Genomic DNA, 115343 nt, shown 5'->3' on the forward strand with positions numbered 1-115343 from the left:
GGGTGTCACCGAACACTCACAAGGATCGACCACCGTTATGGCCATCGCGAACCTTGCGATGATGACGGGCAACTTGGGCAAAAACGGCGTGGGCGTGAACCCGCTGCGCGGTCAGAATAACGTGCAAGGTGCCTGTGATATGGGGTCTTTCCCGCACGAACTGCCCGGCTACCGCCACGTGTCCGACGACGCCACCCGCGAAGTGTTTGAGGCGATTTGGGGCACCACAATCGACCCCGAACCCGGCCTGCGCATCCCTAACATGTTGGACGCGGCTGTCGATGGCACGTTCAAAGGCATCTACATCCAAGGCGAAGACATCCTGCAATCCGACCCTGACACCAAACACGTCAAAGCCGGGCTTGAGGCGATGGAATGTGTGATCGTGCATGATCTGTTCTTGAACGAAACGGCCAACTACGCCCATGTGTTCCTGCCCGGTTCCACGTTCCTTGAGAAGGACGGCACATTCACCAACGCCGAACGCCGCATCAACCGCGTGCGCAAGGTGATGGCCCCGAAAAACGGCTATGCCGATTGGGAGGTCACGATGCTGTTGGCCAACGCCATGGACAGCGGCTGGACCTACACGCACCCGAGCCAGATCATGGATGAAATTGCAGCCACAACGCCTGGTTTTGCCAATGTGAACTATGAAATGCTCGAAACACGCGGGTCCGTGCAGTGGCCCTGCAACGATGACAAACCTGATGGGTCGCCCATCATGCACATCGACGGTTTCGCACGCGGCAAAGGCCAGTTCATCATCACCGAATATGTGGCGACGGACGAAAAGACAGGGCCACGCTTCCCGCTGCTGCTGACGACGGGGCGCATCTTGTCGCAATACAACGTCGGCGCGCAGACGCGTCGCACGGAAAATTCGCAGTGGCATGAGGAAGATCTGCTCGAAATTCACCCGCATGACGCCGAAGTGCGCGGCATTCGCGATGGTCAATATGTGCGTCTTGCGTCCCGTGCCGGCGAAACGCAATTGCGAGCCACCATTACGGACCGCGTCTCCACGGGTGTGGTTTACACGACCTTCCACCACCCTGACACGCAGGCCAATGTGATCACCACGGATTATTCGGATTGGGCCACGAACTGCCCTGAATACAAGGTCACGGCGGTGCAGGTCGCGCTGTCCAATGGTCCGTCCGAATGGCAAGAAGAATATAACGAACAGGCCGAACAATCGCGCCGCATTCTTCCGGCTGCTGAATGACAGGATCGCGCGCCACAAACGCCCTGACGGTCAGCAAAGGGTGCGCGGTGCAAACCACGCGTGCGCTGCCCGAAGAGGTGCCCGTGGCGCTGGTTTATAACGGAACCACCCAAGCCGTCATGATGGCGACGCCCTGCGATCTGGTCGATTTCGGGCGCGGGTTTACCCGCACCGAAGGCTGGGGCACGCCCGATAGCATCGATGTTGTGGCCCACGAAAACGGAATAGAGGTCCAGATGTGGTTGCCCGAGGGTGAGGCCGAAACACTGGCCACCCGCCGCCGTGCCATGGCGGGCCCTGTGGGCTGCGGATTGTGTGGTATCGACAGTCTTGAACAGGCCGCACGCACTGTGCCTGCGGTGACGGCGACTGCGACGTTGACCCCAACCCAAATCGCGTCAGCAATGCGGGCCCTGCGCGACGGTCAGGCGCTGCACGATAAGACTCGCGCGGTTCATGCCGCTGCTTTCTTTGATCTAAAACAAGGGCTTGTCGCTATTCGCGAAGACGTGGGGCGGCACAATGCGCTGGATAAACTGATCGGTGCTACGGTTGATTGCACCGTTGGCGCGGTGGTTTTGACGTCCCGCGTGTCGGTTGAAATGGTCCAAAAATCGGCCATGGCGGGGGCACCGGTGATCCTTGCTGTGTCTGCGCCCACCACGCTGGCGGTCAAGACGGCTGAGGCCGCTAATATTACTCTCGTCGCGTTGGCGCGCGATGATACGTTTGAAGTTTTCACCCATCCCAATCGCATCCAAACCGAGGAGGCTTCAGATGTCGCCTGACAAAATCACCCGTATGGCCAACCAGATCGCCACGTTTTTCGCAACGCAGCCAGATGCGGACAAAGCGGGCCGCGTTGCCGACCACCTAAAGGAATTCTGGGAACCGCGTATGCTGGACCAGCTGGCCGATCATCTGAAAAACGGCGGTGACGGGCTGAGCCCGCTGGCGCTGGACGGGTGCAAACGAGTGCTGGAACTGCCAGCCTAACGCCACGCCTTGCCCCGAAATGGTCAGGGTTTCCACGCTTGCCTGCCACGCGACAGGGCCATAACGTCTTGATATGGCGGCAGGTACATCATGATCAGACCCATTTTACACTCGCTTCGCCGCGACTATATGGATGTGCGTCTGCGCAACGAGCGTGACCGGATGGTGCGCATTGTCGAACATCCCGGCCGTTGGATGAGCGACGCAGACCTCGCGGCACTTAGCCGCGATCTTCGCACCATAGCCGCCCGAACCCTACCGGACGGCGGGCTGACGTACGGCGTGTTTTCAGGCGATCGCGCGCATTTGTCGGACACTATCATAACATTGGTCACCCTGCGCGATGGCACACCGATTGCCTTTAATGCGCTGGCAATCATGACCTTGGACACTGTGCCTGACCCAACGCCAGTGTTGCACCTTGGCCTTGTGATGATTGACCCGGATCAGCAATCCGGCGGGCTGTCCTGGGTTTTGTATGGCCTGACCTGTTTTTTGCTGTTCGTGCGCAATCAGTTTCGCCCGATCTGGGTGTCCAGCGTCACGCAGGTGCCCGCAGTTGTGGGCATGGTCTCCAATATGTTTTCTGACGTCTGGCCCAAACCCGATGCAGACAGGCGCACGCTGGCCCATGTCTTGTTGGCGCGCCGTATCATGGACAATCACCGCCACGTGTTCGGCGTTGGCCAGGACGCCACTTTTGATGAGGCGCGTTTTGTCATCACCAACGCCTATACAGGCGGGTCGGATGATCTGAAAAAAACATGGGACAGCGCCCACAAACACCGCGATGCAGTGTTCAATACATTCTGCGCGAAGGAACTCGACTATGAGCGTGGCGATGACGTCCTGCAACTTGGCCGTATGGACCTCGCGGCGCTGCGTCACTACCTCACCCGCGATGTGCCTGCGTCCGCGGTCCTTGGTGTTCTCACGACAAGCCTGTTTGTGGGGCTGCGCCATTTGATCCTGCCTGTTTTCCATTGGTTTGATACCAAACGACAGTTTTCCATTCTGCGCCCTGCAAAGGATGCGGATGATGTGTGATGTGATCGGGTGGGCAACAAAATGACCCTCGCGGCGTCCGACACGGGCAATCTGTTCCTTGCGCTGGCAGCTCTCGCGGGGCTGTTGATCTTGCAAAGCGTTATCACCGCGCGCGATCCGTGGGGGCCGCTGAACCGGCGGTTTTTGCTTGGCTTGCGGGTGATGGCAATACTGTTTGCGGGGCGCGCGCTGTTGATCCTAACGGGCGTGGAGTTCTTCCGGCTTTTTGTTTTGTTAGGTGCTGCTCTTATCCCGATATCTGTGCTGTTGTTGGCCGAAGGATTGCTGCGCCGCCATGCGCCACGTTGGGCGAAAACCTATGTCGCGGCGGGGACGGTGTTTTTCGCTGTTTTGTCGTTTTGGTGGTCCGACAGTATTGATCCGATCCGCTTGGTGGGGCTTTTGGCATTTCAAACAAGCGGTTTGTTGATTGGCGGGTGGCTTGTCTTGATGCGTGACAGAACCTGCCTGACCACCGCCGAAAGCCAGACAGCCGAACGTCTTGCACTGTCACTGATCTTGTTGATCCCCTTGGCCGCAGCAGATTTTTTGATGTTATATCTGAGGCTTCCGGCACAAATCTCACCTTTGGGGGTGTTGTTTTTGTGCTGGCTGGCAGTGTCCTTGGGCCGTTCGCAGGCACAGCATCGCGCGCCGGTCGTGTCTTTTCTTGCAATTGTCCTTGGTGCTGGATTGTCGGGCGTTGTCATCGCACAGATGACCGATATGGGACGCGACGCAACGATCCTGACGTTGGCTGTGATCCTCGCCGCGTTGTTGGTTGCGGTGCTGTTCATCGAAGCCCAGACATTACGATCAGAAGAACAGTCCCAAACTCTGCTGCGCCATCTTGCACAGGATCGATCACGCGACGCCTTGGGGTTTTTGCGCGGGCTGCAATCACACCCCTTGGTGGAAGGCGCGGCCCTGATCGAAGCGCCGCAATTGGCCGATCTGGATGCCGCCGTTCTGCGCCGCATATTTGAGGTCCGTCCCGTGCTGCGCCGCGCCGATCCGCCCTTCAAAGACGGCACAGAGGGGGACCACATTTCCCACCTGTTCGGGTTGTTTGACGCCAGCCATATCTTGCTGGCGGATGACGCGCCGTTGACCCTTGTGGCGCTGTCCATGCCTGCGCTGGCAACGTCGCCGCGAGCTGAACTTGAACTGGCCGCTGTGCAACGCATGGCACGCCTCATGTCACGGGCAAGCCGATGATAAATCAGGAAATATTCGCAGAATGCGTTGTGCGGGCAGGGCTGGCGCCCACGGTTCACAATATCCAACCCGCCCGTTGGGTGCGCGACGGTCAGGTGCTATCGCTGTTTTGTGACACGAACATTTGCCTGCCTGTGTGCGATCCAACCGGTGCCGCGTCTGCGTTGTCTTGCGGTGCGGTTCTTGAGGGGATGGTGCTGGCGCTGTCCGCGAAGGGTTTTGAGGCGGCCGTCACGCTGACAGGAAACGACACAGCACCGATGCAGGGCCTCGTGGCTGTCGCGCATCTGACCGTATCGGCAGGTGCGCAAGACGGGCTTCATCACCAGCTAGAACACCGGTTTACGTGGCGGGGTGCGTTTGCGGATGACCCGGTTGAGCTGTTCGGTTGGACCCGCCCTGACGCGCGGTTGGTGATGGATCATGCAAGCCGTCTGTGGTTGGCGCAGCGCAACGATTGGGCCAGCCATGAGATCATGCAGGACAATGAATTTCGCCGCGAATTGGTCAGCTGGATGCGATTGTCGGACAGGCATCCGCGTGCGGGGCTTGATGGGATGGACCGTCGGGCGCTGCGAATGACCAAGGGGCAGGCGCGTGGCGTGCGCCCTTCGATGCTGAAATTCTGGCCTGTCTTGAATTGGTTCGGGCGCACAAACAGCATGACATCGCAATTGGATTTGACGTTAAGTGCGCCTGTTATCGCGTTGTTCCATAGAGATATTCATGAAAATCCGGTTGAATCCGGCAGGGCCTATCTTCGGATGTGCCTTGAGGCTGCGTCCCTTGGTTTGGCTGGTTGGCCAATGGCGGCTTTGTCGGATTACCCCACGACCCGCGCCGAAATTCATGAAACCTTCGGGATTCCATCCGATCGACGTCTTGTTCAGGCCGTGCGGTTTGGTAAGCCAACGGGTGTGGCACCGCCAAGGGCGCGCCGCCCGCTGAGCGAGGTTGTTGGTTAATCTACCGGCAATCCGCTGGGCACTGTGGTGGGGCGACCCAGCGGGCGAACGTCTGCGGTCTGACCTGTCAGAGCATGAAGAAACGCTGTGATATCAGATATTTCGCTGACGCTAAGTGCGACGGGATTGATGTCGAGAGCTGCGTCTTGGCGCGCCATTTCACGGCTATCCTGCCGGATTGCGAAATCCACGGATGCCAGCCATGGCACTTCGGGCAATTGGGCCATGTCTGGTATCCATCCTGCACGGGCCGCCGCTGGGTCTGAATGGTGCGCAATGATCGCCCCGAGCGTCGGATAGGCCCCGTTGTGACCATAGGGCGCGGTCAGGGCGACGTTGCGTAGCGATGGCGTACGGAACCTGTAAGCATCTGATAGTAAATCAGTTTCGCCCATGCGCCCAACATCGCGAGGGAGCTTGTCGAAGGTGCGTGTGCGGCCGGGGCCAAAACCCGGAAGACCGATGGCGTGAAACCCTTGGTCGGTGAACAAGGGGCCGGAATGACATGACGCGCAGCGGGCTTCGCCAAAAAACAACGCGCGGCCCCGTTCGGCGGCCGCCGGAAGCGGGGTTCCGATGAGCCATGCGTCGTAAGGAGAATCGAAGCTGCGCCATTCGGAATTGATAAAAGCCCCCAGCGCATTGCCAATTTCAACGATGGTGATGTCCAAAGGTTCGTCAACAGTATCAAAGGCTTGAATGAACAAGTTCGCGTAATCTGGAATCGCGCGAACGCGGGCAGAAACGATGGGCCATGCGGCGTCGATGCGGTCGTGTGTGGCGCCCGCAATGTCGTTTTCACCGGGGTTGCCTGCCATTTCAAATTGGGCTGTCAGCGGGAACAACGCCTGCGCCGCGACGATGTTGTCGAGACCCGATGGCAGCCATTCTTCGGCGGGGGAATCGAACCCGTTTCCGAACTGGTCGGACACCTCAAGACGGCCATCATGAAACAGCACATCGACAGAATTATGCCCTATGTTCCAAAGGCTTGGCGCGTTTCGTGGGATGCGTTTGCGGATATCCACCGCGATGCGTTCCGGGCCAACACCGCGCCCGCCTTCACCGATCCCAAGCGACAGACCATCCCCGCCCGCAAGGTCGTGGTGATGACATGTGCCGCACGAAATATTGCGATTTCCGGACAGAATTTTATCATAGAACAACAACTGGCCAATACGGGCTTGCGCGGGGTCGGCATCCACGAAATCATCCATCGTAATCGGGTCCGCCACAGCTGCGCTGACCCCCATGAAACACAGGAAAACTGCGATATGGGTCTGGTATGGTTTCGATATGGGTCTGGTATGGGTCACGCCCTTACTTTGGCGGCGTTTCTGGCGGTGGCAAGCCCTGTTTTTGCCGCTGATCTGGAAGATGCCCGCGATCTGATGGAAGCGGGCGAATTTGTCGCCGCGCGCGAGATGTTTGAGGTTTTGGCGCGGTCGGGCAATGCGGACGCCGAAGAATTGATCGGGGTGATGTATGCGCTTGGCCTTGGGGTTGAACGCGACGATGAGCGCGCGTTCGAATGGTATCTGCGTGCATCGATGAAAGGACACCCCGGTGCGCAATCGGGGATCGGGTGGTATTACGAAATCGGGCGCGGCATGCCGACGCCTGATCTGGTGCGCGCCTATCTTTGGTATGCGCTGAGCGCGATTGGCGGGGATGTGGATGCGCCCGACAGTCTTGAGGAGCTCACGCCGCGTATGACGGCAGACGAACGCGCCCGCGCGCAGGTGTTGGTGGATGATTACCGCGTGTGGATGTATCCGTTCCGGTAAATGTCGTCAGATCGCGTGGCGGCGCAGCTTATCTGCCTCTGCGCGGTAGGGGGTGGCGCCGTCGGGCAGATCGCGCAGGATCACCGCGTCTTCGTAGTTGAGCTGTTTGATCAGCACGGGCAGCAGCCGTTTGTATGCACTGATGATTGACGGGTCCGGTGCGGGCAGGTCGTGTTTGATCAGCGCGTGCAGTTTGGGCAGGTTATAATAGGGCACCATCGTGAACATGTGATGTTCGAGGTGGTAGTTCATGTTCAGATAGATAAAGCGGTTCAGCCTGTTCATCATGACCGAACGGGTGTTCAGGCGGTGATCTGACACATTTTCAGCAAGGCCGAGGTGTTGCAGAACGCCCGTCATCACATGATGCCACGCGCCGTACATGCGCGGCAGTCCGATCAGCAAAAGCGGGATGATGGACGCGGTCCAGATCGCCACGATGAGTGTCGCCGCATAGATCGCCAGCCAAATGCGCGCGGTGCGAAAGATGCGCGGGTGATCGGTTGGGGCGACATACATTTCTTCTTCGCCGCTGATACGGCCACGGGCATGGCGGACCATGCCTTTGAAGGCGTCGTAAACATCGACCACCCCGACGGCGCGCAGGGCAAGGTTGATCAGATCAGGCGGGCGCATGGCGACGATTTCAGGATCGCGCCCGACGATGATGGTGTCGGTGTGGTGGCGCACGTGGCTGGCGCGAAACACCGCCGGATTGCGCATCATCATAAAGCAGGCGATGTGATAGACGATTGTGTTCATCCACGCCGTTTTGAACGCGGTCTTGTGGCCACATTCATGCCAGCGCGAATCCGCGCCAGAGCCGTAGAGAACCCCGTAAGCCAGCCAGAACGGCACCGACCACCACGTTGGCCAAAGCAGAGTAGCGGTGATCGCAAAGACGATCATCAGGCCAAGCCAAAGAACCGTGTCGCGCAGGGCAATCGCGTCGGATTTCTGCATCAGGACGCGGATGTCTTTAGGGTCAACGTCTGGGCGAAACCATGCGGGGTTGGCTGTGCCATTTGCCAGTGCAGCGCGGCCCGTTGGTCCGGTGAGGTCGTAATTCTTGCCCATGAAAAACGGTAGCTGTGCAGGCTGGATCGGTCAATCTGTCTGTAATTTTGGGGTGTGGATTAACAAACGGGTAATTGATGGCTGCTAGCCCGCAGGGACCTAACGTAGAGGTCACATACCATGATGAACAGTATTTCCACGCAGCAGGGGTCTACCTTGCAACAAATGGGCGCAGGGCGTCCGCCGCCTCCGCCACCCCAAGACGGGGCGCAAGCGGGCGGCCAAACAGACAGCGCCCAAGGTGTTGAAGGGGGGCGTCCGCCACCGCCACCACCACCGCCAGAGGGCGCACAGGCCAGCGGGCAAGGTGGTCCGCAGGGTGGGCAATCTGGTGGGGCTGATCCGGCGGCGTTGTTGCAAAGTCTGTTTGATGTGCTGGAGTCCGAGGACGACAGCGGAGAAGCGTCCGATATCCTGACAGCGTTGAGTGCAAACAGCGGGTATCAAGAGGCGCAATCGATCTTTGGATGATTGTCGCAAAGACGCGGTTGATAGATACAAAAAGGGCCGCCCCGATGTGGGGCGGCCCTGAATAGGCGTTCAAAAGCGCGCCGTTTAGTTCAAGTCAGCGTCGTATGCTGCGGCAAGGTCTGCCTCAACATCGCCAACGGCTGCAATCAGCGCGTCGAGGATCTGATCACCACCGTCTACGTTGGCGCGGAACCAGTCCTGAACCGGGGCTGCGGCCTCTGCGAACATCGCCTTTTCTTCAGGGGATGGGACATAGAGGTTGCCGCCACCTGCCACGAAGTCAGCGTAGGCCTGGATTGAGTTACGCTTTGGCGAGGCGAATGTCGCCTGCTGCAATGCGTAGAAACCATCCATCACAACGCGACGGTTTGCTTCGTCAAGGCCGAGGAACTGTTCGTTGTTCATCCACCACAGCGCACCCATGTAGGCGTGACCGTCAAGTGTGACGTACTGAAGGCCCGCATCGGGGAACTTCATGCCCATGATGTCGGTGATTCCGTTTTTGGAACCCTCAACAACGCCCGTCTGGAACGATGTGAACAGCTCAGGCCATGGGATTGGCGTCGGGGATGCGCCCAGTGCGCGCACGAGTTCTTGGGGCAGGTCAGCCACAACAGTACGGATTTTCAGGCCTTCCATGTCGGCAGGGGTCTGAACCGGGCGCACTGTGTTGGCGAAGTTGCGCCAGCCACCTGTGTTGCCGATGGTCATCAGACGGATCGTGTCGTCGGATGTTTCCAGCGCCATGTCGCGCATTTCACGGACGAAATCGCCCTGAAGCACGGCCTCTGCGACGCGGTCATCGGCCATCAGATACGGCAGATCGAGGACCTGAACGTAGGGGAAGATGCCAGCAGCACCGCCGGAGGTGGAGATGTAGATGTCAATCGAACCCTCAGACACGCCCTCAAGGCATTCCGCACCCGTGGAACACAGCTGCGTGCCGATGAACAATTCCACGTTGATCGCGCCGTTTGAGGCCGCTTCGACGTAGTTCTTGAACACGATCAGACCGTCATAGTCTTCGTCGTTTTCGTTTGAGTTGGCTGTCGCGCGCAATGTGATGGAATGGCCATCGGCGTATACGGGCGCGGCGGCCATTGTGTAGGCGGCGATCATGCCAGCCGTTGCGAGACACTTCATCATTTCAAATAATCCTCCCAGATTGATGATGTTAGTTTGAGGGTGGTCCAGGGCTAATGCAAGCCATGTAACCGATGTCCGGCGGGCATCCGAGGAAGTCCGCGAGATAAGGAACCGTCATAGAAATTTGCGGGAAGAAGGTGATCAGGAAAATCACGACGACTTCGACAGCAAGGAACGGCAAAATTGCTTTGGCGATGGTTTCGACCTTTTCGCGACTGACCGTTGAGGCGACGAACAGCACCAGCCCCATGGGCGGCGTGGCAAGGCCCACGGTCAGGTTCACCGACATGATGATGGCGAAATGCACGGGGTGCACGCCGATATCTGTAAAGATCGGGCCCAAGATCGGGCCAAGGATGATGATCGCGGGGCCCGCGTCCAGGAACATGCCGACGATGAACAACAAGATGTTGATCAGGAACAGCAGGATCAGCGGGTTGTCGGACAGCCCGAGGATGCCGTCGGCCATGGTGGTGGCCGCACCGGATGTGGCGACGATGGTTTTGAACGCGACAGCCGCGCCAACAAGAAGCAGGACCGCAGCCGAGGCGAGCGCAGAGCGTTGAAGAACATCGAAAAAGTCCGCCCATGTGAGGGATTTGAGGACAAAGACGCTGACCAGCAGGGCGTAGGCGACCGCGATCGTGGACGCTTCGGTCGGGGTCATGATGCCCACAAGGATACCGCCCAAGATGATGATCGGCGTTTGCAGGGGCACAACGCCCTTTTTGCACACGATGCGGAAGTCTGACGACACGCGGGATCGCAGGCCCATTAGCAAAACATGGGCAAGGACCAGCAGGATGGCAAGCGTGGCGATGAGCATGACGCCTTCGGGCTTTGCGACACCTGCGAAGGACGAGCCGAGGCGGAACACGGCCCACAGCAGGCCCATCAGATTGATGCGCGCAAGGATGAAGGACAGCGAGAATTCAATCGGTTTGATCGTCTGGTTCTTGGTGACGATGCGTTCGGCCTTTGGCAGATCGTAGCGATCCGCCATCAGGCGCACCATAACCATCAGGCCCACGCCGACAAGAATACCCGGCACAATGCCCGCAAGGAACAGTGCGGCGACGCTTTCGCCCATGACATAGGCGTAGATGATCATGATGCCGGAGGGCGGGATAATCGGGCCGATGACCGAGGACGCGGCAGTGATCGCGGCGGCGAATTTACGGGTGTATCCGTTCTTTTCCATCGCAGGGATCAGGGTGGACCCAAGGGCCGATGTGTCCGCCACAGCAGAGCCTGACAGGCCTGCGAACAGGATAGAGGACAGGATGTTTACCTGTGCCAGACCGCCGCGTAGGTGGCCCATGAAGGCTTGCGAAAATTCCACGAGGCGGGTTGTGATGCCGCCGCGGTTCATGACTTCGCCGGCCAGCATAAAGAACGGCAGCGCCATAAGCGGGAAGCTGTCGATGCCTGTGTAGACATTGCGGTACAGGATCGCGAGGTCCTTTTCGTTGCCCGTGACCCAGGTCATGAAACCGGGCGCGAACAGGAGTGCAAAGACCACGGGGGTGCCGATCATCAGGATCAGCAGGAAAAGCGGGAGGAACCAGATAAGCATTATGATGCGCTCCCTACGTCTTCATCGCCAAGTTCGGGCAATCCTGCGTCGCGGCCGACCAATTTGAGGCCTTGGCGCAGGATGAGTTCGACGGCCACGAGGATCAGCAGGTTAATCCCGACCCAAAGCGCCATGTATTGGTAATAATTTGAGAATTTTGCGCGGCATTTGCCGATTTCGATGCCGAAGGGCCAGCGCAGGGTGGATGAGCAGCCGCGCCCTGACAGGCTGTCGACGTGGTTGTTGAGGCCTTTGTCCCACATGACCAAAAGCACCGCAAAGGACATGAAAAGCAGCGCGAGCGATAGGATCGCGGCAAGGCGTTCGGATAGTGCGCGTTCCAGCATGTCGATGGCGACAAACCCGCCGTGGCGATAGGCGATGGGGGCCATAAGGCCTGTCATCCACAGCATCCCGAAGCGCGCGGCCTCTTCCGTCCAGTTTGGGGCGTCGTTGAGGGCGTAGCGCATGAACACCTGCAACAGGATAAAGCAGACCATGAAAATCAGCGCGAAAATGGCGATCCATTTGCCCGCCACATGCAGGGTTTCGTTGATGGAGGCATGGGCCTGCGCCGCCGGGACAGGGCGCAGAATGCACAACAGCCACAGCACAGCGGCGAGGACAGCGACAAGCGCCATATCCCCAAGGCCTATGGCGTCGGCAATGGCTTCTCGGCGGTCCTCAAAGGCCCCGATGAACAGGATCGCGGCGTAAGATATCGCCACCAATCCGATTGCAAGACGTCCTCCCACGGCTTGCCCTCCCTATCATTTTTCGCCAGTTTTGGCGTGTTATCAGGGTCTTGCGCCCTGTTGTTAAAGTTATCCCTTGAGCGATACAAACCTTCCGGCTTGAAACATCAAAGGAAGGCCGTCGCGCACGGATGCGCCAGTGACGCGGCCCACGATGATTGTGTGATCGCCTGCGTCATGTTCTGCGTCCAAGGTGCATTCGAACCGCGCAAGGCAGCCGCGGATGTGGGGTACGCCGTGGTCCCCCGTAACCCAATCAAGTCCGTCAAACGCGGATTTGCCTTTGACAAAACCGTTGCAGATATCGGCCTGATGGGCGTCCAGAATATGGATCGCGAAGTGAGGAGCGCCCGAGAAGTAGTTGAAACGCTTGGATGATTTCGCGGGCGACCAGAGCACAAGGGGCGGGTCTAGCGAGACGGATGCGAAGCTGTTGGCGGTGATCCCGATGGGGCCATCCGCCGATGGCACTGTCACCACTGTCACGCCTGTCGCATAGGCGCCCAAAGCATCGCGAAAGGCGCGCGGATCGCTGATGGGGTCAAACGCGTTCACTATGCGACCTCATGACCAAGGGCGGCCTCATAGAGTTTGAACCACGTGGTGCGGGGCATATCCACCTTAAGAGCGTCCGAGAACCCTTTGATACGGTTGATATTATTGGTTCCCATAACGGGCATGACTTTGGCCGGGTGCGCCAGCAGCCATGCCACGGCAACGGCGGCGCGATCGACGGAATTGGCGTTTGCCACGTCGTCCATCACAGCTGTCAGCGGGGTGTTTGCCGTCATCAATTCACCGCCCCCCAAGGGCGACCACGCCATCGGGGCAATGGCGCGTTCTTGCAGATAGGCCAGATCGCCGTTTGTCATGGCGTCGTGCGCGGACAGGGACACTTCGATCTGGTTGGTGACGAGCTTGTTTTTCATGCCCGATTGCAGCAGGTTCCAGTCATGCAGTTTGAAGTTGGACACACCAACGGCGCGCACTTTGCCCGATGCCACAACTTCGTCGAGCGCTGCACCGGTTTCGTGGTGATCCATCAACGGGTCGGGGCGGTGGATCAGCAGGACGTCGATTTTGTCGATCCCCATCAGACGCAAGGAATGATCGACGGAGGCAAGGATATGTTTACGACTCGTGTCGTAGTATTTTCCGGGAACGCCTTCATAACGACCCGCAGGAACAAGGATATCGCATTTTGTCACGACTTCGATCTGGTCTTTGATCGATTGGGTCAGGCCTGCGCCCATGATTTCTTCGGCCATGTAACCGCCGTAGATGTCGGCCTGATCCATGGTGGTAATGCCTTGTTCAAGGCAGGCCTCGATCTTTGCCTGGACGGTTTTGGGGGATGTGTCATCGACATCACCAAGGCGCCACATGCCATAGACGATGCGCGACAAGGACAGATCAGGGGTAAGGGATATGCGTTCCATTAAATGCGGGGTCCGTTTCCGAGAGGGGTTGCAGGGGTGTCAGCGGGGACACGCCCATAAGCATGGGGCAACGAGCAGGTTTTCAAGTCCGGCATGACGAGTTTGCCGAAGTATTTTGCTTCGTCGATGTGTGGATAGCCCGAAAAGATGAAAGAGCGGATGCCCATTTTCCGGTAATTTTCTATTTTTGACAGGACTTGATCGGCGGATCCGACCAATGCCGCGCCGCAGCCTGAACGTGCGCGGCCAACGCCTGTCCAAAGATTGGGTTCAACGTAGCCGAATTTATCGGCCAGTTCGCGTGCCTTTGCTTGGTGCGATACACCCAGTGAGATGGAATCGTGGGCCCGATCGCGGATCAGCTTGCCGTATTCATCGTCAAGTTTGGAGACGAGATGATCGGCGTATTCGCGTGCCTCTGCTTCGGTGTCGCGCACGATCATGTGGACGCGCAGGCCGTAATCCAGTGTGCGATTGTATTTTTCGGCCACGGCGTTCACGTCGCGCATGCGCTGTTTCAGCTGGTCTTCGGGTTCGGGCCACATCAGATAGACGTCGCAATGCTGGCCGCACAGATCAAGCGCGGCAGGGGAATAGCCGCCGAAATACAGCAGGGGTCCGCCGGTTTGATACGGCGTTGCGGGTGCGGTGGGGACGTTTGCGAATTGGTAGACTTCGCCGTCATAGTTGATTTCGTCCTGGGTCCACGCCTGTTTAAGGATTTCGACCACTTCGCGCGAACGCTGGTAGCGAAAGCCGGATTCAGCCACTTCGCCGGGGAAATCGGATGAAATGACGTTCAGCGTCAGGCGGCCTTTCATCATGTGATCCAGTGTGGCGATGGTGCGGGCCAGCATGATGGGCTGCATTTCACCGCAGCGGATCGCGGCGAGCATGTTTATCTTTTCGGTCAGTGGCGCCATGCCCGCAACAAAGGACAATGTGTCTTGCCCGACTTGGTAGCTTGAGGGGGCCAACACGTTGCGAAAGCCTTGTTTTTCGGCCTCAAGCACGATGTCGCGGCAGTGTTCCCAGCTTGATCGCAGCACGCCATCGGGCACGCCGAGGTAGGCGTAATCATCCGAACACAGCGCGGAAAACCAGCTGACTTCTGATGCGTCAAGGTCGGCGCTGGTCACGGGCACGATGGTCATGATTCTCCTCCCCAGAGAATTCTATTCCCCCCTTGCGTAGCACCTCGAAAGCAGTGCATCAATCCTGTATCAATTTTATTCGCATATCGGGGAGGTGTGGGAATGTCAGATCGTCAACGACCCACAGCGTTGCCCAAATATGTGCAGATCGCGGAAATGCTGATCCGCGATATTGCGTCAGGCCGTTTGGCAGATGGCGCGCGCCTGCCGCCCGAACGCGAGATGGCGGAAACGCTGGGCACGGCTGTTGGTACGTTGCGCAAGTCATTGGATTTGCTGGTGGAAAAGCAACTGTTGGAGCGCGTGCAGGGGTCGGGAAATTACGTGCGTGCGCAGACGGATGTTGCGTCTGTCTACAGCTTTTTGCGCATTGAACGGCGCCAAGGCGGCGGTCTGCCCACGGCTGAGGTGTTGTCGATTGATCATATGGCCGCGCCGCGCGCCGCTGGATTTCAAAGCCCCAACGGGTTCCGGTTTCGCCGCCTGCGTTTCATGGACCGTGTGCCCGCTGCGATGGAAGAAATCTGGCTGGACGGGGCCGTGGCCGATGCGGTGGATGATAGGGCGGTGTCTGAATCGCTGTATCTTTATTATTCCGAAGTTCTTGGGGTCGTGATTACCGCTGCCGAGGACCGCATCAATGTTGCCCCGGCACCTGCGTGGACGGATGAACGGTTTGGTCTTCAGGCGGGTGAAATGGCCGGATATATCGAACGCACGGGGCGCACGCATACGGGCGAAACTGTTGAATTTTCGAAAACCTGGTTTGATCCGAACCAGATAAATTACGTGTCACGCTTAGGGAAAAGCTGAATGGAAATGGTGAATTACGGCATTATCGGCTGTGGAATGATGGCGCGCGAACATATCGCCAATATCAATTTGTTGCCCCAAGGGCGGGTCAGCGTGGTGTTTGATCCGGTGGCTGAACTGGCGCAGGCCTGCGCGGAACTGGCGGGGCACGGCGGGGCGGCCGCACCTGCGGTTGTGGCGGACAGTCTGGATGATTTGTTGGCGTTTGAGGCGCTGGATGCTGTCGTGATCGTCAGCCCCAACCATCTGCACACCGAGCAATTGCACGAGATTGTGGCAAAGCGGCCCTTGCCGATCTTATGCGAAAAACCGCTTTATACCGACCCTGCGGACGCGGGCGCGTTGGACAGTTTGTTCAAGGGCTACGCGCATCCGGTTTGGGTCGCGATGGAGTATCGATATATGCCACCCGTTGCAGCGCTGATCGAACAGGCCGAACAGGCCACGGGCGGGATTTCGATGCTGTCCATCCGCGAACACCGCTTTCCGTTTTTGCCCAAGATTGGCGATTGGAACCGCTTTAACGCCAACACGGGCGGGACGTTGGTGGAAAAGTGCTGCCATTTCTTTGATCTGATGCGGGTGATCCTGAAATCCGAACCTGTGCGCGTTATGGCGTCGGCGGGCCAGACGTTGAACCACAAGGATGAGGAATACGAGGGCCGCGTGCCTGATATCTGGGACAACGGGTACGTGATTGTCGATTTTGAAAACGGCAGCCGCGCGATGCTGGAATTGTGCATGTTTGCCGAAGGCAGCCGCTACCAAGAAGAAATCAGCGCCGTTGGCCCCAAGGGCAAAATCGAATGTTTGGTGCCGGGTCCGGGGCGGTTCTGGCCTGCGAAACTCGGGCCTGCACCTGTGCCACAACTTATCATCAGCCCGCGCGCGCCGCAGGGGCCGATTTCAATGGATATTCCGGTTGATCCGGCCCTGTTGGATGCGGGCGACCACAACGGATCGACGTTTTATCAACACCAACGGTTCAACGCCGTCGTGCGCGGGCAGGGTGGTGTCGAAGTCACGGTAAGCGACGGGGCGAAAGCCGTCGCCATGGGAATGGCCGCACAACAAAGCGCCACGACCGGACAGGCCGTGACGCTTTAGCCGTCACAGACAGCTTGGTGATATCAGGTAGTGATTGGCCGTCGGCGTGGTCAGAATACAGCGTTCAGCCACATCGTTGACGTGCCCGTTCAGGATCATCGCGATGTCGCGGCGCACCACGGGGGAATGGATGTGATACGCGTGATTGCGCGATGATCGCGGTTGGGTGCCATCAACCAGGTTGGTGTTGATGACCTGAATGGGCAGATCAAAGATGTGGTCTTTGGAATAGCTGCCAAGACGGGTGCGGGCGCGGTCTGTTTCATCGCCCCAGATGCGATTGAAAATTGATTCAGAAGCATCGAGGACGAAATCATTGGGGCTGGCGTAAACGACGACGTTGTTGGCCAGTCTGGTATAGGTCACGGCGCTGTCTTGAAATTGGGTCAGGGACAAATCCGCAGCGGCGGTGACGATGGTTCTGAAGGGTTTTTCGCCCGCGTCAGTGGCCCACGACAGGCCCGCATCGCCGCACCCCATCACCATTTCCCACAACAGCTGATTGCCCATGGAATGAACGACAAGGTCGACTTGGCCTGCGCCGTATCTGTCGATGACCGCTTGGATTCCGCGATGCATTTCTGCGCAGCTGGCGGTGACGGTATCGCGGTCGGCCTCGTAGGCGACTATGGCTTGTTTCCGCTTTGGTCCCCATTCGGGCATTCTGACAAATGTGCGCCCCTTTGACGGCCAGCTGAGAAGATAGGGATCAGACGGGTAGCGGGCGGTCAGCATCAGGCGGCTGACAGAATCCACGGCAGATGCGAAATCAGTGTTGAAGCCATGGATAAAGATCACGGCGCTGCGCGGTGTGTTCGGGTCTTGATCGGGCTGGAAGTCGGTAAAATGGGCGTAGCCCTCATCAAGCCCGGCGGCCAGATCGGTGAGGGGATCTAACAGGGTGGCGTCCCAGTCTTTGGGGTCGGTTTCGTCAGCTAAAATACGGCTGTCCTGACGGGGGCAGGTGATGTTGAAAAACCCGAACGTCGCCGCGCATTTCACGGCATTGCCTGAGGTTTGGGTTTCAAGGTCAAGATTGACGGCGATATTGACCGGATTTCGCAAAAGACCAATCTGGAGAGGCCCGATGTTGATACCGTAATTCAGCGGCACTTTGGGCGATGCGGGCAGGCGGACACGGTTGGTGATAAAACCGATGTCAAAGAAAGCACACAGGTTGTTGCCGCGCGTGGCCTGTTCAACGCAGGTGTTGATTTCCACACTGCGTGCAGTCTGTGCAATGTCTGGATCATCCGACAGTAACGGGGCTTGGGCGGCGGCGATCAACGTCACCTCGGCTGAAACAGGAACCGGATTGGTGTCATGGTTCTGGATCACGAATTCAACGGCGGCAGGATTTTCGATTGCGATTTGGCGAGTAAGTTCTGCGGCCACTGTTGTTGTGTCCAGTGCGCCCGCAGCGGTCGGCGCGAGGTGGCTTGCCATAGACAAGGGCAGCAACGCATCGATATTTTGGCCGTTCAGCGCAAGGCTGCGGTTGAGCGAAAAGATCGCCTGTTCGAGTTGGTCGTCTTTCAGGTACAACTGCCCTTCGAACAGGGCGCGTTCAGAGGTAAGGGCGGTGTTTTGCCAGCTCGCGATGACGTCCTGAGCAGAGAAATCAACATCTTCGAAGGGGGAACCGCGTAGGTCGGACATGAGAAAATCAGAAGCGAATTGAAAGTTGTTTTCGCTGACTTGCGGGGTGAAAAAATCAATCAGGGCCTGTTGCGTGGGGTCACCCGTCCAGTTTTCGAAGGCGGCCAGTGTAAGATCGGAGTCTTCGGGCGAAGTCGCGAACCTTTGGCCCAGAATGCTGAGGTGATTTTCAGGCGCGGCCTGCGCAAGGAGGGAATTCAGCGACGCGTCTTGCAGATCGATGCTTGTGGTTAGGGTCCCGTCCACAAGGACTTGATAAGAATTTGTCGGTTGGTCAATCTCGAAGGTAATGCGGTTGGCGCCCAAAAGGGCGCGGGTTTGCGGCTGCGGTTGCCCCGACAAAGCAACGAAAGCTTGTACACCTTGGGGAGATAGTTCCTGAAGGAATTCGGTGGGATTTTCTGCCAAGGAGTCTTGGACGGCGATGGTCCAGTCCTGGCCCGTACTGTCAAATTGCAGCGCAGTGCCAACAGTTTCGGTGGCGGGGGACGGACGCAAACCAAAATCATACGTCGCGGCCGGGAACCCGTTTTGATTTGGGATGGTCTGGCCGGATGTCAGATAATCAATCGCATCGAACTGGCTGTCCAGTGATTGTAGATCAACGCCCATTGAAATGTCCTGGGCCGCAAGCGGGGACGCGCAGAGGGTGACCGTAAAGAGAAATGAAGATCGCATAAAATAATACCTTTCGAACTAAATGGTTGAACGGTAGCAAAGGTATGACAAATCCCAAAGTCATAAAACGGGAGTGTGATGGCGAAGATGCAGCCCTAGATTGCGTTTGCGCCGATCAGAATGGGAAACCAGTCTTCGCGCAGGCGTTGGCCTTGCACCATGTCGTGGCCCGGAAAGGGTGGGGATGTGGGGCCGGGTCGCGTGGTGTAGCGCGCATCATCACCCAAAAGGCGCAGCGAAAATGCGCGGCGGCGGGACGCTGTTTCATTGCCGCGCGCGCCGTGCAGGATGTGGTAGTTGAATGCAACAGCATCGCCCGGATCCATCGTGAATTCGCGGATGTCCATGGCCTCTGCGTCAGGATCGGGTACGGGCATATAGGTGTCATCATCGGCATAGAACGCGGTTTCAGACAGCCAGCGGGTGGGCAGCACGGGTTTGGGCCATTTGTGTGAACCTGCAACACAGCGCAGGGACGCGTCTGTCACCGCATCAAGCGGGGACCAGAACGACACGGTTTGCTGGCCTTGCACGAAATAATAGGGCCCGTCGGTGTGCCACGGTGTCGGTTTGGAGGTGCCCGGTTCTTTGACGAGGACATGATCGTGAAACAGCTGGACCGTTTGGCTTTGCATCAGGTCGGCGGCGACGGCGGCGGCGTCGCTTTGCCGGATGACGGTTTCGAATTCTGGAATGCGCGACCAGTTACAATAATCATCGAAAAAGCGCCCTTTTTCGCCGGTTTTCAGGTTTTCGGCGGCGTAGGGACCGGGGCCGGCCATGTTGGCAGCAACGCCCGCGCGCAAGGTGTCGACGTGATCGGCGAACAGACCTTTGATCAACACAACGCCGTCGCGCTGGTAGGTGTCGATGTGATCTTGGGAAATCAGGGGATGTATCATCAAGAGAGGGTGGCGCGCTTGCCCGAGTGCGTCAAGAGCGGTGCGCAGTATGGCAGCCCGAAGACGCCGCGCCGCGCGAACGTTATTGCGTTAAGGGACTGGCCGACAGTGGCGGGACGGTGTGGCGCGAATTCGCGCGCTTTTGATTTTTCTCAACGGGTGAACCGTCGCTCCGGGGCAGTGTGATCATGTCACAGAAGTCCGCACACCGCTGCGCTAGATTCAAACCCAAGCCGAGAAAGGAGACTCCAATGGCCACGTATCCAGTCAATATGCATGTTCACCCAGAAATCGAATCCTTCTTTGATCCGCAAACAAACACGATCAGCTATGTCGTGATGGACCCCGGTTCGACGTCTTGTGCGGTGATCGATTCCGTTATGGACATCAATTATGCCGCCGGACGCATCACCTACGAGCACGCGGACGAGATCATCGCCTATATCGAAAAGTACACGCTCAACCTTGAATGGTTGATTGAGACACATGTGCATGCAGACCACCTGTCAGCGGCCCCGTATATTCAGAGCAAACTTGGCGGCAAGATCGGCATTGGCGATCAGATCACGGTGGTGCAGGACACCTTTGGCAAGGTCTTTAACGAAGGGACCGAGTTCCAACGGGACGGGTCGCAGTTCGACAGATTGTTCAAAGACGGCGACACCTATGAAATCGGCACTATGACGGCCTTTGCGATGCACACGCCGGGGCATACGCCTGCGTGCATGGTGCATGTCATTGGCGATGCCGCCTTTGTGGGGGATACACTTTTTATGCCCGATGGCGGATCAGCGCGTGCGGATTTTCCGGGCGGGGATGCGGGCCAGCTTTACGATTCAATCCAGAAGGTGCTGGCGCTGCCCGACGATATGCGGCTGTTCATGTGCCACGACTATGCCCCCGATGGGCGGGATATCATGTGGGAAACCACTGTGGCCGAAGAAAAGGCCGAAAACATCCATGTCGGACATGGCAAAAGCCGCGAAGAGTTCATCAAGTTTCGAACGGCGCGGGATGCGACGCTTGATGTGCCCAAGCTGATTTTGCCATCTTTGCAGGTCAACATGCGCGCGGGCGATATGCCCAAAACCAAGGATGGCACGCCGATGCTCAAGGTGCCGGTCAACGCGATCTGAGACGCATCATTCCAAACCGTATTCAGGAAAGAGGGACATGGATATTCGCAAAATCTCGGGCCAGTTCTTTGTTGCGCCGCAAATCTCGGAAGCGGATTTGGCGGCTGTTAAGGCGCAAGGCATTCAATCCATCATATGCAACCGTCCTGACGGCGAAGGCGCGGATCAACCGACGTTCGAAGAACTGGCCCGAACCGCTGGCATGCTGGGATTGGATATGCGGTATATTCCGGTTTCTGGCGGGATGGTTCTTGATGCGGATGTCTACAATTTTGCCGCTGAATTGGATGCGCTGCGAAAACCTGTCCTTGCTTATTGTCGCACTGGAACACGATCTGCCACGCTGTGGTCCTTGGCGCAGGCCACGAACATGCCACTGGCCGATATCCTGAGCGCAACCAAGGCCGCGGGGTACGACATGAACGGCGTCGTGCGGCGGATCGCGAACGGCGGCACAACACCGGTGGGGCAGGCCGATGCTTCTTATGAGGTGGTGATCGTTGGGGCAGGGGCATCCGGCATTGCCGTCGCGGCCAGCCTGAAGGCGCGCAAACCCGACCTTAAGATCGCGGTGATTGATCCGGCGGATGCGCATTACTACCAGCCCGGCTGGACCATGGTTGGCGGCGGGATATTCGAGGCCGAGGACACGGTGCGGACCATGGGATCACTGATCCCCAAAGGTGTTCATTGGCTAAAGGCCGCCGTGGCTGCATGTGAGCCCGAGAAAGACGCGCTGATCCTTGATGGGTGCCGCGTGGTCAAATACAAAAGGTTGGTGGTGTGTCCCGGCCTCAAGCTCGATTGGGTTGGCGTTGAAGGGCTGGTTGAAACACTGGGCCGCAATGGCGTGACGTCGAATTATCGCTACGATCTGGCCCCTTATACTTGGGAACTGGTATCGGGGATGAAATCTGGCCGGGCGATTTTTACGCAGCCGCCCATGCCCATTAAATGCGCCGGCGCGCCGCAAAAGGCGATCTATCTGTCGGCGGATCATTGGACGCGACAGGGCGTGATCAACGATATCGACATCGGGTTTCATAATGCCGGTGGTGTTCTTTTTGGCGTAAAGGACTATGTGCCCGCGCTGCAAAGCTATGTCGATAAGTACCAGATCGGGTTGAACTTTTTCAACAATCTTGTGGCGATTGATGGACCGGGCAAAAAGGCCTGGTTTGATGTGGCCAAGCCGGACGCGCCGGTTGAACGGGTCCAGGTCGATTTCGATATGATCCACGTCACGCCGCCGCAATGCGCGCCGGATTTCATCGCGGTGTCCCCGCTTGCGGATGCGGCGGGGTGGGTCGATGTGGATCAGGCGACGTTGCGCCACAAGACGTTTGAAAACATCTGGTCGTTGGGTGACGTGATGAACGCCCCGAACGCGAAAACGGCAGCGGCTGCGCGCAAGCAAGCGCCCGTCGTGGCCGATAATATCGTCGCGGATATCAATGGCCGCGCGCCGGTATCGCAATATGACGGCTATGGGTCTTGCCCGCTGACGGTGGAGCGCGGCAAGATCGTGCTGGCCGAGTTTGGGTATGGCGGGACATTGCAGCCCAGTTTTCCGAACTGGTTGATTGACGGGACCAAGCCCAGCCGTCTGGCCTGGTTGCTGAAGGAAAAGATCCTGCCGCCCGTGTATTGGAAGGCGATGCTGAAAGGCCGTGAATGGCTGGCAGAACCCGAGAAACTGACAGCGCGTTGATCATGCCCCGCACTGTCAGTTGGTCGCGCTATTTCCCGATCCTGAAATGGGGACGCACCTATTCTGGTACGGCCGCGCTGAATGATCTGATTGCGGCTGTCATCGTGACGATCATGCTGATCCCGCAGTCATTGGCTTATGCCATGCTGGCGGGCCTACCACCCGAAGCGGGGCTTTATGCGTCGATCGTGCCGCTTTTGCTGTATAGCGTTCTTGGGACCAGCCGATCCCTTGCTGTTGGCCCTGTTGCGGTCATTTCCCTCATGACTGCGGCGACATTGTCTGAGGTCACGCAGACCCTAGAGGTCGGATATGCAACCGCTGCCCTCAGTCTTGCGGGGGTATCTGGGGCGATTTTGCTGGCGATGGGTTTGCTGCGATTGGGGTTCATTGCGAACTTTCTGTCCCATCCGGTTATCTCGGGATTTATTACTGCTTCGGGTCTGTTGATCGCCGCGGGACAGTTCAAACATGTGCTGGGGATCGAGGCGGATGGTCATACAGTGCCGGAAATTTTTGGGTCTCTCGTTGCTCATGTGGCGGAAACGAACCCGATCACGTTCGCCATTGGGGCTGTGGGTGTCGCGTTTTTGTTCTGGGTGCGCACGGGGTTGCGCCCTGCTTTGGTTCGTATAGGCCTGCGGCCGCAAGTTGCTGATTTCTGGGCAAAAGCAGGTCCGGTTTTGGCGATTGTTCTGAGCACGCTGATTGTCTGGCAATTTGATCTGACCCAATCCGGTGTCCAGATTGTGGGGGCCGTCCCGCAAAGCTTACCGCCCTTTACACTGCCGGACCTGTCGCGCGATCTTGTTGCGGCGCTGTTTGGTCCTGCGGTTCTGATTTCGATCATCGGATTTGTTGAATCCATTTCTGTTGCGCAGACGCTGGCCACCAAAAAACGCCAACGGATCGATCCCGATCAGGAACTTATTGGCCTTGGCGCTGCGAACATAGGTGCATCACTAAGCGGCGGTTTCCCTGTCACGGGCGGGTTTTCACGATCTGTGGTGAATTTTGATGCGGGCGCGGACACCCCGGCTGCCGGGGCTTTTACGGCTGTTGGCCTGACCGCCGCCGCGCTGTTCCTGACACCCCTTATCTTTTGTCTGCCAAAGGCCACGCTTGCGGCCACCATCATCGTGGCTGTTCTGTCATTGGTGGACGTCAGGACGCTGCGTCAAAGCTGGACCTATTCCAAACGGGATTTCGGCGCGGTTCTTGTGACGGTTTTGCTGACGCTTGTGCTTGGTGTTGAACTGGGCGTGACGGCCGGTGTGCTGCTGTCGTTGCTGCTGTTTTTGTATGACACGTCTCGTCCTCATGTGGCCGAAGTCGGGCTGGTCGAGGGAACTGAGCATTTCCGCAATATCCTGCGTCACGAGGTTATCACCGATCCATCTGTCCTGAGCCTGCGCATCGATCAAAGCCTTTACTTCGCAAACGCGCGGTTTCTGGAAAACTACATCTATGACCGCATCATTGATGACCAACGCCTCAAGCATGTTATTTTGATGTGTTCGGCTGTGAACGAGATCGATTTGAGCGCATTGGAGACACTGGAGCTTGTCAACATCAGGCTTAAGGAATTGGGTATTGATTTGTCGCTGTCCGAGGTCAAAGGCCCGGTGATGGACCGCCTACAGCGCGGCCCTTTTTTGGAACATCTGACGGGGCGGGTGTATCTGTCGCAATTTGAAGCGTTTCGCGGGGTTGTCGTTGCTGTTGCATCGGGGCGCTGAGGGCTGTGTTGCAGGTCTTGGCATCTCAATGGGCCAACAACAGGGGCAATTCGGTCTGTTCGATCATTGTGCGGGTTGTACCACCAAGGACGGTCTGGATCATGCGCGCGTGGCCGTAGGCGCCCATAACAACCAAATCCGCGCCGAATTCTGCGGCGCGGTCCTGAATGGCATTGCCGATTTCGCGGCCACCGCTTGGAAACTGCGACACGGTTACGGTGCACCCGTGATGGCTAAGCCATTTGGCCACATCCACACCGGGATCCTGCCCATCCTGTGACGCGGTCATGACCGGATCAAAGCACGCAACAGTCACGTCGCGTGCCCCTTTGAGATATGGAAGCCCCGCGTGCAAAGCCGCCGACGCCGCCGTGCTGTTGTTCCACGCGACAAACACGCGATCCGCCTTCTGGCGCACGGACCCATTCAGGCGCAATCCGATGGGCGAATGAAACAGAACACCTGCCACGGCTTCACGCAGGGTGTCAGGCGTGTCGCGCAAGGTCGGTGACAAGAACGCCTCATCGCTGACACGGGCGCGTCGGGATACCTCGTGTTTTATGTCGGTCGGCATGCAAAGGGCTGAATGAACATCGCCCGAGGTGTTGCTTTTGGCGAGCAGGGTTTCAATGGCATTTACGCGGTCTTTGTGGGCGTTCTGTGCGATTAGCACCGTTTCGTTCCAGTTGTCGGGGATGTTCATCCCGCCGTAAGGTGGCACGCCGTAGGAATATATCGGCAGGGCCGGGGCCTGGCCAAGCAGCAGACAGATCAGGTGTGTTTCATCGCGTGCGGCTGCTTCGGCTGCATTTGTAATTTCGGCGTCGGATGTTTGGGTGTTTAGAACAAAAAGTATCGTTCGGCGGTCCATTGCGATCTTCCTTCGGCAGGGTTCTGGCTGATTGGCCAGATCAATTGCGGGCAGGATGTCACATCGTGAAATCGCCCAACTGACAAAGATCAAATCAGCAGGACACCACAGATGGCATGATGCGATCAGATGATAGCACGCGAACGGAGTTCAAGGATTACGACAAGGCGTTGCGCGCAAAGCGGGCGCTGGGCTTGATGGAAACGTGAAGGTTGAGGGGCATGCGTTTTGAGAAGATGGCACAAAGGATGCCCTTTGATCCGCACGCCAACCCAGGAGGTTAGATCATGAAAAAGACAACCCGCCGCAGTGATGTGGTGGACGCGCTTAGTCTGCAAGACCTGAGCCGATTTTGCCGTTCGGACGAAGCTTGGGTGATCGAATTGGTCGAACACGGTGTGCTTGATCCGATTGGCGGGACCCGCAGCGACTGGAAATTCGTCGGCACCAGTATTGTGCGGGCCAAAAAGGCGCGCCGCCTGTCCCGCGATCATGGGGTGAATGCCGCTGGTATCGCGTTGGTCTTGGACTTGTTGGAGGAACGCGATGCGGCGCGGCGCCGGTTGGCGCATTACGAGATGCCATAGTGGTTTTCAGGCACGGGCAAAGCAGACAACGAACAGGGGCAAACCCACAGCGATTGATTGCAATGACAAATTCCTACTTCTTCACCTTCGCACGGTCTTTGTATTTGCGGTACAGACGCTGGTTCATCGCGATAAATTGGCCAAGACCACGCCCCAGCAATCCGGCGGTAGAGCCGCTGAGGTAAAAGTAGCCTGTTAGGCTGGCCACCAATCCGCCCAATGCGTCCACGATCAGATCACCCATGGTGTCATCCAGGCCCGACTTTTGCATGTTCAGTCCGAATGACAGATCCATGGAGTATTCGAACACCTCCCAGATCGCGCCGACGGTCATGGCGACGCAAAAGCTGATGAAAGCAATGGCCGAGGGCGGGGCCGCAAAGCGGTCGCCTTCAAACAGCATGAAAACAAACAGAAAACCCGTCAGGCCGAACCCAATGGCAGAAAGTCCGTGCAGCGCGATGTCCCACCACCACAGGCGTTCGTAGAAATCGAATGCTTCGCCCAGAAAGATGGACGCAAAGAAAAACAGGGTCGTGAACAACAGGAACGGCAAAGGCAGGCGCAAGGACCAGCGGGCGGCAAGCAGGGGCGGCAACAGAGACAAAGCAAGCGTTGCAAAGCTGACAAAGGCCAAAGACCAACGCGACAGCCCGAGCGCGATGACGGCCGTGCTCAGAAGCAATGCCCAAATGACGAGCATGACGGCGCTGCTGTCTTTGATCAATTTCACGAAACACCTGCTGTTGATGTATTAAAAACGGGCATGTCCATTGCTATATTGGTCCTATGCAGGAAACTCAGATACGCATCGCAAGCTATAACATGCGCAAGGCCCGTGGTCTTGACCAAAAGCGGCGGCCGGAACGCACACTGCAAGTGCTAAATGGTCTGGATGCGGATGTTATCGTGTTGCAAGAAGCGGATAAACGGCTGGGCGTGCGCCCCTCTGCGTTGCCGCGCGGGATGATCGCGGCTGAGACGGATTTTGAGGTGGTTAGGGTATCTCGAAACGATGTGAGTATTGGTTGGCATGGTAACGCCATTCTGGCGCGTAAGGGGCTGGATGTGATGAGCGTCGAGCGTTTGGATCTTCCGGGGTTTGAACCACGCGGGGCGGTCAGGGTGCAGTTGGATCTGGGCGACGGGCTGACGGTTGTGGCGACGCATCTGGGGCTGTTGCGGCGCGACAGGCAAGCGCAACTTGCGGAGCTGAACAGGGTCACAGCCGCGGACAAACATTGCGTCATCGCGGGCGATTTCAACGAATGGTCCGACACGAAAGGTCTTGAACCCTTGGCGGGGCGGTTTGAAACGCACAGTCCCGGGCGGTCGTTTCATGCCCGCCGTCCTATTGTCGGGCTTGACCGCTTTGCCCTGTCGCATGGCGTCACTTTGCGCGATGCGGGCGTTGATCAAAGCCCGCTTGCGCGTGTGGCGTCGGATCATTTGCCAATCTGGTCTGACATTGCCGTTCCTGCGGTTACTTGCTGAACAAAACTGGCAACTTCTGGTCCTTCAACAATGCGTAGGTTGTCGTGCCCAGAACGAAATCATAAGCGCGTGAATGGCCGAATGCCCCGGTCACGATCAGGTCGGCGCCCGTTTCAAATGCGACGTTTTGCAGAACATCAGCGATGCTGTGATTATCCGGATCGCGATGGTCCAGCGTTGCCTTGAGGCCGTGGCGCGCAAACATTTCGGCCACATCGATTGTGTCGGAGTCTTTGAGGGCATCCTGAGGGTTTTTCCCGACACGCAACACAGTCAGCGCCGCGCCGTCATCTGCGACGGTAAGCATATCATGCGCCGCACGCGCCGCTTCGCGCGTGTCGCTCCAACCTAACAAGATATTCGCGCCGATTTCTGGGCCGTCATAATCCAGCGGCACCACGATCACAGGCCGCCCGCTTTTGCGGATCACTTGGGCTTGTGCATGTCGTTGATCATAGCGGTCGTTGTCCTTGTCTTCGTGGGCCATGATGACCAGATCAGCCGCGCGCGCGCTTACAATCATACGGTCGCTGGCGGATTGTGCTTTGGCGTGAAGCAGTCGGAATTCGCTGACGAATTCTTCAGGGTCCGTGTGTTTTTCGAAGATATCCCTGATTGCGTCCGCTTCCTTCTTTTGGCTTTCGTTGAAAGACGCAAAGACCGTATCGGGAATATGCATAGCGATGCCGGGGTACACCACCAGCGCTTCGATGGTGTGCAACCCAATCAGATGCGCACCGTGTTTGCGCGCCAACGGCACAGCACACCGCAGAAGCGTTTCCGCGTGCTCGGATGTCGTCAAGCATACCAGAATTGTTTTGGGGGCCATGGGGCTTCCTTTGAACGAGGTTCGTCGGGCAGGGCGCGCGGCGGCACCCAGCCATATGTCAGGTTTTATTGATGTCGATTTTTTGAACTGCAGTTTTGGCGGCTGAGGGCTTTGCGATGCTGAACCTTAGAATCCCGTCCGAAAAATTCGCTTTGACCGCCCCGTCTTCTGGCGCGAAGCCAAGCGGAATTTGGCGGCGGAAACTTCCGTAGCGTCGCTCAATCAGGTGATAACCGTTTTCTTTTTCCTCGTGATCGGCGCTCTTTTCGCCCTTGAGAACCAGCGTTTCGCCGGACACCGTGACATCCAGTTCATTTTCTTTGACGCCGGGCACCTCTGCGGTGATTTCGATCCCGTCGTCGGTTTCGATCACGTCGATGGCGGGGAAGGACGGACCGGCAAAAAGGGTGTCGCGCGCATCTTCCAGCATGGGAAACCCGGATTTGAAGTGATCCAAAAGACGGTTCATTTCTGTTTGAAACGATTGGAACAGTGCCGTGTCGTTGGTGGGTCGTGCGGTTTGAGGAAGCGTTTGCTGTGACATCTTTGATCTCCTTTCAGGGCAGCCGACACCGATTGTGTCCATCATTGACTATCTGATTGTCGCGCGGGCCAATTGATCCTGATCAATCGAAACAGCGGATGATGGCCTAGCCCTGAGGGGCAATAAGGTTTTCTGGATGGGGCTAAAGATGTCTGTTTTCTCAAAAATAATTGCCGCGATTGTTCTTATCGCTCTGCCGCACGCAGCGTTGGCCGACACGGTTTCAACGGGCAATGGCGATGATACGTTCTTTGCCGGCAGGCTGATCGACCAGTCGATTGGCACCAACGGGGATACCTTCGTGACAGCGCGTTCTGCACAAGTAGAGGGGGCCGCATCGGGTGATTTGCACGTTTCGGGATTTGACGTCGCGGTCGACGTTGATGTGGCCGAGGATCTGTATGCAATGGGATCGACCGTTGTGATCCGTGGCACGGTGGCAGAGGATTTATCTGTCATGGCGTTTTCGGCGCGCACCGAAAGCAGTGCTGAAATTGGTGGTAATGCGCGATTGATGGGCAGTTCGGTCACGCTTGACGGGCCAGTGGCCGGGGCGTTGTCTGTCATCGGGCGCGATGTCATTTTGAACGCCAGGATCACCGGGGACGTGCGCATTTCTGCGCAAACGCTTTCCTTCGGGCCGGAAGCGGTGGTGTCCGGTCGTTTGACCTACAGCACTAAGGAACAGATCACGGTGCCTGCCTACGTCGCACCCGAAGAACGCGTGACGTTCGAACAAGTCACGGGCGCGCAGATATTTGAGGACTGGCGCGACATCGGCACCGAAATGCCCGCGTTACCGACCTTTGCGTCAATGATGTTCGGGTTCATCATATCGCTGCTGTTTTTTCTGGCACTTGGCGCGCTTATGCTGGGGTTCATGCCCAGACGGCTGGCCCGGTTGCGGCGCAGTGTTGCGCAAGCGCCGGGTCAAACGTTCATGCTGGGTGTGATTGGTCTTTCGATGCTTTTTGGCACGGTTCCGGTGACGGCGCTTACCATTGTTGGATTGCCCTTTGTGCCGATTGCGTTGCTCGCCATCTTGGTGGCGTGGGTTCTTGGATACGCCTTGGGTGCCTACAGCGTCGCGATGCGTGTGTGGGCTGGTCTGGGCGGTGCGGACGACCCGAGCAATTTTGCGCGGCTCGCGATCCTTGCGGCTGCGATCACCTTTATCGCACTTCTTAATTTCATCCCTTTTGTGGGATGGGTCGCCAATTATACGCTGGTTTTGCTTGGCATCGGTGCGATGACCCGCGCTGTGCTTCAGTCGCTTATTGGAAACCCTGATGTGGCCTTCGATGTTGATATGAAGCCGATTGAAGACTGACCAAATCACAAGGGTGACACCGCAAGCATGCAGGGTTCGGGCGGCATCGCCCCATGTTTTTCGCGCTTTGCGTCGCGGGCAAATGGTCAGTCGTTGGCGCCTTCGGAAAGGCGAAGCAGCGCCGTTGGGCGTTGAATGATGATCGTGTAAATATTGTCGATTTCAATGATCCGGCTTTTGCGCAATTGGGTAAATGTGCGGCTGATGGTTTCAGTGGTCAAACCCAGAAAATCAGCAATATCAGAACGGCACATCGGTAAATTGATCTGGCGGTTGGGCCCTAGATCCTGACCGACACGTTCGGACAACACACACAGGAATGAGGCCAATTTTTCCGTCGCCGATTTGCGCCCCAGCATCATAAAGTGATCCTGCATCGCGCTGATTTCGCACAATGCGGCTTTTAGCAATGCCAAGTGTAGCGCGGGGTCGCCATCGCCGCTTTCCAGATGCGAGCGGCGGATGGGGTGCAGGCACACATCTGTCAAAGCCTCACAATCGGTGTGGTGCAGACCATCCGCCGCAAAGCCAACAATGTCACCGGGATACCCAAAGGCGATGACCTGTCGGCGGCCATTGGCCAATAGTCTGGTCAATCGCAACACGCCGCTGCTCACTTGATACAGCCATTCGACGTCGTCGCCTTCAAAATAAAGGTAGGCGCCGGGTTTCAAGTGCGATTGGGCTGTCTTGGATGGTGTGCTTGAAAGGGGCGCTAGGGATGATTGGACGGCGAATTCGCTGGGAATCGTGACATACATTTGGGCAGACCTCCGTGATGGTTTGAGGTCATCTTGATCTGCGTATGTAATTTGAATTACTGTTGATCAGGTGCTTTTTGTATCATTTTGTAACGCTGTGGCGTTTGCCGTGACGTACAATGAGACAACTTGCACAAACAACCCGCCGAGCAAGCCGATCACATGAGATCCAAATGAAAGATCGTACGATCCTTGTAGTTGAGGATGATCAAAAGATCAGAAACCTCTTGCGCAATGTGTTTGAGGACGAGGGTGCCCGCGTGATCGAGGCACAAACGGGCGCCGAGGTGATGCGGGTGATCGCGGACAGGCCAGTGTCTTTGGTCACGCTGGATCTTCATTTGGGGGCTGACAACGGCATAGACATTGCCCGCCAGATCCGGACGGTGTCCCAAGTGCCCATCATCATGGTCACGGGCAAAGATGATGTGATTGACCGCGTTGTCGGGCTTGAGGTGGGGGCGGATGATTACATCACAAAACCTTTCCATGTGCGCGAGGTCATTGCGCGCGTTCGCAGTGTGTTGCGCAGGTCTTGCCCGCTGACATCAACCATTCAGACGCAGGCCGCAAAAGGGGATGCACATTTTAGGTTTGACGGCATGACAGCGTTTCCCGACCGGCTTGAGCTGATCGACCGGGAGAACGCGCCGTGTGAGCTGACAAGTGGTGATTTCAAGCTGCTCAATGTGTTTCTGAAACGCCCCAAGCGGGTTCTGTCGCGCGATCAGCTAATGGATTTGACGGGCGGGGTTGAGTGGAGCCCGCTTGATCGAAGCATAGACAATCAGGTGGCCCGCCTGCGCAAAAAAATTGAGCGTGATCCCTCAAACCCCAGGCTGATCAAGACAGTGCGCGGGATCGGCTATACTTTTGCGAGTGATGTGAAGGCTATTCAGCCGTCCGCGGAGTCGGTCAAAAGCGCCTGAAGCCGCCCCGCCAAATCCGATTGACGGTAGGGTTTGTGTAAAATGTCAAAAGGCCTGTCGTGTTCCATAGAACCGGTCACCACGTCGCTTGCGTAGCCGGACGTTAGCAAGACTTTGAGCGTTGGAAATTCAACGGCGATTTTCGCGGCCAGATCATAGCCGTTCAACTTGCCCGGCATGACCAAATCAGAAAACACCAGATCGACAACTGCGCCGTCTTTCAGCATTTCGTATGCACGGTCCCCATTTTCGGCCTCGAGCGTGGCGAACCCGAGATCGCGGATGCGTTCAATCGATAGTTTTCGCACACGGTCGTTGTCCTCAACGATGAGGATCGTTTCACCATTGTCGCGTGGTGGCGTTGGGCGTTTCTTAGCCACGGGGTGCGCATTTGCGGTTTTCGCCGCGTCCACCGCCGCAGGGAAATAGAGGCCAAAGCTCGTGCCTAATCCCAGTTCGCTATAAAGCGTGACATGGCCGCCAGACTGGCGCACAAAACCATACACCATCGCCAGACCAAATCCGGTGCCGCCACTCTCTGCTTTGGTTGTAAAGAAGGGTTCAAATGCGCGGCGCTGGGCGTCAAGGGACATGCCTTCGCCATCGTCACTGACAGACAGCCGCACATAGTTTCCCGGCGCGATGTCCGTTTCCTGCGCCATATATGTGTCGTCAATTTTAACATTGGCGACTGAGACCAGCAATTCGCCCCCGGTGCCCATCGCATCGCGTGCGTTCAATGTCAGGTTCATCAGGGCGGATTGCAGTTGGACCGGATCGATCATGACCGGATCAAGGTCCGCAGCAAAGTCGGTTTTGATCCGGAACGTCGCGCCGATGGTGCGTTTTAGCAAGGCCAAGGTATTCGCGCAGACCTCGCGTAGGTCGGATTTCACTGGTTTGAGGTTACTGCGCCGCGCGAACACCATAAGTCGCGTTGTCAGGTCCGCGCCGATTTCAGCGGTTTCAAGCGCGTCCCTGATCAGCGGCATTTGGTGATCGTCCGCGCCTCGCATCTCTAGCAATTCCAGATTGCCAACGATCACGGTCAGCAAGTTGTTGAAGTCATGCGCGATGCCGCCTGTCATCTTACCAATGGCATCAAGGCGCTGCGATCGTGCCAGCGCGTCTTTGGTCGCCTTGTGCTGGGTCAGATCATGCAGGATGGCAATGAAGATCCGCATGTCCTCGACCCGAGTATGCCCGACGGACAAATGCAGCGGGAAGATTGTGCCATCCTTGCGCTTGCCTTCGACGTCGCGACCGATGTCGATGATCCGCTTTTCCCCGGTCTTGATGTGATGGGACATGAAGCCGTCATGAAGCGCGGCCAAGGCCTCTGGCATCAGCATATTGATGCTTTGGCCGAGCATGTCGGTCATATCAAATTGGAAAATGCGCGCGGCGGCGGCATTCGCGCGAAGAATCTTGCCGGTTTGATCCGACACGATCATCGCATCCACTGCCGCTTTCATGATGGCGTGTAAAATGGCGCTGTCTTTTGCCGTATCGTCCATGGCAGGTGTCCTTTCGGGCTGAGCCTGCCAAATGCTGCGCCTTGGGTGCAAGTTTGAATTGATATGCATCAATCGGTTGTTGGTGGCCGACCGCGCATGCTTTCGTTCAGGCGGACGGTCAGGTCAGACAAGGTGATGATCCCTTGTAACTGATTGTCTGCGACAACCATGAATTTGCGGCGCCCGGTTTTCCAAATTCTGTCCATGAGGTCCGACAACAGGGTATCTGGTGCAACCATCACAGCGTCGTGCAAACCTACGAAAACATCCCCGACCCGCGTGTTTGCCCAATTTTCGCGATCAATCCGTGACAGAACCGAACGGTCGATGTGGCCCAAAAGAACGACGCCTTCTGTCACCGGAACAAAGCTGACGTTGTGGCGCAACATGATCTGGTTGACGAAGATGGCCAGCGTCATTTCAGGATGGGCGGTGATCGGGTCGCGTGTCATCAGCGTGGCGACTGTCTGCCCTTCGAACACGGATTTCGTAAGCTGGGCGGTGTAGGCGGCACGCGCTGCCACCAGCACAAAACCACCGATCATGATCTGCCAAAGTCCCGCGACAATCGCGCCCTGAAACAGCGCCATGACCCCAAGCGCCATCAGGAAATATGCAAAGAATGTGCCGGACCGCGTCGCCGTGCGCGTCGCTGCCAGCACATCGCCCGACCGATGCCAAAGATAGGCCCGCAACACGCGCCCACCATCAAGCGGGAAGGCAGGCACCAGATTGAACACGGCCAGCACCACGTTAATCAATGCAAGATAGGACAGGACAGAAACACCCGCCGGCGCCATATTGCTGAGTGCCGCCACCCCCGACAGGCTCCAGAACCCGAACGCAAGCACGAGTGACATCAACGGGCCTGCTATTGCGATCCAAAACTCAGTCAGACCCGATTTTGGTTCGGCTTCAAGTTCGGCAATGCCGCCAAACAGAAATAGAGTGATAGATTTGATTGGCACGCCAAGACGGCGGGCGACGACCGAATGCGCCAGTTCGTGCAGCAAGAGCGAGGCAAAAAGCCCCAGCATCGCGAAGGCCGCCATCACAAGATACGCCCGAGATGAAAGCCCGGGCAGGGCGTCCGGGAAAAACTTTTGCGACAGGCTCCAGGTGATGAGGGCTGCGATGATCAGCCAGCTGGGGTCGACCTTGATGTCGAACTTGTTGATCGAAAACAGTCTTACAGCGTGTGTGAACATATCGCGGTCCATCCTTGCTGCAATTTTAGCGGCGTGCGGGTGCCCCCGCATTGACATCGCTCAAGGTCGCTCAACCGGGATGGAACATCCCCCCGACGATATACGCCAGAAGTGCGGCCATCCCGCCGATGAAAAGGGTCTCTGTGCCCGAGCGCCACCATTTGGACAATGACCATCGGCTTTTGGCCGCGCCAATCAAGAAGAAAGCAAAAAGCGTTGCACAAACGGAAAGGGCAAAGGGGTTGGCAAGGCCAAAGACGAAAGGGGTCAGCGGCACTGCACCAGCTGTCAGGAAGGCCGCAAATGTCGCCAAAGCGGCGTGAAGGGGATGTGGATCGTCCCGCGCCAACCCATATTCGTCAGTCAGCATCAGCCCGATCCATTTTTCCTTTCTCTGTACAATTGCGTCGGTTGCCTGTTCCAGAATGGGGCCGGACAGCCCGCGCATCGCCAGAATTTGGCGTAGTTCCTCGCGCTCGGCTGCGGGGTGGTCCGCGATATGGCGTTCTTCTATCTGGATGATGCGTTTGCGATCATCGAGTTCGGCCTTGGTGCCAGAGTAATTGCTGGCGGCCATAGAGAACCCATCGGCCAAAATATTCGCCAGCCCAAGGGCCACGATGATGCTGTGTGACAGGCCCGCGCCTTCGACACCGGCGACAATGGCGAAGGTCGTAACAGCGCCGTCAATGCCGCCATAAATCATGTCCTTAAGAGGGCTGTAACGCGTGCCTTGGGACAGGCGGTTGGCGATTTCGTCGGGGCTGTGTCCGTGTTCTGTGGTCATGCGGGGACGATAGGGGGCGGTGGCGCCGCGCAATTGAGCAAAATCAAGGGGATCGCGTCAAACCCCGTTACCCCGAAGACATGCAGGTTCCCGCGACAACGCTTGTTCAGAGTTTGGTGGTCTTCGCTGTCTGCGCGGCCTGTGTCTGGGTCGCGGGGGCGCGGCTGGCGTATCTGGCGGATGCGCTGGCGGACCGGTTCAAACTGGCGAAATCACTGGTGGGATTGTTGTTGCTGTCGATCGCGACCTCTTTGCCCGAAGTCGCCACGACGCTGACGGCCGCACTACAGCAAGCGCGCGATCTGGTTTTGAATAACCTTTTTGGCGGGATTGCGTTGCAGACGGCGATCCTTGCGATGTCTGATTTCTGGGCGCGAGGGCCGATCACCAATTACCCGCGCAAGGCCAATCACGCGCTTGAGGCCACGTTGCTGGTGCTTTTGCTGTCAATCGCAATCATTGTAACCAATCTGGGTCAGACCTTTGTGATTGCGGGCGTTGGTGTCGGCAGTGTGGCCATCGCGGTGTTTTATGGCGGTGCGATCTGGTTGCTCAGGCGGTATGATGACAGCAGCGATTGGGTGCCTGTTGATCTGCCCGATCCCGATCCGCTGGCCTTTCCCGCGCCCACAGGTCTGAAAACAGCGGGAAACGCGGCCCTGATCTGGCAGGCGGGCGCGGCCTGTCTTGCCATTCTGGTCTTTGGGTTGTTGCTGGTGGTTTTTGCGGACCGGATTGCGGATCAATCGGGTCTTGGCACCGGATTCATTGGTGTGACACTGCTGGCCGGGGCAACGTCGTTGCCTGAATTGACCACCAGCATCGCGGCTGTGCGCATCGGGGCATACACGATGGCGATTTCAAACATCTTTGGCAGCAATCTGATTATGCTCGTGCTGGTGTTTCCCGCGGACATTCTGTTTCGCGCTGGGCCAATTCTTCAGGATACGTCGCGCACTGTCAGTCTGGCGCTTGGTTTTGGCCTTGTGGTCACGGCGATCTACCTCATCGGGTTAATCGTGCGCCGCAAGCCGCGCGTGGGGGATTTCGGGATGGATTCCGTTTTGGTGCTGGTGACGTTTCTAGGCAGCCTCGCGGCTTATTACTTTGCCCGCTAGGGCGCGGGGGTGCATCGCTTTGAAGACCTCTGGCACAATGATGATCGGCAGCGCGAAAACAGCGATCAGCAGCCATTCATCAAGTCCGATCGGCACGGTGTGAAGCAGCATCTGCAACGGGCCCCAATAGAGCGCCAGAACCTGCGCCCCAAGTGTCACCGTAAGTGCCACCAGCAGGAACGGATTGCTGAACCACCCGATCCGCCAAGCCGTCAAATGCAGAGAGCGAAACGCAAAGACGCTGACTTTTTCAAAGACGACCATGGCAGAAAAGGCCGTTGTGCGGGCCAGTTCTACGCCCATATCCATCAGGTGGAAAAAGATCCAAAGGCTCGACAGGCCGGTGTAGGTGCCCAGCACAAGGATGGTGACAATCCCGCGCAGCCCCAGAATGGGCGTGTCTTTTTTGCGCGGGCGTTGTTGCATCTGCTCTGGCTCTGATTTTTCGAGCCCCAAAGCCACCGCAGTCACCCCATCCGTCACGAGGTTCATCCACAAAATTTGCGTCGCGAGGAAAACGAGGGGCCCGCCAAGCGCGATGCTGATGACAAGCGCAATGACCTCACCAGCATTTGAGGACAGCAGATAACGCACAAATTTCTGTACGTTTGCGAATTGCCGCCGTCCTTCGCCAATCGCGCGGACGATGGTGGCAAAGTTGTCATCCAGAAGCACGAGATCAGACGCATCGCGCGCGACATCGGTGCCCCTGATCCCCATAGACACACCGATGTCGGCTTGTTTGAGGGCGGGGGCGTCATTTACGCCGTCGCCAGTCATCGCCACGATCTGCCCTTGCGCCTGCAACGCAGACACAATGCGCATTTTCTGTTCGGGCTTGGTGCGCGCAAAAAGGATATCGCCGCGCAGCACATCGTCGAGTTGCCGATCGTCCAGTTTGTCCAGCGTCGCACCGATCAGATGGTGTGTGACGCGCAGTGAAATCTGTTCTGCGATGGCCTTGGCCGTGATCGGGCTGTCGCCGGTGATCATGACGACGCGAATGCCTGCGGATTGGGCCATTGCAATGGCATCACGAACCTCTGCGCGGGGCGGGTCAATCAGGCCGACCAGCCCGAGGAACGTCATATCCTCTTCGATGATTTGGTGATCTGACGTGCTGCGTTGCGCGAACCCCATGACCCGAAGACCGCTTTGGGCGAGCTGCGCATAGGCGTCTTGGATGCGCGTTTGGTCTGCCTTTGTCAGCGGACGAGTGCCAGATTGCGCCATCACATGGGTACAGATATCCAATATCCGTTCCGGCGCGCCTTTGGTCAGGATTTCGGCCGTTGTACCGGACTGATACACGACAGACATCCGCTTGCGGGTGCTGCTGAAGGGACGTTCTGCCAGCAGGTTGCGTTCTTGTGGCAACGCGCACCACCCTTTGTAGCCCAGCGTGATCAACGCGCCCTCGGTCGGTGCGCCGACCATGTGCCAGACGTCACCGTCGCGGTTAAGGCGTGCATGGCTGCAATATAATCCGGTCCTTAGAAGTGCGCGAAGCACCGGATCATCGCCCGCCCTCATGCGTTCACCATCAAATTCGATATGCCCGGCTGGATCATAGCCCGTGCCGGTGACGTCATAACATCGACCCAGCGTCCATATCTGCGTCGCTGTCATCTTGTTTTCTGTCAGCGTGCCGGTTTTGTCGGTGCAAATCACTGATGCAGCGCCAAGTGTTTCGACCGCCTGTAATCGCCGTGCCAGTGCGTTTTGGCGCACCATCGCGGTGGCCCCCAAAGCCAAGGTGATCGTCACGACAGCGGGCAAGCCTTCGGGAACCATTGCAACTGACAAGGATAGGCCAGTCATCACCATCTCGGTCAGATCACGGCCCAGCCAGATACCAAGGCCTGCAACGCCACCTGCAACCAAGAGCGCGGCAATCCCGAGTTGGCGGGCCAGATGCCCCAATTTGTTCTGTAGATTGGTGGTTTTTGTTCCGACTGATCCTGTCAGATGCGCGATTTTACCGAATTCTGTCGCAGCGCCTGTCGCTGAAACCCGTGCCTCTGCCCGCCCAGCGGTGACAGAGGTTCCTGCGAAGACGTCGCCGCTTTGGCCTGGATGCCCTTTGGCGAGGGGCACGGATTCCCCTGTCAAAACGCTCTCATCCACGAACAAATCTGCTGCACGCAGCACGTTGGCATCCGCCGCGATCTTGGTGCCGGGTGTCAGGATAAGGATATCGCCGGGGACAACGTCTTTGGCCGCGATGACGTGTTCGCGCCCGTCCCGCAGGACCATCGCCTGCGGGGACAGCATCTTGCGTAGCGCGCTCAACGCTGTTTCGGCTTTCCATTCTTGTACAAAGCCAAGGCCCGCATTCAGCAAAACGACCATACCAATCGCAAGCGCATCCACCCGTTCCCCAAGCGAAAGGGCAACAACCGCAGCGATGATCAGGATCAGCACAAGAAAACTGGAGAACTGTCGCAACAGCACGCGCAAGGGGCCGGGTTGTTTCACCGCAGGCAATTCGTTCCAGCCATGTGCATGTCGCGATGCCAGAACTTCGGCTTCGGTCAGACCCGATTGAAGAAATGTATCAGCCATCAAGCCCCTTTCGCGGACGAAGTTTCGCTTTGGTATATGTGGCGAAGGGCCAAGCCTATTGAGCTAGATCAAAGGCAGCGGCGCACAGCAGGTTAAAGTGAGCGCATGTCACCGCAAACCGGAGAATGAAACATGGCCAACAAATCAACAGCGCAGGACACGACACAGACCGACGCCAAGGCGCCTGTCAAAACGATGCCGCAGCTACAAGACACCGCATTAAGCAACATGATGGGTATGGGAACCTTTTGGATTGAAGCCGTCAGCGAGATGAGCGCCGAGGTGGTGCAATTTGTTGCGGAACGTATCAAGGAGGACGTAAAGACCCAGCACGAGATTTTGCATTGCCGCAACGCCGCTGATCTTCAGCATATTCAGGCGCAATTCCTTCAAAAGGCCATGGACCAGTATCAGGCGGAAACCGGAAAATTGGTTGAAATGGGCACAAATGCATTCGCGTCGAAAACGAGTTGACCCGCGGGAATATCAAAAATCCTATCCGATAGGCACGGCCGTCTTGCCCGTGTCTTTGATGGAATTTGACTAGGTGGCCGCGCCGCACAAAGGCATGTCGAGGAACGACGGGATAAAAGGGCCGGCACGGATGCTATGTTGATACCGGCATGCAGGTCTTGGGCCAGCGTTTGGTCACGCGCAGACAGGCCTGACCGTGCAGACAGCGCGGTGCAAAGATCACTTGAAACTTGGACAGGGGGCCCTCCGTTTGTCTTGCAAATGCTGCCACCCGGATGGCGATGACCGTTTGACAAAAATCAAAGGTCGCCAATCGCTTGAAGGGTAGAATAGCCACAAAACAGGATGAGAAATGCTTAAGAACCTGACATGGCGTCACAAATTTCCGGGCCTTACGGGCCTTTCGGAAACCGTTTCTAACCTGCTTGACCTTCGGGCTGTCGCGACGACTTTGAAGAAGGGCGCGGTGATCTTTGGGCCAGGCAGCCCCGCCGAGAGCCTTTTGCTGTTGGTATCGGGCACAGTGCGTGTTCAGCAGCTTTCCAAAACGGGGCGCGAAATTGTTCTCTACCGCGTGCAGGCGGGGGAAAGTTGTGTGCTGACCACCGCATGTCTTTTGGCTTTTGAAGATTATTCCGCTGAGGGGATCGCGGAAACCGACGTCGAAGCGATCCTGATCCCACGCGACACGTTTGACGAACTGATGTCTGTTTCCAAAGAATTCCGCGCCTTTGTGTTTGAGGCATATTCAAAACGGATCACCGATCTTTTCATGGTTATCGAAGAGATATGTTTTAAGCGCATGGATATTCGCGTGGCCCAAAAACTGCTGGAATTGCAGGATGACCAGAATAGGCTGCACCTGACGCACCAACAGATGGCCATAGAATTGGGCACCGCGCGTGAGGTCATTTCGCGGCAGTTGAAAGAATTCGAACGACGCGGCTGGCTGACGTTGCACCGCAGTGAGATTGAGCTGCTCAATGGTGCTGCAATCAAACGTTTGGCTGACGCTTTGTGACGGTGTGGATGTCTTGTGACTTAATCACAGACCCGCGTGCCGTTGATCGTGCATGTGAAAACTGAAACCCAAGAAAGGACGACAACATGACCGCTAACCTCGGACTTCCCGACCGACTGATCAGAGCAATCATTGGGCTTGCCCTTTTCCTGCTGCCGCTGCTGAACGTCCCTACGATCTGGTCCAGCGCCACGCTGGCCTATGGCAGTATGGCGATTGGATTGATCCTTGTGCTGACTGCTCTGTTTCGGTTTTGCCCGCTTTACCGGATTTTCGGCATCTCAACCTGCAAGCTTTGAGCGGCGGTGACATCTTGCACACCATTTGGCGTCTGCCGCGCGCTTTGGCGTGCGGCGGACGAGTAGGGCGAGGCCATATTTCGGGTGCCTCTGCGCGTCACGGCCAAAAGAGTTGATCCCCACCTGAAACCACGTCACGATGGCGCAGGTCACGTGGTATTTTGACGTGTGGTCGCGTGGCACGCGCATTTTCAGAGGTCCAATTTGAGCTTTTTTGCATATTTCATAAGCTGTGTGAAAGACGACGTGCTGATCCAAGTCAATTGGGGGTTGAACACGGTCCGCTTGAACAACGCTTCAGAGGTCAGTGATGGGCCGAAATGGACAACGCTGACTTATTCATCACCCGCCACAAAATTCGAGATCGGGGCCAATGGCGCGAAGGATATTGTGTCATGGAACGCCAGTTATACCAATGTATTCCAGTTCAGTATGCTGAATAGCGCAGCGCCCCTACAGTATGAGGTGGTGATTTCCAGCGGCGGATTGGACTATTACTTTTTCATTCTGGGTGACACTTTGGTCGGGCAAAACCAGGCCGGGCACGGCGGTGGTATTACGATCGATAAAGTCGGGATCAAGAAGGTGTCTTTGCAATGATTTCACGACCCCGAGGCCGCGAAAAAATAAAAGAAGCTTGATCTGAAGGCGCGTTCGGGCAATCGTTCTTGCAAGCGGCCGGTTATTTTCTGCCTGTCGAATGAACCGTTGTGCGCAGCGGTTTACACATAAGGTCCTCAATATGGCTATCATACATTTTTGCAATTGTGTCGGGCAGCCGATCGAACTTGTCTTGAATTCGCAGGACGTGGCAGAAGTTGTGCAAGCAGGGGCCATCACCCCTGAAACAGGTGAATTGTCATTGCCCATGTGGAGCATTGAAGCCGCGCCAGCACCCGTGTCGGACGGGGTCTTATTTTCTCAATATGATAAGAACGTTTTGACGGTGGTGACGCCGCTTCCAACAGTGAATTTGTACGACATTGAATTGACGTCTGAAATGCGCAACCAGGATTTGTATTTTTACGTTTTTCCCCGCACCTTGGTTGGCCAGAATGCCCAGGGTGAAACCAAAGGTATTTCGATTGATTTACACACCAAAGTGCGCCGCCAGGTTCAAGGCGCACAGGTGAATGAAGGTCTGGGCGCTTTGCCGGAATTGAATTTTGGATCTCATATTTTGAATGAACTGAAAAGTGACACAGACTAGTCACAGACCATCCAGTGAGGATTGAATTTTATGTCGCAACTGTATTTGTACAACTGGACGCCAACGCCCGTGTACGTCAGACTGAATGGGTTGGACGGCATTCCGGGCGGTCCAATAAAGGGCTCTGTCCAAAAATACAGCTATTATCCATTTAGCACACAATTACCCCGTGATTTGACCGAAACAAAGCCGGACGAGAGCATTTGGGGTAAACTGAATGACCTGACCCTGACATGGGGGGATCGGGAGGGATCCGATGATTATCGCGATTTGTCCGACCCCACCGGCGATGCAGCACGCGACCTCTATTTGTGGATCATGATCGGCCAAGTGATGTTTTCGCAGGGCAACACATGGCTGCGAAAAAACAACCCTAGCGTGCAGTAGGGCGCGTAACGTACAGCGAATTTTCAAACTTAGATACTGTTTTTATTGAACATAATTTTCTACTTATGAGCGAAAATATTAGAGACTCTTCGCGCGCGAGTCGTTAAGATTACCCTTAGGTCAACTGAAAGGGACTTTATTATGTCGAACGTATATTTTGGTAACTGTGTTTTTGATGATGTTTTGGTGAATATCAACAGCTCGCTTGAGCCTGTCCGCGTGCACCCACGCTCTGTTGTGAATGGTCCAGATGGTGCCGTGATTACCATCCCCGCATCCATGGTGCCGAGTTCGGCCAACCGTACCAAGGGTACATTTGGAACTGGTGGGGGCACGCAGAATACCAACCGCGTGCAATTGACGTTCGCATCTGGCGATGAACCACAAGCCTATGATGTCACAACGACGGACCAGCAAGGTTTGGATCTTTATTTCTATATCTTTGATGGCGCGTTGGTGGGGCAAAACCAGCAGGGTTTGTCCACGGGTATTCAAATCGATCAGGTTAAGTGACGCCTTGACTGTCTGACCGCGTTGCGGGCGGACACGACGATATTTTGAAAATTGAATTTGGTGATGGCCTGCTTAAGTGGGCCGTCTCCTGCTGCCCAAATTTTGAATAAATTGCGGGGGTTATTATGTCTCATGCCTATTTCCAAAGCGCTCTGGCGTTGCCGGGGTCGACCGGGGCTTCGGTGTCCTTGAATGGTGGGCAGGCGCGCCTTTTGCAGGGTTTGGTACCCGGAACCACGCCCGAATTTGTCTCTTACGATGTCGGACCAAACAAAGATGTAAATGTGTTGGGGCTGACGGACGAAAATACCGTCGTAATTACCACCACAGGAACGGATTCAATTTCCTGGAGTGTCAAGGTGACGGGAATAGACGGATTTAACGATATCCAGTTTTTGGTTTTTGAAAACAAGTTGGTTGGCCGACAAGGGCCAAAAATCGACGGCTTTGACATCACAAAAAACTAACGCGCGTTGAAAATTGCGTTAAACTCAAAGGAATATTCTATGTCTGGATTGTCATTTTCTTGGTTGATATCCAAGGACGGGAATGCGCTTTTTCAAAGTGACGAAGTCGTAGGTTCGGCGACGGACAGGGCCAGTCTATTTTATTTCGTTTGGGGGGTGCAGGGCACGGACCCATTGCCATCTATTCCTGATATTTCAACGTGTTTTGATTTGGAAAGTGCCGTTGTGGACGGCGCATTTGTATTTCTCGAAAACACGCCACCTGCTGCGTCCGCGCTAATTGACGAACTCGCGCGTAACTTGCACCACGACAGCGCGGCTGCCCACACGCGGCTGGCCTGGCGGCACGGCGAAGACAGCTTTGACATGATCCAGACAGGCAAGGCGTCTGCGTTGTATGAAGCGGCCGAAGTCCCGTTTGGGCGTTGGTGGGTCACAATGGACAAAACTTCCACCATTCAGCCAGCCGACGATGGCGTTTCTTTGCGGATATTGCCGGGCGGCACGGGGCTGCGCGTCAAGGTGGTTACCGATGCGGGCCCACAGGTGTCCGGCACCGCCATGGACGAGATTGCGTTGCCGATGATCGGAAGCCACGCGGGCGGTTTGTTGTTTCCGTGGCAATGGGAACACGGCGCCCTTCAAGAACAGTTCGGCGGCGAGCAACGCATGTTTTTCGGTGATGATCCCGCACAGGCCGAGATGATCCGCTATCCGCTTTTCCGTGCACCAACAGCACCGGGGCCGTTTCCTGTCAACGATCTGGCCTTCAACGTCACCGCCCATCCCGGTGCGCCGTTGTCGGGCGATCGCACGCGATTGGCCTTGGCGCAGGATGTGACCGGCGGTGCTGTCAAGAAACTTGAACCGTTGTTGATGCGCACGCCGACGGGGTCGCAGGTGGCGTTGCAACCCTTGCCCGATGGGGATCTGAACGGGGCCGGATTTGGGTTTGGCAAGACATCCAGCAAGAATGGTGTCGATCTTTATATGACGCCGGTGGGCGAATTTTCTGTTGAAAAAGTAGACCATGACATTGTGCCGATCATGGCTGGTGTGTCCGGTTCGGAATTTGTGATTTCTGATGTCGGCGACATTCTGAGCTTTAAGAACAATAAACCTGCGTTTGCAAAGGGTTACGCAGATGATGCGAAGGGTATGTTCGATCTGGATGATGCGTTGTGCACGTCTTGGGTGAAGGTGACGAAAGCCGTAGATCATGAACAGGACGCCAGCAAAGTTCCAACAAGTTATTGTTCGCAACCTTCAACGGCCACTTATTTTGGGCAGAAGTCCGATCAAACGGCCGAGGATTATTTGATCGCCGTGGGGATCAGCCTGTCGCAGTTGGGCAATGAGGCCGATGGCACGCTCCCGGTCTTTCCATTTGTCCCTTATGGCGGCATCTATCAGGACCTTTACAACGACGAACCGGATGAGGGCGTGAACAACGCCGACACTGCCGCCCAAAAAGTGGGCCGGTTCGAACGTCAGGTGATCGAACCTGCGCGCCGCAAGATGATCGAGCCAACATTTGACTACACCTATGGCCCGATCTTTTTCGATATGTCGTTGGCCGAGCCTTTCAACGGTGGCAGTGCGCGCACTCCGATGGGGTTTGTCGCAGACTTGAATACCACGACAGCTGAACTCGGTGCTCCTGCGGGGTCTGTTCAATATCTCCGCATGGCGCAAAGCCCGCAGGACGCTGAGCAATTCCTTGAGATGACGCCAAACAGTGACCATGGCGTCGTCAACCCGACATTCATGAACGCGGCGCTGCGCGACAATCTGTTTATGGTTGTTACCGATCCGCAGCTTTTGTGGCCTGACAATGCACATGAAGGCCGCAAAGTTCAGTTGGGTGATTTCACCTTCGAGGTGAATGTCGGGCCCTACGTCGCCCCAAAACCCGGCGATGATGACACAACGGACAATGACCTCAACCAGCCCAAAGCTCTTGTGGCGTTCAAATACATTCCGGGCATTTCGTTCGTTGAGATGATCAAGGACCCCGACCAGTGGACCAGTTTCTTTGCCCCCGGGGATGACAGCGCCAAGGTAAAGGCGCAGGTCGAACGCTATATCCAAGACGCAGAGGCCGATACTACCGGACTGTATGACAATTTCTTGCAGATCATCAATGACTGCAACTGGTCTGGCATGTTGGTCTTTAACTGTCCGCTTGATTACAAAGCCCTGCCGCCGCATTTGCAGATTTTGCTGGGCGGTATCTACGGCACCCTGCGCGCGCACCACTTTGGCGTGACGATCAATCAGGTCGAAAATGGCACGGTTGTGGGCGGCGTGGCGGCGATGATGAAGATCGCCAACAGTTCGCTTTTTGCGGTGATCGATTACAATCGTGATCTGGATGTGCCCACGAGTTACCCGGCCTTTCAGGTCCTGAACCTGAATGTAGAATATGCGAATTCAAAGTTGGTGGTGTTCAAATCCACAATCGCGTTCAGCATCGACACCCTTTTTGGCAATCCGGCCTATCTGTCCGTGCCGGGTGAATTGGATGTCCAAGACAGTGGCACCATTGAGATCAAGGGCGTCTATACCCTGAACAAGGACGGGACCGGCAATTTGGTGTTTGCCACCCACGAAGCGCGGGTCTTTACCTTCCCGACGGAAGAGTCCGAATTGCGGGCCTTGCAGGCGCAATCCATTGAAAACGCATCACTTGTGGCTGTTACCAGTCTCAAACAGGATGATGGCCGCACCATCGCGACCGCTGCGTTCCAGCTGGATGGTACATTAGCATTCGATCCGTCAATCGCGAAGGATGTGTTTAGTTATGGCGTGATTGGTGACGACGGTGTGCCCACGGCTGGCCTATCGGTTCTGTCGTACAATTTTCACATCGTCACAGATATTCCCGCCGAGGAAGGCCCCGCAAAGATCACGGGCATCACAACCGAATTGGACGGGATGAAGGTCGATCAAGCGGCATCAACATCGCGCGCCAATAGTTTTGAGCAACGGTTCCCAAGCCGTATTTCGTCGTTGTGCCACATACCGGGCGGGCAGGGGACCTCTCAAAGCGGGCAATGGCAGGTGATCAGCAAAGGCTTGGATAAAGACCTGGCGCCGGAATATTGCATGGGGCTGCGCATTCCCATGGGCAATCTGGGTGGTCTGGTTTCTGAGACCAACAACGTCACTGCAGACATCTATTTTGGCTGGACGCCCGGTGGAACGAAAGGTGCGGCAGACAAAGTGGCTGGCGTCTTGGCGTTGCCGCCGGTTGTGGCAGGGCCGGACGGGTTCAACATCCAGGGGATTATCTCTGCAGGGTTTGAATCCGTGCATCTGGATTGGGTGGATTTTGATACTGAAAACGGCGCCTTTGAGATGCGGTTTCAGCACTATTCGGGCCAATTGCTCAACTTTCCGCTGATCGTCAGTAACTCCCCCAAAGATTTGGGCGTTTTCGGCGCGCCAGAAGATCCCGGCGGGGACAATTCCGTTTGGTTTGTGGGCAAAAGCGCCGATACGGATGACTGGGACAATGGCCCCAAGTTGAACATCGATTTGCTGGGCGGGCTGCCGGATCTGTTCATCGGACGCTCTTTTGCCATCAAGTCTGATTTCAGCAATCCCAAGGTGCTGGACAAGACCATCGAGACAGTCACGAAGTACGGCGATTTGACTGTCGCTGAATATATGAAACGCATGTTCGCGCAGTCGGATTTGTACAACAGCGCGGCGGGGATGACGTTTGCGTTAAAGTTGGATTTTGCCCCCATCAAATTGTCTGTCCTGATGCATGACAATGATTTTTATGGCGCGAAATTCGCGATCGATTTGAAGAAGAAAAAGAAGAAGAAAGACGACGAAGACAATCCAGACGGTGAGGACGCTGGTGAAGACGCCGTTGAGGATGATCCTGAACCGGAAAAAGACGAAGACAAAGACGGCACCAAAAAATTGGACGGCTTTGAATTCATGATCATGTACCGCAAGATCAGCGACCATTTAGGCGTTTGGTCTGCGACGATCTTCCTTGATATCAGCAACATGAAACTGGGCAGCGCAGAGCTGAGCCTGCCAGATTTCGGCATTTCAATCTGGACCAATGGGGATTGGCGCCTCGACGTGGGTTGGCCGCTTAAAGACCACCCGATCACCGTTAAATTCCCGATCAACCCGGCACTGACGGCGGTGGGTAAGCTGGGGTTCTATCTGGCCAAGCTCAGCTCGGAATCCGTGCCTGCGAAATTCTCCATTCCCAGCAATCCGCCCTCGGCGCCGCTGGAATACCCGCCGAATTTTCAACTGATCTGGGCCTTTGGTCTGGGCATTTCGATTGGCGTTGAGAAAAAGTGGCCGCCGAAGGGCAAAAAGGCGATCTACAAAGCCTCTGCCTCGCTTTCTGCGATCTTTGTGGTTGAGGGCTTTTTGGCATCTTTCAAGGGCGACATGACCGACAATGGCGTGGATTACCATTGGGTGTGTCTGAGCTTGTCCGTGGTGGGCGAGATCAAGGGCGAGGTTGATTTCAAGATTATCTCGGCCAAACTATCCGTGTCGCTGACCCTGCGCGTGGCCGTGGCGTTTGAATCCTATCACAATACCCATTTGGTGATCGATGCATCGGTGTCGGTGAAGGCCAGCGTCAAGATTGTCTTTGTGACAATCTCGTTCTCGTTTGAGACGACGTTTGAATTGCTCGATAAAACCTTTGGCGACTACGAATATAGTGCCGACCTGAAGGGGCCAAGCCCCAAGGAAGTCGCGGATCTGTTCCCCAAAGAGCTGGAAGACCAATCCCCCATGCCGTTGATGGCCAACATGATGGGCGCGTTTGACACGACCCGTGTGGCTGCGATGGACAGGGTGCGCGGCACCATGGACGCGCTGGATGACAATGGAGCAGGGCCTGAACCGATGATGGCCGCCATGGTCATGGAGTCGGATGAGATGCCGCAGATGGCCTATAGCCTTAATGCGGGCGAGCCGATCACACTGGGCTTTTTGCTGCAATCCACCGCTGTGAATGACAGCGGCGCATGGTCACCGCGTGGCATCGCGACCCTTGTGATCAATTCCAAGGATGCGGCGTCTGATTTTGGCCGCATGTGCAAAGGCACCGCAGATTGGTTGCTGGACGAATACAGTTCGCCGTCTGATCCGTTCGAAACCCGTTTGCTGGATGTTCAGGACGCGTTGGAAGACGGTGAAATGGATGGTCGTGTGACCGACATGCTGGCACAGAAATTCGTCTTTGACGTGCAGCCGTTCACCGTCAAGGACGATCCAAACCCGCCACCCGTTGCGATTTTCCCGGCCCATCCGGGTATGGGTGTTCATTATCAGGACACGACATTCCCGTTTGACGCGATCACGGTTGATGCCGCCTATGAGGATCAGGTCGTCGCCTATTTCGAAAATGCCGATCCTGCAAGCCTCACTGCGGTGCAAGGTGGGTCTGAAACTGTGACTGGTTTGATGTTTGACCAGTATTTCCTGATGCTGGCCAAACAGTTGATTGTCGACATGATCGCCAGCGAAAAGGACAATACCGATGACGCCGTCGGCGCATCTGTGTCCAATGTATCTGGCTTTGTGTCACGCTATCTGATGTGTGGCCTGCGCCTGCCGAACCCGTCGAAAATGGATCAGTTGCTGGGTGTGTATCAGCTGACAAACCAGCAATTCCCGCTGCATGATGATTTGCAGGCGCTGTTGGTGCCGTCGGGTGATTTGCCTGGCTGGATCACTGTGTCTGATGCCGGGGTGCCCGCGACGCTGGAGACCGCGCAGGTTTACACCACAGGTCCGTCTGTTGACCATTGGAACGTGACGCCCACGAACCCCTTGTCACCTGTGCCAGCGCGTTTCCCGATGAATTCGTCACTGGACTGGACAACACTGGACGGGACACACAACACGATCTTCAACTTCCCTGACAGCCTGCATCTCGCGATTGAGGAATGGCGCGCCGACAATGCCGCTTTGCCCCCCGCAGAACGGGACGAAAATTCGTTGTGGATGAGCCTTGCACAGGTCGGAGGCAAGAGTGCTGCGACCCAGACATCGACACCCTACAGCGCAACAGGCGCCTTGGTGATGTCGATCAAATTGCGCACCATTGCCAAACCGGGTGGCCGCGTTGGGGAAATTCTGCCTGATATTTTCTCTCTCGTTGGATCGGACGAAGTGGACCGCGCTTATTTGCAGGAACTTCTGGACGACCAAGACGCCACGATCACCGGGGTGGAACTGGCCACGGCCAAGGCAAAAGGCGTCTTTACGTCGACCAAAGTACCGAGCGTTCTGGTGCGCACGAACCTGTCGACGTCAACCGCGCCGGGTGGGCTTTCGGTGGCCAGCAGTGCCGTGGACAGTGCGGCGGCTGACACGCCAGACAGGTTCTGTGCCAACTACGCAAAGCTGCCCGAAGGGGGGGATGAATTAGGTCGTTTCCTGCGTCTGGTCTGGGAATGCAGCATCGTCCACACGGGAGGATTCTATCTGCAAGTGGCGGATATTGACCCCGAAACATTCGTCAACGGAGAGGCAACATTCCAGTTGATCATCCAGACCGATAGTGCGGCGGAAGTGATACATGCCAAACCCTACCACAATGCGCTGATCGGGCCGGAGCCTGATGAAAACCATGCCGTTATGTCCACTTTGAAAAGCAAGACCGATGACGTGCTGACCTCTGTGCACACATACACCGCGTCTTATCCGGGCGGATTTACGGGGTGGTCGATTGTCTGGAAAGCACCGCCAAATGAACCGGATGCTGCGACTGATCCGACTGGAACGCTCAAATGGTTGTACCAAATGGTCAGCTACCGCGTGACGGGTGTGGGCGGTGTCCCTGTGTCCAGTAACTGGAGCAGGCCCATCGTTGGGCTGAACGACGCAGATGCGTGGAACTATCAAGAGGCCTTTGCGACCGCGCCGTTGGTTGGTGATGCAAACCGCTATGGTGCGATCGGACGTGACGTGTCTTTTGATGTCTCGATTGAGGATATCTTTGGCAACAGCCTGCCTGTGCAAGCAAACCCGCTGCCTGTGGTGTACAACGACGATATTCTGGACCTCGCGCATTGGGCGTCGACCCAGAACAACTATACCATTGTGGCCAATCCGGAAAATGGCACGCCGCAGCTTAATCTGAATTTCACCTATGGAACCGTGTTGTTATCGCTAAGCGATCTTGCGCAGGTGCGCGGGCTTATCGTGGCGTTGCAGGATGCGACCAACCCTGTGTCCGCCTTCCTTTGGGCCCAATTTAGTGACGCGGCCAAGACCGTGATGACCGACCCAGAGGCGGAATTGACCCAAGTGCAGACGGTCCTGCTTGAGGGCTTGAACGCCACCCTGTCTGGCCCGTCCATCTATGACACCGCGCGATTTGCCGATGTTGCCCTCAGCGCGCAGACCGAAAGACTGGTTGGTACGCCGCAGGTGGGGTTGATGCAGACCTTTACCAACCGTCTGCTGATCGAGGATGCCTATCCGACTGAAATCGTGCTGCAAATTTCAGATGACAGCGACACATCCGCGATCAAGGCGGTCCTGTCCGAATATGCGAAAATCTTTGACCAGATTTCGGCTGAGGCGGTTTCGATTGCGGTGAACACCGCCAATCTGTTGGCGCCCGACACGCCTGATGCAGGTCCCGCCCCAGCGGGTGCTTTGGGCGGCCCACAGGACAAGGCTGATATTCTGACATATCTGGGCACCGTTCTGGGGTGGGTTCGCTGGTTGGACGGCGGCAAAGCAGGCCAGGCGCCTGACATGCCTGAACCGATGACGTTATCCTTTGATCTGAAAAAGGAATATCCGACGTCTTGGACAGGTGACATGCGCGAATTGCAGGTCGATCTGATGATCCGCCGCGCAGGTGTGCAGCCTGAAATCGTGGCCCTTGCACCGCGCGTGCAATGTGCGCGCTCGCCGATCTCTCCGGTGCAGGGCAAATCGACAGAAGCCGATCCATCCGGCCTGTCGTCGTTTGCGGTCGGGTTCGAAGCGTCCTATTTCGACTTTGACGATGCACAAGGTGTTATCAAAGTTGCCACAGGCGTGAATTCGGACCTCACGAGCAGCCGTTTGGGCAAACAATCATTGTGGCTGGCCCGTTGGGGCAACACGTCGGGCATTTCTGTTGAGGTGCTGAACGATGATGACAACCCACCGATCTATTACGCCACCCCACCGCTGAGCACGCAATTGATCAGCCGCACAGTTGATAAGGTTTGGGACTACCGCCAAGATCCGCCAAAGCAGATCGAGGTGAATTTCTCAAACATTGATATCGATCTGTGGGCGGCGGATTTCCTGAGCTCGGTCGAGGGGATATTCGCGCCTGAGATGGCACCCAATGTCGCGGATAATTCGACCCGCGCCGCGGGTGATGCATCGATCTATGATCCGTTCGTCGAAAGCAAAACCAACCTGGCCCGCGCCATCGCGGACCGGCTGACGTTCATCTATGAAAGCATGTTGAAACAATACCTTAATGACGACGGGGAAAATCAGAGCGATCTGTCGATTGCGGTGGAAACCATGCGTCAGGCGCTTCTGAATACGCTGGAAAATGATTACGGCGTTGCCGCACTGATCCAGATGGCCGTGCAGGTCAAGCTGAACGGCGATATTGAACCGGGGGCAAGTGTACCCCCCAATATCTTCGGTAATATCATGGCGCGGGACGCCGAAGGCGGGGCCCAAGGCGCTGATGCCAAACCGTTGCCCTATAGCTTTAGTGCGGCGAAAATCCCCCTCAAGGATGGCAAAACATGGCTGAACTTCCTGCTGTCCGTCGAAGATCCGTCGGCCCAGAAGGCGCTCAAGCTTGATCTGGATTTCCAGATGAGCGCTGTTGAGCATAACATCGATACCGAGGCGGAACGCTGTGGATACACGCCAAGCAATTGGTTGAGCTTTGTGTTGCAACAAGATGATCCAGATCTGCGCCCCGCAGGCGAAGAGAATACCCTGACGGCCCCCATGGGCGCACCGCGTATTCCGATCCCGCTGCGCAGCTATCCGCCATTGCCCAAGCTTATTGGCGCGACAGCGACCCAAGATGTGAAGCCTGATGAAATCAAAACCATCGCGCAAGCCCTGACATGGACCTATGGTTTGACGGTTCAACGACAGGTGGCCCAACAGGACACGATGGACCTGACCATCACCTTTAACGAGATTGCGGTGGACGACGATGCAGATGACAATCTTCTTGGTGCGGGGCAGGGCCGTCCGGGTGATTTGTTTGATGCCCTGGCGCGCTATACGTACGAATATCCGCTGCTGGCCGATGACATTAATGCACTGACGCAGGATGGGTCGCCCAAATCACTGGAAGCCCTGAAGAATTTCCGCGACATTGCGGCAGATGTGGCGGCGGCGTGGCCCACTTGGGTTCCGCCAAAACCGGTTAGCCGGGATGGGCAGGGCGACGATCAAAAGGGTGACGACACCCATGAGGTCTGGAATTACCGCATCGATCAAAACACCGATGGATCACTCGAATTCCGGACATCGCTGTCTGTGGGCATCGCCCGTTCCATGACCCAAGCACCGCTGCCCGTGATTGAAGACTATCAATATCCGCCAATCCAAAAGAGCATCGAGGGCGAACCTTATTGGCTCTATACCCTCAAATCCGGCGCAGAGGCTCCGGTTCAGATCGCGATGACGTGGTCAAATCTCTATGTGCTGAGCTATCAAAGTGCACACGCCAGCGCCTTTATCGAACGCAACAGCAATCTGGGCACGGACGTAGGCGAAAAGACCAACCCCGCATTTGTCTACCGCACAGAAACGGTGTCGATGCCCACAGCAATTGTACCGCTGATCAAAGTGACATCGTCCTTGCCCGAAGCCACGGGGGCCTCTTTGCAGGGGGCTGTACAATCGATGATGGACGCGATGCGCGTCGCACCTGCCAGTGCGGTGGGGGCAAAAGACCCTGCCGAACTGCGGGTTGAGGGGCCGATCTCCTATTCCTTCCGTCTGATGGCAAACGGAGGATCAGAAGTGACGTCCTATCTGCCCCTTTATCTGTTGCAGGCCAATGTGCCGTCCACGGATACGGATGCAAGCGAAGCGGCGCGCCGTGCGGCTGCAAATATGAACAAATGGCTTACGGCGACCAAACCCAAGATCGATCATTCCGCCGTATCCTTCCGGTTGGCCGTCTTTGCCACCAAGATTGTGGAAGGGATGGAAAAGCTGCCGTTGATCCAGTTTCAGGACATTTCGGTGGCGGTGCCGCAGGATGATCTGGATTGGTGGGTGCCGAAATAATCGCCCAATCCATCAAATCCGGCGGGTGTTTCAGTTCACAACATCCGCCGCAGATTTGACCGGAAGGATTGATCACGGGGTTGGCATCGCCCCAATCGTAGGGGCGAAGGCGGAATGGGTGGGTTTTCAATTCATTTGGCTGTTCAATGGGCAAAACTTGACGCGATATCGATGGAATTACGTAATATGTGAACCATAAGTGGTACACGCCGATATCAGACGACGTGAAGAAACCAGATCATCGATTATTCTCAGGACGTTGTTTCCCGCCACAGTATTTCATATCGCAAATCCACGCAGGGTTCTTCGCGATCTTTGTTGCCCTGACGTGCCAGCAGCTGTTTTCCCGCCGCAACGCCCATCGCACGGCTTTCTATATTGACCGTTGTCAGCCGCGTCTCGAGTATTGAAGAGATCTCGAGATTGTCGAAACCTGTAATGGCGATGTCTTCGGGGACTGCCAAATTCATGCGCGCGCATTGCAGTTGTACGCCAAGCCCGAGGATGTCGTTTGATACGATAGCATCTATTTCAGGAGCTTTTTCGTACATTTTTTCAAACGCCCGCGCGCCATTTTCGATGGCAAAGTCTGCATGCGCAACATGCTCTGGCTTTGCGGTCAGACCGGCGTCTTTCAGCGCCGCATGGAAACCTTTCAGGCGCTGCTGCACACGATCATTTCCGGTCGGAAGGGCAGAGATGAAACCGATATTGCGCTTGCCGCGTTCGATAAGTCCCATCGTCAGCTCATAGGACGCTGAGAGATTCGAAAAACCGATGGTCATATCTATGGGGGGGGCATCGCATTCGAGCAGTTCCACCGTCGGTGTTCCGGATGCCCGCAAAAGGTCTCGCGTACGTTCGCTGTGCAGCTGTCCGATAAGCACGATGCCGGACACCTTGTAAACGAGGAACCGTTCGATCAGCTTTTCCTCTTTTTCGAGGGAAAAACCGTTGTCGGCAATAAGGAGCGAATAATTCTCGTTTTCCAGAACCGAGCTGAGGCCAGATACGATTTCCGAGAATATAGAGTGGTCGATAGTGGGAACAATCACCGCAACCAGGTTTGTTCGGTTTGCTGACAAGCTACTGGCGGCGGGGTTCGGAAAATAGCCGGTTTCGGCAACTGCTTTGGCGATCCGTTCCTTGTTTTCAGTCCCGATGGTTTCAGGCTTTCTGAAATATCTCGAGACGGTCTGGGTCGACACACCTGCCATGCGGGCGACGTCTCGCATCTGGACCTCAGCCTGCCGTTGCTTCGGACGGCGGTAGCGGCTTTCTTGGCTCATTTTCCCCCCAAACGGCAAAGTCTGATTACTTTAGTAGCGCATCGCCAATTTCTAGCACCGCTATTTGGACTTAGCAAAGTTCTCACTTGACTCGTTAAAAGTTACCGGTAACTTTATGATGTAATATCGGGCCGGAAAGCACAAGCTGCGGCATGGCTAAGTTGTTATGCGCAGCGATTATTGGTCGATTGAAAAATAGAGAGTGGGGGTAAACATGCGTGTCGCCGTTGCCAGTTGCGAGTATGAAGGAAACAGCCTGTCCCTTAGGGTTGACCGCAAAGAAGATTTTGAGCGCAAGGGACTTGTTAGGGGCCAGCAGGTTCTCGCGTTTGCAAATGGCAAACAGACAGCCCTTGCTGGTGGCATTGAAGCACTGCAGGACGAACATTGCGTCGTTGTGCCGATACTGGCGGCAAAGGGTGGTGCGGGCGGGCACGTCGAAGAGGCGTTTTTTCAAGATATTCTTGCCGAAATCATCAATGGGATTGCTGCGCAATTGCCTTTGGATGGCGTGTATCTTGCCTTGCATGGTGCGATGATTTGCGATCAGGAGAAAGACCCCGAGGGGGCAATACTGCAAGGTATTCGCTCAGCCGTCGGACCCGGCGTTCCGATTTCGGCAAGTCTTGACCTGCATGCGCATGTATCAGACCGAATGGTCGAAAATGCCGATATCCTTGTTGGATATGAAACCTATCCTCACGTGGACGCCTATGAAACCGGCAAAAAGGCAGCGGGATTATTGATTGGTGCCATGAAGGGCGAATTTGCTCCTGTGATGCGGATCAAAAAATATAATGCCATCTTTCCTGTCCTTGGGGGCGCGACATTGGGCGATGCGCCAATGGCGAAAGTTGCCGCAAAAGCCCGGCAGATCGAAGATCAGAACAGGGCCTTCAGCGTCAGTTACTTCCCAGTCCAGCCCTGGCTGGATATGGCAGATGTGGGCATCACGGGTTTGGCCGTAACCGACGGAGACGCTGAAGCCGCCGATGCTGTGGCGCAGGAAATCCTTGATGAGATGTGGCTGCGTCGCCGCGCGTTCGAACTTGACGCGATGACCCCAGAAGAGGCTGTTAAAGCAGCACTTGCTTCGGATGCTAAGACGACGCTTTTGATTGATGCACCCGACAGCATTGGTGGCGGGGCGGCGGGTGACTCGCCTGCGCTGCTGGCGGCGATAGTGGCACATGCGCCTGATACAGCTGCTGCGCTTTGTATCTATGATCCTTATACCGCTCAATTGGCGTTTGAACTCGGGCGCGGGGCCGAAGCGGAGTTCGAGATCGGTGCTTGGCTTGATACGCGTTGGGCCGATCCGGTAAAAATCAAGGCAACAGTCGAAAGCCTGCATGACGGAACGTTCATCTACACGGGTGGGCCTGCCGCAAGTCTGGAAACGACATTGGGTCCATCCGTTGTTCTGCGGGTGGGCGGCTTGCAACTGCTTTGCGCCAGCCATGCGGTCTACGAAAATGCAGATGAACACTATTCGGCCTGCGGGATCGATATCAGCCAGTGTCGGTTGGTCAGCTTTAAGAACCTTATGAATTTTCGCAAACTTTTGTCGGACACGGTAAATTTCATCGCATTGCACGGGCTGGGCGCTACGCCGCTGAGACTGCAGGACGTTGACTGGCAGAACCGAAAACGCCCGTTTTGGCCTGCTGACGATATGGCAACGCCGTCTTTCATCTAAACACACGGAAAATTTCCCGAAAACAACGATGGGAAACCGCACACGAGAGAGAGGAATTGAAATGATTAAACGTCGTACACTTCTAGGCGCTGCTGCGGCTTCGCCCCTTTTGTCCCTGCCGGCCCTTGGTCAGTCAGCAAACAGCAATGTGCTGAAATATGTCCCATCGGGCAATTTGACGGTTCTGGATCCGATTTTCACTCCGGCCGCTGTGTCCGTGACCCATGGATATTGCGTGTTCGATACGCTGTATGGCGTTGATGCGGGCCAGAACCCGCAACCGCAGATGGCTGCGGGTCATAGTGTTTCGGATGATGGCCTCGAATGGCGGATTACCCTGCGCGACGGGTTGAAATTTCACGATGGTGAACCGGTGCGCGCACAGGACTGTGCAGCCAGCCTGGCACGATGGGCACAGCGCGATCCGTTCGGTCAGGCCCTGAATGCGGCGACTGAATCTTTCGGATATGTGGATGACAAAACGATCGTTATCAAGCTGAACCGTCCGTTTGGCCCGGTGCTTAATGCGATTGGCAAGCCGCATTCGCGCCCGGCCATGATGATGCCCGAACGTTTGGCAACCACCGATCCCCAAACCCAGATTACTGAAATGGTCGGCTCTGGTCCTTTCCGTTTTGTGGCGGATGAATATGTATCTGGCGACCGCGTGGTCTATGAAAAATTTGCTGACTACATCCCCCGAGAGGGCGTCGCCGAATGGACGTCAGGTGGCAAACAGGTGAACTTTGACCGGCTGGATTGGCAGATCATGCCCGATGCCGCCACCGCCATCGCAGCGATCCAAGCCGGGGAGGTCGATTGGATAGGAACGGTTCTAACCGATCTTCAGCCCATCCTTGAAATGCACCCTGACGTCAATCTGCACCGCACTGATCCTTACGGTGTCTTGCACGTGATCCGTTTCAACCACCTTATCCCGCCGTTTGACAATGTCGAAATCCGGCGTGCGGTTCTTAAGGCGGTTGATCAGGTTCCGTTCCTTCAGTCTGTCGCCGCCAAGCCTGAGGACCGCGAAGAATGCCTCGCGCTCTTTCCTTGTGGCACACCCGGCGTGGAACAGGTTGGCGAAGGCATCATGGGTAGTCTTGATATCGAAGCCGCCAAAGAAGCGGTGATGGCGGCTGGTTATAACGGCGAACCGGTGGTGATTTTGAACCCGACCGATATTGCCTCAATCCATCCACACGGTCTTTTGGCGGCAGATCTGCTCGGGAAGATCGGTTTCAATGTCGATCTTGTCGAAACGGACTGGGGCACAGTGGTGCAGCGCCGTGTTTCAAAGGAAACCGTTGAAAATGGCGGGTGGAACATCGCGGCGACAAACTGGCCTGCGATTTCAATCAACAACCCGGCGACCAACGCGACAACCCGAGGGCTGGGAGAGTCCGGTTGGTGGGGGTGGTATGAGGATGTTGAAATGGAACGGCTCGTGGTGGACTGGCTTGGTGCTGCTGACGAAAAGGCGGCGGCCAAATTGTATCTTGATGTGCAGAACCGCGCGATAGATCAGGTTCCGACGCTTCCGCTGGGTCTGTCCTATAGCTCGGGCGCTGTGCGAGCGGATTTGCAAGGCGCGTTGCAAGGGTCCGTCGACATGTTCTGGAATATCCGGCGGACGTGATCCTTACAGGTCAGCCACCACTCGGATTTTTCTCACAGGTATTCGATCACGGTAGGTCCGTTGTCGAACACCCTCAATGGCAAAGCTGACGGCACATGGGAAGTTACATCTTCAGACGCATTCTCGCGACCATCCCGGTGGTGTTGTTTGTTATGCTGTTCGTCTTCTCTTTGCTTTACATAACGCCCGGCGATCCGGCTGCGATATTGGCGGGCGATCAAGCCACGCAAGCCGAAATCGAAGCGATCCGTATCGATCTTGGGCTTGACCGCAGTTTTCCTGTCCGTTTTGTCGAATGGTCTTCTGGTGTGCTGCGGGGGGACTTCGGAGTATCCATATTCACGCGACTGCCCGTCTCAACGATGATCCAGCAGCGGGTCGAACCGACGCTTTCATTAATGGTCGTCACCATGGTCATCGCTATCACAATAGCGGTCCCGCTGGGTGTGCTGGCGGCTTGGAAACATGGCAGCCTGATAGATCGCGCAATCATGCTATTTGCCGTGCTTGGGTTTTCGGTGCCTGTGTTCGTAATTGGCTACGTGCTTGCCTGGACGTTTGCGTTGCAACTCGGTTGGTTGCCCGTTCAGGGGTATACGCCATTTTCAGAGGGCCCGTGGCCTTGGCTGCGCAGCTTGCTACTTCCGTCTTTCACTTTGGCGACTTTTTATATCGCTATCATCGCCCGTATTACCCGCGCGACAATGCTTGAGATCCTCCAACAGGACTATATTCGAACGGCCCGCGGGAAGGGTGCTTCGGAACAGGCGGTTCTGTTTGTCCACGCTTTGCGCAATGCATCCGTGCCCATCGTTACCGTGATCGGTATTGGCATAACGCTTGTGATCAGCGGTGCTGTGGTCATCGAAAGCGTCTTTGCGCTTCCTGGTCTGGGCAGACTGATCGTGGATTCAATTCTGCGCCGGGATTATCCGGTTATTCAGGCCGTGATCCTTATTTTCAGCTTTGTCTATGTCATCATCAACCTGTTGATCGACCTGAGCTATACCGTCATTGACCCGAGGATCAGATATTGACCAGCGCCCCCCCAGAACAGGAGAGTTATGTTGTCGCGCGCGCCATGCCCGCGATCATATCCGCCCCGCCGAAGCGCAATGCGATGATGCGCACCCTGCGCAGGCATCCTACGATGTGGCTGGGCGGCACGTTGCTGGCACTGGTGGCGATCATGGCGATTTTTGCCCCCATCATTTCGACAAGCGATCCCTCTGCGATGAACCCAGCAGTTCGCGTCCAGCCCCCCTCTGCAGAGGCGTGGTTCGGAACTGACATGCTTGGACGGGATATATTTGCGCGCTCGGTTTACGGCGCACGGGTGTCCCTTATCGTCGGGATTGGCGTGGCGCTCTTTGCGACAATCGTGGGCATGATTATCGGACTGACGGCTGGTTTTGTGCGCTGGGCGGATGGTATTATCATGCGGATCATGGACGGTATGATGTCCATTCCCGCGATCCTCCTTGCGATTGCACTGATGACGTTGATGCGCGGCGGGTCGGTCATGAACGTCATTCTGGCCATCACAATTGCCGAAATCCCCCGTGTGGCGCGGCTGACCCGTTCTGCGGTGCTGTCGGTCCGCGAACTTACTTATGTCGAGGCGGCCGTGGCCTGCGGTACATCAAAACTGGGCATCATCCGTCTACATATATTGCCCAATACGGTTGCCCCGATCACCGTGCAGGCAACCTACATCTGCGCATCGGCCATGATTACCGAGGCAATCCTGTCCTTTATTGGTGCAGGCCTTCCTACATCGATCCCGTCATGGGGCAACATCATGGCCGAGGGCCGCGCGCTCTGGCAGGTTAAACCGAACATCGTGTTCTTCCCAGCCATTTTCCTGTCGGTCACCGTATTGGCTGTGAACCTTCTGGGCGACGGTTTGCGCGATGCGGTCGACCCGCGCTTGGCAAAGCGGGTGTGACGATGAAGCTCCTCGAAGTCCGTGACCTGCAGGTCCATTTTGAAACCGACAAAGGCGTGAACCGCGCGGTCGACGGTTTGTCCTTCTCCATCGATACTGGCGAAGCGCTTGCGATTGTCGGGGAATCCGGGTGCGGAAAGTCCGTAACATCCATGTCGGTGCTGCGCCTGCTGCCCACGCCCCCCGGCAAGATCGCAGGCGACATTCGCTTTCGCGGCGAAGACCTGAGCACGAAAAGCGAACGCGAGATGCGCCGCCTGCGTGGCGGTGAGATCAGCATGATATTTCAGGAGCCGATGTCGTCGTTGAACCCAGTTTATACCATCGGGCGCCAGATTAGCGAAGCGGTCCGATTGCACACCGGGGCGAACACCCGTGCTGCGCGCAAACGCGCCATCGAAGTTTTGATTTTGGTGGGCATCCCGTCGCCGGAAAAACGTGTTGATGAATACCCCCATCGACTGTCGGGCGGGATGCGCCAGCGCGCCATGATTGCCATGGCATTGGCCTGTAACCCTGCCTTATTGATTGCCGATGAGCCGACGACAGCGCTCGACGTGACAATCCAGGCTCAGATTCTTGATCTGCTGCGCGATCTTCGAAAGCGCACAAACACAGCGATCCTGCTGATCACACACGACCTTGGCGTTGTTGCGGAATTCGCGGAACGGGTGATGGTTATGTACGCAGGTCGAAAGGTGGAAGAGGCGAACGTCGCCGATCTTTTTGCCCACCCACGGCATCCTTATACACAAGGTCTGATGGATGCAGTGCCAAAGCTGGGGCAGGTCCGCAGCGGTAAAATGTCAAAGGCGCTGGCGGAAATACCCGGCCGTGTCCCTGACCTGACACAGGCGTTCGAAGGCTGTGTCTTCGCGCCCCGGTGCCCACGAGCCGAGGACGTTTGCACCCATCTTGATCCAGGTCTGGAAGAGAAGGCCGACGGTCACTTCGCAGCGTGCCACTTCGCACCAAAGGAGGCCGCACGTGACAAAGCCTGAGGGTTCTGAGACATCCCATCCGTTGGTCGAATTGCGCGATTTGGTGAAGTATTTTCCAATACACGGTGGTCTTTTGGGGCGGCAGGTGGGCGCCGTAAAAGCCGTGGACGGGGTAAGTTTTGAGGTGAATGCAGGTGAAACTCTATCGCTTGTCGGTGAATCGGGATGCGGTAAGTCGACAGTTGGCCGCTGCGTTGCGCGATTGCTGGACCTGACATCGGGCGAATTAAGGCTTGACGGTGAGCGTATCGACGGACTGCCGCAAAGCAACCTCAAGCCGTTTCGAAAGCGGCTGAATATTGTCTTTCAGGATCCATTCTCAAGCCTGAATCCACGTATGAACGTTGAAGCACTTATCTCCGAACCTCTGCGAAGCCACGGGATTGTGCCGGGGCGGGCGGAGCGCCGGGCACGCGTTGCCCAACTGCTCGATACCGTCGGCCTGTCCGCCGATATCATGGACAGGATGCCGCATCAGTTCTCGGGCGGTCAACGCCAGCGCATCTGCATTGCACGCGCCCTGTCCTCCGAACCTGACTTCATCGTTTGCGACGAAGCTGTCTCTGCTTTGGATGTCTCGGTACAGGCCCAGATCATAAACCTTCTGATGCGACTTCAGGCTGATCTTGGTTTGGCGATCCTTTTCATTTCTCACGATTTGGCGGTTGTCGAACACCTAAGCGATCGCGTCGCGGTCATGTACCTTGGCCGCATCATGGAAATCGCAGATCGCGATCAGCTTTTCGCGGCTCCCGCACATCCTTATACCAAGGCATTGCTATCGGCAGTCCCATTGCCCGATCCCAGCGTTCGCCAGAAGCGCGTTATTCTGAAGGGCGAAGTACCAAGCCCCATTGATCCACCGAGCGGTTGCCCTTTTCGCACCAGATGCCCGATTGCGAACGATATCTGTGCTCAGATACGTCCGGAACTCGTTGAGCACACGCCCGGTCAAAGCGTTGCCTGCCATTTTCCGGGTTGAAATGGCCGGCAGCGGGACAATATGCCCAAAGACCGCTGCACCTATGCGATCTCCTGGGCGACTTCAGGGCCCACTGTGCAACCCCTGAAGTCGTAGGATGAACAACGCCATCCTTTATGTTGTTATCAATCTCGCGTTCACGTTTCACAGCCAATTTCGCAGCAGTGCCTTACTTGAGTGTTCGTGGTCGATGGGTGGTCACTTTCGTATTCCTGCGTGAAAGTTCGTATGAATCTGGGTCACGCTGTACGTGAAATCGAGCGTAAAGTAGGGAAACTGCGCTAGATATGGACGAACTGAAAGTTGACTGAACCGCTTATTAATATGGTGAAATTAGACCTTATGTGTGCAACACGTCTCTCCGTCGCGCAGATGATGGACTGAATGGATCCGCGTGCAAAATCCGCGCGGTGAGCTTGCTGCATTTCCTGTCTCATGGTGGGGTCTGGTGCCAATTAGCAGGTCGTTCGTGTCAAGCCGATGACTCGCGCCGATTTGGAGGATCGCCAAGGCTTTTCCGAATACTGGTCCTCTTGACCAAGGTGGGGTTAATTGAAGTTGCCCTCAATTGTTCGCTTTTTGTGACTGTTCAACCTGAAGTGGTATTAGGACTCTCTTCATCGCATCTGGCCTTTTTGATGCCCGTACTTGCGGCGAAGACTACAATAAGCCGATTGGGCGTGCGCGGATTTCTGCCAAATTTCCCACAAAATAAAAGCAGCTTGTCTTTGCTTTCAGGCAAAAAACCAATGTTTCGCTTTGTGGAATTTGTTTAGCGCTGATTTTTTTTGCGCGACCGGTTTTTGTGACGAAAACCCGCTCTTTGAATGGCGATGAATGGCCGATTATGGGTGCGTGTAGGTGCGCCCGTTACAGCGACGATCTATAAAATGCCCTCATGTGAATTGCCTTTTTTGCGATGGTTTGCCCACGTGGCTTTTATTTTTATCCAATGTCGAAGGCGCGATATGCAAGAAAAAACCAAGACTGAATCCTTGAATAAGTACGATCCGCTGGTCGTTATCCCCTGTTTGAATGAGGCCAGACATATCGGCCCGATCCTGCATCAGATGAGCGCGGCTGCGCGCCGCTTGGGTGGGCGTGTTGTTGTGGTTGACGGGGGCAGTACCGATGGGACAGTCGGCATCGTTGAGGACATTTTATCAACCGACGATCGGATATCATTGCTTCACAATCGCGATCGCATCCAGAGTGCTGCGATTAATCTTGCTGTGGCCGAGGATGGTGACCGCGCGACCCATTTGATCCGGATCGACGCCCATTGCGCCTATCCCGACGACTTTTGCGATGTGTTGATGCAGCAGGCACAGTCGGTCTACGCAGATAGCATTGTTGTTAGCATGATTGCGCAAGGAACTGCGCCTGTGCAGCGGATCAATGCGGCGACGCAGAATGCCCCGATCGGGAACGGCGGGTCTGCCCATCGAAACGTTCCTAGTGGTGCTTACGTTGAACATGGGCATCATGCGTTGATCAAGCTTGCGGCGTTTCGCGCGGTTGGCGGTTATGATCCGAGCTTTACGCACAATGAGGACGCCGAGTTGGACTACCGGCTGGGGCAGGCGGGGCATCGCATTTGGCTCACGTCGGCAACGAGCATCACCTATTTCCCCCGACCGTCGCTGTTCGCCTTGGCGCAACAGTATTTCCGGTATGGCACAGGGCGTGCGCGCAATCTGTTGAAACACAGCGTGGTCCCTCAGCTGCGTCAAGCCAAAGTCATGATGGTCTTACCCGCACTGTTATTGGCATTCCTTTGGCCACTGCATTCGCTGTTTGTGCTGCCCGCGCTGGTGTGGTCCGCATACTGCCTTTTTACGGGCTTTCGCATGGCATGGCGCGTCCGCGACCCTGCGCTGATCCTTTGCGGTGTCGCTGCAATGACCATGCATTTTTCGTGGTCGTTGGGTTTTTGGCAACGGGTGGTGCGTGACACAGTTCTTGGCGGTCGCGGGGTTGCGCAATGACCCGAACGTTAGAGATTTGTGTTTGTACCTATCGACGCCCGCAGGTGGCTGAAACGCTGGCCTCGCTCATGAAGCTGGTGCAGCCTGATGGTTACGCGGTGTCGGTGCTTGTGATCGATAACGACGATGAGCCGAGCGCGCGTGACGTCGTCGAACGCATAGCGCAGGGCGCACCCTTTCCTTTGCGCTATGTGCATTGCCCGCAGGGAAACATATCGATCGCGCGTAACGGGGCGTTGACCCACAGCACGGCCCAGCTTCTGGCGTTTATAGATGATGACGAGGTCGCGCCATCAAATTGGCTGGTCCATTTGACACAAGCCATGAAGACCGATCAAGCCGACGTCGTGCTTGGCCCAGTTGAGGCGGTATATCCCAACGGTGCGCCAGCCTGGATGCAGCGCACCAAGATACACGCCACAATGCCGGTTTGGGTCGATGACCAGATCATCACCGGATACACCTGCAACGTTTTGATCGACATGCAAAGCCCTGCGCTGCGCGATTGTCGCTTTGATTTGTCGCTTGGCCAGACTGGCGGCGAAGACACGGCCTTTTTCGCCAAGGTGGTCGCGGCTGGCGGGCGCATCGCCTTTGCCTCTGATGCATTGTTGCATGAAACGATCCCGCCGAACCGGGTCAGCTTTGCCTGGTTGCTGCGCCGTCGCTACCGGATGGGCCAGACACACGGGCGGCTTGTCGCAGAAGGTGGCACGTCGGCGAGGCTTTGGGCCATCACGATGTGCAAAGTCGCGTATTGTATGGGGGCGGCGCTGTTGCAGGTCGCCGATACGGGGCGCCGCAACAAAGCGATCTTGCGCGGCGCACTTCATGTTGGCGCTTTGTCGGGGTTAGCCGGGGGCGTTGTGTTGCGACAGTATGGCCCTGATTTCACACCAAAATGAAACTGATGAACAAAGTGGTGGTCACCTTATGAGAGATATCGGTTTGCGCATACGCGACGCCGAATATGATGCGGATCGCTTTCAACAGCGCGCCAATGTGGATGCAACAACGCTGGGCGATGTGATGGCCGCATTGCGCAGACAATACATCCCTTTGATGCTTTGCGCGCTTTTTGGTCTGGTGGCGGGGATTGCGCATCATGTGACGACGCCCGAACAATACTACGCCTCTGCCACCGTGCTGGTCGATGAGAGGCGCAGCGAGCTGGATGAAGAAATCTCCGCAAGTATTCCCTTTGCGCGAAATGATACGTCCTTGCTGAATGAAATTCAGGTTCTCCAATCATTGCAACTGGCGACAGAAGTTGCCCGCCGCATTGAGTTGCAAGAACGTGATGTTTTTCTGAACCCTCCATCATCTTTGGCAGGAACGATCTTGTCCAACGTCAAGACGCAAATCGGGGCGGTGCTTGGCGGGGATGAAGACGTTGCCGAACAACCCACATTGACCCCGCAAGAACAGCAAGCAGCCCAGCTTTCAAGTGCAGCGTCGCGACTGCAAGGTGACATTCGGATTGAAAGGCTTGGCCTGAGCTTTTCCATCGAGGTTAGCTATGTCGGCCATGACGCGGCCCTTGCGGCCCTGATCGTGAACACCTACGCCGACGCCTATCTCGAAGACGGGCTGACCGCGAATGTGGAATCCACTGAACGCACCGCGGAATGGATGCGCACGCGATTGCAGGAATTGGAGGAAAGCTCTGCGCAAGTGCAGTCACAGGCGACCGCACTTCGACAAAGTGACCCGTCACAGGTGATGCGTTTGCGCGAACTTGCCCAGCGGGCAACAACATTGGATGCATTGTACCAAACCATCTCAGCGCGGTATGAACAGATATCCATTCAAGGGTCGTTTCCGGTGTCCAACGGGCGTATTCTGACCCAGTCAATCGTACCCAAGACAGCGGCCTTACCAAAGATGTGGCAAACGTTGGCAGTCACGACCCTGCTGGGTCTGATGGCGGGCTTTTCGTTGGCTGTATGGCGCGAAGCGCGCGAGCGGTCGTTCCGTGTGAGCACAGAAGTCTATAATCATACGGGCTGCTCTTTTCTTGGTCATTTACCGCACATCGACACGCGCGCATTGAATGACGCGTCCCCGCCAAAGACCACAGAAATCAAGCTAAACGGGCTTTCTTTCGCACCTGCCTTGGACAAAGATGCCGGCCACACGGACCCTGACCAGACCGCACGGGAACGACGCAAAGTCATTGAACGTTCGCCAGAGCTGTTCTGGTCAGTTTTGATGCCACAGACAGTGTTCAGTGAAACGTTGCGCAATATCCATGCAACCGTTGATCTTAGAAATACGGACGGCGCCAGTAGGGTTGTCGCCGTCACGTCAATGTTGCCTGGGGAAGGGAAGACAACGCTGGCCGTCAACTATGCGAACATGCTGGCCAAGACGGGCGCGCGCACCGTGTTGATTGACATGGACTGGCAAGGTTCTCGTCTGAGGGGGGATCTGAATATTCCGGCGGGTCCCGGTATCGTTGAGGTCTTGCATGGAAACGCGCCGCTGTCGGAAGCAATACAGGTTCTGGAGTATACCGGGTTGAGCATCCTGCCATCCGGCGCAATACCGCAGCAATCCTTTGCGGGTGATCTTGTGTATCAGCAGAACATGCAGGCGTTGGTGGCCGAACTGCGCAAGCATTACGATCATGTGATACTGGATATGCCCCCCTTGGCAAAAGTATCTGACGCCAAAGCTATAATTGCCCAGTTGGATAATATCATCTTGATTTGTGAATGGGGGCAGACGCCACGATCACTCGTCACACAATACCTTGCGCATGAACCTGAGATTTCCCAAAAAATAGTCGGCATCGCCCTGAACAAGGTCAACATTCGTAAGCTTCACAAATATGCCCGTCCGGGCTGGCCTGAAAGCTATCTGTAGAACTTACGAACATCTTGCCTGAAATTCGTGCTTTGTGACGGTAGCGTGACACTTGGAATTCGCCTATGCTCTTTCCACCTTGTCGTTGGGAGGACGAGTTTGCGACTAACGGTGTTCATCGGTTTCATGATGACCGCGTCCGTGATTATGGGCGTTGTGTCATATCAGGCAGGTGCCAGCGCTGGCGTTATCGCGCTTCGGGTGATGGCCGTCATGGTTGTTTTGCAGCTTGGATATTTCTTATTGCTGTTGTTGATGAGCCTGATATCGCCGCCGAAACCTGCCGACACGGACAGCCCCGCACAGGTCGATCCCCAAGCCGGGACACAAAAGCAATAACTAACCTTTGCGGGCTTGGATAAAGGGCAGGACGGCAGGTTCGACCTTTCCGATCAACCGGATCACAGCACCACGAAAAGCCAATTTGGCAATAGCGGCTATTTCCAAAGACCGCCCGACACGAAATTGAGTATGTGATTTCACCAATCCGGTTGCCCTTTGGCGTTCCGGATAGCGAAAAACAGGGTGGGTTAAAAACGCTTCGCGATCGTCGGCTTCCGCCAGTGCCCAGGCATTGCGTTGCAAAACGCCGACCGATCGTTTCAGGGACAATTCGCGTTTGAAATACCCCGCCGTGTTGCCAAAATCACGCATGGTTTCTTCGCCATTTTCGGCCCAAACGGCAAGCGGTTCCATCGCAACATAAATCGGTTCGCAAATCGCAAATGTCCGCATGTATTCCTGTAATGTGGCGCTGCAATCATAGTGAATTTCTAAATCCGTCGCCGCATCGCGCGACCAGAACAACCCGCCGTTTGACACACCGATATCGGCCATCAAACACAGCCTGAAAACGTCAGCCGAATAGAGCCCGCCCGTCAGCTTATCATCCAAAACGCCGATGGTTGAAATGCGCGCGCGGTCCGTTCCGCTGTCCAGTTCAACCAGTTGATTGCGAAACAGCATGTGAACGCCGTGCCGCTTACACAGCGCAATATTGTCACTTATGAAGGTTGGCAGGACAAAGTTATCATCTTCCAACACAAAGAAATAAGCGGCGTCGTGGGGGTTATTTCGGCTAAAGCACTGGTCGATATTTTTGGATGCAAAAAGCTGTGGCTTGTTATGATGAAACCGGATGCGCGGATCATCCAATTCGGTGATCACGGCGCGTGCGGATCCGTCGGGGCAATCATCATAGACATCGCAAATCCAATTCGACCAGGTTTGCGCCTGTAAGCTTTGCAAGCCACGACGCAACGCATCGGGTCTTTTGTAGGCCGTGGTGCGAACATGAACGAGGGGTTGCGTTTTTGACATCATGGCGACCTTGGTTCGCACAGTGCCGCCCAGTCCTGTGATGTCCATTGGCTTGGGTCATCTGGGACGATGGCGTGTTGTGGGGCGTGCCGTTTGAACTGGCGTTTGATACGATTTGTGGCCACGGTGCACAGCTGTATCAGCAAAGCGGGCTTTCGGGCGATGTCGCGCAACGCGCTGCCAAACTGGCGGTTCTTGATGTGATCGGCGAGCGTTTCAAAGGCAAGTGGTTCTTGCAGAGCCGTTCGTCGCGCCGCGAAATCTGCGCGTAAGTCGTCTGATGCGTCAGGGTAGCTGTCCAATAGATCGTCATGTACTGCAATCATGGCGCGCACGTCGTCGGGATGACTGCGATGTGACAGTGAATGGACGTGCTTGCGATAGAGGTAATAAGACTGTGGCAGTAGATGCATGCGCCCCCCATTCATCAGAAACCGCATATACAAATCGTGGTCTTCACCGATGCGAATATCCTCGCGGTACCGCATATCTCTTAAGGCGTTACGTCGCATCAGCGGCTTGAGGTATCCGAGTTGCGGGGCATTCTGATCAGCACCAAGAAAGCACCTTGTAGTAATAAGTTTTGGCTTGGATGGTCGCGTGTCGCCCAAAAGTGTGTCGCCCGGCTGGACCACGTTGTCCGCAAAATACGTCAGGTCATCCGCAACTGCATCCGTCTGAAGGGTTTTCGTAGCGTCAAGCATCAATTCCAACCGCTGGGGGTGGATAATGTCATCACTGTCGACAATCGCAATCCAATCGCCAGTCGCTGCGTCAAGCGCGCGATTACGGGCGGCGGCAGGACCTTTGTTTACATCTGCTGCGATGATTTTCAGGCGGGCGTCGGTGGCAGCCACTTGCTGTGCAATGGCAACACTTGCGTCGGTTGATGCGTCATCGGCCAGCAGAACTTCGATCCGTGAAACGGATTGCGCGAGCACAGATGTCAGGGCCGCTGCCAAGTAATCAGCTGCATTGTAGTTGGCCATGACAACAGAAACGACGGGTTGCACTGACGCGACCCCCTTTCAGTTAATTTGCACGTTCAGCATAGCGTTTTTCGAACGATGCCTCACTCAGTTTGTGCGGACCTTGTTCATTTCAGCAACGATGCGCCGACCCCAATCATTCGCTTTGTTTTTTCGGCTTAAACTATAATAAAATAAGGGAAATCACCGCAGAAAAAGGAGACCTCTTTATGTATTGTTTCCATAGGAATGCCGACCGGATACTAACGGTCATTCGTCATACTTATCTTAGTGCTCTGGTTTTGGTATCGTCGCCGGCTGTTGCACAAAATTTACCCGCTGGTGTCAGTTTTTTTGACGATTTTGAAACGTTTGATGCAGACCTTTGGGGCGTCTCTGATGGCTGGGTTAACGGCGATTGGCAGAACTGCATGTGGTCTGGCGACAACCTCGTGGTTGAGGGCGGTATGCTGACGTTGAGCTTTGCCAGACAAGCCAATGAACAGCGTGATTATACCTGTGGCGAAATCCAGTCTCGTCATGTCTATGGCTACGGCACCTATGAAGCACGGTATCGGACCAGCACAGGATCAGGCCTGAATGCTGCGTTTTTCACATACATCGGCCCGCATCATGGCAAACCACATGACGAGATTGATTTTGAGGTGCTGACCCGTGACACGACTGCGGTCAGCCTGAATACCTATGTGAGTGGTGCGCCAGAAAACGGGAAACGGGTCCCTTTGCCCCAACCCGCCGATGACGGGTTCATAACCTATTCATTTGTCTGGGATGAAGGCGGCATTCGTTGGTTTGTGGATGGGGAACTGGTTCATGAAACAGCGCCCGGTACCGCGTTGCCGGTGAATGACCAAAAGATCTACGCCAGCTTTTGGGGCAGCGACAGTTTTCCCAACTGGATGGGGCCATTTGTCGAACCGGAAACGGTTTTGGACATGGACGTCGATTGGATCGCCTTTACTGCGCTCGGCGATGCTTGTCAGTTCCCGACATCCGTCGTTTGCCAGAATGAGTGACGCCCGCCTGTATCTGCCTCGCCGTGGTATTGATGTGGTCACGGTCGAACCGGATGTCGTTCTTGCTGTGATCGCCTTGTGCGGGTTGGTGTTTGTTCCGGTTTTGGGAACGTACGGCGCGCTGATGTTCTTGGCATCGGGATGCGCCTTGTTGGTTCGCCGCTTGAGTATCCAAATCAGCTTATGCGTGACATATTGGTACGTCATTGCATTGCCCGCGTTTTGCCTGTTGTCTGCGGTCTGGTCGCAATACCCAATGATCACATTTCGATTTGGTGTTCAGTTCGCCGCGACGGTTATCATTGCGATTACCATCGCATCCACGACGTCGCCCCGCGTCTTTGGCCGCACTCTTTTTGCGCTTTATTCAATGGCCATGTTGGCCAGTCTGTTGTTCGGGGACGTCCGCAATGACACGGGCGCGTGGTTGGGTATTTACGGCAGCAAAAACGCTTTGGCAGGTGCTGCGGCAACCTATGTTGTCATTTGCGCTGCCCAGATTTTGGACAGCGTCGCATCTTATCGATACCGTTTGAGTGCAGTCTTAGGGGTGATGCTGGGGCTTATGCTGTTGTTATTGGCACAATCGGCCAGCGCATTGGTGATCGTACCGCCGTCGCTGTTTATTCTATTTTCAGTGTTGATCCTTTATCGGATGACGTTGCTTCAAAGGGTGGCTGCCTTGGTGTTTTTCGGTTTGGCCGCTGCGCTCGTGATCGTGCTGATGATTATGTTTTCCGATACACTGATCGCGGTGTTGCTGGATACGACGGGTAAGGACGTCACTTTGACAGGACGAACCGAACTGTGGCGGATCGCGCTGGAACTGATTGCAGAACGCCCGTTTCTTGGGATGGGGTATCAGGCATTTTGGGTTCATGGCCACAGCCCCGCCGAAGCCTTGTGGTTTACGTTCGGGATCGAAAGCCGTGGTGGATTTAACTTTCATAACACATACCTGTCCAACGCGGTTGAGGTGGGCGTGTTGGGTGTGTTTTTACAATGCGTTGTTCTTTACGGGGCAGCGATCACAACGGGGCTTTGGGCTTTGCGCACCCACCGCGCCGAGGCGTCTTTGTTGTTCGTCTTGGTTATGATGGTTGTCATGGTCAGCTTTGTCGAAGTCCCGGTCTTCTTTCAGTTTTCCTTGCGGACCGTCATTGTGATCTGCGCATTTGTGTACGCTGTGCGCGGATTGCAGGGCGACCGGCGCGCCGTTTAGGAAAAGGCGCGATTGGTCGTGTATTTTGCGACCAACCCGTCAATCGCCGACATTGCCCTGTCTGTCGCGCGTTCGGTTTCCGCGTCTGATGAGAGATTTGGCGCGCTTTTTGCCAATTTTTGCAAGCTGCGGGCCGCAAGATGGTGACAGGCGGTATTGAGCGGTTGCGCCGCACGACTTGTGCAAACGGCCATTGCGCCGCGTCCTGATCCTGCCCGACCAGTTGTTAGTGCCCATGCTTCGCGCAAGTTGGACGGAAACAGAAAAGCCGGATTGTAATCAATATTCAGCGCCTTTGCCCAATCGTACCATTTGAACCAGTGAACATGATGCATGGCCCGCACGCCAATCCACGGTGTGCGCAAGGCGTCTGCCACGATGGCACCATGCATGGCCTCAGTTATGACCAGATCAGCGCCAAGGATTTGCGCGATGACCTGATCAGGCGGATGGGACGGGTCGATGAACGTGATTCCGGCCAGATCACACACGGTTTTCCAATTGCCCCGCTCGATACTTTCGTAATGCGGCATAAAGCCGACCTTGAAGTTGGTGGCAGGCGCGGGCAGGGGCGTTTCGCGCAACAAAATGGCAGCGTCGGCGACCGCGAGATCGGGGTTCAATCCCAAGCTTTCGGTGGTTTGAGGGCCGCGGACAAAATGAAATTCCCAACTGCCATCATGCACGTTTGGTTTTTTAGTATATCCACCGTAACCGGACCCGACTACGACCTTTTTGGCGTCACTGGGATAGTTGTGTTGGATCACCGAACCGATCCCGATGAATAGTTGGGCGGGGTCATCGTCAAAGAAATCTGCGGGCAACAGGTGGGACCACATTGTTGCGTTCAATTCATCCCCGAAATTGGGCGGGTCACCCTGAAAATATGTCAGTTTCATGAGGCTGTTTTTTCTTTCTTTGGCAGATAACGGCGCAGTTGCGTTATGCGATCACGCGATAAATGCAGGATGAGAAGAACGTAGATGCTGCCACCAACTGCCAATTGCGAAGCCAATCGGGCAACCTGTGTCAGATCCGGCAAAACGAGGGGCACGGCCAACATTCCGATGGTCATCGCAAGTGTGGCCGCGACCGGAACTTTGAACCCGGCCAGATAATGCCACGGGCTGCGGCCCAATAGCCGCGCGGTCATCACAACCGAAACGGGCCACAACAGGACGCTTTTCGCCATCAGCGCAACCATGAGCGTCGCCAGACCAAAGCGATACATCGCCAAGATCACAAACACGGCGCAACATTGCTGGGCCAATTGATAATAGAACCACCAGCGCGCTTTGCCTTGGCTTTGAATGAGGGAGGCCTGCACGACCCCGATCCCTGCAAGAACGCCGGCCACACAGAACGCTTGCAACACAAAGGTCGCGTCCGCCCATTTGTCATCCAACAAAAGGTCTAACAGATCGGGGGCTGTAATGGCCAAACCACAAAACATCGGCATGCTGACGGCCGCCGATACAAAGGACGCAATGCCAAAGGCCTGCGCCGTTTTTTCCTGATCGTCCTGCATGCTTGAGAGCAGCGTAAGCGTCACCGACGACAACGCACCGCCCACCAACTGTGTCAGCATGTTGTAAAGCCGCTGCGCAAAAAAGAACAATCCAAGCATGACGGTGCCGCCGAAGATACCCAAGACCAGATGATCAAGTTTGATCGTGGCCAGCATCCGGTTGCCCGATGCAAAAACGCCATAGCTGAAAAGGTCACGCAAGGCTGACCACTTCAACGCGATGCCGGGTTTCCAGCCAGCGACCCAATACGCCATAGCGCAGGCAACAATACTGGCCGCTACCTGGCTGCCCACGAGGGCCCAATACCCATAGCCCGCAAACAGCATCGACAAACAAATGATCACACTGATTATCGTGGCAACAGCCGTACGCAGGGCGATTAGCCTGAATTTCATGGATCTGACAATCATCGCATTTGGCACAGCGGCCGCCAAATCGAACGGGATACGCAGCGCCAGAACTGGTAGGATCGCGGCAATAGCGACATCCCCCATCGCCGTCGCCAGCGGAGTGGCAAACAATACGAACGGCAAAAAGCAAAGGACGCCAAAACCAAACGTCAGCCAAAATACGCTATCTGTGTGCGCCTTCGTCAGGGACTTACGCTGCACAAGGGCTTCGCCAAATGCCACGGGCGTCAAAGCGGCGACCGTGATCACAAGGCTGCTGGCAAGCCCAAACAACCCGAAGTCGGCAGGTGATAGAAACTTCGCGCTGACAACAAATACAACGACAGAACTGACTGTCGGGATCAGCGTCTGCAAAGATGACCACATGACCCCGGCCACAGCTGAAACTGAACGCCCTCGCGTTGGGTGTGGATGATAATTGTCTACATCAGGTTTAGCGACATCAGCTGGGGTGCTCATCTGCGGACCATCAGTTTGACGGGGTTATCGAGGACGCGGGGTTTTCATAGACTACTTCGACCACATCGCCGGGCATAAGCGGTGTAGATGGATCCCCCGCAAACGTCCCGCCGTCACCGCGTACACGTGTAACACGATACGTCACTTCGGCGGTAAGAGGATCAAGGTTAGGGCCTTGGCCAATGACCTGACCTGCGGATGCAGACAGAAGGTCGTACTGCGCTGTAAGCTGCGCTTCGGTTTCGGCGATACTGGTTTCTACTTGTTGGAGCGCCATCGCGTTCTCTTCCTCGCGGGTGGCAAGCAGTTGACCTTCGGCGCGTTCGTGACCTTGCAATTCCTGGCGCGCCAGCAAAATGGACCGTTCAATATCCAAAAGGCGGCTTTCCAGCTCGTTGATGTAGGTTGCCCGTTCAAAGACGCGAATGGGTGTGACCAGACCCTGTTCAGCCAAATCTTCTGCACGTCGCAGTTCAGCCAATCCTGCGTCGAGTTGGGAGCGATTTGTTGCAAGCTTTTCTTCTAGGACCTGCAATGCTTCTTCTAGGGATACGCGTGCGCTGGATCGTGATGTAATTTCATAATCATAGCGCGCATTACGTGCTTGCAGTATCGCCAATTCCGCGGCTTGCGCCGTACTGGCAACATCAGTCTCGGCTTGTGCGAAATCAGTGGCTTGCCCCAGTTCAATGACAATCCGGTCACGCTGTGCTGTCAGAAATACAAGTTCATTTTGTAGAACATTGATGGTGCCGCGCGCGGTTAGGAAATTGCGCTCTTCGCCCTCGGTGGGGGTGACACCAGCCAGACCACCCGACAGTGAGACCGCCTGCAGTATGGTAAGTCCGGGGGTGTATTCATAGGCGCCGGGTGTTTCCGTCTGCCCCGTGACATAAATTGGCGCATAGACTTCAACGCTGACGCCAACCTTGAGAGTTCGGCCAATACCGACGTAAGGGGTCATTGCCGCCTCAACTGCCCGCGCAATTTCCGCGGTGGTGCTGCCTTGGGCAACCACCTGGCCGGCAAGCGCCAACGTGATGTCGCCATCGGCGTCGACGGGAAAGCTGCCGGAAACGCCGGGCATATCGATGATGACTGAGTTCACTTGATCCCAAGACGTCATTTGGACGCTCAGCAGATCATTGACGCCCACACGGTAGTTGTCAGCCCAAGCCATTGTCGCAATGGTCTGGGCAATGAGGATGACAAAAATTCTGGTGCAGTATTTCAAAAGCATCCGTCGTTCACCACGCAGGTTGGAGGGTCAATAAGACCCCTTGGAGGACAGAACCGTAGGAATGGTGCGGGCGATGATGACAAGGTCCCCTGCAAGCGACCAATTCAACACATAGCTGGTGTCGAATAGAATACGCTGATCATAGCTGGTATCACTGCGACCGCTGACCTGCCAAAGCCCCGTAATGCCGGGACGACCTTGCAAATAGTGACTGGCGGCCGTGCCGTACATCTCCAACTCGTCTTTGACGACGGGGCGGGGTCCAACAAGGCTCATGTCACCGCGCAAGACATTGACGATCTGGGGAAGCTCATCAACGCTGTAGGCGCGCAGCACCGCGCCGATGCGGGTGACACGCGGATCATTGCGTAGCTTTCGGTTTTTGATCCATTCATCGTGTTCTTCGGGGTGGTCTTTGAAATACTTCGCGAGAATTTCGTCGCCGTTTGTCACCATCGACCGGAACTTCCAGCATCGAAAGGTGCGCCCGCCGTGCCCGATCCTTTCGTGCCCGTAAAGAACGGGACCAGGTGACGCCAGTTTTACGGCCACGGCGACCATCAAGAACAGCGGTGCGAGACAAAGCAAAACCAAAAACGCGACAAGAATATCAAAAGCCCGCTTTGCCCAACCGCCCACCACCATCGAGGCGCAATCAGAAACGTTAGGGGGGGATGCAATCGCGTAGGTCTGCAGCGTTTTCTTTTCGTCCAAGGGCGTAAAACCCACACTTTCCATTGTCGGCATAGTCGCTCTCCCTCGTGGATATGTAAGGATCATTCTTCATACCTTGACCGTCAAATTCGCACTTGCAGCATTTCATCCGTGCGCCGCGCAAAATTGGCAGAAAGTTGCCAGTATTTTTTGAACGAGATAATTTTAACGCCTGAAAAATACGCACCTCAGTGGCAAAAAGATAAACAATTTCAAATTTTTATATATCATTATCATTGTGTTAGGCGCGTTTGCGGGTTTTCCGCGCTTAGGCTGTCAAAAAGGCGCCGATCCAGAACTCCGCCACTCTCATTCATTGGGCTGATTCACGCTTGAATCTGCACTGCAGCATTTCTGTCCAAGAAGCGCGTCCGAATTTATGTATTTTGACGATGGAAAAGCCAGCGCGATTCCGTACCTGCCGCCCGTGTTTTCAAAAGGAAGGCGAATACTATGTCCAAGCCCGCGACCACGCTCGAAATTCCTGACGGCCTTTGGCAACGTCAGTTTGACCCGGTTAACGATTTTCGAACTGTCCCCGTCACCAAGAAAGTCGCCCTATGCACAACGCCGCGATGTGGTAGTCATTTTTTGGGCCACAAGATGCATGCTTTGGGCGTGTTCGGTTATCCGTTGGAATACCTCAATCCGGGCAATTGGAAGGTCTGGGAGGAACGTGCCGGACAGATGGACACGCTCGATTATATCAAATCGGTGCGGACTGGTCCCAATGGCGTCTTTTCCGTGAAATTGCATCACGAACATCTCGTCGCATTTCTGAGACACGAGCAGAATGTGCTGGATTATTCATACATTCACCTGTGCCGCCGCGACCTGACCAAACAGGCAATTTCATTCGCGCGTGCCCAACAAACTGGCGCGTGGATTTCCGATATGCCTGAAATGACACCGGCCCAATACGACTGGTCCTTAATCGCAGAAAAGATGGATGCGATTTCACGTGGCAATGCCGATTGGCAAAGTTTTCTTCGGAGTGTTGGGATCAAACCACTTCAACTATATTATGAAGATATCGTTGCAGATACATCCGGTGCCATCGCACAGATTGCGGCCTATCTCGACATCGACGTCAGCCAAATTACCGCTGATAAAGGTATTTTTGCACCGCAGCGACAGAAGAAAGCGGCGCAAGATGACTGGGTAACCCAGTTTGTCGACGACAGCCGGCGCAAGTTACTTGATGGGCGATCTATTCCGGGCGTGCAGCGGCCTGCCGCTACGACATTAATGCGCCGCCAAACGGTACAAGTTGCAAAGCGTCTTTACAAAAAGGCCGGGCTTTAGCGATTTGCAGGTAATACCGAAATAAGTGCCGTTTGCAGATCGTTCGGTCTTAACATGAATTCATCGCCATCGGTCGCCAACAGGTGGTCTGACACTCGGGTAATAGCACCTCGGTCCAGACCTTTCAGTAGGTCAATCAGGGACTTGGCCTTGGTGTCGGCAACTGTGAACCCTAGATGCCCCGCCGCGACCCTGCGCCCTGTTTCCGTGTCCGCAACAGCGATGGACGGACAGCCGAACCAGCTTGCTTCGTAGATGCGGTTGGGGAGTAGCCAGTCAGAGTTGGCACCCCGCTGCCACAGGTCCTGCGCCCAAACCAGATCACAATTGGCATACACTTCGGCCAGTTCTGTGGGATATTCATAGGGTCCAAAACAGATGACATTTGGATGCTTTGCGACTTCGGCATCGAAAGCGGGGAGGGCATGTCGATGAACATTGCCATGAACTCGGATTCTGATCCGCTCGGGCAGAGCGTCAGCCGCTTCCATCAGAAGTCGCAGACTGGATCCGCAGCGAATTGACCCGACCCAGCCAAGCGTTAACACATCATCGGCCTTCTGCGGTCGCTGCTTTGGCCGCGCGATCGGCGTTGCGTCAAACCAGAGTTTGTTTTCAATGATACTGTACGGCCCCTGATATCCCTGAATTGCCCTAAAGTAGTGCGTGATAAAACCCGGTGACGACACGATCAGCAGTTTCACACGTGCCAGCAGTCGCCGTTCACACCACCGCATCATCGCGCCGACAGGACCGGTTTTTGTCAATAGTCCGTGGATATCCAAGCATTCATAAACCAAAGGCACACGCCACGCGCCCGACAGCACCCGGCTCATCCAGGCGATGATCAACAAATCAAAGTTTCGGGCCATAATGACGTCGGCCTCTTTGAGTGCATCGCGATGTCGGGTCATTCGCAAGACACCGCGCAGGATACTGACCAACCGTTTTCCAAGCTGTTCGTTTTCCACAAATCCCAGATCAATATTGGGCCAATCAGGTGAAAAGTCTGCGTTCATGTTGCCGCGCCTGAACGCCGCGGATTGGATGTCATGCCCCAGCGTCTGAAGGTTTTTGATGCGCCTGACCTGCGACGCTTCGGTGAGGTCAAAAGCGAAAACAAAGATATTTGCCATAAAAATGGGTTCCTTGCAGGCTAAGGGGTCAGACGAAGTTGAGTTCAAACGCCGCAATCCATCCAGTTGATTTGTGTCGCTTCAAGATTGATCGTGAAAACACCGGACGAAGGGCCAGATTCTTTTGCGACATGCCGTTTGGCTACGCATCCATAAAACCCCGGCGTTGCCGCTTTATTCAGCGGCGATTGGTTGCGACGGTGACAGTACAGCGGCGAACTGCCGACGCTTTGCCAATGCATCGGCTACGATGTCGGGCGGGTTGAGGTGTTCGGGCGTGGCAAGCTGGCGGGCGGACCAGCGGTAAGCATTCAGGTTCATACCGCTTAACGCTGACAAAGGAATTGCCAGAAACAGGCTTGCGGCAATCGGCGAAAGCCAAAGTGTGACGACCCCGAGCATGATCCCTGTGACGAGCAGAGCGCCGATAACAGTTTCAAACAGGTGAAATTTGGACATTGCGGCGATGGAGTACGTCCCACCGTGGCGCTGTTGTGGTTTCCAAGTTTCGCTAAATCCAACGGTTCTACGTGCCACCGAAATGGATTGTTGGACCATCAGGATAGGTGCATAGGCAATCGACAGTATGATTTCGGTGGTTACAGATGCGATATATTGTGCGGTTCCGCCCACACTGTGCATCCCTAGGCCGGTGCGCGGCGCAACCATTGCCCCGATGAGTTTGGGTGTCAAAAGCATGGCATAGACAAAACCGAGTATGACGAGCCCGTTTCCGGCGCCCAGATCGGGCCAGTTGACTTGAGGGTCGTAGCCGCTGAAGTAACGCACGGCGTTGGTTTGCGTGCCGCCACTAAACAGCGCCCAGACAACTAACAACATCAACCAGGCGGGTGACACCAAATAGCTGATGATCCCGCACAGCAGATGAAACCGTGACACGACGTGAAAGCCGCGGGTTCTTAGCAGGCGCATGTGTTGCAGGTTGCCTTGGCACCAGCGCCGATCACGCAGCACAAAGTCGATCAGGGTCGCGGGCACTTCCTCATAGCTGCCCTGAATGTGGGGGAGGAAGCGCACGGACCAACCCGCGCGCCGCAACAACGCAGCCTCTATGAAGTCGTGGGACATGATGAGGTGTGTGTCACCGCGTCGGGACGCAAGACGCGGCAGTCCGGCACAACTGGCAAACGCTTTTGTCCGGATAATCGCGTTGTGGCCCCAGAAGTTGCCTTCGCCGTCTGACCATTTTGCCAAACCTGCAGCGGGCGCAGCCCCATAAATGCGGGTCGCAAATTGTAACATGCGGCCAAAGACCGTTTGTGCGCCGATCAACATAGGAAACGACTGGATCAGCCCGGCCCCGGGTTCACGGGCCAATGCGTCGGTTAATTCAACAATCGCTGGGCCGCTCATTAGGCTGTCGGCATCCAGCACCAGCATCGCTGGATACGCGCCGCCATGGCGTTCGATCCATTCGCTTAGATTGCCCACCTTGTAGTCTGTGTTTTCAACTCTGCGACGATAAAAAACCTTACCCGGAAATGACACGCGCAGCGTCTGGAAGGCCCGCAACTCCTTGGCGGCTGTTGCGTTATCGCGCGTGTCTGAAAGCACAAAGAGAGTGTAGGTATGGGGCGATTTTTGGTGCTTTAGGGAAGACATCATTGCGGCCGCATTGCCGAAAACATCGGATGTGAATTCGTTGTAGATCGGCATTAAAAGGGCCACATTAAGCGGCTCTGCTGCGCCCCTTACTGCCTTGCGGGGGCGCGGGTTGAGCACCGTCAGGGCACCCGCGACGGCCGTGCTGACGGACAGCGAAATCCAGAAAAATGTAAAAACCATGAGCCCGACGACGACGCCTTCGAACCACGAAAACCCGTTCATAGCGAACCATTGGGTAAACGCGGCAAGAAGGCCCAAGGTGCTAAGGACTGCAGGTAAAAACACGCCAATGCGCCATCCAAGCGTGTGCGGGTTTGACGGCGTGGCCAAAGCATCGGGATCGGTGAAGGACCGGTCAAGACGCTGTATTGGTCGCATTAAGGGGCGCGGCACGGGCATCTGGCCCGCGCTGTGTGTTGGGATTATGCCGTCCATCGGTAAAGCCAAACCTCGCTGATTGGGGTGTCGCGTTTGACCAGTTGCGCGCGCAATTCAATCCGCGCCGCGTCCTGGGGGGAGAGGTGAAACGACAGCCGGACGCCGCCTGTGCCGGGGCTGCGCTCCAATCGACCCTCGGACACGACACCCACATCTGTGGTGATAACCGTTTCGATGTTAGAGAGGTCTTCTTCTGACAAGTCTTCGCCAAAAACAGCGTGATCGGCAAAATCGATGGCGACGATTATGTCGTTTTGATCAAATGCATTACCGATCCGTGTATTGATCACACGCGCCAGATCGGGAAGTCCGGCAGCTTCATCGCCCCATGCCATCGAATAGCCGAAGTTGTATTCAGACCCGGCGGGCAGCGGCGCTATGGGCCGCCAGTAGGCGACAGTGTTGTCATAGATTTCTCTGTCGGACGGGATTTCGACCAGTTCCACTGCACCCGCGCCCCAATCGGCCTCGGGTGTGATCCAAAGCGAAGGGCGCTTTTCGTAATCAGCTTGCAAATCCGCGAAGTTTTCAGGATCTCGCGTGCGTTGCATAAGGCCAAATCCACGTGGGTTTTCATCCGTGAAGGCGCTGATCTCGAGTTGTTTGGGGTTGGCCAACGGGCGCCATATCTGCTCACCTGTGCCGTTCCAGATCAATAGGCCGTCGCTGTCATGTACGCCGGGGCGGAAATCGTTGAAACGGTGGCGGTTGGTTTCATCGAACAGGAACATCGACGTCATCGCGCCCAATCCGACATGGGTCAGTTCCACACGTGGGAACAGCGTGGCGGTGACGTCAATTCGTGTCGATATTCCGGCGGAAATTTTGAAGGTGTAGGCGCCCGTGGTTGATGGTGAATCTAGCAAGGCGTGCACGGTAAAGACAGTTTCCCCCGGCGCAGCCCGTTCAACCCAAAAATCCGTGAAATCGGGGAACTCTTCGCCATTTGGATCGCCCGTGCGCAGCGCCAGACCACGGGCGGAAATACCGTATCCCTGGCCTTTGGCGACCGCGCGAAAATAACTGGCCCCCTGAAACACGACAAATTCGTCCAAATGGTCGGGCGTGTTTACCGTCGTTCGCAACCGGAACCCCGAATAGCCCATCGCATCATTGACGGGTAAATCAGGCAGATCGCCCCTGATTTCAAACAGAGAAAGATCATACCCGAGGGTTTTTGCGATGCCTTCTTCGACGATGTTGATCGTGGCGGGGCGTTTTGCATAAAGGCCGGCAGTAAACAAATCCATCGTCATGGGCGTGTCGTCTTGCGCCCAGATGCCGTGCTGGGGATCAAATTGTATCTTGTTGAAGTCTTCAAAGGACAGGTTTTGCCACGGATCGGGGATCAATGGTTTGGGTGTGTAGTCCTGCTGCGCCAATGTCCGTGCGTGATCCCAAAGCCAGTCTGGGCTGAACGCAGTTTCTTGTGTGATCAGGTTTTCCGCAGCCCATGCGGTTGTCGCCGTTGTCGTTGCAAGGCCAACCAAAAGCGCGCGTCTTGAGATCATCATAACGTGGTCATCCTTCTTATGTGTCAGGCTGTCGCGGGTGCCACGCGGATCAAAAATCCGTAGCCTTCGGGGTTTGTATTTTTTGAATTCAGAGTCGAGCAGATTGGCCTAAACATAAGGGAATAGCCGTGATGCAACAAAATGCGAGGCCCCCGAACGGCAAGGAATTGCTGATGTTTTTAGGCCTTAAGCCTTCGTTAATAGGCCATGTTTTGCCGACGATCTGTTGCGTAGGCCGACAACGGGACGCGGACGATTGCGCTGGTTGGAATTACAGATCGTCGCCATGTCAGATCAAAACCGTTTTGGGCGTTCTATGGTTGGCTTATGAGGGGATGAAAGGTTTTGGGGCGTGGCCGTTGGCGCGTCGTTAAGCGCGCATAATTCAGCTGCTTGAGCGAAAGCGGTAATTTGCCAATCGATTTGAGAGAGCGCCTAACAATTAACCATTTGCCCGAAACTGTGCGCGGCAATCCGTTTATCTTGATGGTGTGCACTGTGTTGATCGGGTTAACGCGGCATGTCCGATGCATTCCACAGATCCATAGGTGGCAAAACCATCGGCGCCTGACGTCGGTAAACCCGCCAAAGTGATGTGTGGCGCACAGCCGCAAAGTGTTTGCTGATGTAGGGTCCATAAAGGTCTTCCATCAGGGCGGTCGTTGTATCGGCGATGGGGCGTTGGGGCACCATAATCACATCCACGCCGTCCAGCAGTGCCTCGGGTGAAAAGTGGTATTCCTCATCGAAGTTACGCCCGTCATGCATCCATGCCGTTCCACCTTCTGGTGGATTGAGCCCCGCAAGCGACGTCATCGGGCTGACAAAATCCATGACCAGCACTTTGTCTGGTGCGGGGGTAAGCGATTGTAGCAATGCGATCCCTTCTTCAAGGGACGCGGCATAATTGGCGTAGAATTTGAATTGTCCGTTATCAAGGGTGTTCACCACGCGAATATCTTTGCCGTTGGGGGTGTCCAAAGCAATACCAGCCCCCGTTGCAACCAATGTTGCGTGCAGCCCCAAGGCTGCGGCAGATGATAGCCCGATCGGGACCATCAAAACGATTATGACCAATGCCGCCCCGCGTGTGACCATGTCCGCACCGTATGGCAAACCTTGCCGCCATTGGCGCGACAGATGTTCAGCGGCCACAACACCGCCCGCCAGTAGCGTGACCACACCACGCACCTGAAAATTCTGGATCAGCAGGGCGTATCCTGCGCAAATGCAGAACCCGTAAAACAGAAAATCGGTAAATCGGCCCTTTTGCCAAAGGGCGAGGGCAGCAAGGCTGAGGAACATGATGTATTCACCGGATGTTTCCATCGCTGAGACAACATAGTCGCGCAGCGGAAGCACGCCGCTGACGTTTGATGCGACGAGCAGATCATCAATGTGCATTCGCGTACCGCCCCAAAACACCTCTAGTACGGCACCGGAAAGGGCTACGGTGATCAGGGTCAAAGCCGCCCAGCGGCGTTGGATCGGTTGCAACAGTACCAGAACCAGAAACCCGAGGGCGACGACGCCATAGGTTGCCTTTGTATACAGCAGGATCAGGGTCAGTAGTGAAGCGGCCAACGTATCGCGGCTGATTTGGTGGCGCGCTGGGGTGTGCGGTCGCAAATGCATAATCAACAGCAGCCCGATAAGCGCCCAACCGACCCGGTTATAGAACATCGCAAAAGAGATATTCATGACGATTTCACCCGTGTTCATCGGTGTGATCATCAACAACAGCATAAAAATGGCCCAAGGTATCGCAATTAACGGTCTGACCCGCGTGCCAAGGACATGGATCATAATGGGCGCCGTGACGGCCATCAGCGCGGTCAGTCCAACAGGCATCGCGAGGCCAAGATTACCCGTTAGCCAATAGCCAAAGCCCGGAATGTAGAACGACAATGGCCCGAGTGCTGTGTGAAAATCACGGTTCGGGACCTGACCTTCGACAACACGGTATCCGCCATCCAGAAATATCAGTAAATCGTTGAAATATCGCGACGTTGCCGTTGCGCCCGGAAGGATAAGAAGTGCGGAGCAGATCAGGACGGTCAAGATAACCGTAACGGCAATAGCTGATCGAGTGTTGAGCGGGCTTTGCATACGCGACCTCTAGAATTTCCAGCGTTTGAAGACAGGTTTGGGCAGGGCACTAATGAGGCCCATGATCAGCCGCCATGTGCGTGAGACATAAGCGATATTTGAACTGCTCGTCCGGAGTGCGAGACCGCGTTGTGTAACCGCATGCGGAATTGCAATCGCACCGATCTGTCGGGGATATCGGCCCCAACCGCCCCGGTCTTTCACACCGTTGCGCCTTGAAAAACGTGGCGGCGATCAAGTTGGAATTTGACGACATAGCCAATTCCTAGACCAAGAACAGTTGCTTGCTGCGCGACTATATTGGCGACAACCGACACCGCTGCCGACATCGCGTAGCGCACGAACGGGTGGCCGTCTGCGACGTATTGCATCATCGCTACCATGATGCGGCCACAAAGACGCCCAACATCGCCAAACCGCTTGCGCGGCTCATCGGGTCTTTGATTGCAAAGACGATGGGATCGTCCTGCATCTGGCGGCGCTGCGCGAGGATAAGCGCGCGCCCGATCCAGTAGGTCAGGATCGGGCAGGCGAACAGCAAAAGGTCGGGGCGCGTATAAAGAGTGCTGACGGAAAAACCTGAAACATAGAGCGCCAATACTGTCACCGCATTGAAACCGGCCGCCGCGGATAGGGCTGCCAACATGGTAAGATCAGCGTTTTCATAACCGCGATTGGACGGCGAGGGCTTTTTTGAATCCACAAGTGCGGCAAGCTCTACAAACCGTTTCATCAGGGCCAGAGACACGAAGATCGACAGCGAAAAGACCACAAGCCATGACGACAAATCAATATCGAGCGCGATTGCGCCTCCGAGCATCCGAATGGTGTAAAGCCCCGCAAGGGTCAGGACATCAACCAGCAAAATCCGCTTGAGGTGTAACGTGTAGAATGTTGTTAACACAAAATAAATCGCGAGAGTCCCCGCGAAGGCGAGCGAGATGGAAAGCGACACGATGGTCGCCAGCCCCAATAGTATTGGCACGGCCATGACCGCATGGATCACGGGGATGTCGCCGCGTGCTAGGGGGCGGTCCTTTTTTGAGCGATGGCCGCGATCTTCCCGCAGATCGACGAGGTCGTTCAGGATGTAGCAGGCAGAGGCTGCAAAACAAAATGCCAGCGCCGCGAGGGTGGCCGTAAAAAGGCTAGCGAGGTCAAACATATGGGCGGCAAACATGGGCAGAAATACGAGTGCGTTCTTTGCGTATTGATGCACCCTCAGTTGCTTGCGCCAGCTTTTCAAAGTGGTCCGTTTGTGGTCCAGAAATACCGCGTCCGGGGCCATCGTGCGCAATTTAGCCGCCACGGCGCGCGGGGTTCGGATCGCAATCGGCAGGCGTGCGACCTTCCAAACCGGTAGATCCGCCGTATCATTGCCGATGTAATCGAAATTGCCGGACCCGAAGTTGTCTATTAGGCATTGCGCCTTGTTCCGACCGGACAGATTAACCGATAACGTCGTGGCGAAATGACCATCAAAAATGCCAAGATGTGCGGAAATCGCGCTTACGAATGTTTCGTGGGACGCGGAAGCCAGATAGATTTTGCGTCCTGCCTTACGGGCTCGGTGAAGGATGTTAAGAACTGTTTCATCATATGGCAGCGTTGCGGGCGAACAATCTGTGTTATCGCAAAGAAAGTGTTTAAGCGCGGCCTTTCCTGATTTTAGCGCCCGCAGCATTCCGAAAATAGCGGTCGGATTATCCCCCAGACGGCGAAAGGCTGCTTCAATCAAAAGGTCGGATCGCAGAAGGGTGCCGTCAAGATCGACGATCAGTGGCACGTTCGCATCCATGTCCAGATCGTCAGGGTTGGTATAATTTGCGCACCGGTCGGACCTGTCTTGTCGGCCGCTTGCGCCAATATTTTTGTCAATGACACCTGCCAAAGATCCCTGAAGTGGACCGATTATTGCTTTGTGCGTCATGTCTTGGCCCTTCGTTGGTTCCTGTTTTTCAGTCATACCCAGCCCAGAATCGGCACGGGCAGGGTGTAGTGAAGGTCCTGTCGGACCTAGATTTTGGGCACCGATAGCGGCGGCAGACCTGGGGCGTGACTGATGAATTGGCCTAATGGAGGGCATCGCAATCACTACGTTTTAGCCAGCGGTCGGTACGCGTGCAGAGGCGCTTGATACTGAGTGACGGCACAATCATTTTGATGCGAGCGCGTTTTATGCGCGCCATCCAGTCTGGCAAGAAAGCGCCAAATTGGGCGATGTGCTTGGCGAAAAATAGTAAATATTTTGGGTTTGGTGCACCCTTTTCAGGATTTTGGCATCAAGTCGGTTACGCTGATTTACGGCGCGACTGCTTTGCCCAAAGGGGAAAAGAAGAGGTTTTGCTTAAGACGTAAACGACACATTTGGGACGACCCGAATTGGTGCCCGCATGGTCGTTCAAAGGTCCTAGAGCGGCTTTTGATTGCCGCAGGGACGCAAGAAAGTAAGGAAACAAAAATGCAATTTCTTACCGGATTTAAGCGAATGTCGTTCATTCGGCGTTGTGGGCTGAACTTGGCAATTGCCGCGGCTGTGATCGGAGTTGGTACGTATTTTGTCGCTCCCGCTTTGGTTTCGGACAAGCTTATTCATGCAAAGGTTAATGAACAGATTGGGCGTTGGACCGGCGGGGCGTTCAGGTTGCGCGCCGATGCTGACGCGTCTGTCGCGCCGGGATTTCGCGTCATTGTGTCTGATCCGGCGTTTGTTGCTGTCGGTGATGTTGACGGCTCCCCAATTGTGACCGCCGACGCGGTTGTCGCACCGCTGAGGATACTTCCGTTGTTGTTGGGTCGCGTTGAAATTGCGGAGCTTGTGCTTGTGCAGCCCCACATCGATTTGCAGGTCCCAGACGCGCCCTTTGTCGCGCCTGCCGCGTCAGTTTTTGACCGCAATGCGTTGCCCGAACAAATACGCCGGCTCGGTGATGTCGTCGTGATTGATGGCACACTGCATTTACGTGATGCGGCGGGTGCGCGCCAGGTATCCGACATCAACTTACGGTTAAGCACAGATGCGGCGACGAATGCAGTTGCGATGCAAGGCGGGGTGTTTGTGGGGTCGCGACATGTGCGCATTGGTTTGCAAGTGGATGATCTGCGCGGGTTCGTTTCGGATGTGGGGACGTATGCCAAACTGAATGTCCGGTTTGGTCGACGCCAAGATGTAGAACACGCCGATGATGCAGTGGCCAATCCGAGGTTGCCATACGACATCGCCGCGTACGTGCGGCAGTTCGCTGCGACGTTTGGTTTTCCGGGGCAGGGGTTAGGCTCAATAACTGCCGAAGGAAATTTCTCGGTAAGACCGCACGCGGTTTCTATCACCGACGCTGCCTTTTCGTTTGGTAGAGTGGAAATGGAAGGCCATATGCGCGCGCGCGCCGAGGGCCGGCCGGTGATTGCGCAGTTGCTTGAGTTGCCAGACGCGGTGGCTGCTTTTGTTGCGGATGCCAAAAACATGGACGATGGCCGCTGGGTCGACATCCCCGTGACGATGGCTTGGCTTGACGGTCTTGATATGGATATCGCTTTGGGGTGGGGCACCACAGCCCATGAAACGCCGCTGCAGGACACAGCGGCAGTTGCACTTGTTGTGGACGACGAAACCACGTCGTTCAAAGCGACGGGGGACATCGAAGGACTTGGCCAGATGCATGCGGCGGTCACGCTTGATCATCGCACCGGTGAACAGGTCAGATTAATGGCTTTTGGTCACGTCGATTCCATTTCTGTTGGCGCGATCAGCGAATTTTTGGCAAGTTTGGGACCACCTCCGTTGATCGGCACCGCGCAAATGCCGGATGGAACGATGAACGGTGCTTTCGATGTGACCGCCAATGGCAACGCGATTGGTCAGATGCTGGACAGTTTGAACGGGTCCGTTACGGCACAACTTAAGGACGGAAGTCTGGTGGGTGCGGATCTGGTTGCTACGTTGGAAACATTGCGCAGGGGTCGTGAATTCATGACCGAGGATAAGGGGCCGTTGATACCGACCGCCGGACGCACGCCGTTCGACCAATTGAACGCGCGCGTGGACCTTGCGCAAGGAACCGCCAGCGTTTCACACGTTGAAATCTTCGGTGATCAGTTCGGTATCGATATGCTGGGCGAGGTCGAACTGGCCGAAGGCACGATGAATGTTGGCGGCAATATCGTTCTTTTGCCATCGCCCGAAGAAACAGGGACGCAGTCCTTGGACGCGCTTGTTGAATTGCCGTTCGGGGTTGGTGGCACGGTATTTGCGCCTGTCGTTGCGCCGGGTGTTCCAAATGTAGCAACGGCATGGGTCGATCATGACCCGGATCCAAACGTTGAAAACGAATAACAGCTTTTCTCAGACCGACGTCATGTAGGCAGATTATCACTCCATGCAAATTAGTGTTTTTTCCCCAACCCGCGTGCATTTGCGTACTGCGTTAATTGCCGCGAGCGTGCTGATCTTCTGGCTCGTTTTTTATGGCTATTGTCTTTTTCCGGGGTTGGGCGGGATGCTCAATGCCGGAGACTCGGCCAAATTCCAGACATTGGGTCACACGTCCATTCTGGTTCATGGGCCGGGTTACCCCCTTATTCTGGCGCTCGGGGCGCTTGTGCGCACGCTTGAGCTGCCATGGGAACCTTGGCAGGTGATGACGTTTGTGATGGCTTCGGTGCCGGGGGCAATCGCGAATATGATGGCATTTGTGATCGTTGCGCGGCTGACGCGCAGCGCGGTCTTTGGTGTGGCCGCGGCCATGCTTTTGGGCAGTGCGGGATTGATGGCTGTGCAATCAACCGAGGCAGAGGTCTATCCGCTTGCGCTTGCGTTTATTCTGTCGGTCGGTTTTCTGCTGCTACGGTTCATAGAAACAAAATCGCCAGCGTTTTTCATCGCAGCTTGTGGCGTTTATGCGCTGTCGTTCGGGAACCACTTGATGATGATCATGCTGGTGCCGGTCTTTTTGGTGATCACCGGTTTGCATTTGCGCATTCTGTTGCGCCCACGGATTGTCCTGCCGGTGGTGTTGCTGATCATGGCAGGGGCCAGCCAGTACCTTTATCTGGCGTGGGTCACGCATTCCCCCAGCACGGCCTATTCGGAATATCTTCCGCTGCCCCCGACCGCCGCAGAACTCGTGAACTACATCGCAGGAACGTATTTCGGCGATCTTTACGGGGCTGGCCTTGGGTCCACCCAGACGACGGAAATTTTGCTCAATACTTTGGAATTTGCACATTATCGGATGTCGGCCCCGATCATCATCGCAGGGTTTTTGGCCTTCGCGATGGGGTGGCGTCGTCGTGACGCGAAATGGAACGGATTGGCGTTAATACTGGGGATGGGCCTCGCGTTTACGCCCTTCATGCTTTGGTATGGGGCATATGACATTCGTGCCTTTCACCTTCCCGTGTTGGGACCGCTGCTGATTGGTGCGCTTGCGGCGGTCGGTTGGTGGCTTAGTCACTGGCCAAGGCTGCGATTGGGGATCGGTGTCGTTCTAGTTGGTGTCGGTGTGGTCCGCGCAATTGAAATGGGCGGGTATTTATCGGCGCGCGAACCGATCTTTCCAGACTTGATCGAGACACTTGAGGTGGTTGTTGCGCAGTCACCGGTGGATGATCCGGTTGTGTCGATGACCTACGGTTTGCGGATGGCGACGCTGTATCACGAGTTGCTGGGCGAAGTGCCAAAACCGGCGGCGTATCGTGTGACATGGCGCACCGAGGCCGAGATCGCGAAACGCGATCCGGTTGGTGGTATTGTCATTCCCACTGATGGTGAACAGCTTTTGCAATGGATCGAGCACCGTCATCCCGACCTTATTTGCCGGACCCTGCCAGTTGAACAACCGGCCGGAACACTTTGGCCCGCCTATGCTTTTTTGTGTGAAGAAGGGGCAGGCGCCGGGACGGCGGGCCAGCGTGACAGTGAAAATTGATGCGCCTTTTAGCCTGTCCAGCCAGAATTCTCGACGTTACGGAAATGCGCGAAAAATTGCTTTATTATGCATCTAATATAGGTCAGAATCTGCTTATGCTTGAGTTGGGCGTTGCCCTGCAACCCTCTGACGAGAGCACCCGTTGGAACTCCGTCATGGGAGGGCAGACTGTCAATGCTCAAGAAGATTTATATCTGTTTGATCCTTTTGGTTTCGCTGGCGACCTGCGCCAATATGCGATCCGAAACGCGTGGTATTGCGGTTGGGCAACGCGTGCCCAATGCGTTGATGTTTGCAACGCCGATGGTTGAGGATGCGATCCCTGCTATGCCCGATCTTCGGGTGGGTATGGCCGAGGTGGTGAGCCAGCTGACTGGTGCCGCATCGACGAATGCGACCGCAGATCGCTGGAACGTATACGGCACCGATCTGGGCCATATGTTCATGCACAATGACGACCTTTATATGATGTTCGGTGACACATACGGGCCCGATGGTGGCGATTGGCGCAGCAACGTTCTGGCGCGGATTGCTGATCCTGATCCCAGAAACGGGTTTTCATTTGCTTCCATGACCGAGGCCAATGACGGCACCGCTGCCGAACTGGTGCGCGCGTCGCGGGTTCCGGGAATTGAATGGACCGTGATCCCCACGAATGCTGTTTCAGCCGCGGGACAGATGGTGATGCATTACATGTCGGTGCGCGCTTGGGGCGAGGATGACAAATGGTATGTTCGCCGCTCCGGCCTTGCGTCATCACAGGACGATGGGCAGACTTGGACGCGTTCCACATCAGCGGTGTGGCCAGCGGGAACCGGGTTTGAGCAGGTGTCTTATGTGCAAGAGGGCGGCTGGATCTACGTCGTCGGTATTCCGCAAGGGCGATTTGGCGGTGCAAAGTTGGGTCGCGTCATACCGGACGCAATTTTTGACCCCGCATCCTACGAATACTGGGATGGCGCGAACTGGGTGCCCAAAATATCCGCTGCGACCAATATCGTGCCCCCGTCCATCGGAGAGCTGTCCGTCGAATGGAGCGAGGCGAACAAGCGCTGGTTGATGATGTATTATGAGCCAAACATGCGGGCGGTTGTTTTGCGCCACGCACCTGACTTGACCGGACCATGGAGCGATATGCAGATCGTCGCCGACAGCCGTGACTACCCGGGCCTTTATGCGCCCTATATCGTGCCGGGCGGTGACATCGATGGTGAGCTTTATTTTACAATGTCGCGTTGGAAGCCTCTTTATAATGTGTTTCTGATGAAAACCCGACTTGCCCCTGACACGCTCGCAGCACAAGAAACCACGGTGTCTTCATCCCCACCGACAGAGTAATTGTAGCACTGCGCGTTAATCGCGCGCGCTTTCGGCAGTGTTTTGCGCATTGGTTTTGCCGCTTTCGAATGGAAAGCGTGGCCCGATTTTAGCACCAGACCTGATCTGTTGCGGGGGCTAGGTCCCTGATTGAAACAACCGTTTCAACACAGAGCGTTGATCATTTTATAACGTTTGCAATGCTTTACGCGTTCGCCTTTTGGGCGAAGCGAACGCATCGTCACCTGCGCGGTTCATTGATCCAAGCCCTTGAACCTATCGGCGGGCGTGGCGGCAAAACAAAAGCTGAACAACCGACCCCGTTTGCTGCTTTTTGTGGCGGCAGGCTTTCGCCATCTTTCACCATGCGGCTTGGCCGCACCCCGGGAAACTCTTAAATTTGACAGGCCATTACGGAGCCGCGTGACGTTCGTATGCCGTCTCAAGGTCTCCTCGCTCATCAACCCCAAGGAGCCGGATATGAAACCAATACAACATCCAACCCGACGATATGTTACGGCGCTTGTCTTTGGCATTTGTATCGCAATTTTGCCTGTAACAGCGCAGGCCTACGTTGGTCCGGGGGCCGGTCTTACCGCAATCGGAACGATGCTGGCTTTGTTCGCTGCACTGATCCTCGCGGTCGTCGGCTTCGTTTGGTATCCGATCAAACGCTTGGTGGGGGCCGGTAAAACGTCAGCAAAAGACCCGCGAAACGACGAGCCGCGCAAATGAGCGTTGCCGCATTGATGATGGGGCTGTTGGCCTTCATCGTGGTGCTGCGCGTCCTTAACGCGGCCCAAGTTGCCGGTGAGGTGATTGAGACGACGCAAGACGCAATTGGTGTGATGGCCAACACCGATGTGTCTGATGCGGACAAAGAGACGCAAATGCGGCGTGCGTCTGTGAAATTGCTTGGCCGCTTTTTCTGGATTGCCGCGATTGGATTTGCCGCGTTTGGCGCGTCTACCCTGCTGATCTGGGGCGGTTCTGCTTTGGGCCTGTATGCACTGGACCGCACAATTGCGATTGCGATCGGGTGGCCCTTTATCCTTGGGTCATCCGCCGTTGCGGTTGCCGTCTGGGTCGGCCTTGACTGGATCAATCGCGTGCCTGCGTCCAACACGGATGCGCGTGACGATGTTCCTTATAACAAGTTTGATATTGCACTGCACGATTTCGCCTTTGCCTCACCGCGTCGCCAGCGCAGCCTTGGCGATTTCGAAAGTGCGGTCTTCAAGCGACGCTTCAATAAGGATCATGCAAAGCGTCCGGTTTTTGTGACATCGCTGCCGCGTGCCGGCACGACAATCATGCTCGAAACGCTTGCAGGCTTGCCACAGTTTGCGTCGGCCACTTATCGGCACATGCCCTTTACGATGGCGCCGCTGCTGTGGGGCGGGCTGTCTGGTGCGTTCCGCAAAGCGGGCGAAAAATCCGAACGCGCGCATGGTGATGGTATCGAAGTCGGGTTTGACAGCCCCGAGGCGTTCGAGGAAATGGTTTGGGCAGCCTTCTGGCCAGAGCATTTCGGAAAGACCCAGATCACACCTTGGACCACGGACGAAGACAACCCAGAGTTCGAGGCGTTCTTTCGCACACACATGGCCAAGATCGTGGCGACCAAACCAGGGGCCACTCGGTATTTGTCCAAGAACAACGCCAATATCGCCCGTCTTGGCCTGATCGAACGCTTGTTTCCGGATGCGACCATTATTGTGCCCATCCGCAACCCGCGTGCGCAGGTCCGGTCCCTTTTGCGTCAACATAAACGGTTCAGCGATCTTCATGGGCGTGAACCTTTTGCGCGCCGCTACATGGAAGGGATCGGTCATTTGGAATTCGGGCAAGCGCTGCGTCCCATCGGATTTGACGCGACACCGACCGATTTGAAAATGGCAGACAGCGCCGAGTTTTGGCTGACCTACTGGATCGCCGCCTACGAACATGTGTTGGCCACGGCCGGGCCTGCTGTCACTTTTGTCGATCATGATGCTCTGTGTGCTGATCCGCGCCGAACTTTGCCGGATCTTGCGGATGCGATGGGTCTTGATGATCAAACCGCACTGACCGCCAAGGCCAGCATGTTCCGCGCGCCTGGACCGGTGCCTGATGTGACCGATGTACCTTCCGCACTGCTGTGCCGTGCCGATGATCTGCATATGGATTTACGCCACCGCACAATAAACACCACATTTTCAAAGTAAGGATTGAGCCTGTGAAAAAGTCGTTATCCGACCGCTTATTTTTTGGCGGTTTTTTGATTTCCATAACCTTTATCGCCATGGTGTATGGCATTGTATCTTCCTGGTGGGGATGGTTTCCCGCGCCACAGATTGGCCTTGCGCACCGGACGTACTTGGATGTCTCGACCAACTGGAAAAACGATCTGGGTCTTGAACCGACTCGCCATCTGGTGCCGCCCAACGACACGGGCGATGTGTCGCCCGATCGGGGATATGCGCTGTCTGACGGTGCGCAACAGCAACCGGGTTACATCCTGATTGCCGGTCTAAGCGATGATCAGGACACGTCGGAACATGTTGTGCACTTGTTTGATGCATCCGGTGCAGAGGTTCATCGCTGGCCGATCAAATATGACAACTTTGATCCCGTCACCCCGCCGCAAAACGTGATGTTGCACGGAATGGAGGTGTTTGAGGATGGGTCCGTTGTAACAACATTTGACACAGGCCAAGCCATTGCAAGGGTCGATGCCTGCGGTGAAACGATGTGGAGCGTGAACGGGATCTTTCACCATTCGATCACACGCACCGGCGATGGCGCTCTTTGGACGTGGGAGGGCGATGATATGGTGCGCCTTGACGAAGACACTGGCGAACAAACCGCGCGTGTCAGCATCGTTCGCGACATTGTTCCGGCAAACGACGGTGAACAACGTGCCATCTTTGAAATACGCACGATCGAGCCCAACGAAGCAGATGAGGGGCTAACGTATTTGTATGATCCATTTCATCCCAACGACGTTGAAATGCTGCGTCCCGAAATGGCGGACGCCTTTCCCATGTTCGAGGCGGGGGATTTGTTGTTCAGCCTGCGGGAATTGAACCTTGTCGCAGTTGTCGATCCGCAAACCGGTATATTGCGATGGTGGCAGCACGGACCTTGGCTGAAACAACACGATCCGGATTTTCACGCCGACGGGACGATTACGGTTTTCGACAATGCAACGGGTTCTGACAGATCCTTGATCCGGCGGATCGACCCGCAAACCGGTGAAATGTCGGTTGAATTTTCAGGAAGCGAGGATGTTCCGTTTTACACGTGGCGGCGTGGCAAGCACCAGTACCTGCCAAACGGTAACATTCTTCTGACGAACGCTGAACATGGCAGGGTCCTGGAAGTCGGCCCCGAAGGCCGCATCGTCTGGACACGTGACATGGTTTGGGATGACACGAGCAACTTAATCATCACCGAAGCGCGTCACATCCCCGAGGATTTTTTTGACAGGGGGCCACCTAATTGCCTTGATGTTTCAGACGCGCAGTAAGCTTGATCGCCCCCCACAGGACGGACTGAGGGGGGATTTGACGGGTGGCGAACATCTGTGTGGCGGGAACACCTCGCTCAAAAATCGCTCAAGTGTTGAAGGTTTTGCATGTAACGTAAAATCAGACAGTCGCGGCGTTGCAGAATTTCGCTAGAGTTGTTTCGAAACAGACCGTCGTCGCGTAAGCGAACCGTCGGTCCGCTCAAACGCCTGCGCTGCGGCACCTGCATCGCACGTTTAGCGAGATGAGCGCTGATCTAAATGAAGGTGAGCGGGTATCAGGACCAACCTTCGGTCTCGCTGATCTGGCGCTTGCCTGCTACTTTGACAGAATTGAAAGACTGAGCTTTGCCGGACTATGGGAAGATGCCTTTCCGGCTGTCGGGACTTGGTTGAGTATGATTCAAACGAGGCTAAACGACACCACTGCCGTTTCAGATTTCATTCGAGAGTCTATCGCGCAAGCACAACGCGCAAGCGGTGAGGTGCATTGGCCCGAGCTACGCGGGCTTTGGAGCAATATCTAACGTCCGACTTGCGCCTTGAAGCTGGTTTCGTCTGATGTAAGTTTACGGCCTCGGACGTATGACATAGGTTTTGGTCTGCTCGGTTTGACCGCGTGTCCTTCCCGGGTAGGGCGCAATGTTTAAGTGGGCTACAATATGCGAGACATTCTTTGGAATCTTCGTGCCAAAAAGGGTTTTTAAGTTATTGAAAATATTACAAATATAAACCTATCGAGCGCGGCCCGTTTGTCCATCGCCCCGATGATGGACTGGACGGATCGGCATTGCCGCTATTTGCACCGGCTGCTGTCCAAGCGCGCGTTGCTGTATACGGAGATGGTCACATCGCCTGCCTTGGTGCGTGGCGGGGCGCGGCATTTGTTGCGCTTTGATCCTGCCGAACAGCCCGTGGCGTTGCAGCTGGGCGGGTCTGATCCTGCGGAGCTTGCGAAAGCGGCTGTCATAGGCGCTGATGAGGGCTATGCGGAAATTAACCTCAACTGCGGGTGCCCGTCTGATCGGGTGCAATCGGGCGCATTTGGCGCGGTGTTGATGGAAGATCCGGCGTTGGTGGCGGCCTGTTGTCGCGCGATGATCGCCGCGCAACCTGTTGATGTGACAGTGAAATGCCGTATCGGGGTGGATGACCAAAACGTAGAAGAAACCTTGCCGGAATTCCTGTCGCAGATTGTGGCGGCGGGCGTGGAGCGTGTGACGATCCATGCGCGCAAGGCATGGCTGCAAGGGCTGTCGCCCAAAGAAAACCGTGATGTGCCGCCGTTGAATTATGATCTTGTGTTCGAAATGAAGCAGCTGTTCCCGCATTTGCATATTTCGATCAACGGGGGTGTTTCCACCTTGGAACAAGCGCGTGACCTTTTGGATGCGGGACTGGACGGGGTGATGATCGGGCGGGCCGCCTATCACAACCCGGTCGATATTTTGCAGCGGGCTGATGCGGTGATCTGGGGCGAAGATGTCGGGCCTGATCCGGTGCAACTGGTCCTGTCGATGCGCGCCTATATCGAGGCGCATCTGGCCGACGATTTAGGAAAAATGCAGCCGAAGCTGTCACAGGTGACCAAGCATATGTTGGGGTTGTTTGCTGGCCAGCCCGGTGCACGGCATTGGCGGCGCCATTTGTCCGAACACGGCCACCGCGCCGGTGCCGGCTGGTCCGTGGTAGAGGACGCGTTGGCAGCACTGGAACAAGCCGCAGCCTAAGGGTTGTTGTGCAGGCCAATTCAAGGCAAAGCTGGCGCACCAAACCGGAGTGCACCAATGCCTGAAATGTCTGTTCTTGTGCCCCTGATCGGGCTTTTGATGGTGATCGGGGCCTTTGCTGGTGTTCTTGCGGGGCTTTTGGGCGTCGGGGGCGGCATCGTGTTGGTGCCTGCGTTTTTCTATGCGTTCAGCGCGTTGGGATATGACAGCCCGCAGCTGATGCAGATTTGCCTTGGCACGTCGCTGGCAACGATCATTGTGACATCGCTGCGGTCGCTGAATTCGCACAACAAAAAGGGCGCGGTAGAATGGGACATTCTGCGCGGCTGGGGCGTTGGAATTGTGATTGGCGCGATTATCGGGGTCGCGGTTGCGACGCAGCTGCGTTCAAGCGTGTTGCAGGCATTGTTCGGCGGATTGGGCATGTTTATCGGGCTTTATATGGCGTTCGGGCGGGCCGATTGGCGGCTGGGTGATGTGATGCCAAAGGGGGCGTTTCGCGCTATCGGATCGCCCGTAATCGGGTTTTTGTCGGTGTTGATGGGCATTGGCGGCGGATCGTTCGGCGTGCCGACGATGACGCTGTTCGGGGTTCCGATCCACCGCGCGGTTGCCACGGCAAGTGGGTACGGCGTGATCATCGCAGTGCCCTCTGTCATCGGGTTTTTGTTTGCGGATATTGACGTTGCGCCACCGCTGACGGTGGGTGCTGTGAATTTCGGGGCCTTTGGCGTGGTCGTTTGCATGACATTGATCACAGCCCCTTGGGGCGCTGCGATCGCGCACCGGATGGACCCGAAACCGCTGAAAAAGGTATTCGGGCTGTTTTTGATCCTCGTGGCGTTGAATATGCTGCGTAAGGTGATGTTTGCCTGACTTGGAACAGGACGGTGTCGTCGTCTTCGACGACGATCCGCGCGTGACCCGTTGGGCCACGCGCGCCCATGAGGCCGCCTGCGCGATCACCCGCGATCCTGTTGAACGGCGTAAATGGTTGCGCCACGGCAGCACTTGGTTTGTGGGGGTTGATGCCTTGGGCAATGGACCGGACGGGGCCGTCGACGATGCCGATTTGGCCGGACCTTGGGCAGGGCAGGTGGATGCGCCCGACGTCTGGCACCGCGCGCAAATATCAGTTGTCTATCCCGGATATCCCAAGCGTGACCCGGATGAGAGCGAGGCCGCGCATCGATTTCGGGTGGTACGCTGTGCGGCACACGTGGACGGGCTGCACCTTGAGGGCGGGCGGCGCATCGTGCGCGAGCCGCACAGTTTCATTCTCGGACTGCCGCTGAACGACAGCGATGCCTGTCCGCTGGTGGTTTGGCGGGGCAGCCACACGATGATGCGGGACGCGTTGCGCGCAGCGATTGGGGCGGGTGATCCTATCGGTGCGGACGTGACCGATATTTACAAGGCCACGCGGGCGCGGGTTTTGGAAGACTGTGAACCTGTGGACGTGCAGATGGGGGTGGGGCAATCGGTTTTGCTTGACCGCTTTGCCGTGCACGGTGTGGCCCCGTGGCGCGACGGGATGCGCGCGCCAAAAGAAGGGCGCATGGTGGCCTATTTCAGGCCCGAGTGTCGCCACCCCGAAGACTGGCTGAACGGCTAACCCTTAAGGCGTGCAGCGCGGCCCCCACGGCGTTTGGTGATCAGTTTTGCGCGATTTGGCAGATCATCCATCACAGCCCGGCGCGCATCCGCGGACAATTGCGACCAGATGCCGATTTCATCAATGCTGCGCAAACAGCCCGTGCATAGGCGCGATGTTGGTTCGATCACGCAGATTTTGATGCAGGGGCTTTCGATTTCGCCGCGCTTCCAGATGTGGTCCGTGTTGTCGGTCATGGTGTGCCCCTGATGTTGCGCAACCGATCCAGCAGACCTTGCAGGATGTAGCTGGCGGCAATGTTATCAATGACTTCGGCGCGACGTGCGCGGGATGTATCGGCCTCAAGCAGGGCACGTTCGGCGGCCACTGTGGACAGGCGTTCGTCCCAATACGTGATGGGCAGGTCCGTCAGGCGTTCAAGGTTGCGCGCAAAGGCGCGGGTGGATTGCGCGCGCGGGCCTTCTGACCCGTCCATGTTGCGCGGCAGGCCCAGAACGATGCCAGCAACCTGACGGTGGGCCGTGATTTCGAACAACCGCGCCGCATCCGCGCCGAATTTTGTGCGTTTGATGGTTTCGAGAGGGGATGCAATCGACAGCCCCCCATCAGACACAGCCACACCGATGGTTTTGGTGCCCAAATCCAGACCCGCAAGCGGCGCATAGGCGGGCAGGGCGGCGGCGAAATCTGTCACGTCTTCATAAATCACAATCCGGCGTCCTCAGCAGCGCGGCGCAGAATGGTGACGGCCTGCACGTCGCCGCCAAAGATCAACTCGGCCTCTGCCAGAACGGTGCGTGCAGTGTCGTCTTCGCCCAGCACGGCAAGGGCGGAAATCAGGCGCGCCCAGTCTTGCGGTGGTCCGCCTTCTGTTGCCAAACGGTCCGCAAGCTGGCCGACCATACCCTCAATCATCGCTTGGCGGTCTTCGGGGGCCATGTCTTGTGCGGCGTCGATATCATCCATGGATGGGCCGCGACGGTCTGGCAGGACGTAATCCATGCCAAGCTGTGCGGCGACGCTTTCGATTTGTCCGGCGGCGAATTCGTAGTGGATTGTCCCTGCGTCGCCTTCCTCAATCACGCGGCGCCACAGGCCAAATGCGCGATCGGGACGGTCATTCTGGGCGTACATCAGACCCGCGTAATAGATTGCGGGGATGTTGTCGGGGTCGTCTTGCAGGATGGTCAGCGCGACGGTTTCAGCCTCGGGTGAGACATAGCCTTGGGTCGATGCAACCATCAGATCAAGAAGCTGACCAAAATCGTCAAGACCCGCGCTGTCGCCCTTGAGCGCAACAACACGTTCCTGCGCGCGGGTGGCGCGTTGGAACTGGCCGATTGCGGCCTCTGTTTGCACAAGGATCGTCCATGCGTCGATGTTTTGGGGCTGTTCGAACACAGTAACGCGGCGCGTCTGGATCAGGTCACGGGTTTGTTGATCAAATTGATCGATGGTGTCCGCAATCGGGGTGATCGCCTCTGCCTCAAGCTGGAGGGGGCGGTTTTCGCGCCGTTCTTGGCCCGCGGCGATACGGTCGGCGCGGGGAACATCGCCGTACCCGGGCGCGCCAAGCGTCACATAAAGCGCGCCAGTGCCGGCCAGCAGCGCGATGGCCAAAACGGCCGCAACACCGCGGCTCAGCCCACGGGGCGCGTCGCTGCTTTGGGCGCGTGCGTCTGCATCAGCAGTCAGCAGGCGGCGGGAAATCTCGGTGCGGGTGCGATCCGCCTCGGCGGGGTCAAGGACGCCGCGCGCAAGGTCGCGGTCCACTTCGGACAGTTGATCGCGGTAAATGTCGATGTCCGTGCTCTCGGATGCATCATCGCCGCGCCCGCGCCACAGCGGGGTCATAACGGCGATAACGGCAAAGACCGTAAGGGCCAGTGCGATCAGCGCAAAAATGATAAATTCAGTGCTCATGGGGGAAGATGTAGTCGTTCGGGCAGGCGCGCAAAAGGGACAATCGTGCGCGATGCTGCGACCATTGTGCGCGGTGTCGGAAATTGACGCCTAAGTGCCGCGCTGAGGTGGACGTTTTCGCGCGGCTGGATCAAACATTGCCGCAAGCCTTTCGCGACCTCAGGGGATATTGTCATGCGCCGCTTTTCTGCTTTTGCCATCGCCCGTGAGGCCACGCGGTATCATTCCGGCTGGGAACGCCACTGGCGCAACCCAACGCCGAAGAAGAAATATGACGCGATCATTGTCGGCGCGGGCGGGCACGGATTGGCCACGGCGTGGCATCTGGGCACGCATTACGGGATCACCAATGTGGCGGTGATCGAAAAGGGCTGGCTTGGCGGTGGCAATACGGGGCGCAACACGACCATCATCCGATCCAACTACCTACAAGACCCGTCAGCGGCGATTTATGAAAAGTCGCGGTCCTTGTACGAAACGATGAGCCAGGATTTGAACTACAACGTGATGTTTTCACCCCGCGGTGTTATCATGTTGGCCCAAACCCACCATGAGGTGCGCGGCTATCAACGCACGGCCCATGCAAATGCGTTGCAAGGTGTCACGACGGAATGGATCAACCCCGCACGGGTAAAAGAACTCTGCCCGATCATGAACATCGATGGGCCACGTTATCCGGTGCTGGGTGGCTTGTGGCAGGCGCGCGGCGGCACGGCGCGCCACGATGCGGTGGCGTGGGGCTATGCGCGGGCGTGCAGCGACATGGGTATGGATATTATCCAGCAGTGCGAAGTGACCGGCGTGCGCAGTGAAGGCGGCAAGGTCGTCGGTGTGGACACCACCAAAGGCGCGATTGATTGCGATAAATTGGGGATGGTCGTTGCAGGCCATGCGTCGCATTTGGCGGATATGGCAGGGTTCAGATTGCCGATTGAATCGGTCGCTTTGCAGGCACTGGTGTCTGAGCCGATCAAACCCTGCATGGATATCGTCGTGATGGCGAACACGGTGCACGGATATCTGAGCCAGTCCGACAAGGGCGAGATGGTGATCGGCGGCGGCACGGACAGCTACAACAATTACACCCAGCGCGGGTCGTTCCACCACGTCGAAGAAACTGTGCGCGCATTGGTTGAGACATTCCCAATGCTGAGCCGCTTGAAAATGCTGCGCCAGTGGGGCGGGATCGTGGATGTGACGGGGGATCGATCCCCCATCCTGTCAAAAACGCCAATCGACGGCGTCTTCGTAAACTGCGGCTGGGGCACGGGCGGGTTCAAGGCGATTCCGGGTTCTGGTTTCGCCATGGCCGAGCTGATGGCCAAAGGCGCGTCACCGCTGACGGACGAATTTTCGATGTTCCGATTCCGCGAAGGAAAGTTCATCGACGAGAGCGTCGCGGCCGGGGTCGCGCATTAATGCTATCGGTCGCGTCCCATCATGCCAGACATAGAACTGCGCGCGATTTCGGCCTTGTCGTGCCCCGTATCGGGGGTGTTGGGGCGGTGGTCGCACTGGACGTTGGCGGCGTTGATGTGGCGCGTTCCCACGACGATATAGATCAGCCATGCCAACAAAATAATGCCAGCAATCGGAATCATGCTTGGGTTCGCGCTCAACTAACGCATCTACTTTCGGGTTTGATCGCGTGCGCGGATCGCGTCGCGCTCTGCTTCGGTCTGGGGCGCGGTCGGGTCTCTTTCGTCGACAATTGTGCTGCCGGTAAAATAGTCGCGCAACGCCCACAAAACGCCGAGCGCACCCAAAATCGCGGTGAGGATGATGATCCAGTCCATAACTCCGATATGGGCACTCTCTTGGCAGATTCAAGCCGACCTGAACGGGCGTGTCTGGCCACCTCTCGCCCAAACGCTCCGGCGTTTTCCGCTTATGTTCCGTTCTTGGCTCAACCTGCGACGGTGTTCTCACCTAAACAGGAGGACTTGAAATGGCTGATTACGACTTCTCAAAGCCGGCACCGGATCGGTCACACCGTATCCCTGTGGGCGACCAAGGGTCCGGCGCGGGTGGCGTTGGATTTATCCTTGTGGGCACGGTTATCTTGCTCGTCGTGCTGTATGCGGTCTTTGGCGGGGCGGGTGTTCCGCTTGACCAAGATCCAAGCGTTGCCGTGCCTGACGCAACTGCGCCAATGGCTGACCCAGCGATTGAAACAGCGCCTGCCGTTCCGGCGCCAACGGAATAAGACCGACCACTCACGTAGCATTCTGACGGCAATTCTGGATGGGCGGGGGTTGACCCTCGCCCGTCTGCACATAGGTCTTTGTGCAGATCAAGCAGCCTGTGTGAGTACCCGATGGACACCTTTATTTCCCGACTTCCCAGCACGACCGACGTCAGCGCATGGACCTTTCGCCACCGTGGCAAGCTCGGTGGGTTTTTGTCCGGCTCTGTCGGGATGTGGGTCGTCGCGACGTTCCTTGTCGTCGCAATCACGGGTGTCCCGCACGGCGGTGAGAGGCTCAGCCCTGATCGCACGATCGTTTACCCAAACTTCTAAAACCCTCATTCAACATGGGGGCCCGACCTCCAAAGCGGAGGTCTGCTGATGCTGATCCTTGAGTGCCCCTATTGTGGTGTGGCCTGCGACGAAACCGAATTGTCCGCAGGCGGCGAAGCGCATTTGAAACGCTTTGGCCCTGACAGTTCCGAAGAGGATTTCGAGGGTTATTTGTTCGTGCGCGAAAACCCGAAAGGTGTGCATTTTGAACGCTGGCGCCATTCGTACGGCTGCGGCAAGTGGTTTCATGCGGCGCGCTGCACCATGACGCTTGAGGTGTTCGGCACCTACAGCGCGCAAACCTTTGAGCCCCCAAAAGAGCTTTCAGATAAAATTAGCGCCAAACGACCGGGCTGGTCTTGGAGGGATTTCGCATGAGCACACGTTTGAGCAATGGCGGGCGGTTGGTTGATCGCACGCGACCCGTGTCATTTACCTTTAACGGGCGGCAGATGCGCGGATTTGTAGGCGACACGCTGGCGTCGGCATTGCTGGCCAATGACCAGATGTTGGTGGGGCGGTCGTTCAAATATCACCGTCCACGCGGCATCGTCGCAAGCGGCGCGGAGGAGCCGAACGGGCTTGTGAACCTTGGAGTTGGCGGGCAGTTCGAGCCCAACCAGCGGGCCACCACGCAGGAGGTGTTCGAGGGGCTAACGGCGGCGTCACAAAACCACTGGCCATCGCTTGAGTTCGATGTGGGTGCGGTGAACGCCAAGCTGGGGCGGTTCATGCCCGCAGGTTTTTATTACAAGATGTTCATCCATCCGCGCCCCATGTGGAAGCACGTGTATGAACCAATTATCCGCCATGCCGCGGGTCTTGGCAAAGCGCCCAAAGACCGCGACGCGGATGTGTACGAACATTTCTATGCCCATGTTGACGTGATGGTTGTGGGCGGCGGTATTGCCGGCCTGTCAGCGGCACTGGCAGCAGGGCGCAGCGGTGCGCGGGTGTTGTTGGTAGAACAAACCGCCGATTGGGGTGGACGTGCAGTTGTCGACGGCGCGCAGATTGATGGGCTGGACGCGGATGCATGGGTGAAGGACGCCCTGCAAGACCTTGAAAAGATGTCAAACGTAACTGTTGTCGCCCGCTGCATGGGCGCTGGCGTTTATGACCATGGCTATGCCTTGGCGTATGAACGTTTGACGGATCATCTGGCCGAAAAGACAGGACCGCGCCATCGCTTGTGGCGGATCAGGGCCAAGCAGATTGTGACTGCAACAGGCGCGATTGAACGCCCGCTGTCGTTTGCAGGCAATGACATTCCCGGTGTGATGCTGGCATCTGCTGTACGCGATTATGCGGTGAACTTTGGCGCGTCCGTCGGGGATCGCACCGTTGTCGTGACCAACAATGACGATGCCTACCGCACGGCGATTGCAATGGTAGAGGCCGGGCTTGAAGTGCCCGCGATTGTGGATGCACGCACGCAGGCTGGCCCATTGGCACAAGAGGCGCAGGCCTTGGGCATTCGGGTGCTGTTTGGCAAGGGCATCGCGTCCGTCAAAGGCGGCAAACGGGTTGAGGGCGTGGGAATTTGCGCGCAGGCCGGCGAAGGGTCCGTTCTCGAAGAAATCGCCTGTGACGCTGTGGCGATGTCCGGTGGTTGGTCGCCTGTGGTGCACCTGTGGTCCCATTGCGGCGGCAAGTTGATCTGGGACGAAGGCCAAAGCCATTTCCGGCCCGACCCGACCCGCCCACCGTTGGGTGCAGACGGGGCAGGTTTCGTGACAACCGCCGGTATCGCCAGTGGCGCGATGAGCACGCGAGGCTGTCTTAAAAATGGCCATGATGCAGGTGCCCAAGCGGCGGCATCAGCTGGCGCGACAGGCAAGGCTGGCAAAGCCGCCAAAGGCGATGCACCGGACGAGGCCGCGATGGAAGCGGTCTGGATGATGCCGCAGGGCGCGGGGTACAAACTGCGGTCCAAAATGTGGCTCGATTATCAGAACGACGTGAAAGTCAGCGACGTCCAATTGGCCGCGCAAGAAGGCTATGAAAGCGTTGAACACACCAAACGTTACACGACGCTGGGCATGGCAACGGATCAGGGTAAGCTCAGCAATATCAACGGTCTGGCGGTCCTTTCTGATGCGTTGGGTCAAGCTATTCCAGCGACGGGCACCACGACGTTCCGCCCGCCATACACGCCGATTTCGCTTGGATCGATCGGCGGCGAAGCCTCGCGCGATTTGTTCCAACCTCTTCGCAAGACCCCCATGCATGAATGGGGTGAAGACAACGGTGCCGATTGGGAACCCGTGGGGCAATGGCGGCGTGCCTATGCCTATGTCCGCAACGGTGAATCCGTCGAAGACGCGGTGAACCGTGAGGTCAAGAACACGCGTGATAATCTAGGGCTGTTGGATGCGTCCACCCTCGGCAAACTGGTCGTTCAGGGGCCGGATGCGGGCAAATTTTTGGATATGATGTATACCAACATGATGTCGAACCTGGCTGTGGGCAAATGCCGTTATGGCCTGATGTGCGGCGAACAGGGGTTCTTGTCTGATGACGGTGTTGTTGCGCGTGTCAGCGAAGACAAATGGCTGTGCCACACGACCACCGGCGGCGCAGAGGCGATCCACGCACATATGGAAGAATGGTTACAGACCGAATGGTGGGACTGGAACGTCTACGTCGCCAATGTGACCGAACAATACGCGCAGATTGCCGTTGTCGGCCCGAACGCGCGTAAGGTTCTGGAAAAACTGGGCGGGATGGATATGTCTGCGGATGCGCTGCCGTTCATGACATGGGCAGACGGGACCATTGGCGGGTTTGATGTGCGGGCTTATCGCATCTCGTTCTCAGGCGAGTTGTCCTACGAGATTGCGGTGAAGGCCAGCGATGGCGCCGCATTGTGGGACGCACTGATGGAGGCGGGGGCCGAATTCGGCGTTATGCCTTATGGCACGGAATGCCTGCACGTGCTGCGCGCTGAAAAAGGGTTTATCATGATCGGGGATGAAACCGATGGCACGGTAATCCCGCAAGACCTTGGCCTGAACTGGGCGATTTCCAAGAAGAAAGAAGACTTTATCGGCAAGCGTGGCCAATTGCGCAACCATATGATTGATCCGAACCGCTGGAAACTGGTCGGGCTCGAAAGTGTGGACCGCTCGGTTATTCCTGATGGGGCCTATGCAGTCGCGACAGGCGTTAACGACAACGGGCAGCGCAATGTGCAGGGCCGTATCACATCGACCTATTTCAGCGCCAATCTGGATCGCGGGATTGCGATGGGTCTGGTCAAAGACGGGCCAGACCGGATGGGTGAGGTGATCACTTTCCCCAAAACCGATGGCACGGATGTACAGGCAAAGATCGTTTCACCGGTTTTCTATGACCCAGCAGGGGAGAAGCAGAATGTCTAATCTTGCGGAAATCACGCGCAGCAATGCGCGGGGGATGATCACACTGCGTGGCGATTTGACAAGTGCAAAAATGAAATCAGCCGTAAAAGCCGCGTGCGGGCAGGGCATGCCAACGTCCGCGCAGGTCTTGGGGGATGGCGATGGCGGCGTGGCATGGATGTCACCGGATGAATTGCTGGTGATGGTGCCCTATGACGACGTTGCAGACGTCATCGCGGATCTAAACAGCGCGCTAAAGGGCGAACATGCGCTGGTTGCGGATGTGTCTGATGCACGCGCGGTGTTTTCGATCAACGGAGCGGACGCCCACGAGGTTCTAGCGCGGGTATGCCCGGTTGATTTGCATGTCGACAGCTTTGCAATCGGGCAATTCAGGCGCACACGATTGGCACAGGTTGCAGCCGCGTTCTGGCGCCATGAGGCTGGGTTTGACGTGGTCTGTTTCCGCTCTGTCGGTGACTACGTTGACGGCGTGTTGCGCAACGCCGCCCAAGCATCAAAGGTGGGCGCGCTGGATTAAGCGGCTGATTTCGCTTCTATTTCGGCTGCAGGCAGACAGGTGTTCACCCAATCTGAATTTTCCGCATAGCCGAGCGTTTTCAGCGCGTCGGCGTAACGCTCTGCATAGGGTTCGGCGATTTCGCGGGGCAGTTTCGTGACCCACTGCGCCTTTTTACCCGATGCCACATGCAGCGCGACGCGGTCGGTGCGGTCGTCCTTTTTGGCAAGGCCCCCGAACAGGGATTTGTCCCAATAGCTTTGTACGGCTTTGTCGATATCAAGCCCTTCGATTGCGAACCCTTCCAGAATGGCGCGGAATTGGGCGCAGTCGGTGTCCTCGATCAGGTCTTCGTATTTGATGTCTGCGGTGCGATCGGTGGCACCTGCGCTCAGGTCGCGCCACTTGAGCATTTCGCCCACTGTTTTGTCGTGCTTGTTTTCCATCTCGAACATCAGGCGTGTGTGATCATCGGGCATGGCATTCAAATAGTCTTGATAGTTCAGATCATCCCATTCGGCCCGTTCTTCGCGCAGGAATTTTTCGTTCCCCAGCGGCGCGATGCGGTGATAGCGCATGCCGGATAACAGCACATCACGGGGGTCGCGGATGATATGCAAAAAGCGCGCGTGATCCATGTTGATCAGCTGTTTTGGAAAACTGGACGACCAGTTTACGATGATATGCGGGCCGGTTTCTGCCGCGTCTTCAAGGCGTTTGGCGCGGTAACACTGCATGAACGGGATGTTTTGTTCATTGGCGATGGCGCGGAATACTTTGCGCATCCAGATGGTGCCGGTTTTATGGTGGGTGCCAATGCAGATATATCGCGCAGTCATTCTTTCGCTTCTTTCATGGGTTCGAAGTGGCCTGTGTCGATGAACGTGCGAAACTCCGGCACGGTCAGTTGGTAATCCAGCACCCGTTGTGAGCAATCTGCGCAGGCACGGGCGAGGGCGGCGAGGTCAGCATCCTGCAACCAGTCATCAATCTGGGCGCGCACGCCATCCGTCGGGATGGTCGTGTCCTCGATCGAGTTGATGTCGTATTTGTCCCAATAGTCCATGTCGATACGGTCTTTGTTCTTGGAATTGGCCGTGCCGCGCAGACGTTTGAGCAAGAAATCCTCGCGCGATTTGATCGCGTAATGGTTCACTTGGGCGAATTTGTTCGTGACGTTGTCTTTGTTCCCGCGCCAGCCCTTTTGCAGGTATTGATCGCCCATGGGTTCGCCTGCGGCGTTGGTCCATGTGACCATGCCCGGCACGATTTCGACCTTCTTGTTCCACTTGGGGCGGTGCACGCCGAAGAACCCGAATTTTTCAGGGCGAAAAAGGGTTTTGAAGCCCCAGACTAGGCCGTTTTCAGGTTCTTCAAAGTTGGACCCGCGGGTAAAGCGTTCTGTCACCAGATCGCCCTTAAACGGCTCGTTCGTCATCTTGGATTGGCCCTGGCTGCCCATCAGGCGCCAGTTGATCGAGATCGCGTCAGGGCTGCCGCATGCATCGATAAGCGCGTCAACGTTGCGATCCCCGACGTGAATGTTCAGGAATTCATCCGCATCCACGATCAGCACCCAATCAGCACTGCGCACAAAGTCCATTTTGCCCGCCCGTGAATAGGCGGCGCGTTGCGGATCCATGCGCGGGCCCAGCGGATTGTCAAAGTGTTTGACCACGCCCATCTGGTCCAAACGGTTCAGGATCAGGTTTGTGCCGTCGGTGCAATCGTTTGAAAAGATACAGAATTCATCGATGCCGATGGATTTGTGGTAGGCCAGCCATTCCAGCAGGTAGGGCCCTTCGTTCTTCATTGTCGAAACAAGGACCTTGCGGCCCGCATTTGGTGCGGTGCTCATTTAGGTGTCGCTTTCTTTGGGGCCACTTTGGTTTTGGTTGCCGCTGTTTTCTTGGCCGCCGGTTTTTTGGCCGGTGTCTTTCGGGCGGCCGGTTTTTTGGCTGCGGGCTTTTTCGCCGCCGGTTTCTTGGCGGCTGTTTTCTTGGGCGCGGCTTTTTTGACGGGCTTGGCTACGATATCATCGGGGATCGGCACCGTGTCGCTGGGGCTTTCGATTGTTGTCGATGCCTCAAGCGTGGCTTCTTCGATGATGTCGCCGATAGACGGTGCCGGCTCGTCCATGTCGATGGTCGCGGTGGTGGGGGCGACTTCGGGTGCGGTGGTTGCCGCCATTGCGCGTTTTGCGACGGCGGCTTTGGCCATCAGTTTGGCGCTTGCGGCATCGTTGGGGTCCGCTGCCTGTGCGGCCAGCGCGATTTTCTGGGTGCGTTCATTCATCAACGGCACGCCTAGCCCTGCGGCGGCTTCGGTGTTCATGAACGGATTGTCCAGCGTGCCGCCTTTGGACGATTTGTCCTTCAGCTGGTGCGCATCAAGCTTGTCTTCTGCGTTCTCACCCGCCGCCTCAAGCAGGGCTTTGCGGGTGTCACCCTTTTTGGCCGTTTGGGTTTGGGCGATCATCTTGGCGATCTTTTTGTCGGGAATGCCAGCCGCCTGAAGTTCTTTGACCTTTTGCTGCCATTCTTTGGGCAGGTGTTGGACGAACAGCACTTCGTCGAGCTTATCAAGCTCAACCGCCGACGCCTCTTTGAGGTCTTTGATCCATGTGTCGTATTCACCGGATGTGCGCAGCATTTCAACGCGCGCGGCGTGGAATTCCAGCGCTTTGTCTTGCAAGTCGCGCATGATCGGATCGGACAAAATTTGGGCCATCTTACGCTTCGTGCCCTTTGCGTGGCGCGTGGCGTTCAGGTGTTCCTCTTCGTTGCGATCAAACAGGGCGAAGTAGGCGGCGTTGTATTTGTCTTCTTTGTTGTTCACGTTGCCCCGCACACGGCGCAGCAAATACGCTTCGTACGATTTGACCGCGTAGTGGTTCAGCTCAACCATCTTATAGCCAAGCGTGGGTTTGGTGGACCGCCAGCCGGACAGTGAAAATTCGTCCGGCATCGGATCACCCGACCCGTTCACCCACAACTGATCAAACAAAAGTTTAGCGTTTGCAGGCTCTTGCTTGGCTTTCTTAATGTGCGGACGGTGAATGCCGAGCTTGATATCGCGGTAGGGTTTGAACAGGGTTTTCACGCCCCAACCCTTTTTGAACATGTCCGGCGCCGCGCGGGTGTAATTTTCAATCACAAGGCCGGGGTTCCAGTCTGTGACATCATTGGCCCCGAAAAACCGCCACGTGATCGCCATGGCATCTGCCTTGGGGTCCATGCGTTCGACGACATCATTGATCCAGCCACGCCCGACTTTGATGGACAGGAATTCATCCGCGTCCATCGTCAGGATCCATTCGCTGTCCATGACTTCTTCGTTCTGGGTGGCCAGTGCCAGCGCGTTTGGCTGTGGCTTTTTGCCTTCGGGCACTTCGTTTTCGAAATGCTGCACCCAACCGAGTTCTTGTAGGCGTTCCAGCATCTTATCGGTGCCGTCGCCGCAGTTGTTTGTGTAAACGCAGATATTATCAAAACCGATGTGCTTGTGATAGGCGACCCATTCCACCAGGGAATGGCCTTCGTCCTTCATCATCGACAAAATTGTATACTGGTGTTTGGCCATTAGATCTGGCCCCGCTTGGATTTGGTCACGATTTACCTGCTCTCGTTGCGCCGCTTGGGGCGTTTGCCAGTTGATCCGGCCTTGTGCGCACAATAGCGGACCCAGCGTTCAAGTCCACTGTTGCAAACGGGGAAACAATGCGGAATGCGACCAATTTGATGCAATGCGCCTTGACGTCGGGAACCTGAGGGCTTTGTTACATGTTAGACATTCAATACCAAAACAGAGGTGACACCATGGCTTTCGAACTTCCTGATCTTCCATATGCCCACGACGCGCTTGCCGGTCACGGCATGTCCGCACAGACAATGGAATTCCACCACGACCTGCATCACAACGCCTATGTGACCAATGGCAACAAGGCGATTGAAGGCACAGAGTGGGAGGGCAAGTCCCTCGAAGAGATTATCGTCGGCACGTATGACGATAGCGCAGTTGCCCAAAGCGGCATCTTCAACAACATCAGCCAGCTTTGGAACCACAACCAGTTCTGGGAAATGATGGGCCCCGAAGTCTCCGCGATGCCGTCCGAGCTTGAGGCCGCGATCAAAGAAAACTTCGGCTCCGTTGACGATTTCAAATCCCAGTTTTCCGCAGCAGGCGCGGGCCAGTTCGGGTCCGGTTGGGCGTGGTTGGTGAAAAACGCTGACGGGTCTTTGGCAGTCACGAAGACAGAAAACGGCGTGAACCCGTTGTGCTTTGGCCAAACGGCACTGCTGGGTTGTGATGTGTGGGAACATTCCTACTACATCGATTTCCGCAATGCGCGTCCGAAGTACCTTACAAACTTCCTCGACAACCTTGTGAACTGGGAAAACGTCGCATCCCGCATGTGATTTGACTCAGCCCCAGTCACCGACGGGTTTCGCTGATGCGCGAAACTCTTGGTGAACTGGGGAATGTCGCATCCCGCAAGTGATGAGATTTCGATCAGACATAGAAAAGGCGCCCTCAACCGAGGGCGCCTTTTTTGTTTCCTAGTCTGGCCTTAGGCGGACAGCGCTTCTTTCGCGATCTGCGCCTCAAAGGCGCGCATCGCTGTGCGTGCATCGCGGAATTGCAAGTTCAACCCGCCGTTGCGCAATTCGGGGAACAGCGAAAATACTTCATCCGACTGTTCGGACGCGAGGCCGTTCATAGCGTATTCACCGGGTTGGAAGCTCTCGGTCCAGACGGCATCAACCATCAGGACTTCATGGCGTTCGCACAGCAGGTGGATGTAGCTGACGTCGCATGCTTCTACGATTTGCACACCAGGCAAACCGACGAGATGCTTGGCCGCCACCAGCATTTCTTCTTCGCCAAAGTTCATCGCCAGTTCCGGGCCCGTGATCAGCATACGGTGGTTTGGCGACACCATCATGTCGGTCATCGGCATACCGTCGCCCAAAGCCCCTTTGCTGATACGGATCGGGCGCAGCCGTGCATCAGCGGTGAGCGCGCCCAGCGTCAGGTCTTTGCGGCCAATCCAGTGGATGTCTTGCAGACCGTTGTCGCGCGTCATCACGCGATCCCCAACCTTAAGGTTTTCGACACGGATCAGGCCCGCGGGCGTGCTGACCATCGCACCGGGCGTAAAGCAGGGCACGAAGCTTTCGTATTCGCTGTCGCCGTTGTTGGACCCGCCGGTTTTGACGTAACGCACCCCTGTCTGAAGCTCGGTGTCAGACGCCATGCCCCAGATGTCAGAGGTATTTCCGTTTTGCGAAAAGACGGTGACGGTGATGGTCGGACCCGTGGGGTTGCCGTTGTCATCCAGTGCGCGCAGGAAATGGTAGCTTTCGGATTCGACTTCTGTGCCGTCTGCGACAAGCCCGCGACCATCCACAATGACGTGCTGGCCTTCTTCGTCATCATTAAAGATGTCGGGTTCAGAGCTGGTGTCATCCAGCGTGATCGGCTGGTATTCAAAGCCGCCGGTGAATTCGAAGATGGTGCCGCGCGGTGTGCTGGAGTTGTTGATGATCGACGAACCGGGCGTCAGACGCGGTGATGAGTCTGAAACGGTAAAGGCTTCGTTGTCGAATGCTGCAAATTGACGTTGAACCATGGCAGTGGCCCTCCAATACATTTATAAATCTAGGCAGCCCATCCCCATGGGGCCTTTTGATGCTGCACTAGCACAACACCTCATCTTAACAAAGCCTTCATCGATTTTCTGGCCAAGTTACGCCGACGTTGTGGATATCATGCGTACAATCCTGAATTGTAGGGGGAATTGTTGATGATTTGTCACCAATAGGCCGTACGCGTCACTTTCGGTCGGCTGCGGCTTTGGTCAATTCATGTTCCAGTTCGGCCACATCGGACACCACGGTTGCGTAGTCACGCAGGGACGCATCGGCAAAACCGTTGCCGATGATCTGATCAAACAGCGCCAATAGTGCATCCCAGTATCCATTGGTGTTCAGAATGAAAATTGGTTTGTCGTGCAGGCCAAGCTGGCGCCATGTCATGGCTTCGAACAATTCATCCATACTGCCCGCGCCCCCGGGCAGAACCACAACAGCCTGTGCGTTCATCAGCATGACCTTTTTACGTTCGTGCATGGTTTCGGTGACGATAAAGGTCGTCAGATCGGTTTTGCCGACCTCCCAATCCATCAGGTGCTGGGGGATCACGCCAAAGGTATCGCCGCCGCCCAGTTGTGCCGCCCGCGCGACGCGCCCCATCAGCCCGACGTCACCCGCACCGTAAACCAGCCGCCATTCCTTGCGTGCCAGCATTGCGCCGCAGTCGCCCGCGGCCTGTGCGAACGCGGGGTCATTACCATCGCGGGAACCGCAATAAACGCAGACGGAAAACGGCAGGTGTGTCATGGGGGCTCCGATCTGGGGGAAGGGGGGCAAAAGCATCTTTTGACCCCTGATAGCCGCGTTGTTAAGGTCTGCCAACCGTTGGGGCCGCAAAGCTGCTTTGACACCACGAAAGGGGAGCATTTCGTGCAGACCAAGACTTTAGCCATCGGCGGGGCCGGCATTGTGGCAGTTGCCGTTGTGGCGGCCGTGATTTTGCGGCCCATTCAGGACGATCTTCGGGCGACCACGCCCGCGCCAGACACCGCAGTGGTGGAACAGGCCGCTGTCACAGCGCCAGTTGAACCTGTCGTTGAGGCACCGCAGGTTACCACGCCACTGTTGCCACAGGTTACCGATCGTCGGTTCGAACCGGACGGTGCGTTTCTGGTGTCTGGGGTCGCTGAACCTGGTCAGCCGCTGGCGGTGATGGTTGACGGTGGCGAGGTTGAACGCGTGGACGTCGGCGCGGATGGATCCTTTCTGGTGATCGGTTTCCTTGGATATTCGGATGCGGCGCGGGTCATGACCGTGGTCGGTGATCCTGATGGTGCTGGATTGATCGCTGAGCGGACGTTCATTTTTGACGCCAATCCGGCCCCTGTCGTTGTCGTCGTGGCCGAAGCGCCCGTAACTGATCCGGTGGCTGATCCAATTGCTGATGTGGCGGTGGAAGACGATGTTGGCGTCGCGGAGCCGGAGGTTGCGGCCGAACCGATCAATGATGTCGCCGAAGCGGCCCCGGCTGTTCCCGTGATCGCAGACACGCCCAATACGCCCGAGGATAGTGCCGCCCCCGAAGCCCCTGCAACGCCTGCAATTCTGGCCGTGACGGGCGACGGGGTTGAGGTCGTCCAACCCGCAGTTCCCGCCGACACGCCGCCCGAAGTCATGTCGACCGTGGCGCTGGACACGATCACCTACGATCCGGAGGGTGATGTTGTTCTTGGCGGGCGCGCGCTGGGGCAGGGGTTCGTGCAGGTCTATGTGGACAATGTCGCGATCAGCCGCCTGCCAGTAGATGCCGATGGCCGTTGGCGCGGGGATTTGCCGGATGTGGACACCGGCGTTTACACCCTGCGCATCGACGAAGTGGATGTTGCGGGTGATGTCGTCAGCCGTATTGAAACGCCGTTCCTGCGCGAAGACCCCGACGACGTGATCGCGGCCATGGCGGACGCGGTCGATAACCCCGATTTCACCATCGCGACACGCACGGTTCAGGCCGGAACGACGCTTTGGGCGATTGCTGAGGAACGCTACGGGTCGGGCGTGCTTTATGTGAATGTATTTGAGGCCAACAAAGACCGTATCCGTGATCCTGATCTGATCTATCCGGGGCAGGTGTTCACCTTGCCGGAAGACGACAGTTGAACGACACGCCCGACAGCGAGCTGGGCGGTATTCCCGCACTGGCACTGGATTGGCACCGCGCGGGGCAGGGTGCTGTGATTGCCACGGTGGTGCAAACTTGGGGGTCCGCGCCGCGCCCGGTGGGTAGCCAATTGGCGATCCGGGGGGATGGGCACATGCAAGGGTCCGTGTCGGGGGGCTGCGTCGAAGGCGCTGTGATTGTCGATGCCCTGGACGCGCTTGAGGATGGCACGGCGCGGCAGCTGGAATTTGGTGTCAGCGATGATGAGGCCTTTGCTGTTGGTCTGGCCTGTGGTGGCACCATCCGTGTGCTGGTGGAACCTGTGGGCGGTGCGATGCCTGTGGATGTCCTTGAGGGGCTTGTCGCGGCGCGCATGGCGCGAACGGCCATTGCCTATGTTGCCGATCTGGACAGCGGGGATCGACGCCTAGGTGACGTTGGCGAATATCCGGACAGGTTCCGGCTGGATCGATCCGGCGTTGAAGACGACGGGCGCACGTTTGTGGCCATTCATAACCCGCCCTTGCGCATGATCGTTGTGGGCGGTGTGCATATCGCGCAACACTTGCTGCCACTGGCGCGCGCCTGCGGGTATGATCCGATCCTTGTTGACCCGCGCCCCGCATTCGGGTCGCCCGCGCGGTTTCCTGATGTGCAAATTCTGGATGATTGGCCGGATGCGGCGCTGAAATCGGCAGGGCTGGATGCGCGCACGGCTGTTGTGACGCTGACCCACGATGCGAAACTTGATGATCCGGCCATTATGGCGGCGTTAACCAGTGATGTGTTTTATCTTGGCTGTCTGGGGTCCAAACGGACTCATGGCAAACGCATTACACGTCTGCAACAGGCGGGATTTAACGACGATCAGATTGCCCGAATCCATGCACCTGTGGGGTTGGACATTGGCGGGCGGTCCCCTGCG

The 115343-nt window shown here is 56.3% G+C and carries 102 protein-coding genes (2 of these 102 only partly in view); 60 read left to right on the top strand and 42 right to left on the bottom strand.

The genetic code is table 11. The features are described from left to right. The 6 genes from fdhF to L0664_RS04765 all read left to right on the top strand — a co-directional run. A protein-coding gene (gene fdhF, locus L0664_RS04740) for a formate dehydrogenase subunit alpha (protein ID WP_235224468.1) crosses the window boundary here: on the top strand, nucleotides 1-1228 show its 3' end. 1670 nt of this gene lie to the left of the window's left edge; the window shows 1228 of its 2898 coding nt (coding positions 1671-2898); its start codon lies beyond the left edge, outside the window; its stop codon occupies nucleotides 1226-1228. Further along, nucleotides 1225-2016 carry a formate dehydrogenase accessory sulfurtransferase FdhD gene (fdhD, locus tag L0664_RS04745; RefSeq protein WP_235224469.1) on the top strand — a complete coding sequence of 264 codons (792 nt, stop codon included), beginning with the start codon at nucleotides 1225-1227 and terminating at the stop codon, nucleotides 2014-2016. The genes fdhF and fdhD overlap by 4 nt, the downstream gene beginning before the upstream one ends. After that, nucleotides 2006-2224 (top strand): formate dehydrogenase subunit delta, encoded by a 219-nt coding sequence (locus tag L0664_RS04750; RefSeq protein WP_235224470.1) that lies wholly within the window; start codon nucleotides 2006-2008, stop codon nucleotides 2222-2224. Before fdhD ends, L0664_RS04750 begins: the two co-directional genes overlap by 11 nt. Nucleotides 2225-2314: 90 nt before the next feature. Continuing rightward, complete coding sequence (locus tag L0664_RS04755) at nucleotides 2315-3271, top strand: hypothetical protein (RefSeq protein ID WP_235224471.1); 957 nt, start codon at nucleotides 2315-2317, stop codon at nucleotides 3269-3271. 21 nt (nucleotides 3272-3292) lie between these two features. Further along, entirely contained in the window at nucleotides 3293-4489 is a 1197-nt protein-coding gene (locus tag L0664_RS04760) for a hypothetical protein (protein WP_235224472.1), read from the top strand. Then, entirely contained in the window at nucleotides 4486-5454 is a 969-nt protein-coding gene (locus tag L0664_RS04765) for a nitroreductase family protein (RefSeq protein WP_235224473.1), read from the top strand. Before L0664_RS04760 ends, L0664_RS04765 begins: the two co-directional genes overlap by 4 nt. Here L0664_RS04765 and L0664_RS04770 read toward each other — a convergent pair. Continuing rightward, a complete protein-coding gene (locus L0664_RS04770) occupies nucleotides 5451-6707 on the bottom strand; it encodes a cytochrome-c peroxidase (RefSeq protein WP_235224900.1) in 1257 nt (418 codons plus the stop codon). The two genes, L0664_RS04765 and L0664_RS04770, sit on opposite strands and share 4 nt — an antisense overlap. Nucleotides 6708-6761: 54 nt before the next feature. Here L0664_RS04770 and L0664_RS04775 point away from each other — a divergent pair, with 54 nt between their 5' ends. Then, the gene (locus tag L0664_RS04775) at nucleotides 6762-7241 is read left to right on the top strand and encodes a tetratricopeptide repeat protein (protein ID WP_235224474.1); all 480 of its coding nucleotides are present in this window, start codon (nucleotides 6762-6764) and stop codon (nucleotides 7239-7241) included. Between the two features lie 6 nt (nucleotides 7242-7247). On the opposite strand, the gene L0664_RS04780 is transcribed toward L0664_RS04775, so the two are convergent. Then, nucleotides 7248-8318 carry a fatty acid desaturase family protein gene (locus tag L0664_RS04780; protein ID WP_235224475.1) on the bottom strand — a complete coding sequence of 357 codons (1071 nt, stop codon included), beginning with the start codon at nucleotides 8316-8318 and terminating at the stop codon, nucleotides 7248-7250. A gap of 120 nt (nucleotides 8319-8438) precedes the next feature. Between L0664_RS04780 and L0664_RS04785 the strand changes: the two genes are divergently transcribed. Further along, nucleotides 8439-8789: a hypothetical protein gene (locus L0664_RS04785; protein WP_235224476.1), complete on the top strand. Its 351-nt coding sequence runs from the start codon at nucleotides 8439-8441 to the stop codon at nucleotides 8787-8789. An 84-nt stretch (nucleotides 8790-8873) separates the two neighbouring features. Here L0664_RS04785 and L0664_RS04790 read toward each other — a convergent pair whose 3' ends face one another. The 6 genes from L0664_RS04790 to L0664_RS04815 all read right to left on the bottom strand — a co-directional run bounded on the left by L0664_RS04790 (nucleotide 8874) and on the right by L0664_RS04815 (nucleotide 14859). Next, the gene (locus L0664_RS04790; protein WP_418888018.1) at nucleotides 8874-9908 is read right to left on the bottom strand and encodes a TRAP transporter substrate-binding protein; all 1035 of its coding nucleotides are present in this window, start codon (nucleotides 9906-9908) and stop codon (nucleotides 8874-8876) included. A gap of 55 nt (nucleotides 9909-9963) precedes the next feature. Further along, complete coding sequence (locus tag L0664_RS04795) at nucleotides 9964-11511, bottom strand: TRAP transporter large permease (protein ID WP_235224477.1); 1548 nt, start codon at nucleotides 11509-11511, stop codon at nucleotides 9964-9966. Beyond that, the gene (locus L0664_RS04800; protein ID WP_235224478.1) at nucleotides 11511-12266 is read right to left on the bottom strand and encodes a TRAP transporter small permease; all 756 of its coding nucleotides are present in this window, start codon (nucleotides 12264-12266) and stop codon (nucleotides 11511-11513) included. The genes L0664_RS04795 and L0664_RS04800 overlap by 1 nt, the downstream gene beginning before the upstream one ends. Nucleotides 12267-12335: 69 nt before the next feature. Beyond that, entirely contained in the window at nucleotides 12336-12821 is a 486-nt protein-coding gene (locus L0664_RS04805; RefSeq protein ID WP_235224479.1) for a flavin reductase family protein, read from the bottom strand. Continuing rightward, the gene (locus L0664_RS04810; RefSeq protein ID WP_235224480.1) at nucleotides 12821-13705 is read right to left on the bottom strand and encodes an aldo/keto reductase; all 885 of its coding nucleotides are present in this window, start codon (nucleotides 13703-13705) and stop codon (nucleotides 12821-12823) included. The genes L0664_RS04805 and L0664_RS04810 overlap by 1 nt, the downstream gene beginning before the upstream one ends. Beyond that, nucleotides 13705-14859: an LLM class flavin-dependent oxidoreductase gene (locus L0664_RS04815; protein ID WP_235224481.1), complete on the bottom strand. Its 1155-nt coding sequence runs from the start codon at nucleotides 14857-14859 to the stop codon at nucleotides 13705-13707. Before L0664_RS04815 ends, L0664_RS04810 begins: the two co-directional genes overlap by 1 nt. A 102-nt stretch (nucleotides 14860-14961) precedes the next feature. On the opposite strand from L0664_RS04815, the gene L0664_RS04820 reads away from it, so the two are divergent. Together L0664_RS04820 and L0664_RS04825 are read left to right on the top strand one after the other, a co-directional pair. Further along, nucleotides 14962-15672 (top strand): GntR family transcriptional regulator, encoded by a 711-nt coding sequence (locus tag L0664_RS04820; RefSeq protein WP_235224482.1) that lies wholly within the window; start codon nucleotides 14962-14964, stop codon nucleotides 15670-15672. Further along, on the top strand, nucleotides 15673-16779 hold the full coding sequence (locus tag L0664_RS04825) for a Gfo/Idh/MocA family protein (RefSeq protein ID WP_235224483.1): 1107 nt from the start codon (nucleotides 15673-15675) through the stop codon (nucleotides 16777-16779). Between the two features lie 3 nt (nucleotides 16780-16782). Here the strand turns inward: L0664_RS04825 and L0664_RS04830 are convergent, their stop codons facing one another. Next, on the bottom strand, nucleotides 16783-19050 hold the full coding sequence (locus L0664_RS04830; RefSeq protein WP_235224484.1) for an alpha/beta hydrolase: 2268 nt from the start codon (nucleotides 19048-19050) through the stop codon (nucleotides 16783-16785). 161 nt (nucleotides 19051-19211) lie between these two features. Further along, nucleotides 19212-20018, bottom strand: a complete 807-nt coding sequence (locus L0664_RS04835) for a phytanoyl-CoA dioxygenase family protein (RefSeq protein WP_235224485.1) — start codon at nucleotides 20016-20018, stop codon at nucleotides 19212-19214. 251 nt (nucleotides 20019-20269) lie between these two features. Between L0664_RS04835 and L0664_RS04840 the strand changes: the two genes are divergently transcribed. Genes L0664_RS04840 through L0664_RS04850 form a run of 3 tightly spaced genes read left to right on the top strand, consistent with a single transcriptional unit; the run spans nucleotide 20270 to nucleotide 24604 of the window. Beyond that, complete coding sequence (locus L0664_RS04840) at nucleotides 20270-21154, top strand: MBL fold metallo-hydrolase (RefSeq protein ID WP_235224486.1); 885 nt, start codon at nucleotides 20270-20272, stop codon at nucleotides 21152-21154. A gap of 37 nt (nucleotides 21155-21191) precedes the next feature. Continuing rightward, complete coding sequence (locus tag L0664_RS04845; RefSeq protein WP_235224487.1) at nucleotides 21192-22865, top strand: bifunctional protein tyrosine phosphatase family protein/NAD(P)/FAD-dependent oxidoreductase; 1674 nt, start codon at nucleotides 21192-21194, stop codon at nucleotides 22863-22865. Between the two features lie 2 nt (nucleotides 22866-22867). Further along, nucleotides 22868-24604 carry a SulP family inorganic anion transporter gene (locus L0664_RS04850; protein ID WP_235224902.1) on the top strand — a complete coding sequence of 579 codons (1737 nt, stop codon included), beginning with the start codon at nucleotides 22868-22870 and terminating at the stop codon, nucleotides 24602-24604. Nucleotides 24605-24629: 25 nt separating this feature from the next. Here L0664_RS04850 and L0664_RS04855 read toward each other — a convergent pair whose 3' ends face one another. Then, entirely contained in the window at nucleotides 24630-25475 is an 846-nt protein-coding gene (locus L0664_RS04855) for a universal stress protein (protein WP_235224488.1), read from the bottom strand. A 287-nt stretch (nucleotides 25476-25762) separates the two neighbouring features. Between L0664_RS04855 and L0664_RS04860 the strand changes: the two genes are divergently transcribed. Continuing rightward, on the top strand, nucleotides 25763-26062 hold the full coding sequence (locus tag L0664_RS04860) for a chaperone modulator CbpM (protein WP_235224489.1): 300 nt from the start codon (nucleotides 25763-25765) through the stop codon (nucleotides 26060-26062). A gap of 73 nt (nucleotides 26063-26135) precedes the next feature. On the opposite strand, the gene L0664_RS04865 is transcribed toward L0664_RS04860, so the two are convergent. Further along, the gene (locus tag L0664_RS04865; RefSeq protein WP_235224490.1) at nucleotides 26136-26795 is read right to left on the bottom strand and encodes a DUF2238 domain-containing protein; all 660 of its coding nucleotides are present in this window, start codon (nucleotides 26793-26795) and stop codon (nucleotides 26136-26138) included. 56 nt (nucleotides 26796-26851) lie between these two features. Between L0664_RS04865 and L0664_RS04870 the strand changes: the two genes are divergently transcribed. Next, a complete protein-coding gene (locus L0664_RS04870) occupies nucleotides 26852-27556 on the top strand; it encodes an endonuclease/exonuclease/phosphatase family protein (protein WP_235224491.1) in 705 nt (234 codons plus the stop codon). On the opposite strand, the gene L0664_RS04875 is transcribed toward L0664_RS04870, so the two are convergent. Together L0664_RS04875 and L0664_RS04880 are read right to left on the bottom strand one after the other, a co-directional pair. Then, nucleotides 27546-28385, bottom strand: coding sequence for a universal stress protein (locus L0664_RS04875; RefSeq protein ID WP_235224492.1), 840 nt, complete (start codon nucleotides 28383-28385; stop codon nucleotides 27546-27548). The two genes, L0664_RS04870 and L0664_RS04875, sit on opposite strands and share 11 nt — an antisense overlap. Before the next feature lie 58 nt (nucleotides 28386-28443). Next, entirely contained in the window at nucleotides 28444-28929 is a 486-nt protein-coding gene (locus tag L0664_RS04880) for an Hsp20/alpha crystallin family protein (RefSeq protein WP_235224493.1), read from the bottom strand. Nucleotides 28930-29077: 148 nt separating this feature from the next. On the opposite strand from L0664_RS04880, the gene L0664_RS04885 reads away from it, so the two are divergent. Continuing rightward, entirely contained in the window at nucleotides 29078-30259 is a 1182-nt protein-coding gene (locus L0664_RS04885; RefSeq protein ID WP_235224494.1) for a DUF8173 domain-containing protein, read from the top strand. An 86-nt stretch (nucleotides 30260-30345) separates the two neighbouring features. Here the strand turns inward: L0664_RS04885 and L0664_RS04890 are convergent, their stop codons facing one another. Beyond that, a complete protein-coding gene (locus tag L0664_RS04890; RefSeq protein ID WP_235224495.1) occupies nucleotides 30346-30933 on the bottom strand; it encodes a helix-turn-helix domain-containing protein in 588 nt (195 codons plus the stop codon). Nucleotides 30934-31193: 260 nt separating this feature from the next. Between L0664_RS04890 and L0664_RS04895 the strand changes: the two genes are divergently transcribed. After that, entirely contained in the window at nucleotides 31194-31949 is a 756-nt protein-coding gene (locus tag L0664_RS04895) for a response regulator (RefSeq protein ID WP_235224496.1), read from the top strand. On the opposite strand, the gene L0664_RS04900 is transcribed toward L0664_RS04895, so the two are convergent. The 3 genes from L0664_RS04900 to L0664_RS04910 all read right to left on the bottom strand — a co-directional run bounded on the left by L0664_RS04900 (nucleotide 31916) and on the right by L0664_RS04910 (nucleotide 35461). Continuing rightward, nucleotides 31916-33466: a PAS domain S-box protein gene (locus L0664_RS04900; protein WP_235224497.1), complete on the bottom strand. Its 1551-nt coding sequence runs from the start codon at nucleotides 33464-33466 to the stop codon at nucleotides 31916-31918. The genes L0664_RS04895 and L0664_RS04900 overlap by 34 nt on opposite strands. Before the next feature lie 68 nt (nucleotides 33467-33534). After that, nucleotides 33535-34674, bottom strand: coding sequence for a site-2 protease family protein (locus L0664_RS04905; protein WP_235224498.1), 1140 nt, complete (start codon nucleotides 34672-34674; stop codon nucleotides 33535-33537). A gap of 70 nt (nucleotides 34675-34744) precedes the next feature. Then, nucleotides 34745-35461 carry a VIT1/CCC1 transporter family protein gene (locus tag L0664_RS04910; RefSeq protein WP_235224499.1) on the bottom strand — a complete coding sequence of 239 codons (717 nt, stop codon included), beginning with the start codon at nucleotides 35459-35461 and terminating at the stop codon, nucleotides 34745-34747. Between the two features lie 80 nt (nucleotides 35462-35541). Here L0664_RS04910 and L0664_RS04915 point away from each other — a divergent pair, with 80 nt between their 5' ends. Further along, nucleotides 35542-36579, top strand: a complete 1038-nt coding sequence (locus L0664_RS04915) for a sodium:calcium antiporter (RefSeq protein ID WP_235224500.1) — start codon at nucleotides 35542-35544, stop codon at nucleotides 36577-36579. On the opposite strand, the gene L0664_RS04920 is transcribed toward L0664_RS04915, so the two are convergent. After that, on the bottom strand, nucleotides 36544-39144 hold the full coding sequence (locus tag L0664_RS04920) for a cation-translocating P-type ATPase (RefSeq protein WP_235224501.1): 2601 nt from the start codon (nucleotides 39142-39144) through the stop codon (nucleotides 36544-36546). The genes L0664_RS04915 and L0664_RS04920 overlap by 36 nt on opposite strands. Nucleotides 39145-39276: 132 nt before the next feature. On the opposite strand from L0664_RS04920, the gene L0664_RS04925 reads away from it, so the two are divergent. From L0664_RS04925 to L0664_RS04965, 9 genes are all read left to right on the top strand, one after another. After that, a complete protein-coding gene (locus L0664_RS04925; protein ID WP_235224502.1) occupies nucleotides 39277-39618 on the top strand; it encodes a phasin family protein in 342 nt (113 codons plus the stop codon). 352 nt (nucleotides 39619-39970) lie between these two features. Next, entirely contained in the window at nucleotides 39971-40639 is a 669-nt protein-coding gene (locus L0664_RS04930) for a Crp/Fnr family transcriptional regulator (RefSeq protein WP_235224503.1), read from the top strand. Nucleotides 40640-40725: 86 nt separating this feature from the next. Next, the gene (locus L0664_RS04935; RefSeq protein WP_235224504.1) at nucleotides 40726-40938 is read left to right on the top strand and encodes a YgaP family membrane protein; all 213 of its coding nucleotides are present in this window, start codon (nucleotides 40726-40728) and stop codon (nucleotides 40936-40938) included. Between the two features lie 204 nt (nucleotides 40939-41142). Beyond that, nucleotides 41143-41538 carry a hypothetical protein gene (locus L0664_RS04940; RefSeq protein WP_235224505.1) on the top strand — a complete coding sequence of 132 codons (396 nt, stop codon included), beginning with the start codon at nucleotides 41143-41145 and terminating at the stop codon, nucleotides 41536-41538. A 142-nt stretch (nucleotides 41539-41680) separates the two neighbouring features. Continuing rightward, the gene (locus tag L0664_RS04945) at nucleotides 41681-42148 is read left to right on the top strand and encodes a hypothetical protein (protein ID WP_235224506.1); all 468 of its coding nucleotides are present in this window, start codon (nucleotides 41681-41683) and stop codon (nucleotides 42146-42148) included. 30 nt (nucleotides 42149-42178) lie between these two features. Next, complete coding sequence (locus tag L0664_RS04950) at nucleotides 42179-42535, top strand: hypothetical protein (RefSeq protein ID WP_235224507.1); 357 nt, start codon at nucleotides 42179-42181, stop codon at nucleotides 42533-42535. Between the two features lie 141 nt (nucleotides 42536-42676). After that, nucleotides 42677-43048 (top strand): hypothetical protein, encoded by a 372-nt coding sequence (locus L0664_RS04955; RefSeq protein WP_235224508.1) that lies wholly within the window; start codon nucleotides 42677-42679, stop codon nucleotides 43046-43048. Nucleotides 43049-43173: 125 nt separating this feature from the next. Continuing rightward, nucleotides 43174-43515 (top strand): hypothetical protein, encoded by a 342-nt coding sequence (locus L0664_RS04960; protein WP_235224509.1) that lies wholly within the window; start codon nucleotides 43174-43176, stop codon nucleotides 43513-43515. 39 nt (nucleotides 43516-43554) lie between these two features. Continuing rightward, complete coding sequence (locus L0664_RS04965; RefSeq protein ID WP_235224510.1) at nucleotides 43555-53796, top strand: hypothetical protein; 10242 nt, start codon at nucleotides 43555-43557, stop codon at nucleotides 53794-53796. A gap of 251 nt (nucleotides 53797-54047) precedes the next feature. Here L0664_RS04965 and L0664_RS04970 read toward each other — a convergent pair whose 3' ends face one another. Next, nucleotides 54048-55085, bottom strand: a complete 1038-nt coding sequence (locus tag L0664_RS04970) for a LacI family DNA-binding transcriptional regulator (RefSeq protein ID WP_235224511.1) — start codon at nucleotides 55083-55085, stop codon at nucleotides 54048-54050. A 214-nt stretch (nucleotides 55086-55299) separates the two neighbouring features. Between L0664_RS04970 and L0664_RS04975 the strand changes: the two genes are divergently transcribed. From L0664_RS04975 to L0664_RS05025, 11 genes are all read left to right on the top strand, one after another. Further along, nucleotides 55300-56784: a M81 family metallopeptidase gene (locus tag L0664_RS04975; RefSeq protein ID WP_235224512.1), complete on the top strand. Its 1485-nt coding sequence runs from the start codon at nucleotides 55300-55302 to the stop codon at nucleotides 56782-56784. A gap of 61 nt (nucleotides 56785-56845) precedes the next feature. Then, the gene (locus tag L0664_RS04980; RefSeq protein WP_235224513.1) at nucleotides 56846-58426 is read left to right on the top strand and encodes an ABC transporter substrate-binding protein; all 1581 of its coding nucleotides are present in this window, start codon (nucleotides 56846-56848) and stop codon (nucleotides 58424-58426) included. Nucleotides 58427-58521: 95 nt separating this feature from the next. Further along, nucleotides 58522-59463 (top strand): ABC transporter permease, encoded by a 942-nt coding sequence (locus L0664_RS04985; RefSeq protein ID WP_235224514.1) that lies wholly within the window; start codon nucleotides 58522-58524, stop codon nucleotides 59461-59463. After that, the gene (locus L0664_RS04990; protein WP_235224515.1) at nucleotides 59460-60374 is read left to right on the top strand and encodes an ABC transporter permease; all 915 of its coding nucleotides are present in this window, start codon (nucleotides 59460-59462) and stop codon (nucleotides 60372-60374) included. Before L0664_RS04985 ends, L0664_RS04990 begins: the two co-directional genes overlap by 4 nt. A 2-nt stretch (nucleotides 60375-60376) precedes the next feature. Next, entirely contained in the window at nucleotides 60377-61375 is a 999-nt protein-coding gene (locus tag L0664_RS04995; RefSeq protein ID WP_235224516.1) for an ABC transporter ATP-binding protein, read from the top strand. Beyond that, on the top strand, nucleotides 61362-62357 hold the full coding sequence (locus L0664_RS05000) for an ABC transporter ATP-binding protein (protein ID WP_235224517.1): 996 nt from the start codon (nucleotides 61362-61364) through the stop codon (nucleotides 62355-62357). The genes L0664_RS04995 and L0664_RS05000 overlap by 14 nt, the downstream gene beginning before the upstream one ends. Nucleotides 62358-62890: 533 nt before the next feature. Continuing rightward, nucleotides 62891-63133, top strand: coding sequence for a hypothetical protein (locus L0664_RS05005; protein WP_235224518.1), 243 nt, complete (start codon nucleotides 62891-62893; stop codon nucleotides 63131-63133). A 192-nt stretch (nucleotides 63134-63325) separates the two neighbouring features. Further along, nucleotides 63326-64345 carry a glycosyltransferase gene (locus L0664_RS05010; RefSeq protein WP_235224519.1) on the top strand — a complete coding sequence of 340 codons (1020 nt, stop codon included), beginning with the start codon at nucleotides 63326-63328 and terminating at the stop codon, nucleotides 64343-64345. Next, complete coding sequence (locus L0664_RS05015) at nucleotides 64342-65250, top strand: glycosyltransferase family 2 protein (RefSeq protein ID WP_235224520.1); 909 nt, start codon at nucleotides 64342-64344, stop codon at nucleotides 65248-65250. Before L0664_RS05010 ends, L0664_RS05015 begins: the two co-directional genes overlap by 4 nt. Nucleotides 65251-65278: 28 nt before the next feature. Further along, entirely contained in the window at nucleotides 65279-67213 is a 1935-nt protein-coding gene (locus L0664_RS05020; protein WP_235224521.1) for a polysaccharide biosynthesis tyrosine autokinase, read from the top strand. A gap of 99 nt (nucleotides 67214-67312) precedes the next feature. Next, a complete protein-coding gene (locus L0664_RS05025) occupies nucleotides 67313-67552 on the top strand; it encodes a hypothetical protein (protein ID WP_235224522.1) in 240 nt (79 codons plus the stop codon). Here L0664_RS05025 and L0664_RS05030 read toward each other — a convergent pair whose 3' ends face one another. Together L0664_RS05030 and L0664_RS05035 are read right to left on the bottom strand one after the other, a co-directional pair. Further along, on the bottom strand, nucleotides 67553-68581 hold the full coding sequence (locus L0664_RS05030) for a glycosyltransferase family A protein (protein WP_235224523.1): 1029 nt from the start codon (nucleotides 68579-68581) through the stop codon (nucleotides 67553-67555). It abuts the gene before it with no gap. After that, the gene (locus L0664_RS05035) at nucleotides 68533-69546 is read right to left on the bottom strand and encodes a glycosyltransferase family 2 protein (RefSeq protein ID WP_235224524.1); all 1014 of its coding nucleotides are present in this window, start codon (nucleotides 69544-69546) and stop codon (nucleotides 68533-68535) included. Before L0664_RS05035 ends, L0664_RS05030 begins: the two co-directional genes overlap by 49 nt. Before the next feature lie 185 nt (nucleotides 69547-69731). Between L0664_RS05035 and exoK the strand changes: the two genes are divergently transcribed. Both exoK and L0664_RS05045 read left to right on the top strand, forming a co-directional pair. Continuing rightward, complete coding sequence (gene exoK, locus L0664_RS05040; protein WP_268821550.1) at nucleotides 69732-70538, top strand: endo-1,3-1,4-beta-glycanase ExoK; 807 nt, start codon at nucleotides 69732-69734, stop codon at nucleotides 70536-70538. After that, nucleotides 70531-71760 (top strand): O-antigen ligase family protein, encoded by a 1230-nt coding sequence (locus tag L0664_RS05045; RefSeq protein ID WP_235224526.1) that lies wholly within the window; start codon nucleotides 70531-70533, stop codon nucleotides 71758-71760. The genes exoK and L0664_RS05045 overlap by 8 nt, the downstream gene beginning before the upstream one ends. On the opposite strand, the gene L0664_RS05050 is transcribed toward L0664_RS05045, so the two are convergent. From L0664_RS05050 to L0664_RS05065, 4 genes are all read right to left on the bottom strand, one after another. Continuing rightward, entirely contained in the window at nucleotides 71757-72659 is a 903-nt protein-coding gene (locus L0664_RS05050) for a polysaccharide pyruvyl transferase family protein (protein ID WP_235224527.1), read from the bottom strand. The two genes, L0664_RS05045 and L0664_RS05050, sit on opposite strands and share 4 nt — an antisense overlap. Then, on the bottom strand, nucleotides 72656-74065 hold the full coding sequence (locus tag L0664_RS05055; RefSeq protein WP_235224528.1) for a lipopolysaccharide biosynthesis protein: 1410 nt from the start codon (nucleotides 74063-74065) through the stop codon (nucleotides 72656-72658). The genes L0664_RS05050 and L0664_RS05055 overlap by 4 nt, the downstream gene beginning before the upstream one ends. Nucleotides 74066-74168: 103 nt before the next feature. Further along, nucleotides 74169-75338 (bottom strand): polysaccharide biosynthesis/export family protein, encoded by a 1170-nt coding sequence (locus L0664_RS05060; RefSeq protein WP_235224529.1) that lies wholly within the window; start codon nucleotides 75336-75338, stop codon nucleotides 74169-74171. A gap of 87 nt (nucleotides 75339-75425) precedes the next feature. Next, nucleotides 75426-76145, bottom strand: coding sequence for a sugar transferase (locus L0664_RS05065; RefSeq protein WP_235224530.1), 720 nt, complete (start codon nucleotides 76143-76145; stop codon nucleotides 75426-75428). 420 nt (nucleotides 76146-76565) lie between these two features. Here L0664_RS05065 and L0664_RS05070 point away from each other — a divergent pair, with 420 nt between their 5' ends. Beyond that, nucleotides 76566-77417 (top strand): Stf0 family sulfotransferase, encoded by an 852-nt coding sequence (locus L0664_RS05070; protein ID WP_235224531.1) that lies wholly within the window; start codon nucleotides 76566-76568, stop codon nucleotides 77415-77417. Here L0664_RS05070 and L0664_RS05075 read toward each other — a convergent pair. The 6 genes from L0664_RS05075 to L0664_RS05100 all read right to left on the bottom strand — a co-directional run bounded on the left by L0664_RS05075 (nucleotide 77414) and on the right by L0664_RS05100 (nucleotide 86170). Then, nucleotides 77414-78553, bottom strand: a complete 1140-nt coding sequence (locus L0664_RS05075) for a glycosyltransferase (protein ID WP_235224532.1) — start codon at nucleotides 78551-78553, stop codon at nucleotides 77414-77416. The two genes, L0664_RS05070 and L0664_RS05075, sit on opposite strands and share 4 nt — an antisense overlap. Before the next feature lie 174 nt (nucleotides 78554-78727). Next, nucleotides 78728-80614, bottom strand: a complete 1887-nt coding sequence (mdoH, locus tag L0664_RS05080) for a glucans biosynthesis glucosyltransferase MdoH (RefSeq protein WP_235224533.1) — start codon at nucleotides 80612-80614, stop codon at nucleotides 78728-78730. After that, nucleotides 80602-82131: an OpgD/OpgG family glucan biosynthesis protein gene (locus L0664_RS05085; RefSeq protein WP_235224534.1), complete on the bottom strand. Its 1530-nt coding sequence runs from the start codon at nucleotides 82129-82131 to the stop codon at nucleotides 80602-80604. Before L0664_RS05085 ends, mdoH begins: the two co-directional genes overlap by 13 nt. 510 nt (nucleotides 82132-82641) lie before the next feature. After that, nucleotides 82642-84192 (bottom strand): hypothetical protein, encoded by a 1551-nt coding sequence (locus L0664_RS05090; RefSeq protein WP_235224535.1) that lies wholly within the window; start codon nucleotides 84190-84192, stop codon nucleotides 82642-82644. A gap of 248 nt (nucleotides 84193-84440) precedes the next feature. Then, a complete protein-coding gene (locus tag L0664_RS05095; protein ID WP_235224536.1) occupies nucleotides 84441-84623 on the bottom strand; it encodes a hypothetical protein in 183 nt (60 codons plus the stop codon). Next, on the bottom strand, nucleotides 84617-86170 hold the full coding sequence (locus L0664_RS05100; protein ID WP_235224537.1) for a UbiA family prenyltransferase: 1554 nt from the start codon (nucleotides 86168-86170) through the stop codon (nucleotides 84617-84619). Before L0664_RS05100 ends, L0664_RS05095 begins: the two co-directional genes overlap by 7 nt. 531 nt (nucleotides 86171-86701) lie before the next feature. Here L0664_RS05100 and L0664_RS05105 point away from each other — a divergent pair. The 10 genes from L0664_RS05105 to L0664_RS05150 all read left to right on the top strand — a co-directional run bounded on the left by L0664_RS05105 (nucleotide 86702) and on the right by L0664_RS05150 (nucleotide 98340). Then, nucleotides 86702-88573, top strand: coding sequence for an AsmA family protein (locus L0664_RS05105; protein ID WP_235224538.1), 1872 nt, complete (start codon nucleotides 86702-86704; stop codon nucleotides 88571-88573). A gap of 43 nt (nucleotides 88574-88616) precedes the next feature. Further along, nucleotides 88617-90167: a protein O-mannosyl-transferase family gene (locus L0664_RS05110; RefSeq protein ID WP_235224539.1), complete on the top strand. Its 1551-nt coding sequence runs from the start codon at nucleotides 88617-88619 to the stop codon at nucleotides 90165-90167. A 174-nt stretch (nucleotides 90168-90341) separates the two neighbouring features. Beyond that, on the top strand, nucleotides 90342-91505 hold the full coding sequence (locus L0664_RS05115; protein WP_235224540.1) for a DUF4185 domain-containing protein: 1164 nt from the start codon (nucleotides 90342-90344) through the stop codon (nucleotides 91503-91505). Between the two features lie 459 nt (nucleotides 91506-91964). Further along, a complete protein-coding gene (locus L0664_RS05120) occupies nucleotides 91965-92219 on the top strand; it encodes a hypothetical protein (RefSeq protein ID WP_235224541.1) in 255 nt (84 codons plus the stop codon). Next, entirely contained in the window at nucleotides 92216-93691 is a 1476-nt protein-coding gene (locus L0664_RS05125) for a sulfotransferase (protein WP_235224542.1), read from the top strand. The genes L0664_RS05120 and L0664_RS05125 overlap by 4 nt, the downstream gene beginning before the upstream one ends. Nucleotides 93692-93702: 11 nt before the next feature. After that, complete coding sequence (locus tag L0664_RS05130) at nucleotides 93703-94995, top strand: arylsulfotransferase family protein (protein ID WP_235224543.1); 1293 nt, start codon at nucleotides 93703-93705, stop codon at nucleotides 94993-94995. A 224-nt stretch (nucleotides 94996-95219) separates the two neighbouring features. Beyond that, entirely contained in the window at nucleotides 95220-95522 is a 303-nt protein-coding gene (locus L0664_RS05135; RefSeq protein ID WP_268821590.1) for a glutathione S-transferase family protein, read from the top strand. A 192-nt stretch (nucleotides 95523-95714) separates the two neighbouring features. Continuing rightward, nucleotides 95715-96725, top strand: coding sequence for a tRNA dihydrouridine(20/20a) synthase DusA (gene dusA / locus L0664_RS05140; protein WP_336247098.1), 1011 nt, complete (start codon nucleotides 95715-95717; stop codon nucleotides 96723-96725). Between the two features lie 57 nt (nucleotides 96726-96782). Then, nucleotides 96783-97601, top strand: coding sequence for a sulfite exporter TauE/SafE family protein (locus L0664_RS05145; protein WP_235224546.1), 819 nt, complete (start codon nucleotides 96783-96785; stop codon nucleotides 97599-97601). Continuing rightward, entirely contained in the window at nucleotides 97594-98340 is a 747-nt protein-coding gene (locus tag L0664_RS05150; RefSeq protein ID WP_235224547.1) for a hypothetical protein, read from the top strand. Before L0664_RS05145 ends, L0664_RS05150 begins: the two co-directional genes overlap by 8 nt. Here L0664_RS05150 and L0664_RS05155 read toward each other — a convergent pair. The 3 genes from L0664_RS05155 to ccmI are packed head-to-tail and all read right to left on the bottom strand — an operon-like array spanning nucleotide 98337 to nucleotide 100263. Next, nucleotides 98337-98576, bottom strand: coding sequence for a DUF1289 domain-containing protein (locus L0664_RS05155; protein ID WP_235224548.1), 240 nt, complete (start codon nucleotides 98574-98576; stop codon nucleotides 98337-98339). The two genes, L0664_RS05150 and L0664_RS05155, sit on opposite strands and share 4 nt — an antisense overlap. After that, the gene (gene ruvX, locus L0664_RS05160; protein ID WP_235224549.1) at nucleotides 98573-99049 is read right to left on the bottom strand and encodes a Holliday junction resolvase RuvX; all 477 of its coding nucleotides are present in this window, start codon (nucleotides 99047-99049) and stop codon (nucleotides 98573-98575) included. Before ruvX ends, L0664_RS05155 begins: the two co-directional genes overlap by 4 nt. After that, nucleotides 99046-100263, bottom strand: a complete 1218-nt coding sequence (ccmI, locus tag L0664_RS05165; protein ID WP_235224550.1) for a c-type cytochrome biogenesis protein CcmI — start codon at nucleotides 100261-100263, stop codon at nucleotides 99046-99048. The genes ruvX and ccmI overlap by 4 nt, the downstream gene beginning before the upstream one ends. A 174-nt stretch (nucleotides 100264-100437) precedes the next feature. On the opposite strand from ccmI, the gene L0664_RS05170 reads away from it, so the two are divergent. Further along, nucleotides 100438-101682, top strand: a complete 1245-nt coding sequence (locus L0664_RS05170; protein WP_235224551.1) for a sarcosine oxidase subunit beta family protein — start codon at nucleotides 100438-100440, stop codon at nucleotides 101680-101682. A 2-nt stretch (nucleotides 101683-101684) separates the two neighbouring features. Here the strand turns inward: L0664_RS05170 and L0664_RS05175 are convergent, their stop codons facing one another. Beyond that, a complete protein-coding gene (locus L0664_RS05175; RefSeq protein ID WP_235224552.1) occupies nucleotides 101685-101864 on the bottom strand; it encodes a hypothetical protein in 180 nt (59 codons plus the stop codon). A 27-nt stretch (nucleotides 101865-101891) separates the two neighbouring features. Further along, entirely contained in the window at nucleotides 101892-102059 is a 168-nt protein-coding gene (locus L0664_RS05180) for a hypothetical protein (RefSeq protein WP_235224553.1), read from the bottom strand. 152 nt (nucleotides 102060-102211) lie between these two features. Here L0664_RS05180 and L0664_RS05185 point away from each other — a divergent pair, with 152 nt between their 5' ends. The 5 genes from L0664_RS05185 (at nucleotide 102212) to L0664_RS05205 (ending at nucleotide 106687) form a co-directional block, all read left to right on the top strand. Next, nucleotides 102212-102469 (top strand): hypothetical protein, encoded by a 258-nt coding sequence (locus L0664_RS05185; protein ID WP_235224554.1) that lies wholly within the window; start codon nucleotides 102212-102214, stop codon nucleotides 102467-102469. A 111-nt stretch (nucleotides 102470-102580) separates the two neighbouring features. Beyond that, a complete protein-coding gene (locus L0664_RS05190; RefSeq protein WP_235224555.1) occupies nucleotides 102581-102784 on the top strand; it encodes a hypothetical protein in 204 nt (67 codons plus the stop codon). A gap of 48 nt (nucleotides 102785-102832) precedes the next feature. Beyond that, nucleotides 102833-103162 (top strand): sarcosine oxidase subunit delta, encoded by a 330-nt coding sequence (locus L0664_RS05195; protein ID WP_235224556.1) that lies wholly within the window; start codon nucleotides 102833-102835, stop codon nucleotides 103160-103162. Further along, nucleotides 103159-106167 carry a sarcosine oxidase subunit alpha family protein gene (locus tag L0664_RS05200; RefSeq protein WP_235224557.1) on the top strand — a complete coding sequence of 1003 codons (3009 nt, stop codon included), beginning with the start codon at nucleotides 103159-103161 and terminating at the stop codon, nucleotides 106165-106167. Before L0664_RS05195 ends, L0664_RS05200 begins: the two co-directional genes overlap by 4 nt. Then, on the top strand, nucleotides 106160-106687 hold the full coding sequence (locus L0664_RS05205) for a sarcosine oxidase subunit gamma (RefSeq protein WP_235224558.1): 528 nt from the start codon (nucleotides 106160-106162) through the stop codon (nucleotides 106685-106687). The genes L0664_RS05200 and L0664_RS05205 overlap by 8 nt, the downstream gene beginning before the upstream one ends. Here L0664_RS05205 and L0664_RS05210 read toward each other — a convergent pair. The 3 genes from L0664_RS05210 to L0664_RS05220 are packed head-to-tail and all read right to left on the bottom strand — an operon-like array spanning nucleotide 106684 to nucleotide 110248. Beyond that, nucleotides 106684-107505, bottom strand: a complete 822-nt coding sequence (locus tag L0664_RS05210; protein WP_235224559.1) for a sulfotransferase domain-containing protein — start codon at nucleotides 107503-107505, stop codon at nucleotides 106684-106686. The two genes, L0664_RS05205 and L0664_RS05210, sit on opposite strands and share 4 nt — an antisense overlap. Then, entirely contained in the window at nucleotides 107502-108524 is a 1023-nt protein-coding gene (locus L0664_RS05215; RefSeq protein ID WP_235224560.1) for a glycosyltransferase family 2 protein, read from the bottom strand. Before L0664_RS05215 ends, L0664_RS05210 begins: the two co-directional genes overlap by 4 nt. After that, nucleotides 108521-110248 carry a glycosyltransferase family 2 protein gene (locus L0664_RS05220; protein WP_235224561.1) on the bottom strand — a complete coding sequence of 576 codons (1728 nt, stop codon included), beginning with the start codon at nucleotides 110246-110248 and terminating at the stop codon, nucleotides 108521-108523. The genes L0664_RS05215 and L0664_RS05220 overlap by 4 nt, the downstream gene beginning before the upstream one ends. 236 nt (nucleotides 110249-110484) lie before the next feature. Between L0664_RS05220 and L0664_RS05225 the strand changes: the two genes are divergently transcribed. Next, on the top strand, nucleotides 110485-111084 hold the full coding sequence (locus L0664_RS05225; protein WP_235224562.1) for a superoxide dismutase: 600 nt from the start codon (nucleotides 110485-110487) through the stop codon (nucleotides 111082-111084). 152 nt (nucleotides 111085-111236) lie between these two features. Here L0664_RS05225 and L0664_RS05230 read toward each other — a convergent pair whose 3' ends face one another. Both L0664_RS05230 and L0664_RS05235 read right to left on the bottom strand, forming a co-directional pair. Continuing rightward, nucleotides 111237-112298 (bottom strand): Hint domain-containing protein, encoded by a 1062-nt coding sequence (locus L0664_RS05230; RefSeq protein ID WP_235224563.1) that lies wholly within the window; start codon nucleotides 112296-112298, stop codon nucleotides 111237-111239. A 202-nt stretch (nucleotides 112299-112500) separates the two neighbouring features. Beyond that, nucleotides 112501-113067 (bottom strand): LOG family protein, encoded by a 567-nt coding sequence (locus L0664_RS05235; RefSeq protein ID WP_235224564.1) that lies wholly within the window; start codon nucleotides 113065-113067, stop codon nucleotides 112501-112503. 123 nt (nucleotides 113068-113190) lie between these two features. Here L0664_RS05235 and L0664_RS05240 point away from each other — a divergent pair, with 123 nt between their 5' ends. Together L0664_RS05240 and L0664_RS05245 are read left to right on the top strand one after the other, a co-directional pair. Beyond that, on the top strand, nucleotides 113191-114417 hold the full coding sequence (locus L0664_RS05240; protein ID WP_235224565.1) for a LysM peptidoglycan-binding domain-containing protein: 1227 nt from the start codon (nucleotides 113191-113193) through the stop codon (nucleotides 114415-114417). Further along, nucleotides 114414-115343: the 5' portion of an XdhC family protein gene (locus L0664_RS05245; RefSeq protein WP_235224566.1), read on the top strand. 54 nt of this gene lie beyond the right edge of the window; the window shows 930 of its 984 coding nt (coding positions 1-930); it begins with the start codon at nucleotides 114414-114416; its stop codon lies beyond the right edge, outside the window. The genes L0664_RS05240 and L0664_RS05245 overlap by 4 nt, the downstream gene beginning before the upstream one ends.

The sequence above is a fragment of the Octadecabacter dasysiphoniae genome (assembly GCF_021532615.1).
Taxonomy (GTDB): domain Bacteria; phylum Pseudomonadota; class Alphaproteobacteria; order Rhodobacterales; family Rhodobacteraceae; genus Octadecabacter; species Octadecabacter dasysiphoniae.

What these genes read in the sequence shown, in the direction of transcription:
- fdhD (WP_235224469.1), top strand. Translation starts at nt 1,225, where the DNA reads ATGACAGGATCGCGCGCCACAAACGCCCTGACGGTCAGCAAAGGGTGC.
- L0664_RS04750 (WP_235224470.1), top strand. Translation starts at nt 2,006, where the DNA reads ATGTCGCCTGACAAAATCACCCGTATGGCCAACCAGATCGCCACGTTT.
- L0664_RS04755 (WP_235224471.1), top strand. Translation starts at nt 2,315, where the DNA reads ATGATCAGACCCATTTTACACTCGCTTCGCCGCGACTATATGGATGTG.
- L0664_RS04760 (WP_235224472.1), top strand. Translation starts at nt 3,293, where the DNA reads ATGACCCTCGCGGCGTCCGACACGGGCAATCTGTTCCTTGCGCTGGCA.
- L0664_RS04765 (WP_235224473.1), top strand. Translation starts at nt 4,486, where the DNA reads ATGATAAATCAGGAAATATTCGCAGAATGCGTTGTGCGGGCAGGGCTG.
- L0664_RS04770 (WP_235224900.1), bottom strand. Translation starts at nt 6,707, where the DNA reads ATGGGGGTCAGCGCAGCTGTGGCGGACCCGATTACGATGGATGATTTC.
- L0664_RS04775 (WP_235224474.1), top strand. Translation starts at nt 6,762, where the DNA reads ATGGGTCACGCCCTTACTTTGGCGGCGTTTCTGGCGGTGGCAAGCCCT.
- L0664_RS04780 (WP_235224475.1), bottom strand. Translation starts at nt 8,318, where the DNA reads ATGGGCAAGAATTACGACCTCACCGGACCAACGGGCCGCGCTGCACTG.
- L0664_RS04785 (WP_235224476.1), top strand. Translation starts at nt 8,439, where the DNA reads ATGATGAACAGTATTTCCACGCAGCAGGGGTCTACCTTGCAACAAATG.
- L0664_RS04790 (WP_418888018.1), bottom strand. Translation starts at nt 9,908, where the DNA reads ATGATCGCCGCCTACACAATGGCCGCCGCGCCCGTATACGCCGATGGC.
- L0664_RS04795 (WP_235224477.1), bottom strand. Translation starts at nt 11,511, where the DNA reads ATGCTTATCTGGTTCCTCCCGCTTTTCCTGCTGATCCTGATGATCGGC.
- L0664_RS04810 (WP_235224480.1), bottom strand. Translation starts at nt 13,705, where the DNA reads ATGGAACGCATATCCCTTACCCCTGATCTGTCCTTGTCGCGCATCGTC.
- L0664_RS04815 (WP_235224481.1), bottom strand. Translation starts at nt 14,859, where the DNA reads ATGACCATCGTGCCCGTGACCAGCGCCGACCTTGACGCATCAGAAGTC.
- L0664_RS04820 (WP_235224482.1), top strand. Translation starts at nt 14,962, where the DNA reads ATGTCAGATCGTCAACGACCCACAGCGTTGCCCAAATATGTGCAGATC.
- L0664_RS04825 (WP_235224483.1), top strand. Translation starts at nt 15,673, where the DNA reads ATGGAAATGGTGAATTACGGCATTATCGGCTGTGGAATGATGGCGCGC.
- L0664_RS04830 (WP_235224484.1), bottom strand. Translation starts at nt 19,050, where the DNA reads ATGGGCGTTGATCTACAATCACTGGACAGCCAGTTCGATGCGATTGAT.
- L0664_RS04835 (WP_235224485.1), bottom strand. Translation starts at nt 20,018, where the DNA reads ATGATACATCCCCTGATTTCCCAAGATCACATCGACACCTACCAGCGC.
- L0664_RS04840 (WP_235224486.1), top strand. Translation starts at nt 20,270, where the DNA reads ATGGCCACGTATCCAGTCAATATGCATGTTCACCCAGAAATCGAATCC.
- L0664_RS04845 (WP_235224487.1), top strand. Translation starts at nt 21,192, where the DNA reads ATGGATATTCGCAAAATCTCGGGCCAGTTCTTTGTTGCGCCGCAAATC.
- L0664_RS04850 (WP_235224902.1), top strand. Translation starts at nt 22,868, where the DNA reads ATGCCCCGCACTGTCAGTTGGTCGCGCTATTTCCCGATCCTGAAATGG.
- L0664_RS04855 (WP_235224488.1), bottom strand. Translation starts at nt 25,475, where the DNA reads ATGGACCGCCGAACGATACTTTTTGTTCTAAACACCCAAACATCCGAC.
- L0664_RS04860 (WP_235224489.1), top strand. Translation starts at nt 25,763, where the DNA reads ATGAAAAAGACAACCCGCCGCAGTGATGTGGTGGACGCGCTTAGTCTG.
- L0664_RS04870 (WP_235224491.1), top strand. Translation starts at nt 26,852, where the DNA reads ATGCAGGAAACTCAGATACGCATCGCAAGCTATAACATGCGCAAGGCC.
- L0664_RS04875 (WP_235224492.1), bottom strand. Translation starts at nt 28,385, where the DNA reads ATGGCCCCCAAAACAATTCTGGTATGCTTGACGACATCCGAGCACGCG.
- L0664_RS04880 (WP_235224493.1), bottom strand. Translation starts at nt 28,929, where the DNA reads ATGTCACAGCAAACGCTTCCTCAAACCGCACGACCCACCAACGACACG.
- L0664_RS04885 (WP_235224494.1), top strand. Translation starts at nt 29,078, where the DNA reads ATGTCTGTTTTCTCAAAAATAATTGCCGCGATTGTTCTTATCGCTCTG.
- L0664_RS04895 (WP_235224496.1), top strand. Translation starts at nt 31,194, where the DNA reads ATGAAAGATCGTACGATCCTTGTAGTTGAGGATGATCAAAAGATCAGA.
- L0664_RS04900 (WP_235224497.1), bottom strand. Translation starts at nt 33,466, where the DNA reads ATGGACGATACGGCAAAAGACAGCGCCATTTTACACGCCATCATGAAA.
- L0664_RS04905 (WP_235224498.1), bottom strand. Translation starts at nt 34,674, where the DNA reads ATGTTCACACACGCTGTAAGACTGTTTTCGATCAACAAGTTCGACATC.
- L0664_RS04910 (WP_235224499.1), bottom strand. Translation starts at nt 35,461, where the DNA reads ATGACCACAGAACACGGACACAGCCCCGACGAAATCGCCAACCGCCTG.
- L0664_RS04915 (WP_235224500.1), top strand. Translation starts at nt 35,542, where the DNA reads ATGCAGGTTCCCGCGACAACGCTTGTTCAGAGTTTGGTGGTCTTCGCT.
- L0664_RS04920 (WP_235224501.1), bottom strand. Translation starts at nt 39,144, where the DNA reads ATGGCTGATACATTTCTTCAATCGGGTCTGACCGAAGCCGAAGTTCTG.
- L0664_RS04925 (WP_235224502.1), top strand. Translation starts at nt 39,277, where the DNA reads ATGGCCAACAAATCAACAGCGCAGGACACGACACAGACCGACGCCAAG.
- L0664_RS04930 (WP_235224503.1), top strand. Translation starts at nt 39,971, where the DNA reads ATGCTTAAGAACCTGACATGGCGTCACAAATTTCCGGGCCTTACGGGC.
- L0664_RS04935 (WP_235224504.1), top strand. Translation starts at nt 40,726, where the DNA reads ATGACCGCTAACCTCGGACTTCCCGACCGACTGATCAGAGCAATCATT.
- L0664_RS04945 (WP_235224506.1), top strand. Translation starts at nt 41,681, where the DNA reads ATGGCTATCATACATTTTTGCAATTGTGTCGGGCAGCCGATCGAACTT.
- L0664_RS04950 (WP_235224507.1), top strand. Translation starts at nt 42,179, where the DNA reads ATGTCGCAACTGTATTTGTACAACTGGACGCCAACGCCCGTGTACGTC.
- L0664_RS04955 (WP_235224508.1), top strand. Translation starts at nt 42,677, where the DNA reads ATGTCGAACGTATATTTTGGTAACTGTGTTTTTGATGATGTTTTGGTG.
- L0664_RS04960 (WP_235224509.1), top strand. Translation starts at nt 43,174, where the DNA reads ATGTCTCATGCCTATTTCCAAAGCGCTCTGGCGTTGCCGGGGTCGACC.
- L0664_RS04965 (WP_235224510.1), top strand. Translation starts at nt 43,555, where the DNA reads ATGTCTGGATTGTCATTTTCTTGGTTGATATCCAAGGACGGGAATGCG.
- L0664_RS04970 (WP_235224511.1), bottom strand. Translation starts at nt 55,085, where the DNA reads ATGAGCCAAGAAAGCCGCTACCGCCGTCCGAAGCAACGGCAGGCTGAG.
- L0664_RS04975 (WP_235224512.1), top strand. Translation starts at nt 55,300, where the DNA reads ATGCGTGTCGCCGTTGCCAGTTGCGAGTATGAAGGAAACAGCCTGTCC.
- L0664_RS04980 (WP_235224513.1), top strand. Translation starts at nt 56,846, where the DNA reads ATGATTAAACGTCGTACACTTCTAGGCGCTGCTGCGGCTTCGCCCCTT.
- L0664_RS04985 (WP_235224514.1), top strand. Translation starts at nt 58,522, where the DNA reads ATGGGAAGTTACATCTTCAGACGCATTCTCGCGACCATCCCGGTGGTG.
- L0664_RS04995 (WP_235224516.1), top strand. Translation starts at nt 60,377, where the DNA reads ATGAAGCTCCTCGAAGTCCGTGACCTGCAGGTCCATTTTGAAACCGAC.
- L0664_RS05010 (WP_235224519.1), top strand. Translation starts at nt 63,326, where the DNA reads ATGCAAGAAAAAACCAAGACTGAATCCTTGAATAAGTACGATCCGCTG.
- L0664_RS05015 (WP_235224520.1), top strand. Translation starts at nt 64,342, where the DNA reads ATGACCCGAACGTTAGAGATTTGTGTTTGTACCTATCGACGCCCGCAG.
- L0664_RS05020 (WP_235224521.1), top strand. Translation starts at nt 65,279, where the DNA reads ATGAGAGATATCGGTTTGCGCATACGCGACGCCGAATATGATGCGGAT.
- L0664_RS05030 (WP_235224523.1), bottom strand. Translation starts at nt 68,581, where the DNA reads ATGGACATCACAGGACTGGGCGGCACTGTGCGAACCAAGGTCGCCATG.
- exoK (WP_268821550.1), top strand. Translation starts at nt 69,732, where the DNA reads ATGTATTGTTTCCATAGGAATGCCGACCGGATACTAACGGTCATTCGT.
- L0664_RS05045 (WP_235224526.1), top strand. Translation starts at nt 70,531, where the DNA reads ATGAGTGACGCCCGCCTGTATCTGCCTCGCCGTGGTATTGATGTGGTC.
- L0664_RS05050 (WP_235224527.1), bottom strand. Translation starts at nt 72,659, where the DNA reads ATGAAACTGACATATTTTCAGGGTGACCCGCCCAATTTCGGGGATGAA.
- L0664_RS05055 (WP_235224528.1), bottom strand. Translation starts at nt 74,065, where the DNA reads ATGTGGTCATCTTTGCAGACGCTGATCCCGACAGTCAGTTCTGTCGTT.
- L0664_RS05060 (WP_235224529.1), bottom strand. Translation starts at nt 75,338, where the DNA reads ATGGCTTGGGCTGACAACTACCGTGTGGGCGTCAATGATCTGCTGAGC.
- L0664_RS05065 (WP_235224530.1), bottom strand. Translation starts at nt 76,145, where the DNA reads ATGCCGACAATGGAAAGTGTGGGTTTTACGCCCTTGGACGAAAAGAAA.
- L0664_RS05070 (WP_235224531.1), top strand. Translation starts at nt 76,566, where the DNA reads ATGTCCAAGCCCGCGACCACGCTCGAAATTCCTGACGGCCTTTGGCAA.
- L0664_RS05075 (WP_235224532.1), bottom strand. Translation starts at nt 78,553, where the DNA reads ATGGCAAATATCTTTGTTTTCGCTTTTGACCTCACCGAAGCGTCGCAG.
- mdoH (WP_235224533.1), bottom strand. Translation starts at nt 80,614, where the DNA reads ATGGACGGCATAATCCCAACACACAGCGCGGGCCAGATGCCCGTGCCG.
- L0664_RS05085 (WP_235224534.1), bottom strand. Translation starts at nt 82,131, where the DNA reads ATGATGATCTCAAGACGCGCGCTTTTGGTTGGCCTTGCAACGACAACG.
- L0664_RS05095 (WP_235224536.1), bottom strand. Translation starts at nt 84,623, where the DNA reads ATGGTAGCGATGATGCAATACGTCGCAGACGGCCACCCGTTCGTGCGC.
- L0664_RS05100 (WP_235224537.1), bottom strand. Translation starts at nt 86,170, where the DNA reads ATGACGCACAAAGCAATAATCGGTCCACTTCAGGGATCTTTGGCAGGT.
- L0664_RS05105 (WP_235224538.1), top strand. Translation starts at nt 86,702, where the DNA reads ATGCAATTTCTTACCGGATTTAAGCGAATGTCGTTCATTCGGCGTTGT.
- L0664_RS05110 (WP_235224539.1), top strand. Translation starts at nt 88,617, where the DNA reads ATGCAAATTAGTGTTTTTTCCCCAACCCGCGTGCATTTGCGTACTGCG.
- L0664_RS05115 (WP_235224540.1), top strand. Translation starts at nt 90,342, where the DNA reads ATGCTCAAGAAGATTTATATCTGTTTGATCCTTTTGGTTTCGCTGGCG.
- L0664_RS05120 (WP_235224541.1), top strand. Translation starts at nt 91,965, where the DNA reads ATGAAACCAATACAACATCCAACCCGACGATATGTTACGGCGCTTGTC.
- L0664_RS05125 (WP_235224542.1), top strand. Translation starts at nt 92,216, where the DNA reads ATGAGCGTTGCCGCATTGATGATGGGGCTGTTGGCCTTCATCGTGGTG.
- L0664_RS05145 (WP_235224546.1), top strand. Translation starts at nt 96,783, where the DNA reads ATGCCTGAAATGTCTGTTCTTGTGCCCCTGATCGGGCTTTTGATGGTG.
- L0664_RS05155 (WP_235224548.1), bottom strand. Translation starts at nt 98,576, where the DNA reads ATGACCGACAACACGGACCACATCTGGAAGCGCGGCGAAATCGAAAGC.
- ccmI (WP_235224550.1), bottom strand. Translation starts at nt 100,263, where the DNA reads ATGAGCACTGAATTTATCATTTTTGCGCTGATCGCACTGGCCCTTACG.
- L0664_RS05170 (WP_235224551.1), top strand. Translation starts at nt 100,438, where the DNA reads ATGCGCCGCTTTTCTGCTTTTGCCATCGCCCGTGAGGCCACGCGGTAT.
- L0664_RS05175 (WP_235224552.1), bottom strand. Translation starts at nt 101,864, where the DNA reads ATGATTCCGATTGCTGGCATTATTTTGTTGGCATGGCTGATCTATATC.
- L0664_RS05180 (WP_235224553.1), bottom strand. Translation starts at nt 102,059, where the DNA reads ATGGACTGGATCATCATCCTCACCGCGATTTTGGGTGCGCTCGGCGTT.
- L0664_RS05185 (WP_235224554.1), top strand. Translation starts at nt 102,212, where the DNA reads ATGGCTGATTACGACTTCTCAAAGCCGGCACCGGATCGGTCACACCGT.
- L0664_RS05190 (WP_235224555.1), top strand. Translation starts at nt 102,581, where the DNA reads ATGGACACCTTTATTTCCCGACTTCCCAGCACGACCGACGTCAGCGCA.
- L0664_RS05195 (WP_235224556.1), top strand. Translation starts at nt 102,833, where the DNA reads ATGCTGATCCTTGAGTGCCCCTATTGTGGTGTGGCCTGCGACGAAACC.
- L0664_RS05200 (WP_235224557.1), top strand. Translation starts at nt 103,159, where the DNA reads ATGAGCACACGTTTGAGCAATGGCGGGCGGTTGGTTGATCGCACGCGA.
- L0664_RS05205 (WP_235224558.1), top strand. Translation starts at nt 106,160, where the DNA reads ATGTCTAATCTTGCGGAAATCACGCGCAGCAATGCGCGGGGGATGATC.
- L0664_RS05210 (WP_235224559.1), bottom strand. Translation starts at nt 107,505, where the DNA reads ATGACTGCGCGATATATCTGCATTGGCACCCACCATAAAACCGGCACC.
- L0664_RS05215 (WP_235224560.1), bottom strand. Translation starts at nt 108,524, where the DNA reads ATGAGCACCGCACCAAATGCGGGCCGCAAGGTCCTTGTTTCGACAATG.
- L0664_RS05220 (WP_235224561.1), bottom strand. Translation starts at nt 110,248, where the DNA reads ATGGCCAAACACCAGTATACAATTTTGTCGATGATGAAGGACGAAGGC.
- L0664_RS05225 (WP_235224562.1), top strand. Translation starts at nt 110,485, where the DNA reads ATGGCTTTCGAACTTCCTGATCTTCCATATGCCCACGACGCGCTTGCC.
- L0664_RS05230 (WP_235224563.1), bottom strand. Translation starts at nt 112,298, where the DNA reads ATGGTTCAACGTCAATTTGCAGCATTCGACAACGAAGCCTTTACCGTT.
- L0664_RS05235 (WP_235224564.1), bottom strand. Translation starts at nt 113,067, where the DNA reads ATGACACACCTGCCGTTTTCCGTCTGCGTTTATTGCGGTTCCCGCGAT.